Annotated in this window: 79 protein-coding genes, 1 other RNA gene, 8 pseudogenes and 1 riboswitch; of the genes and pseudogenes, 63 read left to right on the top strand and 25 right to left on the bottom strand. The window is 39.2% G+C overall.

Features of this window, described 5'->3' with window-relative positions:
- Positions 1-126: 126 nt before the first annotated feature.
- Entirely contained in the window at positions 127-678 is a 552-nt protein-coding gene (locus LFLEISCH_RS03435) for a hypothetical protein (RefSeq protein WP_007473002.1), read from the top strand.
- Between the two features lie 113 nt (positions 679-791).
- Here LFLEISCH_RS03435 and LFLEISCH_RS03430 read toward each other — a convergent pair.
- Positions 792-2,362: pseudogene (locus LFLEISCH_RS03430) on the bottom strand (acetate--CoA ligase).
- A 139-nt stretch (positions 2,363-2,501) separates the two neighbouring features.
- On the opposite strand from LFLEISCH_RS03430, the gene tadA reads away from it, so the two are divergent.
- From tadA to LFLEISCH_RS03380, 11 genes and pseudogenes are all read left to right on the top strand, one after another.
- The gene (gene tadA, locus LFLEISCH_RS03425; protein ID WP_007472995.1) at positions 2,502-2,993 is read left to right on the top strand and encodes a tRNA adenosine(34) deaminase TadA; all 492 of its coding nucleotides are present in this window, start codon (positions 2,502-2,504) and stop codon (positions 2,991-2,993) included.
- 362 nt (positions 2,994-3,355) lie between these two features.
- Positions 3,356-4,760: pseudogene (locus tag LFLEISCH_RS03420) on the top strand (cytochrome ubiquinol oxidase subunit I).
- Positions 4,747-5,760 (top strand): cytochrome d ubiquinol oxidase subunit II, encoded by a 1,014-nt coding sequence (gene cydB, locus LFLEISCH_RS03415; protein ID WP_007472989.1) that lies wholly within the window; start codon positions 4,747-4,749, stop codon positions 5,758-5,760. Before LFLEISCH_RS03420 ends, cydB begins: the two are co-directional and overlap by 14 nt.
- Positions 5,760-7,481, top strand: coding sequence for a thiol reductant ABC exporter subunit CydD (gene cydD / locus LFLEISCH_RS03410; protein ID WP_007472988.1), 1,722 nt, complete (start codon positions 5,760-5,762; stop codon positions 7,479-7,481). Before cydB ends, cydD begins: the two co-directional genes overlap by 1 nt.
- Positions 7,481-9,220 carry a thiol reductant ABC exporter subunit CydC gene (gene cydC, locus LFLEISCH_RS03405; RefSeq protein WP_007472986.1) on the top strand — a complete coding sequence of 580 codons (1,740 nt, stop codon included), beginning with the start codon at positions 7,481-7,483 and terminating at the stop codon, positions 9,218-9,220. Before cydD ends, cydC begins: the two co-directional genes overlap by 1 nt.
- A gap of 55 nt (positions 9,221-9,275) precedes the next feature.
- Positions 9,276-10,781, top strand: coding sequence for a gluconokinase (locus LFLEISCH_RS03400; RefSeq protein ID WP_007472985.1), 1,506 nt, complete (start codon positions 9,276-9,278; stop codon positions 10,779-10,781).
- Positions 10,782-11,109: 328 nt separating this feature from the next.
- Positions 11,110-11,375: signal recognition particle sRNA large type (gene ffs / locus LFLEISCH_RS14945), an RNA gene on the top strand.
- Between the two features lie 118 nt (positions 11,376-11,493).
- On the top strand, positions 11,494-12,135 hold the full coding sequence (locus tag LFLEISCH_RS03395) for a hypothetical protein (protein ID WP_007472979.1): 642 nt from the start codon (positions 11,494-11,496) through the stop codon (positions 12,133-12,135).
- A gap of 230 nt (positions 12,136-12,365) precedes the next feature.
- Positions 12,366-13,313: a hypothetical protein gene (locus LFLEISCH_RS03390; RefSeq protein ID WP_007472978.1), complete on the top strand. Its 948-nt coding sequence runs from the start codon at positions 12,366-12,368 to the stop codon at positions 13,311-13,313.
- Positions 13,310-14,602, top strand: a complete 1,293-nt coding sequence (locus LFLEISCH_RS03385; RefSeq protein WP_007472976.1) for an ABC transporter permease family protein — start codon at positions 13,310-13,312, stop codon at positions 14,600-14,602. The genes LFLEISCH_RS03390 and LFLEISCH_RS03385 overlap by 4 nt, the downstream gene beginning before the upstream one ends.
- The gene (locus tag LFLEISCH_RS03380) at positions 14,599-15,282 is read left to right on the top strand and encodes an ABC transporter ATP-binding protein (RefSeq protein WP_007472974.1); all 684 of its coding nucleotides are present in this window, start codon (positions 14,599-14,601) and stop codon (positions 15,280-15,282) included. Before LFLEISCH_RS03385 ends, LFLEISCH_RS03380 begins: the two co-directional genes overlap by 4 nt.
- Here the strand turns inward: LFLEISCH_RS03380 and LFLEISCH_RS15460 are convergent.
- A complete protein-coding gene (locus tag LFLEISCH_RS15460) occupies positions 15,277-15,441 on the bottom strand; it encodes a hypothetical protein (RefSeq protein ID WP_007472971.1) in 165 nt (54 codons plus the stop codon). The two genes, LFLEISCH_RS03380 and LFLEISCH_RS15460, sit on opposite strands and share 6 nt — an antisense overlap.
- A 405-nt stretch (positions 15,442-15,846) precedes the next feature.
- Between LFLEISCH_RS15460 and LFLEISCH_RS03375 the strand changes: the two genes are divergently transcribed.
- The 18 genes and pseudogenes from LFLEISCH_RS03375 (at position 15,847) to LFLEISCH_RS03290 (ending at position 29,761) form a co-directional block, all read left to right on the top strand.
- Entirely contained in the window at positions 15,847-17,211 is a 1,365-nt protein-coding gene (locus LFLEISCH_RS03375; RefSeq protein WP_007472969.1) for a PTS sugar transporter subunit IIC, read from the top strand.
- 140 nt (positions 17,212-17,351) lie between these two features.
- Positions 17,352-17,573, top strand: a complete 222-nt coding sequence (locus LFLEISCH_RS03370; RefSeq protein ID WP_007472962.1) for a hypothetical protein — start codon at positions 17,352-17,354, stop codon at positions 17,571-17,573.
- 4 nt (positions 17,574-17,577) lie between these two features.
- Positions 17,578-17,778, top strand: a complete 201-nt coding sequence (locus LFLEISCH_RS03365) for a DUF3188 domain-containing protein (RefSeq protein WP_007472960.1) — start codon at positions 17,578-17,580, stop codon at positions 17,776-17,778.
- On the top strand, positions 17,775-18,236 hold the full coding sequence (locus LFLEISCH_RS03360) for a DUF3284 domain-containing protein (RefSeq protein ID WP_007472957.1): 462 nt from the start codon (positions 17,775-17,777) through the stop codon (positions 18,234-18,236). The genes LFLEISCH_RS03365 and LFLEISCH_RS03360 overlap by 4 nt, the downstream gene beginning before the upstream one ends.
- A 124-nt stretch (positions 18,237-18,360) precedes the next feature.
- Positions 18,361-20,085, top strand: coding sequence for a DNA polymerase III subunit gamma/tau (gene dnaX / locus LFLEISCH_RS03355; protein WP_007472955.1), 1,725 nt, complete (start codon positions 18,361-18,363; stop codon positions 20,083-20,085).
- Positions 20,086-20,112: 27 nt separating this feature from the next.
- The gene (locus tag LFLEISCH_RS03350; RefSeq protein WP_007472953.1) at positions 20,113-20,430 is read left to right on the top strand and encodes a YbaB/EbfC family nucleoid-associated protein; all 318 of its coding nucleotides are present in this window, start codon (positions 20,113-20,115) and stop codon (positions 20,428-20,430) included.
- 60 nt (positions 20,431-20,490) lie between these two features.
- Complete coding sequence (gene recR, locus LFLEISCH_RS03345) at positions 20,491-21,087, top strand: recombination mediator RecR (protein ID WP_007472952.1); 597 nt, start codon at positions 20,491-20,493, stop codon at positions 21,085-21,087.
- 22 nt (positions 21,088-21,109) lie between these two features.
- Positions 21,110-21,360, top strand: a pseudogene (locus LFLEISCH_RS03340) (YaaL family protein).
- Between the two features lie 239 nt (positions 21,361-21,599).
- Entirely contained in the window at positions 21,600-22,265 is a 666-nt protein-coding gene (locus LFLEISCH_RS03335) for a Crp/Fnr family transcriptional regulator (RefSeq protein ID WP_007472950.1), read from the top strand.
- A gap of 432 nt (positions 22,266-22,697) precedes the next feature.
- Entirely contained in the window at positions 22,698-23,189 is a 492-nt protein-coding gene (locus tag LFLEISCH_RS03330; protein ID WP_007472949.1) for a DUF4352 domain-containing protein, read from the top strand.
- Positions 23,190-23,222: 33 nt separating this feature from the next.
- Complete coding sequence (locus LFLEISCH_RS03325; protein ID WP_007472948.1) at positions 23,223-24,500, top strand: nucleotide sugar dehydrogenase; 1,278 nt, start codon at positions 23,223-23,225, stop codon at positions 24,498-24,500.
- Entirely contained in the window at positions 24,490-25,152 is a 663-nt protein-coding gene (locus LFLEISCH_RS03320) for a sugar transferase (RefSeq protein ID WP_007472947.1), read from the top strand. Before LFLEISCH_RS03325 ends, LFLEISCH_RS03320 begins: the two co-directional genes overlap by 11 nt.
- 48 nt (positions 25,153-25,200) lie before the next feature.
- Positions 25,201-25,893 (top strand): WecB/TagA/CpsF family glycosyltransferase, encoded by a 693-nt coding sequence (locus tag LFLEISCH_RS03315; RefSeq protein ID WP_112153779.1) that lies wholly within the window; start codon positions 25,201-25,203, stop codon positions 25,891-25,893.
- A 97-nt stretch (positions 25,894-25,990) separates the two neighbouring features.
- A complete protein-coding gene (locus tag LFLEISCH_RS03310; RefSeq protein ID WP_007472937.1) occupies positions 25,991-26,950 on the top strand; it encodes a glycosyltransferase in 960 nt (319 codons plus the stop codon).
- A complete protein-coding gene (locus LFLEISCH_RS03305; RefSeq protein ID WP_007472935.1) occupies positions 26,934-27,617 on the top strand; it encodes a YveK family protein in 684 nt (227 codons plus the stop codon). The genes LFLEISCH_RS03310 and LFLEISCH_RS03305 overlap by 17 nt, the downstream gene beginning before the upstream one ends.
- Before the next feature lie 23 nt (positions 27,618-27,640).
- Positions 27,641-28,339, top strand: coding sequence for a CpsD/CapB family tyrosine-protein kinase (locus LFLEISCH_RS03300; RefSeq protein ID WP_007472933.1), 699 nt, complete (start codon positions 27,641-27,643; stop codon positions 28,337-28,339).
- Complete coding sequence (locus tag LFLEISCH_RS03295) at positions 28,340-29,236, top strand: oligosaccharide flippase family protein (RefSeq protein ID WP_007472931.1); 897 nt, start codon at positions 28,340-28,342, stop codon at positions 29,234-29,236.
- 144 nt (positions 29,237-29,380) lie between these two features.
- Entirely contained in the window at positions 29,381-29,761 is a 381-nt protein-coding gene (locus tag LFLEISCH_RS03290) for a hypothetical protein (protein ID WP_007472930.1), read from the top strand.
- Between the two features lie 40 nt (positions 29,762-29,801).
- Here LFLEISCH_RS03290 and LFLEISCH_RS03285 read toward each other — a convergent pair whose 3' ends face one another.
- The 4 genes from LFLEISCH_RS03285 to dhaK all read right to left on the bottom strand — a co-directional run bounded on the left by LFLEISCH_RS03285 (position 29,802) and on the right by dhaK (position 32,721).
- On the bottom strand, positions 29,802-30,650 hold the full coding sequence (locus tag LFLEISCH_RS03285) for an aldo/keto reductase (protein ID WP_007472929.1): 849 nt from the start codon (positions 30,648-30,650) through the stop codon (positions 29,802-29,804).
- 91 nt (positions 30,651-30,741) lie between these two features.
- On the bottom strand, positions 30,742-31,116 hold the full coding sequence (gene dhaM, locus LFLEISCH_RS03280) for a dihydroxyacetone kinase phosphoryl donor subunit DhaM (RefSeq protein ID WP_007472928.1): 375 nt from the start codon (positions 31,114-31,116) through the stop codon (positions 30,742-30,744).
- Complete coding sequence (dhaL, locus tag LFLEISCH_RS03275) at positions 31,113-31,715, bottom strand: dihydroxyacetone kinase subunit DhaL (protein WP_007472927.1); 603 nt, start codon at positions 31,713-31,715, stop codon at positions 31,113-31,115. The genes dhaM and dhaL overlap by 4 nt, the downstream gene beginning before the upstream one ends.
- 13 nt (positions 31,716-31,728) lie before the next feature.
- Positions 31,729-32,721 carry a dihydroxyacetone kinase subunit DhaK gene (dhaK, locus tag LFLEISCH_RS03270; RefSeq protein WP_007472926.1) on the bottom strand — a complete coding sequence of 331 codons (993 nt, stop codon included), beginning with the start codon at positions 32,719-32,721 and terminating at the stop codon, positions 31,729-31,731.
- 153 nt (positions 32,722-32,874) lie between these two features.
- Here dhaK and LFLEISCH_RS03265 point away from each other — a divergent pair, with 153 nt between their 5' ends.
- On the top strand, positions 32,875-34,254 hold the full coding sequence (locus LFLEISCH_RS03265; protein ID WP_007472925.1) for an aminotransferase class I/II-fold pyridoxal phosphate-dependent enzyme: 1,380 nt from the start codon (positions 32,875-32,877) through the stop codon (positions 34,252-34,254).
- Positions 34,255-34,437: 183 nt separating this feature from the next.
- Here LFLEISCH_RS03265 and LFLEISCH_RS03260 read toward each other — a convergent pair whose 3' ends face one another.
- Positions 34,438-34,839 carry a hypothetical protein gene (locus LFLEISCH_RS03260; RefSeq protein ID WP_007472924.1) on the bottom strand — a complete coding sequence of 134 codons (402 nt, stop codon included), beginning with the start codon at positions 34,837-34,839 and terminating at the stop codon, positions 34,438-34,440.
- A 4-nt stretch (positions 34,840-34,843) separates the two neighbouring features.
- Positions 34,844-35,044, bottom strand: coding sequence for a helix-turn-helix transcriptional regulator (locus LFLEISCH_RS14940; protein ID WP_040504747.1), 201 nt, complete (start codon positions 35,042-35,044; stop codon positions 34,844-34,846).
- A gap of 190 nt (positions 35,045-35,234) precedes the next feature.
- Here LFLEISCH_RS14940 and tmk point away from each other — a divergent pair, with 190 nt between their 5' ends.
- Positions 35,235-35,858 carry a dTMP kinase gene (gene tmk, locus LFLEISCH_RS03250; protein ID WP_007472915.1) on the top strand — a complete coding sequence of 208 codons (624 nt, stop codon included), beginning with the start codon at positions 35,235-35,237 and terminating at the stop codon, positions 35,856-35,858.
- A gap of 101 nt (positions 35,859-35,959) precedes the next feature.
- Positions 35,960-36,289 (top strand): cyclic-di-AMP receptor, encoded by a 330-nt coding sequence (locus tag LFLEISCH_RS03245; RefSeq protein ID WP_007472914.1) that lies wholly within the window; start codon positions 35,960-35,962, stop codon positions 36,287-36,289.
- A gap of 68 nt (positions 36,290-36,357) precedes the next feature.
- Here LFLEISCH_RS03245 and LFLEISCH_RS14550 read toward each other — a convergent pair whose 3' ends face one another.
- The 3 genes and pseudogenes from LFLEISCH_RS14550 to LFLEISCH_RS03235 form a co-directional block, all read right to left on the bottom strand.
- The gene (locus LFLEISCH_RS14550) at positions 36,358-37,122 is read right to left on the bottom strand and encodes a polysaccharide lyase family 8 super-sandwich domain-containing protein (protein WP_051057283.1); all 765 of its coding nucleotides are present in this window, start codon (positions 37,120-37,122) and stop codon (positions 36,358-36,360) included.
- On the bottom strand, positions 37,082-38,710 hold the full coding sequence (locus LFLEISCH_RS03240) for a polysaccharide lyase family 8 super-sandwich domain-containing protein (protein WP_051057282.1): 1,629 nt from the start codon (positions 38,708-38,710) through the stop codon (positions 37,082-37,084). The genes LFLEISCH_RS14550 and LFLEISCH_RS03240 overlap by 41 nt, the downstream gene beginning before the upstream one ends.
- A 124-nt stretch (positions 38,711-38,834) precedes the next feature.
- Positions 38,835-40,164 (bottom strand): annotated as a pseudogene (locus tag LFLEISCH_RS03235) (LysM peptidoglycan-binding domain-containing protein).
- Positions 40,165-40,381: 217 nt separating this feature from the next.
- Here LFLEISCH_RS03235 and LFLEISCH_RS03230 point away from each other — a divergent pair.
- Positions 40,382-40,949, top strand: a pseudogene (locus LFLEISCH_RS03230) (TetR/AcrR family transcriptional regulator).
- Between the two features lie 147 nt (positions 40,950-41,096).
- Positions 41,097-41,282 (top strand): nitrous oxide-stimulated promoter family protein, encoded by a 186-nt coding sequence (locus tag LFLEISCH_RS16340; protein WP_309251636.1) that lies wholly within the window; start codon positions 41,097-41,099, stop codon positions 41,280-41,282.
- 32 nt (positions 41,283-41,314) lie between these two features.
- On the opposite strand, the gene fucO is transcribed toward LFLEISCH_RS16340, so the two are convergent.
- The 6 genes from fucO to LFLEISCH_RS03195 form a co-directional block, all read right to left on the bottom strand.
- Complete coding sequence (gene fucO, locus LFLEISCH_RS03220) at positions 41,315-42,466, bottom strand: lactaldehyde reductase (RefSeq protein WP_007472906.1); 1,152 nt, start codon at positions 42,464-42,466, stop codon at positions 41,315-41,317.
- A gap of 74 nt (positions 42,467-42,540) precedes the next feature.
- Positions 42,541-42,855 (bottom strand): L-rhamnose mutarotase, encoded by a 315-nt coding sequence (gene rhaM, locus LFLEISCH_RS03215; protein WP_007472905.1) that lies wholly within the window; start codon positions 42,853-42,855, stop codon positions 42,541-42,543.
- Between the two features lie 12 nt (positions 42,856-42,867).
- Positions 42,868-43,701, bottom strand: coding sequence for a rhamnulose-1-phosphate aldolase (gene rhaD, locus LFLEISCH_RS03210; protein WP_007472903.1), 834 nt, complete (start codon positions 43,699-43,701; stop codon positions 42,868-42,870).
- Positions 43,702-43,713: 12 nt separating this feature from the next.
- Positions 43,714-44,985 carry an L-rhamnose isomerase gene (rhaA, locus tag LFLEISCH_RS03205; RefSeq protein ID WP_007472902.1) on the bottom strand — a complete coding sequence of 424 codons (1,272 nt, stop codon included), beginning with the start codon at positions 44,983-44,985 and terminating at the stop codon, positions 43,714-43,716.
- On the bottom strand, positions 44,978-46,411 hold the full coding sequence (rhaB, locus tag LFLEISCH_RS03200) for a rhamnulokinase (protein ID WP_040504746.1): 1,434 nt from the start codon (positions 46,409-46,411) through the stop codon (positions 44,978-44,980). The genes rhaA and rhaB overlap by 8 nt, the downstream gene beginning before the upstream one ends.
- 1 nt (position 46,412) lies before the next feature.
- Positions 46,413-47,720, bottom strand: a complete 1,308-nt coding sequence (locus LFLEISCH_RS03195; RefSeq protein WP_007472898.1) for an MFS transporter — start codon at positions 47,718-47,720, stop codon at positions 46,413-46,415.
- Between the two features lie 150 nt (positions 47,721-47,870).
- Between LFLEISCH_RS03195 and LFLEISCH_RS03190 the strand changes: the two genes are divergently transcribed.
- From LFLEISCH_RS03190 to LFLEISCH_RS03150, 9 genes are all read left to right on the top strand, one after another.
- Positions 47,871-48,824, top strand: coding sequence for an AraC family transcriptional regulator (locus tag LFLEISCH_RS03190; RefSeq protein WP_223196441.1), 954 nt, complete (start codon positions 47,871-47,873; stop codon positions 48,822-48,824).
- Between the two features lie 129 nt (positions 48,825-48,953).
- Positions 48,954-49,685: a GntR family transcriptional regulator gene (locus LFLEISCH_RS03185; protein WP_007472894.1), complete on the top strand. Its 732-nt coding sequence runs from the start codon at positions 48,954-48,956 to the stop codon at positions 49,683-49,685.
- 2 nt (positions 49,686-49,687) lie between these two features.
- Positions 49,688-50,389: a GntR family transcriptional regulator gene (locus LFLEISCH_RS03180; RefSeq protein WP_007472891.1), complete on the top strand. Its 702-nt coding sequence runs from the start codon at positions 49,688-49,690 to the stop codon at positions 50,387-50,389.
- 13 nt (positions 50,390-50,402) lie between these two features.
- Positions 50,403-50,870 carry a PTS sugar transporter subunit IIB gene (locus tag LFLEISCH_RS03175; RefSeq protein ID WP_007472889.1) on the top strand — a complete coding sequence of 156 codons (468 nt, stop codon included), beginning with the start codon at positions 50,403-50,405 and terminating at the stop codon, positions 50,868-50,870.
- A 23-nt stretch (positions 50,871-50,893) separates the two neighbouring features.
- Positions 50,894-51,712 carry a PTS mannose/fructose/sorbose/N-acetylgalactosamine transporter subunit IIC gene (locus LFLEISCH_RS03170; RefSeq protein WP_007472888.1) on the top strand — a complete coding sequence of 273 codons (819 nt, stop codon included), beginning with the start codon at positions 50,894-50,896 and terminating at the stop codon, positions 51,710-51,712.
- Complete coding sequence (locus LFLEISCH_RS03165) at positions 51,693-52,514, top strand: PTS system mannose/fructose/sorbose family transporter subunit IID (RefSeq protein ID WP_007472887.1); 822 nt, start codon at positions 51,693-51,695, stop codon at positions 52,512-52,514. Before LFLEISCH_RS03170 ends, LFLEISCH_RS03165 begins: the two co-directional genes overlap by 20 nt.
- 13 nt (positions 52,515-52,527) lie before the next feature.
- Positions 52,528-53,592, top strand: coding sequence for an SIS domain-containing protein (locus LFLEISCH_RS03160; RefSeq protein ID WP_007472886.1), 1,065 nt, complete (start codon positions 52,528-52,530; stop codon positions 53,590-53,592).
- Between the two features lie 21 nt (positions 53,593-53,613).
- Positions 53,614-54,609 (top strand): SIS domain-containing protein, encoded by a 996-nt coding sequence (locus LFLEISCH_RS03155; RefSeq protein ID WP_007472885.1) that lies wholly within the window; start codon positions 53,614-53,616, stop codon positions 54,607-54,609.
- Positions 54,610-54,625: 16 nt separating this feature from the next.
- A complete protein-coding gene (locus LFLEISCH_RS03150) occupies positions 54,626-55,042 on the top strand; it encodes a PTS sugar transporter subunit IIA (RefSeq protein ID WP_007472884.1) in 417 nt (138 codons plus the stop codon).
- 3 nt (positions 55,043-55,045) lie between these two features.
- Here LFLEISCH_RS03150 and LFLEISCH_RS03145 read toward each other — a convergent pair whose 3' ends face one another.
- Positions 55,046-55,489, bottom strand: a complete 444-nt coding sequence (locus LFLEISCH_RS03145; RefSeq protein ID WP_007472883.1) for a MarR family winged helix-turn-helix transcriptional regulator — start codon at positions 55,487-55,489, stop codon at positions 55,046-55,048.
- 149 nt (positions 55,490-55,638) lie between these two features.
- On the opposite strand from LFLEISCH_RS03145, the gene LFLEISCH_RS03140 reads away from it, so the two are divergent.
- Positions 55,639-55,950, top strand: a complete 312-nt coding sequence (locus LFLEISCH_RS03140; RefSeq protein ID WP_007472881.1) for a DUF2316 family protein — start codon at positions 55,639-55,641, stop codon at positions 55,948-55,950.
- A gap of 69 nt (positions 55,951-56,019) precedes the next feature.
- Here LFLEISCH_RS03140 and LFLEISCH_RS03135 read toward each other — a convergent pair whose 3' ends face one another.
- Complete coding sequence (locus tag LFLEISCH_RS03135; protein ID WP_007472871.1) at positions 56,020-56,547, bottom strand: hypothetical protein; 528 nt, start codon at positions 56,545-56,547, stop codon at positions 56,020-56,022.
- Between the two features lie 148 nt (positions 56,548-56,695).
- Between LFLEISCH_RS03135 and LFLEISCH_RS03130 the strand changes: the two genes are divergently transcribed.
- Positions 56,696-57,547, top strand: coding sequence for an Rgg family transcriptional regulator (locus tag LFLEISCH_RS03130; protein ID WP_007472870.1), 852 nt, complete (start codon positions 56,696-56,698; stop codon positions 57,545-57,547).
- Between the two features lie 101 nt (positions 57,548-57,648).
- Here LFLEISCH_RS03130 and LFLEISCH_RS03125 read toward each other — a convergent pair whose 3' ends face one another.
- From LFLEISCH_RS03125 to LFLEISCH_RS03115, 3 genes are all read right to left on the bottom strand, one after another.
- Entirely contained in the window at positions 57,649-57,960 is a 312-nt protein-coding gene (locus LFLEISCH_RS03125) for a PTS sugar transporter subunit IIA (protein WP_007472869.1), read from the bottom strand.
- Positions 57,961-57,999: 39 nt separating this feature from the next.
- Positions 58,000-59,301, bottom strand: a complete 1,302-nt coding sequence (locus LFLEISCH_RS03120) for a PTS sugar transporter subunit IIC (RefSeq protein WP_007472868.1) — start codon at positions 59,299-59,301, stop codon at positions 58,000-58,002.
- 80 nt (positions 59,302-59,381) lie between these two features.
- The gene (locus LFLEISCH_RS03115; protein WP_007472867.1) at positions 59,382-59,687 is read right to left on the bottom strand and encodes a PTS sugar transporter subunit IIB; all 306 of its coding nucleotides are present in this window, start codon (positions 59,685-59,687) and stop codon (positions 59,382-59,384) included.
- 249 nt (positions 59,688-59,936) lie between these two features.
- Here LFLEISCH_RS03115 and LFLEISCH_RS16460 point away from each other — a divergent pair, with 249 nt between their 5' ends.
- The 7 genes and pseudogenes from LFLEISCH_RS16460 (at position 59,937) to LFLEISCH_RS03070 (ending at position 68,061) form a co-directional block, all read left to right on the top strand.
- Complete coding sequence (locus LFLEISCH_RS16460) at positions 59,937-60,026, top strand: potassium-transporting ATPase subunit F (RefSeq protein WP_036063820.1); 90 nt, start codon at positions 59,937-59,939, stop codon at positions 60,024-60,026.
- A pseudogene (gene kdpA, locus LFLEISCH_RS03100) lies at positions 60,023-61,713 on the top strand (potassium-transporting ATPase subunit KdpA). The gene LFLEISCH_RS16460 and the pseudogene kdpA overlap by 4 nt, the downstream one beginning before the upstream one ends.
- A 12-nt stretch (positions 61,714-61,725) precedes the next feature.
- A complete protein-coding gene (gene kdpB, locus LFLEISCH_RS03095) occupies positions 61,726-63,783 on the top strand; it encodes a potassium-transporting ATPase subunit KdpB (protein ID WP_007472863.1) in 2,058 nt (685 codons plus the stop codon).
- A gap of 12 nt (positions 63,784-63,795) precedes the next feature.
- Positions 63,796-64,326: a potassium-transporting ATPase subunit KdpC gene (gene kdpC, locus LFLEISCH_RS03090; protein WP_007472860.1), complete on the top strand. Its 531-nt coding sequence runs from the start codon at positions 63,796-63,798 to the stop codon at positions 64,324-64,326.
- A gap of 116 nt (positions 64,327-64,442) precedes the next feature.
- Positions 64,443-67,122: pseudogene (locus LFLEISCH_RS16455) on the top strand (ATP-binding protein).
- Complete coding sequence (locus LFLEISCH_RS03075) at positions 67,112-67,804, top strand: response regulator (protein WP_007472858.1); 693 nt, start codon at positions 67,112-67,114, stop codon at positions 67,802-67,804. The pseudogene LFLEISCH_RS16455 and the gene LFLEISCH_RS03075 overlap by 11 nt, the downstream one beginning before the upstream one ends.
- Positions 67,805-67,806: 2 nt before the next feature.
- On the top strand, positions 67,807-68,061 hold the full coding sequence (locus tag LFLEISCH_RS03070) for a TfoX/Sxy family DNA transformation protein (protein ID WP_007472856.1): 255 nt from the start codon (positions 67,807-67,809) through the stop codon (positions 68,059-68,061).
- 230 nt (positions 68,062-68,291) lie between these two features.
- Here LFLEISCH_RS03070 and LFLEISCH_RS03065 read toward each other — a convergent pair whose 3' ends face one another.
- Positions 68,292-68,921: a nitroreductase family protein gene (locus LFLEISCH_RS03065; RefSeq protein WP_007472854.1), complete on the bottom strand. Its 630-nt coding sequence runs from the start codon at positions 68,919-68,921 to the stop codon at positions 68,292-68,294.
- A gap of 100 nt (positions 68,922-69,021) precedes the next feature.
- On the opposite strand from LFLEISCH_RS03065, the gene LFLEISCH_RS03060 reads away from it, so the two are divergent.
- Positions 69,022-69,294, top strand: a complete 273-nt coding sequence (locus LFLEISCH_RS03060) for an ArsR/SmtB family transcription factor (RefSeq protein WP_007472852.1) — start codon at positions 69,022-69,024, stop codon at positions 69,292-69,294.
- A gap of 13 nt (positions 69,295-69,307) precedes the next feature.
- Positions 69,308-69,592, top strand: a complete 285-nt coding sequence (locus LFLEISCH_RS03055) for a hypothetical protein (protein ID WP_007472851.1) — start codon at positions 69,308-69,310, stop codon at positions 69,590-69,592.
- A 127-nt stretch (positions 69,593-69,719) separates the two neighbouring features.
- Here the strand turns inward: LFLEISCH_RS03055 and LFLEISCH_RS03050 are convergent, their stop codons facing one another.
- Together LFLEISCH_RS03050 and rpiB are read right to left on the bottom strand one after the other, a co-directional pair.
- Positions 69,720-70,391, bottom strand: coding sequence for a VOC family protein (locus tag LFLEISCH_RS03050; protein ID WP_007472850.1), 672 nt, complete (start codon positions 70,389-70,391; stop codon positions 69,720-69,722).
- Positions 70,392-70,463: 72 nt separating this feature from the next.
- Positions 70,464-70,566: riboswitch (SAM riboswitch) on the bottom strand.
- 54 nt (positions 70,567-70,620) lie between these two features.
- A complete protein-coding gene (gene rpiB, locus LFLEISCH_RS03045) occupies positions 70,621-71,076 on the bottom strand; it encodes a ribose 5-phosphate isomerase B (RefSeq protein ID WP_007472849.1) in 456 nt (151 codons plus the stop codon).
- A 229-nt stretch (positions 71,077-71,305) separates the two neighbouring features.
- Between rpiB and LFLEISCH_RS03040 the strand changes: the two genes are divergently transcribed.
- The 8 genes and pseudogenes from LFLEISCH_RS03040 (at position 71,306) to LFLEISCH_RS03005 (ending at position 82,258) form a co-directional block, all read left to right on the top strand.
- Positions 71,306-71,599, top strand: coding sequence for a WXG100 family type VII secretion target (locus LFLEISCH_RS03040; protein ID WP_007472848.1), 294 nt, complete (start codon positions 71,306-71,308; stop codon positions 71,597-71,599).
- Positions 71,600-71,761: 162 nt separating this feature from the next.
- Positions 71,762-74,992, top strand: coding sequence for a type VII secretion protein EsaA (esaA, locus tag LFLEISCH_RS03035; RefSeq protein ID WP_007472847.1), 3,231 nt, complete (start codon positions 71,762-71,764; stop codon positions 74,990-74,992).
- Positions 74,979-75,476 (top strand): type VII secretion protein EssA, encoded by a 498-nt coding sequence (gene essA / locus LFLEISCH_RS03030; RefSeq protein ID WP_007472846.1) that lies wholly within the window; start codon positions 74,979-74,981, stop codon positions 75,474-75,476. The genes esaA and essA overlap by 14 nt, the downstream gene beginning before the upstream one ends.
- Positions 75,477-75,488: 12 nt before the next feature.
- Positions 75,489-75,740, top strand: a complete 252-nt coding sequence (locus LFLEISCH_RS03025; protein WP_007472845.1) for an EsaB/YukD family protein — start codon at positions 75,489-75,491, stop codon at positions 75,738-75,740.
- Positions 75,741-75,757: 17 nt separating this feature from the next.
- Positions 75,758-76,939, top strand: a complete 1,182-nt coding sequence (gene essB, locus LFLEISCH_RS03020; protein WP_007472844.1) for a type VII secretion protein EssB — start codon at positions 75,758-75,760, stop codon at positions 76,937-76,939.
- On the top strand, positions 76,932-81,440 hold the full coding sequence (gene essC / locus LFLEISCH_RS03015; protein ID WP_007472843.1) for a type VII secretion protein EssC: 4,509 nt from the start codon (positions 76,932-76,934) through the stop codon (positions 81,438-81,440). Before essB ends, essC begins: the two co-directional genes overlap by 8 nt.
- Before the next feature lie 20 nt (positions 81,441-81,460).
- Positions 81,461-81,810 (top strand): annotated as a pseudogene (locus LFLEISCH_RS16450) (DUF4176 domain-containing protein).
- Between the two features lie 76 nt (positions 81,811-81,886).
- Positions 81,887-82,258: a YwqH-like family protein gene (locus tag LFLEISCH_RS03005; RefSeq protein WP_007472842.1), complete on the top strand. Its 372-nt coding sequence runs from the start codon at positions 81,887-81,889 to the stop codon at positions 82,256-82,258.
- Positions 82,259-82,368 lie beyond the last annotated feature (110 nt).

The raw sequence follows: 82,368 nt of genomic DNA, 5'->3' as shown, positions 1-82,368 counted from the left end.
AAAAAAGAAAAAGCGCACTTTTTCTTCCATTGGAGAAAAGTGCGCTTTTCTTTTTTTGACTAGCTAATTAGAAGATTTTAATTTATAATATTCTTAAAATATAGACATCTAGAAAGGGAGAAGCACATGAAACGAGTGATTGGCTACATCATCTTAGGCATTGTATTACTTGGTTTAATTTTTACAGGCGTACATTTTTATAAGATTAATCAATTTAAAGCAAATTCTATCAAGAAATATCCTTATCAATATGATGGGAAATTTGTATATACGATGTCGTTCTTTTCAGATACTAAAGAAGAAGGAGAAAGTTATATTTTTACGAAGGCGAATAAGATAGAGCAAGTGAAGATGAAAAATGAGCATACTATTTCCTATAAAGAAAAACGTGGGAAATCCATTTTAGAGACAACTTTAGATGATAAAATTGGAACGCAGCTAGAATTATATCTCTTTATTGTTAAAAATAATAAAGCCTCGGATGTAAAAATGGACTTTTCGATGGAAGGCATTCGCGTAACGTCCAATCAAATTTCAAATCTTAATTTTTCACTTGTATCTAATAAAAGAATAAATGAACTGACTGTGAATCCTCCTAAAAATCCAAAATACGATTATTTCCAAGTGGACACAGACGAAAAAACGATTATTTTTAAACTTACTGGAAAACGAAGATAAACAAAATTATGCAAAATGGAATATTTTTACTGAAGATGGTACATTGATTAAAAAAGTAACGGCGTATTAACACGTATTTAAAAGGACTCTCGTTTGTGAGAGTCCTTTTAAATTTATTTCGTTAAACTAAATTCCTGATTGCGAAGCTCTACACGGCGAATTTTGCCAGAATCGGTTTTAGGGAGAGATGATACAAACTCAATACGACGAGGGTATTTATACGGAGCTGTGCGTTCTTTTGTAAAGCTTTGGAGTTCACGAATAAGTGAATCGCTTGCCGCATACCCTTCCTTTAATACGATAAAAGCTTTTACGACTGTGCCGCGAATTTCGTCAGGACTAGCCACAACAGCGACCTCTTTCACGCTCTCATGGTGAGTGAGCGCGTCTTCTACTTCAAACGGGCCAATCGTATAGCCGGAACTAATGATAATATCATCGCTTCGACCTTGAAACCAGTAATAGTTGTTAGCATCAAAGAGAGCTCGGTCTCCTGTAATAAAATATTCGCCACGAATCGCTTTTGCGAGGCGCTCAGGTTCTTTGTAATACGTTTTGAATAACGCAGGAAAATCTTTTTTAACCGCAACATCGCCAATTTCGCCTTGTTTAACGGGATTTCCGTCCGCGTCTATAATCGCCATATATTCTGGCATAATTGGTTTTCCCATAGAACCAGGTCGTATTTCGGTATCCGTAAGTGTCCCAATTAAAAGTGTGCTTTCAGTTTGACCGTAGCCATCGCGTACTTTTACGCCAAATTGATTTTGGAAGACACTAATGACTTCGCGATTAAGCGGTTCCCCCGCTGAAACAGCGCTCCGTAAATGAGTAAGTTGATACTTATCTAACCCAGGGACTTTTGCCATAAGGCGGTATTCCGTTGGCGTGCAACACAATACATCGATTTTTTCAGAATCAAGTAAGCGAAGCTGGTGCTCAGGATTAAAACGTGCGCCGTAAATGAATCCGGTGGCGCCTTTTCCTAAAATGGAAAGAAACGGTGACCATACCCATTTTTGCCAACCTGGACCGGCAGTAGCCCAAACCGTATCTGTTTCGCGAATATCTAACCAGTGATCAGCGGCAATTCGAATATGGGCATAGCCCCACCCGTGAACATGGACGACGCCTTTTGGATTTCCAGTCGTACCGCTTGTGAAAGCGAGTAAGCAGGCATCGTCACGGGACGTTTCGATAGGGGTGAAATCATTTGGGGCAAGAGACATGAGCTCGAATAATCGAGCCACCCCACTTTTTCTTCCTCGATTAAAATCCTCGTTTTAACAGAAGGAGTGTGTTCAATCTTCTCAAATTCTTCGGTCATGCCTTTGTAAGTAATGATTCCTTTTACGCCGGCGTGGTCAATCCGGTAGGCTAAATCATGGGCTTTTAGGAGTTCGGAGGCTGGAATAATAACGGCGCCAACCATCCAAAGTCCCATATAAATCGCATAGGTTTCAAGTAGGCGGGGTGTCATCACAATCACATGATCGCCTTTTTGTATACCTTGTTTCGTAAGGACGTTCGCAAATTTACGGGCATTCACTAGTAATTCGTGATAGGTCCAAGTTCGTTCGTTATGGTTATCTTTCCAAATAAGAGCGATTTTATCTGAGTCGAATTTTGTAATTTCATCAGTAATATTATATTTTGCAGGTGCAATAAGATAATTTGAATCCACGTTCGGTCAACCCCTTTTTTCTTTATTCAGAATATTAGTACCTGATACTAATACATGGTAGTATAAAAACATTTTTAAAGCAACTAATACGCATGCATTCAAAAGCTGTGTTACTATAAACTGGAAAAGAGGTGACGTTTTGGAGAAAGAAGGATATATGCGGGAAGCGATTCATGAAGCAGAAAAAGCAAGCGCGATTGGCGAAGTCCCAATTGGTGCCGTCGTCGTTTTAGATGGTAAAATCATTGGTCGTGGTCATAATCTACGTGAAACAAGTCAAAATGCTGTCACTCATGCAGAAATGATGGCTATCCAAGATGCGTGCCATAACCAAAATTCATGGCGTCTTCAAGGCGCTGAATTATATGTAACGCTTGAACCTTGTCCCATGTGCAGTGGCGCGATTTTACTCTCTAGGATTGAAAGAGTTTACTACGGCGCAAAAGATCCGAAAGCGGGAACCGCAGGAACGCTTATGAACCTTTTGCAAGATGAACGTTTTAATCACATGTGTGAAGTCGAGAGCGGTCTTTTGGAAGAGGAGACGGGCGATCTTTTAACTCATTTTTTTCGAGAGCTAAGAAAGCGCAAAAAAGAGGAAAAAGAAAGCGATTCAAATAGTTCTTTATAACTAATTTGCTCTAAAATGGAGAATGAAATGATTTTGTGAACAAGATAACAAAAATGAAGTTGCAGTAAGTTCAATACTTTACAAGCAGTCTTTTCGTTTTATATAGAATTTATAAAAAAGACTACTAAAGAACTAAATGAATTTAAGTGGAAATAGGATAAAATATACTGTATATAGAACTTATTCTAATTTAGAACTCTGCTTTAGCCGAAAAAAAAGAGAAATAGCAAATTTTTTTATTTTACATAGGTTTGTGAAAAAAATAACAACTAATGGGGCTTTTTAGTGTTGCTTTTTCACAAGTTTCGGGTAAAGGAGAACGTAAAAAAGGATTATTACGCAGAAAAAAGGAGGGGAAAAGGGTGGATACATTGTTTCTAGCCCGTTTTCAGTTCGCATCAACAACAATCTTTCACTTTTTATTTGTGCCATTATCCATTGGATTAGTCTTTATGGTGGCGCTCATGCAGACTTTGTATGTAGTGAAAGGAAAAGAAGTTTACAAAAAAATGACGAAGTTTTGGGGACATTTGTTCTTAATTAACTTTGCAGTCGGTGTCGTTACCGGTATTATTCAGGAGTTCCAATTTGGAATGAACTGGTCCGATTATTCTCGTTTTGTAGGGGACGTTTTCGGTGCACCACTTGCGATTGAAGCTTTACTCGCATTCTTTATGGAGTCAACATTTATCGGTTTATGGATTTTTGGCTGGGATCGTCTTAGCAAAAAATTACATTTAGCGTGTATTTGGCTCGTATCAATCGGGACGATTCTTTCAAGTTTCTGGATTCTTGCGGCAAACTCATTTATGCAACATCCAGTTGGCTTCGAATTCAAAAATGGTCGTGCCGAAATGAATGATTTTTGGGCACTTATCACAAATGGCCAGTTATTAGTTGAATTTCCGCACGTTATTTTCGGCGCTTTCGCGACCGGAGCATTCTTTATTGCAGGCGTGAGTGCATATAAAATGCTTAAAAAACAAGATGTGGAGTTCTTTAAACGCTCTTTCCAAATTGCTCTAGTTATCGCAATTATCGGCGGTTTTGGAACAGCTTTCAGCGGACACTCACAAGCTCAATATTTGGTTAAAACGCAGCCGATGAAAATGGCGGCAACTGAAGGAATATGGGAGGATACTGCCGACCCAGCTCCTTGGACCATGATTGCAGGTATTGATGTTGATAACAAAAAAAAATACGTGGTCCATTGAAATCCCGTATGCGTTAAGTTTCTTATCTTATTCAACCTTTAGTGGTTCCGTAGAAGGAATGAATTCACTTCAAAAACAATACGAGGAACAATATGGACCGGGAGATTATATTCCACCAGTACGAACTTCCTTCTGGAGCTTCCGTATTATGGTAGCAGCAGGAATGTTAATGATTTTAACTGCGCTAATTGGTGTAGTACTTGCGTGGCGTAAAAAACTGGAGAATACAGGTTGGTATTTACGTCTCATGGTTCCAATGATCTTATTCCCATTCATTGCTAATTCAATGGGTTGGATTATGACTGAAATTGGACGTCAACCGTGGGTAGTATTTGGTTACCAACAAACAGCAGATGCCGTATCACCAAACGTATCGGCTGGTTCATTATTATTCTCAATAATTGCATTTTCAACGATTTACGCGTTATTACTAATCATATTAGTTTACCTATTTATTCGCGAAATCAAAAAAGGACCTTATGGTGAAAACAAAGTAGAAAGTACTTCTGTCGATCCATTTGATAAAGGGGGCGACAAAATTGTCACTGAATGAGTTATGGTTTTTACTTGTCGCAGTATTGTTTGTCGGTTTCTTCTTCCTAGAAGGATTTGACTTTGGTGTAGGGATGTCTACGCGCTTTATGGCTCGAAATGATTTGGAGCGTCGCGTTTTAGTCAATACAATTGGACCGTTTTGGGATGCCAATGAAGTATGGCTCCTTACAGCGGGTGGGGCGATTTTTGCCGCATTTCCAAACTGGTATGCAACGATGTTTAGTGGATATTACATCCCACTTGTCGTTTTCTTACTTGCCTTAATTGGTCGAGGTGTTTCCTTCGAGTTCCGCGGACAAAAAGATTCCGCAGCTTGGCGTAAGTTTTGGGACTGGGTTATCTTTTTCGGAAGTATTTTACCGCCATTCTTACTAGGCGTGTTGTTTTCAAGCCTTGTTCAAGGGATGCCGATTAACGATAAAATGGATATGTACGCTGGATTCTTTGATTACATTACGGTCTTCTCCGTTTGGGGAGGCGTAACCGTTACTATGCTATGCTTGCTTCACGGCCTAATGTTTATTACACTTCGTACGGAAGATGATATTCAAGACCGTGCACGTCGTATGGCAAAACGCGTCTGGTTTATTACAGTACCGGTTTTAGTCGTATTTGTAGTTCTTGCGTTTATTTATACAGATATTTTCCAAGCTCGTCCAATTCTCGTACCAACTATGATTGGTATTGTTGTCGTCATGTACTTACTATGTGCCTTCTTCCTATGGAAAGATCGTGATGGTTTTGCATTTACATTTGGCGGTCTAGGATTAGCACTCACAATCGCAACAATTTTCGTAGGGTTATTCCCTCGTGTCATGATTAGCTCAATTGACTCTGCATTTGACTTAACTATTCATAACGCAGCTTCGGGACAATACTCCTTAACGGTTATGACGATTGTAGCGGTGACATTATTACCGTTTGTACTCGGCTATCAGATTTGGAGTTACTACGTTTTCCGTAAACGCGTTTCGAGTAAGGAGAAAATGACGTATTAATGGGAAAAGATATTTTTAAATATAAAGGTATAAAAAAAATACTAGCGATTCTTGCCGCGTTGACTCTTGTTCAAGGCGCGGCAATTATCGTCATGGCAAGCACGCTCGCAGAAGCTATTACAAAGCTTTTTAACGGTGCGGCCTTGTCTACTGTGGCGTTACAAATGGCTTTCTTCGCGGGAGCGCTTTTTGTACGCCATTTTTTAAATGTATGGAAAAAAGCTATTGTGTATAAGTTCGCCTCTAAGACGGGGGAAACAATGCGGGAAGAGTTGCTTGAAAATTTATTTGTCCTAGGTCCGCGTTTTACGCGCGAAGAAGGAACTGGGAAAGTGGTTACGATGGTTATGGAAGGCGTGCAGGACTTCAGGCGTTTTATTGAACTTTTTTTACCAAAGTTTATCAATATGGCGATTATCCCAGCGATGATTTGGATTTATGTCCTCACACAAGACGGGAAGTCTGCACTGATTTTATTTATCACCTTCCCTGTCCTTATTTTATTCCTCATCATCCTAGGTCTTGCAGCGAAAAAGCAAGCAGATTCGCAGTTTGAATCGTATCGCATTTTATCTAACCACTTTGTTGACTCGCTAAAAGGCCTTGAAACGTTGAAGTATCTCGGTTTAAGCCATAGTCATGAAAGAAGCATTGCTGAAACGAGTTCGAGCTACCGAAAAGCAACAATGAAAACATTACGAGTAGCCTTTTTATCTTCCTTTGCACTCGACTTCTTTACGATGTTGTCTATCGCTGTTGTGGCGCTATTTCTCGGGCTGGGCTTGATAGACGGGGTAATCCTTCTTACACCGGCACTTGCCATCTTAATTTTGGCACCAGAATATTTTTTACCCGTACGTGAGCTCGGATCCGATTATCATGCAACACTTGACGGACAAGAAGCAGGGCGAGTGATTCAAGCCATTATTGATAGGGGAAAAGAAACGCAAGAAATGAACGAAGGAGCGGACGTGCCCGCATACACCAGTGATTCCGTCCTGAGCCTAGAAGGAATTTCCGTTAATTATGCAGAAGGCCAACAAGATTCGCTTGCTAGGGCCGATTTTACAGTCACTGGGTTTGCGAAAATCGGTATTATTGGGGCGACGGGTGCCGGAAAATCCACGATGATAGACATTTTAAGTGGCTTTCTCGCGCCAACAATGGGCGATATTCAAGTGAATCAGACGCCTGTTAGGTTACACCGTTATTCGTGGCAAAAACAAGTAACATATATCCCACAACACCCCTACTTATTTCATGATACGATTTCTGGCAACGTTAAATTTTATCATCCAGAAGCATCAGATGAAGCCATTCAGGCGGCTACGAAAGCGGCTGGGCTTGATTACTTTGTGCAGCAATTAGATGACAAATATGAAACCATTGTAGGGGAAGCTGGACGGACGTTAAGTGGTGGCCAGGAACAACGTATTGCACTGGCACGTGCCTTTTTATCAGATCGTCAAATTGTTCTTATGGATGAGCCGACTGCGCACTTAGATATTGAGACGGAATATGAACTTAAGGCTCCAATGCTTGATTTATTTAAAAATCGGCTTGTATTTTTTGCGACGCATAGGCTCCACTGGATGCTCGAAATGGATCAAATTATCGTTTTAGACAAAGGGGCGATTGTTGAAACAGGGACACACGACGAACTTGTTTCAAAAAAAGGATTTTACTATGACCTAATTAAAGCCCAATTGGAGGAGATTTAATGCTAAAAAATAGTTGGATTGGCCCTTATATTAAGCAAAATTTAGGCCTCTTTTTAGTCGTTATTTTCCTTGGGGTGTTAACTTTTTCGGCAGGAGCCGCGCTTATGTTTACATCCGGTCATCTGATTTCCAAATCATCGCTTATGCCAGAGTCGATTATGGCCGTATATGTGGCAAGTGTTGGCGTAAGGGCCTTTGGTATCTTACGTTCCGTTTCAAAATATGTAGAACGTTTAAACAGCCACTCTTTAGTGCTTCGGATTCTTGAAAAAATGCGCGTCAGACTGTACCGACTTTTGGAACCTCAGGCGCTACTTCTTAAATCCCGTTACCGCACGGGCGACATTTTAGGCATGTTAGCGGATGATATTGAACATATTCAAAATTTCTATTTAACCACGATGCTGCCGGCTGTTATTAGTTTGTTTTTATACGCAGGTGTCATTATCGCACTTGGCTTTTTCTCGGTGCCTTTTGCGATTTTAATTCTTGTTTTAATCGGCCTACTCATTTTTGTTTTACCTGGTGTTTCGATTTTATATGCGCGAGGAAAAAACGCCTATTTAAAACAAGGGAGAAATCGTTTGTATAGTCAATTTACGGATGCTGTCTTTGGTCTTAGCGACTGGATGTTTAGCGGACGTGAGAAAAGCCTTATTGAAGGGTATGAAAAAGATGAGGCGGCCCTTTTAAAAGTGGAAACGAAACAATTTCATTTTGTAAACTGGCGCGACTTTTTCAGCCAACTTATTGTGGGTGCAATGGTCATTTTAATGGTTTATTGGAGTACAAATGAAGTAACAGACGGTGCCTTTTCGGGGACGCTCATTGCGGCCTTTACACTTGCGATTATGTCACTCGGTGAAGCTTTTGTTCCCGTTTCGAGTGCCATTAGTGATAAGTCGCTTTATAAGGACTCGCTTGACCGGCTGGATAAAATCGAGGACAAGACATTACCTAGTTTTGAAGCCGAAATCGAGCAAAAAAGGACAATTGAAACAGAACATGTAACGCTACAAGCAAGTAATCTCTCTTTTCAATATAACGAAAAAAGTCCTTTTGTGTTAAAAAACTTTGATTTTGAACTCAGACAAGGGGAAAAAGTGGCGATTATCGGTCGGAGTGGGACTGGAAAATCAACTTTCCTCAAGCTAATTCAAGGCGCGCTTTTGCCAAGTGAGGGAGAAGTGACCCTAAACGGCGAAAAGCCAGCAGATTTAGGCCCGCAAATTCCAAAAATCGTTTCGATGCTTAATCAAAAAGCCCATTTATTTAGCACAACGGTATTTAACAATATTCGCCTCGGAAATCAAAATGCAACGGAAGAAGAGGTATACGCGGCGGCTAAAAAGGTGCAGATGCACGATTTTATTATGAGTATGCCGAATGGTTATAAAACTCAAATGTCCGAAATGGGCGCGCGATTTTCAGGCGGCGAACGAAGTCGTATCGCGCTCGCTCGTATTTTACTGCAAGACACGCCAATCGTAATTTTGGATGAACCTACAGTTGGACTTGACCCTATCACGGAACGCGAGTTGCTTCACACCATTTTTGAAACGCTCGAAGGAAAATCCGTACTTTGGGTAACGCATCATTTGGTAGGTGCTGAGAAAATGAATTCGGTGCTTTTCCTAGAAGATGGAGACATTCTTATGAAGGGCACACACGCTGAACTCATGGCATCTCAACCGCGCTATAAACGCCTTTACGAGCTCGACCGGCCTATCAAGCTTTAAACCGCTTTTAATTAAGCGGTTTTTTGCTATAATAAGGTGTGAAAAGAGGGATAAAATGAGCGAATTTTTTATGGGTGTGGATATTGGAACGACAAGTACGAAGGCTGTTCTTTTTGATGAAAGCGGGAGCCAAATAACGCGTTATGCGGTGCATTATGAGCTTCTGACCGACGTTTTAGGGAAGGCTGAACAAAACCCAGATGAAATTTTTCAGGCCGTCAAAAAGGCTATTTGGATGGTCATGAAAGCAAGCCAGATTGATCAAAACGATTTAGCGGCCATTTCATTCAGTGCGGCGATGCACAGCTTAATTTTGACGGACAAAAACGGCGAGCCACTTACAAAATCGATTACATGGGCTGATAGCCGTAGTAGCGAAGCGCTCGAAAAAGCAAAACGCGATTTTTATTTGGAGGGAATTTATGAAAAAACTGGCACGCCAATCCATCCAATGAGCCCATTCGCGAAATTACTCTGGCTAAAAGACGCGGCACCGGAAAAATATGCGACCATGCACATGGCTTCTGGAATTAAGAGCTATGTTTTATACAAAATGTTCGGCACATGGCTGATTGACGCAGCCCTCGCCTCGGCATCAGGGCTTTATAACACGGAAGAAGGCTGTTATGAGAAATCGGCTCTCGAAATTGTGGGGCTATCGCAAGACAAACTCCCGACCGTAGTGTCTGAAATGCACCAACTGAGTGGCCTCAGCACCGAACTCGCAGCCGAAATGGGAATCGCCAAAGAAACTATTTTTGTCGTCGGCGCAAGTGACGGCGCCCTTGCGAATTTAGGCTTGCAGGCGACTGCGCCAAATGATGTCACCGTAACGGTCGGCACAAGCGGCGCCGTCCGCAAAACAACGAACCATTTTCAAACAGACGGCAGAAGCCGCACGTTTTGTTACCGCCTAACAGACGGCCTTTACGTCCAAGGTGGCGCCGTGAACAACGGCGGGAAAGCTATCGAATGGGCGATGGAGCAATTTGCGCCATTAGACGTGCGTGAAAATCGGGACTACGACAAGCTTATGCAAAACGCATCCGAAATACCACTAGGTTCTAACGGACTCATCTTTTTGCCATATCTATTAGGCGAGCGCGCACCCTACTGGACAAGTGACATCAAAGCCGCCTTTTTAGGTCTCACAATAAGTCACACGCCCCCTGAATTCATCCGCGCAAGTATTGAAGGCGTCGCGCTAAATTTGGCGAGCGTTTATACCGCTATTGGTGAAAAAGGGGATGTAGTGTATGTTTCGGGCGGAATCGCCGCGCATCCGTTTTGGTGCAGCTTGCTTGCGGACATTTTAAACCGCGAAGTACGCGTCACCCATACAATAGAAGGTTCCAGTCTCGGCGCCGCGCTTCTCGCAATGAAATCCCTTGGCAAACGGGCCGATTTCACATTACCCGGCAAGCCAGACATCAAAGCCATTTACAAGCCGAATCCAAGTCGCGTAAAAGCCTATGCAGAACTTCATAAAATTTTCGAACTGGCTTCCGTTCAACTAACTGGAATAAACAAACAACTCACAAATTGGCAAAAAAATTGTTAGAAAGTAAAATTTCGGGGGAATAGTGCTGTAATAAAGAATAAGGGGTTTTTGATGATGAACAAAAAAATTGTATGGATCGCCCTCATTTTAGTTGGTATTTGTTTACTTGGAACGCTAATTGCTACACTAGTTAGCATATATTTAGTTTAATCCGAAAAAAGACTGTCGCAAGCAATTTATGTGGCAGTTTTTAAATTCTCCGTCGCAGGTTTGATTTTTCACTTCCGGCATAATTTTACTTGCACTTTTTATCTAAAAAAGATAAACTAATGTTTGAGCCTTTTAATTCAGTGGCTTAACAAACAATTATATTTTGGTAGCAAATTTGCCGTGCTAGACGGGGAGATAGCGGCGCCCTGTAACCCGCAATCCGCTCTAGCGGGGTTGAATTCCCAAATTGAGGCTTATACCTGTCTGGTCTGCCGCCAGCACGTGGTGTTGACGATTGGGTCTTGCGCAATGGAAGCCTGTGAACCATGTCAGGTCCGGAAGGAAGCAGCATTAAGCAGTGCCTTTTATGTGCCGCAAGGTTGCCTGATCTGAGCTAACGACTGGTGTAACGCAGGTGGTTATATGTCGAACTTGGGTGCACGGCGTTAAATTTTAAATAAATAAACCTTTTCCTACTTTTAAGGGAAAGGTTTTTTGTTAGATATCGAAAAAACTGTTACAATAAAAGTAGCTTGTACTCAGTTGAAAAAGGATGAAAAATATGCAACGTGTTAAAAAAAGAAGAAACATCATTATTTTAAGTATTTTAGCTATTATTGTAGCGATTTTAGTTGTTTTAGGTATTATTTTCGGTGTATTTCAAAGGCAAGAGGTACACGACGATTACAATGTGGCCTATGAAATAAATGGAAAGCTATATGAAGTTTTCCCTATTTCTGCAACCGATATCGGTGTGGATAAGAAAAAAGAAAATAAACACTTTTATTTCCGCGTAAATAGTTACTACAATCTGGAATATTTATTCCGCATCGCCTATGGTCAATACGAGTTAAATGAGCCGTCGCTTGATAAAAACTATGCGGGGAAACTTGATTATAGCATCGCGGACAATGCTTACGTGACGCAAGAAGATGTTTATAAAACAAAGGACGACATGTACGCGGTCTATTCTTTCCACGATAAAAACGGGAAGGAAATTTACAAGTATGACCCGGAAGAAACCTCGTCCGACAAATTTGTTACACGAATTAAACCGACCATTTTACAAGGCTACAAAAAAAGTGACATTTCAAGCTACGACGATTTTCTGGATATAACCGAGCTTTTTAAAGAGAAGCTGAACAAAACGGTCAAAGTCCGTGTAGATGACACGAAAAATATGGTCATTTTTTCAATTAAATAAGGGCAAAATAAAAGCTAAACTGGAATGATAACCTACACAAGGTTTCCCAGTTTAGCTTATTTTTTCACATTTTATGATAAAAATTATGTAGAAATTAAATAGAAAAAAGAATATTCAGTTAAATTGTTTATCTTTTCACAAACTTGTGGTATAGTGAAGCTGTAACATACAACTAAGAAGGGTAATTAAATAAGACTCAAAAAAGCTATTAACAGAAAGGGAGAGACAACATGTGTATTCAGCCTAGATTTCTATTACTTCCATTTCTGCTAATAGCTTTTACTGTATGTGGTTTTTATTTTTTTGAAAGTAAGCAGATGTATGTTCAGCAACTATCTAATTTTTGGCAAAAACCGGATAGCAAGTATCTTTCTTTTGAACTAGCTGAAAAAGATGTAGTGAACTGGGAAGAGTTTGCACCGGATAAAAAGAAAATGATTTTTAAGCCAATATTAGATGGGGGTTACAAAATGTTTGCTTTTTATTGTGATAATAAAAATGATCTGCCTCCTCTTGTTCAACAATTTGACGAAGTATCTTTTAAAAAAGGTGCGATAATAGGTAAGGACATAAATGTAATGGGTATAGAGTATCAAAATAAAAACTTTGCTGCTTCTGGAATAATGGGAGTTAGTAACAAGGCTTCTTCTTTAGATAGATTGATTTTCATAAGTTTGCTAGAGTTTGAAAAAATGGATACTAACTTCACACGGACATATATTATTTCAACTGATATGTCGGAGCGTGAGATATCAAAAGAACTTAAGGCATGGAATTCTTCTATAGAGAATATTCGCTTTTTACCATATGAAGCTAAAGGGACAGCGCGTTTTTTGAATACTAAGCTAAACTTTGATAAACGGAAGATGTGGCTAGAAATAGGCATTTCATTAATTGCGGTAATAAGTACGGTGTTATGGCTGTCTAAACAAAGGCAATATCTATTAATTTCAAAACTTATTGGTTTTAAATATACATGGATATCAAATCAACTTTTACAGGGGGTATTAGTATATACTATACTTCCGATGCTTTTAATAGTGGGATCTTTCCGTTTAATAATACCAATAGAAATGGCAGGGGAACCACTAAAAGCAGTAGGAATACCAGCGCTACTTTCTTTAATTTTAACAGGTGGCTTTTTACTCAAATATAAAGCTAGTAGGGGGTTAAAATGAACTTTTATTTACAAGCGATATGGAATAATTTAAAAGTAAGAAAATGGTTGACCGTACTCATTATCATTGAACTAATTTGTATAATCTTGCTTATGGCTGCTTTATATAATAATTATCAATTTAATAAAATAAGCCAACAAAGTCATATTGGAGAGTATCAGGGCAATCAAGTTTATCAAATTGCGGATAACTTAGGAAATGATAAGGAGGAAGAGTTTTTTAGTGGAAAAGAGGGGATGCAGTCATTAATATTATTTACTAATTATATGACGGACTCTAAAGAAGTTAATTTCTTTAATCATGTAGCTCAACCAATTGGAGTTACAAATTTAAGAGGTGATGATTTTTTTATTAATACAACTGATGGAACTATCAATGAGCCATATGTATCTGAAAATGATGGTTTGGAATATGATGTTGTTAGCTCTATACAAATTAATCAGTCTGCTATAGAGTTGCAGAAAGTTAATGTTCAAACTGGACGGAATTTTGAAGCAAGTGATTTTATTTTCTCAGATGAGCAGAAAGAATTTCCGATTTTACTAGGTAGTGAATTCAAAAAATATTATAAACCAGGTGATATTTTAAAAATAGAGTACCTTTTTTATCCTCTTAACGGTAAGGTCGTCGGATTTATCGAGCCAAATACTTTTCTCGCAATCGGTCAAGAGGAGGAACTTTATTTGGATAAAAAGATAGTTTTGCCAATGGTTAATTTTAAGAAAGTAGCGGAAAATGAAGAAGTATGTGAATTTCAAAGAAAACAATTACTTCATGCCGCAAATGGTTACATGGTAACACAAATGAGTCATGATTCATTTGTAGCGTATATGAAAGATGTTAGTCAACAAACTGGATTTGAAGACTACTCCATCATTGGAGCGAATATGCATGCAACGAACTATTTAAGCGATTTAATCGGAAAGAGTCAAGTTTATATGCTAATTGCAGGAATTACAGCGAGCGTTCTTGCCGCTCTATCCATGTACTTTGTTTTAGTTTCAAAAGTAAAAATGAGTTTTAAAAAATTCGCGATTTATTTAACGTCGGGCTTTTCGAATAAAGACATTTCGCGTTTTATGCTTTTAGAAGGAATTTTTCTATTTTGTGTAGCTTACATCATGGCCATTTTGCTTGCGGTTTTACTTCATCTGTTTGATCCGCTGTTATTTTTAGTTCTATTTATTTTTGGAATCTTCGCGATTTGGATTATGATGCTCTTTTTAAATAGAAAATTTGCTGCATTTAATCCAGCTGTATTTTTAAAGGAGGTGGAACGCTTACGATGATAGAGCTTAAAAGAGTCTATAAACGATATGAGGACAAAGGCTATCAAAATGCTGTACTTAAAAATATCAATTTAACAATCGAGCCGAAAGATTTTATCGCGATAACTGGAAAAAGTGGGGCTGGGAAAAGCACGCTTCTACACATTTTAGCAGGGCTAGATGTGGTTTCAGAAGGAGAGTTCTATTTTCAAAATCAAGAAATGCACACAAAAAAAGCGCAGGCCTTATCGGAATTTAGATACAAGAATATCGGGTATTTAATGCAAAGCGCTCCCTTAATTGAAGAAAAGACCGTACTAGAAAACGTGTGGCTACCCCTTTGGAAAGCGAAAATCACTAAAGAAGAAAAAGTAAAACGCGCAGAAGATTTACTAGAATCGCTTTCTTTATTGGAAAAAAAACACGCAAAACCAGGCGACCTATCTGGCGGCCAAATTCAACGTGTCAGCCTAGCACGCGCATTAATCAGTAATCCGGAAATTATCATTGCAGATGAGCCAACTGGTTCGTTAGATGAAGAAAATGCAAAAAATATTATTAATTTGCTTGTTAATTTAAACCAAGAAGATAAAACAATCATTTTAGTTACGCACCAAGAAGAATTTATTCCCCGTTTTGCGAGGCACCTGATGATTGTAGATGGACACCTAAATACAGTAAAAAGCGCCCAAAACTTATAGGCGCTTTTTTTCATCCGTATCTTTTTTATTTGTTGAATCCGCATCACGTTTTAAGGAAGGTAGCTCTTTTAAGTCATCTGGAAAAATAATGGAGTAGTCGCCTCGCTTAATGACTTTGCTATTACGGCTTTCTTCAGGCATATCAGATTTAAGTGCCATTTTTATCACCTCGATTTTGATAGGTTTAGTATAGCATGAAAGAGCAAAAATGTACGTAGATAAAGGTTATATTTTAGAAAGAAGAATAGGTTTGTGTGTAAGCGTTTTCTTTAATTACACGCTTTTAAAATATGTGTGTAATTATTCTAAAATGGCTATTTGAATGTTTTTGCATACGATTTTGCTTATAAAAAGTTGGCACATAAATTGCTAAATAAGATAATGCGTCCATGTAAGCCTTATCATGAAACGGAGAGGAGGACTCCCAAATTTCGCGAGGTTTGAGTTGGAGGCCGTTTATTAGTAAAAATCGTTTTAGTGGGGAGTTTATTTAGAAGTCTAAATGCTAAAAACGTTATTTTTATTAAGAGATGGATTATTTTGTAATTAAAAGGGAGGATGAATATGAACGGATTAACAGCATTTTTAGAAAAATATTTTGTTCCAGTTGCAGCAAAAATTGGCTCGCAAAAGCATCTAGTTGCGTTGCGTGATGCGTTTATCTCGACAATGCCGATTACTATGGCAGGATCGATTGCGGTATTATTGAATGTATTTTTTAGGGATTTTCCAACTGAATGGGGATGGACAGGCTTTGTTGAAGCCATGCAGCCGCTGATAGGGATTAATGGCTATGTATATAACGGAACATTGGCAATTGTATCAATTATTTTTGCCTTTTCACTAGGTTATAACATATCAAAAGTTTATGAGGTAGACCGTTTAGCAGGGGGATTAGTTTCACTCGCAGCCTTTGTTATGAACTTAACAGTTACGATTAGCTTGGATGCAGTTAAAGCGGCTATCACTGCTGCTAATGCAGATTTTGATATTAATACCTTACCTAAAGAATTTACAGGGATTTATGGCTTCTTTAATATGGGGCAAGTAAACGGAACAGGGTTGTTTACGGCCATGATTTTTGGCTTTATTTCAACCATTATTTATGCAAAATTAATGCGTCGTAAAATCACAATTAAAATGCCAGATTCTGTTCCACCGGCAGTAAGTAAAGCATTTGCTGCGATTATTCCAGCACTTGTAGCGCTTTATGTCGTGGGAATTATTGACTGGGCATTCTTTAAAATTACAAATATGGATGTTATTTCTTGGATTTCTAAAACGATTCAAGAACCTCTTCTTAATCTTTCGCAAGGATACGGAGCAGTTCTCCTTGTTACTTTCTTAGTACAACTATTATGGTTCTTTGGTATTCACGGACCAAACGTACTTGCGCCCGTTTTGGAGTCACTATGGGGAACAGCCCAACTTCAAAATATTACAGCCGCGCAAGAAAAAGTGGCATTACCGTTTGACTGGGTTCGTGGTTCATTTGACGCGTATGTATGGATGGGTGGATCAGGTGGTACAATCGTACTTATTGTGGCACTTCTTTTATTCTCCAAACGAGCGGATTCGCGGACAGTAGCGAAGTTGTCACTCGGCCCAGGAATATTTAATATTAACGAACCAATCATGTTTGGTTTGCCAATTGTTTTAAATACAATTTACTTAATTCCATTTGTCATAGCACCAATGGTTATGGTAACCATCGCTTATTTTGCGACAACATTAGGAATTGTTGGTCCTGTAAAAGCAGCAGTTCCATGGGTAATGCCGCCGCTATTCAATTCATTTGTTGCGACAGGTGGAGACTGGGTGGCCCCAATTATTTCATTAATCAATATGATAGTTGCTTTCCTTATATGGACACCGTTTGTCCTTACCGCAAACCGAGTAGGGGTTCCGGAAGAAGAAATGAAAGCTTAAAATGTTTCTGGCTGGGGAGCGGGTTACCCCAGCCAGATTATTATGCGTTATAAAACGCGCCAAAATACAAATTTAGTTAAGGTTTCTTATTGCAACGTGAAACGCTTAACGTTAAAATATTACTTGAGGAGGTTTTCAAAATGATTATTGTAAATTGTCCAATGAAACGAGATTACGTGACGGAGTTACTCGAAAATTATAATGAAGATGGTGTGACTTTTAAAAAGGTGAGTGAAGTGGGCATGAAGCTTAGCTTTGAAACCAATTTAGAAGATGAAGAAAAAGCGGCTCGCATCGCAAAAGATACAATTAAAGCTACGGAAATTGGCGCTGTACTCTATTTTCAAGTGACTGTAGGTTAAAGATATGAAAATCGCAAATGGTTTATTTATCATGAGTATAGGGCTACTAATCATTATGATGAGTCCTTCTTATGGGAAAAATGGAGCGGCAAATATGCCGTTTATGATTACTGGTATAGTCATCGTTGTTATTGGTGCCGTCCTTGTCTTCATAAAAGTGAAAAAAGGGAAAAATAAGGATGGACAAGGAGGAGATAAGAAATGAATATCTCACAAAAATTATATATTTCGCAAAAAGAATGCTTTGATGCCATTATAAAATCTGTTATTTATGATATTAAGCAATCAACTGGTAAAAGTAAGCAAATGCGCCAGTTAGAAGGTTTCTCTTACCAACGAGATATGTCAAATGGTGCTCGTGCAACAGTGAAAATTACAGAAGTCAAGCCCTATGAAATCTATGTATTTGAAACTAAAAGCCGTGTGAATACGCATACAACCACATATGCGATTAAATCGACAAGCGAGAACACTTGCGAAGCCTCTTATCATGAAAAAATTGAAGCAGAAGGTACGGTTCAAAAGCTAAATAATATGATTGTAGGCTTTTTATTCGGTCTTTTTAGACGAAAACGGGCTAAAAATTTATTAAAGGCCATTGAACTTTCTGTGATTAATGAAAGTAAAGCGAAGAAACAACATACAGCTTCTCATGTTGAATAAATAAAGTGAAAAGGTGTCCTGCAAATTTGGGCGCCTTTTTATATGAATAAAAGAAGTTTACTCTTAACAAAATAGTCCGAAGTAAGCTATAATAAAACTACTAAGGTTTAGAGGAGAGTGGATGATGGCATATCAAGCATTATATCGTGTTTTTCGGCCGCAGTCGTTTGATGATGTTGTCGGGCAAAGTCATGTAACAAAGACACTTCAAAACGCAATCACTCAAAACAAAACATCACATGCTTACTTATTTAGTGGACCTCGGGGAACAGGGAAAACTAGTGCTGCAAAAATATTCGCCAAAGCTATAAATTGCGAAAATAGTACGAATGGTGAGCCATGTAATGAATGTGATGTCTGCAAAGGGATTACAGATGGATCAAATCCGGATGTTCTGGAAATTGATGCAGCGAGCAATAACGGTGTGGAAGAAATTCGTGATATACGCGAAAAAGTAAAATATGCGCCAACCGTTTCAAAATATAAAATTTATATCATTGATGAAGTTCACATGTTGTCAACAGGGGCGTTTAATGCGCTTCTTAAGACACTTGAAGAGCCACCAAAACATGTCATTTTTATACTCGCAACAACAGAGCCGCATAAATTGCCGCTCACAATTATTTCGCGTGTTCAGCGCTTCGACTTTAAGCGAATTACAACGCAAGATATTGTACAACGCATGGCTTATATTTTAAATGAGGAAAAGATTACTTTTGATGAAAAAGCGCTCATGATTATCGCTCGAGCAGCCGAGGGGGGCATGCGCGACGCATTAAGTTTACTTGATCAAGTGATTTCGTATGGATCGGATGAAGTCAGCGTTCAAGATGCGCTTGAAATTACCGGTTCGGTGGCGCAAAATTTATTGACAGATTTAGTGGCGGCCATTTTAAATCAGGATGCGAGTCTTTCAATGGAACGGCTATCTAGTTTGCTTTTGGAAGGAAAAGATCCCGTTCGATTGGTGGAAGACCTACTGGTTTTCTTCCGCGACATACTGCTTTATCAAAAAGCGCCAAATTTGGAGGAGACGCTAGAACGTGCAGTTCCGGACGAGCCTTTTAGAGAGCTTGCAAAGTCGGCTACTGCCAGCCAAATTTATAAGGGCGTGGAGTTGCTAAATAAAACCACTACGCAAATGCGATTTTCTAACCATCCGGGGATTTATGTTGAGGTGGCCATCGTTATGCTGACCCAATTAGAGGGCGGCACACAAGGCGACCAGGGTGAATCAAGCGCAGATGTTTCGGCTCTTCAAAGTGAAGTGCAGGAATTAAAACGCGAGCTTGCTGAGTTGAAAAAATTAGTAGCAAGCGGGGCACGTGCGGATAATGGGAAAGCGGAAAAAGTCGCACGTCCTAAAAAGGCGGCGATGAACAATTCGAAAAGTTTTAAAGCGCCGGTTGGAAAAATTAATCATGTGCTAGATGTCGCGAAAAAGAAAGACCTTCAGCTGATTCGAGGTTGTTGGGGAGAACTTTTATCAATGCTTATGGCGTCTCAAGCGGCACTATTAAATGATGCTGAGCCAGTTGCTGCATCTGATGATACTTTTGTGTTAAAATTTAAGCATGAAATTCATTGTCAAATGGCGATGGATAATCAATCGTTTGTCGAAACTGTCGAAACAAGTATCTCAAAATTGACGAAAACTACCTATCATTTCATTGGTATTCCAGAATCCCAGTGGTTTGATGTACGAGAAAATTTCTTGAAAACTCATAACTCGGGAGAAGAGGATGAATCAGGCGAGGAACGCTCAGAATCTGCGCTTTCAGATAATGATTTGTTCGTGGGTGCGGCAGAGAAACTCGTAGGAGCAGATTTACTCGAAATAAAAGAATAAAATTTAGAATGAAGAGGAGAATTTTATATGCGTGGAATGGGAAATATGCAAGGTATGATGAAACAAATGCAAAAAATGCAAAAGGAAATGGCAAAAGCACAGGCAGAACTAGAGGTGACTGAATTCACTGGGACAGCTGGTGGAGAAATGGTAACTGTTAAAATGAACGGGAAACGCCAAGTACTTGATATTGTAATTAAAGAAGAAGTTGTGGACCCTGAAGATGTAGAAATGCTTCAAGACCTCGTTTTAGCGGCAACAAACGACGCGCTTAAACAAGTGGAAGACACAACGGCTCAAAAAATGGGCAAATTCACACAAGGAATGAATATTCCGGGATTATAAGAGATTTTAGCGGCAGAATGCATGACGTTCTGCCTGCTTTTTTGAAAGTGAGCGATGAAGATGCATTATCCTGAGCCAATAACGAAGCTCATTGACAGTTTTATGAAATTACCGGGCATTGGGCCAAAATCGGCTGCACGCCTAGCTTTTTATGTGCTAGATATGAAAGAAGACGATGTGCTCGGATTTGCCAAAGCGCTCGTTGATGCCAAGCGTAATTTAAGCTTTTGCTCCGTTTGTGGCCATATCACGGACACTGATCCCTGCTATATATGTAAAGACCACTCTCGGGATAAAAGTATTATTTGCGTCGTGGAAGAGCCACGTGATGTAATCGCAATGGAAAAAATGCGTGATTACCACGGTCTATATCATGTCCTGCACGGAACTATTTCTCCTATGGACGGAGTGGGCCCTGAAGATATCAATATTTCTGACCTCATCAAACGCCTACAAAATGAGGAAGTCACAGAATTGATTTTAGCAACAAACCCTAATGTTGAAGGGGAAGCAACAGCCATGTATATCTCAAGACTCGTTAAACCAAGTGGTATTAAAGTAACGAGAATTGCGCACGGTCTTCCTGTAGGTGGGGATTTAGAGTATGCAGATGAGGTGACTCTATCGAAAGCGTTAGAAGGACGCCGAGAAGTTTAAGAAAAATGGCGAGGTGATGACGTTGGACTCAAGAAGTATTCAACACGGTAGAAAAAAAACGAAAAAAAAATTGGTAAAATGCATAAAGAGTATAATGCATACTTGATGGATCTTATCGAAAAAACACAAGAAGAGTGGCATAAACAAAAAGTCATTTTACACAAAAGTTTTAATTATAATGAACGCCTCGAATATGAGGAAAAAAAAGCAGGTGCGAAATACTTCTATCTTTTCAAAGAAGCGAGGCACCGAGGAGTAAGTGGTAAGAAATAAGTTTTTAAACCGTAGACATTTTTGTCTGCGGTTTTTTTTTGGAAAAAAAATAGTTTGAAATAACGACATAATAAACATGAAAAGCCCCTCATCAATTTTCGTAAAATAATATAAATTTATTTCAATCTGTAACAAAACGTTCAAGAATCAAGGGGTATTTTTGAAAGTTAGAGCTATTAAATGAACTAGAAATAAATTAAGATGAACTACAAAAGACAAATGTAGAAAGGAGTGGAAGAATGCAAGAATTAATGGGACTCTACACCAAAAAAGAGGTATATAAGCGATTTGATGAGATGAATTTAATGGAATTGCTAACCAATAGTTTAAAGGTCCAAATGAAACATATTCACATTGAAAATAATCAAACTTTACTTTCAGCGGATGATAATAAAAAAGTTTACTTTATTTTAAAAGGAATTGTTGCTGCCCAAAAAGATGATGAATTGTTGTATTTTCGGGGGAAAAATCATTTTATTGGTTTAGAATCGATTTTATTTAACGTAGAATCTGAGCTAACCATGTCGAGTATTGGCCGAGTGGAAGTTATTGAATTTTCAAAAGCAGAAATAGTTGAATTTTTGATGGGGCTCCAAGAAGGATGGCTATATTGCTATCTTATTAGCAAAGACTTAAATCATTTACTTGTTCGGAACTATTTTAATTTTCAAGCAAAGCCGTATGAACGAAGCAAAATCATGCTAAATGACCTCGCTAAAGAATTTGGAGAGTCGAATGATGAACACGTTTTGTTACCAAAACAATTTACGCTAGCTATCTTAACTAATTATTTAGGAATTAGTTATGTGACGATGCGAAAAATATTAGAAACTTTACGCAATGAGAATTTTATTGTGAGGTCAGATAAACAAAAAGAAATTTGCATACACACTAAATTATTTTAAATCTTTTTGCGGATAACTTTGTGCATGAATATACTTTCTATTCATTTAAATACTAGAAAGTATATTTTTTTATTGCTTTTGCATTGTACTGAAATCATAAAAAGTCATCTAATAGATTATGAAATGCAGGAGAAAAATAAGAAATAGTTAAAAAGAAAATTGTAAAAAAATGTTTACATTTCATCAAATAGGCTTTGTTTACAGCTTTTTTTTTTATGAATTACTAAAAACGATATCGTAAATGATATGAAACCATAAAATCATTAAATGTGTCGGGATGTTCGGCAGAGGTAAAATATTCTCGTATTAAAAAGTTGTAACAAAAAATTCATTTTTAGGAGGCTGTTTTTGAAAGTTAGATGTATAAACGAATTTGTAAGTATTTTATGATTAAGGCTAAGTGATTTTACAATGAAAGGAAGTTTTATATAAATGAAGAAATGGGCCTATATGGCAACTGCAGTTGTAGCTTCTCTATCTTTGGTAGCTTGTTCAGCAAATAACACGGATACCAAAAAAAGTAATACACCTAAGACAGAAGCAAAAGCAGAAGTGAAAAATGAAGTAGGAAAGATGGTTGAAACATCTAATAATTTACAGGTTAAAGTAACCGGTGTAAAAACTGGCTTCGGTCAGTCATCGGATAAAAAAGATATGTTGCAAGTTACTTTTTCAGTTAAAAATATTGCAAAAGAAACTAGCGGTGCTGGTGCAGCAGATTTTAAAGTGAAAGCAGACGATGGAAAAACGTATAAAGTGTACGGATTAGAAGCTAAAAACTTTGGAACTGAAATCAAGGCGGGACAAACGATTACAGGAACAGGCTATTATGAAATTCCTGCTAATACGAAATCGGTCACATTATATTATGAACCATTAGAACAAAAAATGGCTCAGTGGCAGTTAAAAGTTCCTGCAAAATAATGAGATCATATGTTAAAGAAAGGTGAATGAGCAATGAAAATTAATGTTATTGGCTTAGGCTATATAGGTTTACCAACATCTGTCGTGTTTGCAAGTCACGGGGTGGAAGTAAGAGGTATTGATACAAAAAAAGAAGTAGTAGATAAGCTAAATACGGGACAGATTCACATCGAAGAAGAAGGCTTGCAATCACTTTTTGAAGAAGTAGTAAATAATGGTATGTTTCAAGCACAACTAGAGCCAGAAGAAGCAGACGCATTTATCATAGCTGTTCCAACTCCGAATAAAGACGATGAATATAAAAGCTGTGATACAAAATACGTTATCTCTGCACTTCATGCCATTTTACCTTATTTAAAGAAAGGTAATGTCGTGATTGTGGAATCTACAATTGCACCGCGAACAATGGAAGATGTGGTGCTTCCAATTATTGAAAAAGCCGGTTTTTCGGTCGGAGAAGATATATTCTTAGCACACTGTCCAGAAAGAGTTTTACCTGGAAATATTGTGTATGAAATGGTTAATAATCCACGTATTATTGGTGGAATCACAGAACGATGCACAATCGAAGCTGTTAAAGTTTATCAAACATTTGTAAAAGGTGAGCTAATTCGTTCTAAAGCGGGTGAGGCGGAACTAAGTAAACTAATGGAAAACACGTTCCGTGACGTTAATATCGCGCTAGCAAATGAACTTGTTAAAGTCTCAGAGAAATTAAATATTGATGCTTTGAAGGTAATTGAAATGGCTAATTTACATCCACGTGTTAACCTTCATACTCCAGGGCCCGGGGTTGGCGGTCATTGTCTAGCTGTGGATCCTTATTTTGTAGTCGCATCTGCTCCGGAAGAGTCACCGTTAATTCAAACGGCACGTGCAATTAATGTGTCTATGCCTGAGTTTGTAGAAGCGAAGGTAGATGAAGTTATGAAAGGGGCCCCTACAAATAAAATTAGTATTTTAGGTCTTACGTACAAAGGTAATATTGATGATATTCGTGAAAGCCCTGCGATGGAGATCATGGAATCCCTTCGTAAAAAGTATGATGTAGGAATTTACGATCCACATGTAAGTAACTATTCAGAATCAATAGAAGCAGCTACAACAGATAGCTCACTATTATTAGTTTTAACGGATCACAATGAGTTTAAAGTTATTGATGAAACCTTTATAAAAAATATGAAACAAGCAAAAATTTTAGATACGAAAAATATCGTAAAAGAATATCCAAATCGTGTTAAGTATTTTAATTTCGGCAATATAGCAGAAATAAAACAACTAAATGAAAAGGATGATCTCTATGTACATTAATACAGATGAAAAAACTATGCATTTCCCGCATGCTATCAAGAAAAGTACAGGAAATGATGGGATTATACGTGCTGTAGATATTTTAGCTGCGTTATTTGCACTCATCCTTTTCTCCCCGATTATGCTTTTAGTGGCATTTTTAATTAAAATTGAAGATCCAAAAGCACCTGTCATATTCCGCCAAGAGCGAATCGGGCAGGGAGGGAAAAAGTTTTATATGTATAAATTCCGAAGCATGTACACTGATGCGGAAGACAGACTATCAGAGTTACTAGCTCAAAATGAAGTGGAAGGTCATATGTTTAAAATGAAAAACGATCCGAGAGTAACTAAAATCGGAAAATTAATTCGAAAACTTAGTATTGATGAGTTTCCACAATTTGTGAATGTTTTAAATGGAGATATGAGTATGGTTGGGCCACGACCACCTTTAGAACGTGAATTTAACAATTATACGAATCATGATAAAAAAAGGTTACTTGTTAAGCCTGGATGTACTGGGCTTTGGCAAGTTAGTGGTCGCAATACGCTTAGTTTTGAAGAAATGATTGAATTAGATTTGGAATATATTGAAAAGCGAAATATATTTTTTAATATTAAAATCATGCTTTTAACTTTTAAAGAAATAACAGTTTTTGGAAAGGGTATGTGATAATTTTTGAGAATTCAGATGTTAGGTAGCTATTTGGATTGTTTAACAATGGACGAAACAGTCTCTGAAGTAAAAAAAATCATTACAGCTCGAAAACCTACACAACATGTTGTTATTAATGCGGGGAAAATTAATTTAATGAAAAAAAATGAAGCGCTGCGGAATATTGTAAACAACTGTCCACTTATTAACGCGGATGGTTCAAGTATTGTGTTAGCGGGGAAAATTTTAGGTCATCCAATTACTGAACGTGTTACAGGCATTGATTTAATGGATAGACTATTAAAAGAGGCGAGTGAGGAAAGTTATTCGCTTTTTTTATTGGGAGCAACTGAAGAAGTTGTGCAAGAGGTGAAACGAATCATTCAGGTCCGTTATCCAGCTGCTAAAGTAGTTGGATGCCGAAATGGTTATTTTGATCGTAATGATTCTCTGCTGGTCGCTCGTGAGATTAAAAAAAGCCAAGCAGATATACTATTTGTTGCCTTTTCAAGTCCAGAAAAAGAATTTTGGATTAACCAACATTTAGAAGCGATGAATGTGCCTTTTGTAATGGGTGTTGGAGGAAGCTTTGATGTGATGGCGGGTAAGACGACACGTGCTCCAAAGCTTTTCCAAAAAATGGGCTGTGAATGGTTATGGCGCTTTTTACAGGAACCTAGGCGTATGTTTAAACGTTATTTTATTGGTAATTTTGAATTTATGAAGCATGTATTAAAGGAAAAGTGTGGTGCGAAATGAAAGTTTTAATGATAGGACCAGATAGCCAAGCAAAAGGCGGGATAGCAACCGTTATCCATAATTTTAAAACTTATTTTCATTACTCAGATGTRTGGACATGTTTTTTTTAACAACGTGGCACGAAGGTTCTAGATGGAATCAATTTAAAACAGCTTTGGCTTCATATAGAATGATGCGTAAAGAGAATGTAGATATTGTACATCTCCATGTAGCGCAAAAAGGTAGTTTTTTTAGAAAAGCGCTTTTTCTTCTTGGAAGCCGTAAAGACACACCAATCGTTTTACACATGCATGCTTCTTCATTTGATAAATTTTATAATGGAAGTTCGAAATGGGTCCAAAAATGGATTCGTCGGATTTTTGACAAAGCAACATGTGTGGTCGTGTTAAGTGAAGAGTGGGAAAGCTTTTATAAAAAGCTCACAAAAACTGAAATTAAAATTATTCCAAATGCGGTTCCTATTCCGGATGAAAGTTACTATAATCCGTCAGCAACTAAAATTATTACTTTTGGACGAATTGGTAAGAGAAAAGGAAGCTATGATATTTTAGAAGTTGCGAAAAGAATCAAGGTGAAGTACCCGCAGTATCAATTCGTTTTGTTTGGTGATGGTGAAGTGGACCAAATGAAAAAGCGGATTGAGGAAGAACAGATTGAAAATGTCACAATAGGTGGCTGGGTAACAGATAAAGAAGAGATTATGAAGGATGCAGTACTACATTTTCTTCCGTCTTATCATGAAGGATTACCAATGGCTATTTTAGAAACAATGGCAGCTGGAATTCCTAATATGGCGAGTACAGTCGGAGGAATCTCACAACTTGTTAAATCGAAAGAGAATGGAATGCTTATTGAAGCGGGAAACATTGAAATGATGGTTAGTGAGTTGGAGCAATATTTATCTAATGAAGATTCTCGAGCTATTTTATCAGAAAATGCTAGAAAGACAGTTATTGAGAAATTTTCGATGGATTCATATAACTCCACTTGGTATAAAGAATATCAAATGCTAGAGAAAATTGAAAAGGTATGTGATACGAATGGATCAAAAGTTTAATCTGATTGAGATTTGGACAATTTTACTTCGACATAAATGGTCACTCATTATCATGGGTATTCTTGGAGCAGGGATTGCACTCTGTATGGCATTATTTGTTATTACACCAAGCTATCAAATGCAATCGCAAGTTTTAGTTGTTCCGTCCTCTGAAGATCAAAGTGGTGTTTCTCAAAGTGCCGAAGTTCAGGCAAACCTACAAATGATTAATACCTACAAAGCACTTATAAAAAGCCCGAAAGTTTTAAGTCAAGTAAGTAAGGATTTGGATGGCAAATATTCAGTTAACCAACTTAGTGAAATGATTCAACCGAGTACAGAAGAAAACTCTCAAGTTATAAATATTACAGCAACAACGGATAGTCCGGAAGAAGCAGCTCGGATTACAAATGCAACAGCGAAAGAGTTTGTTAAAACCACTCCGAAAATTATGCGCAACAATAATATACAGTTATTAAATGAAGCTTATGTGAAATCAAATGAGAAACCTATTTTTCCTAAGCCGACTTTATTTGCTGCAGTTGGTCTACTAGGCGGCTTATTTGTAGGAGTTTCATTATTAATCTTAAAAACTCTTTTTTCAAATAAAATTACGCGTGAAGAAGATTTTGAAGTGTTAGATATGCCTATTTTAGGACTAGTTGGAAAGATTAGTAAATACAATTAAACTGGACAAAGGATGCGGAATTGATGAAGAAAACCGATAAAAAAGACATTAAGAATCGTTTAGTAGCGCTACATGAGCCCTCTAACCCGCAAGCAGAATATTTTCGTACGATAAAAACCAATATTGAGATGGCAAATATTGATTCTCAGATTAAATCGTTATTAATTACTTCTCCTACGCAAGATAGCGGGAAAACAATGATTTCTGTTAACTTAGCTAGTACGTATGCCAATGATGGTGTGAAGACATTAATTGTTGATTTAGATTTAAGAAGACCTTCTTTAGGTTTTGCTTTTCCTTTTCTTAAATCATGTCCAGGTTTAACAGGAATCTTAGATAGTTCGCAAAAATTAACGCTAGATGATGCCATTGTAAAAATTGGTGACACAAATTTATATGCTCTTCCAGTTGGAGTTCGTCCCGTATCACCATATTCTATTTTAAATTCCGAAAAATTAGTGCAACTTATTAAACAGTTACAAGAGGAATTTGATATGATTATAATTGATACGCCTCCAGTATTAATGGTAACAGACGCATTGTTAATTTCGAAATGGGTTGAAGCTTGTATTCTTATTGCAAGAGGGAGCTATTCAAATAAAAAAGATGTTAGGAAATCTTTAAAAAGTTTGCGTGATTCCAATGCCAATGTACTAGGGGCAATTTTTAACAATCCTCAAATGAAGCAAACCAATTATTATTACGCGGAGAGTGACGCTTAAGTGGAAAACGGAAAATCAATGAAAAAACTAGGGAAAAATGTATTTATTATTGCGTTAGGGAATTTTGGGAGTAAATTTTTAGTTTTTTTATTGGTACCATTTTACACATTTTATTTAACGCCAAAAGAGTATGGGCTTTCGGATTTAATTGTGATGTCCGTTATGGTGTTGCTGCCAATTTTAACACTAAGTATTGGGGATGGATTGTTCCGATTTAATTTAGATAATCAAGATCGAAACAAAACGTTTAGTTCGGCAATTGGTGTTTGGCTCGTTGCAATGCTGCTCGTTTTAGTAGGCGTACTAATTGTTAGTTTTATCGTTGGTTTTTATATTCTAACCATTTTAGTTGCTCTATTAATTGCTTTTCAGTCGCTTTATATTATTTTGCAACAACAAATTAGATCTATGAATTACCTGAAACTTTATGCTAGTTCAGGCATTATTTTAACAATCGTTTTAGTCCTGAGTAATATTGTCTGCTTAAAATACTTGGGTTTAGGCGTAAATGGATTTTTATTCTCTCAAGTATTAGCCTTTTTTGTCGGGAATTTATTAATTTTAGCTTTTGGACGAGTGATAAGTTTATTTAGTTTTCGAGATATGAGTAAAAGTCTTTTGAAAAAGATGCTCAATTATTCAATGCCACTCATCCCAAACTCGCTACTTTGGTGGGTATTGCAAGTTGCAGATAGATATATTATTACCTTTTTCTTAGGTGTTGGTACGGCAGGTCTTTATACGGTAGCGACGAAGATTCCAAATATCCTTTATATTATTCACGGTGTTTTCTTCCAAGCGTGGAGCTTGACTGTGTTAGAAGAGAAAAAGGAAAATCAAAGTAGCTTTTTTGCACAAGTTTTCTCAGCCTATTCACTTTTATTTTTTGTGTCGTGACGGCGATTTTACTTTGCATGATTCAGCCTATAGTCACACTGTTATTTGCCCCTGCTTATCATAGCGTATGGATATTTATGCCATTTCTACTTCTTGGCGCGTGTTTCTCCAGTTTCTCCAGTTTTATAGAAGTTTCCTACATGATTGCCAAAAAAAACACGTCAATTATTACTTACTTCAGTAGTTGGTAGTGCATTGACGATGCTCATTACAATAGGTCTTGTTCCGATTTTTGGTGTGTTAGCCGCATCGATTGCTACTTTTGTAGGCTTTTTTGCTACTTGGCTAATTCGGGCGATTCAAATGAAACAATTGCGTACGATGCAGTATAAAGGGCGGTTCTTTGGTACAGTTATTGTCTTATTAATAGATTGTATCTATATGTCCTTCTCACCTAATGTAAACTTCATAATTGTATTAAGTATGAGCCTTATTGTGCTTTTAATACAACTTCCAACAGTAGTAGAAAGCATGCACGTTTTTCGTGCGTTACTCAAACAAAGAAAAGCGAGTAAAGCGAAATAATTTTTTAAAAAACCTCGACCTTATCAAGGTCGAGGTTTTTTTAGTTTTCAGGCTCGGTACGAACATAGATAACATCTGGTGCGTTACTTACGCGTTCGCCACGATTTAAATTGTTAATGACTATCATTTCTTCGCGCGTTAGTTCGAAGTCGTAAATATCGGCGTTTTCGCGAATTCGTTTTGGATTTTCAGATTTTGGAATAATGGCTACCTGGTTTTGGATATGCCAACGTAAAACGACTTGTGCCGCAGTTTTATTATAACGCTGACCGATTTTCTTTAGTTCATTTTCTTCTAAAACAGGTCCTCTGCCAAGTGGACTCCAGGCCTGGTGAGCAATATGTAATTTTTCTAAATAGTCGTGTAGTAAATGATTGGGAAAGTAGGGATGTGTTTCGATTTGGTCGACAGCCGGCAGGACATTTGCTTTTGTAGAAAGCCGGTCAAGATGGTGCGCTTCAAAATTTGAAACGCCGATAGCGCGTATTAAACCCTCATCGTATAGTTTTTCTAAAGCTTTCCAAGTTTCAAAAAAAGTTTCTTGTTTTGGCCAGTGAACTAAATATAAGTCAATTTGGTCAAGTTGCAACTTTTTAAGGGAATTTTCAAACGCTTTTTGTGTCTTATCATACCCCTGATCTGTGTTCCAAACTTTCGTTGTCACGAAAAATTCGTCTCGCTTTAACCCTGCAGATTGAAAAAACTGTCCGATAGAAGCTTCGTTTCGGTAAAAAGTAGCAGTATCAAAAAGGCGATAACCAGCATCTACCGCCGTTTCAAGTGAGTTTCGCAATTCATTCTCATCAATAATTTTATAGGCCCCAAACCCATGAACTGGCATGGAAACCCCGTTATTTAATACGATATCATCAGAAAAAGACTTGGCCATTTTATCTCCCCCTAAAACTATTTACCTTATGATAGCAGAAAAATAACACTAGAAGCAATTTTAAAAGGAGGCCCAAAATAGGCCCCCCTGATTATTTGATTTCAATAGACTTTAAATTCGCTTGGATAACTTCGGGTTTTTCGTCCATTTGAATTTGTGCCGCAGTGGCATAGGCGCCTTCTAAAATAGGGGCGTTAAATAAAATAATTTCTTTTTCGGAGAGCTCCATGACGGTTTCAATGTTCATTTTGGCGCTACCAAGATCATAAAATGCATAAACTTTGTCCGCTTCATTTTGCTCGAAAGCCTCGTTTACTTTATCAAAACTAGTCCCAATATCGCCCTCATCGGTTCCGCCAGCATATGTGATTGAGACATCTAAGGCGACCTGACTGACGATATCAAATACCCCTTTCGCCACATTTGCGGAGTGCGAAATAATAACAATGCCGTATGGTTTTTTCATTTTGCAACCTCCTCACTGTTTAAAAGGGATTCAAAAAGTAGGGCGGACGAATACGCTCCAGGATCGAGATGCCCAATTGAACGTTCTCCTAAGTACGAGGCGCGGCCTTTTGTAGCCTTCATATCTTTTGTTTTTTCAAGTGCGGCCAAAATCGCGTCATTTGAAAATTCGTTTTGACGCATTACGTGGATAACGGGCTCCCAAACATCAATCATCGTTTTTTCATGCGCGTGTGATTTTCCGCGGTTTTCAATGCCAGCTAAACCCGATTCAAGAGCATCTATAAGTTCTTCTTTTGTTAATGTATCGGCGTTTATGGCTTTACTAATATTTAAAAAAGCAGAACCGTAGAGCGGGCCAGATGCGCCGCCTACCTTACTAAGAAGCGTCATAGCGGTCACCTTAAAAACGTCTTTTAATGTTTCGGGTGGCTTTTCCGCCAGTACTTTTTTTAGTTCCGCTAAACCACGCGCCATATTGATACCGTGGTCTCCGTCGCCAATCGCCTGGTCTAAATCGCTTAAAAGCTGCTTATTTTCTGCAATTTTATCCGCAAAATCATTTAGCCAAGTTAGCGCCCAATTTTTATCATAAACCATTGTCATGTCCTCCTTATTTCCAAGCAATCGTTTGTACAGGAATATTTAGCATGTCGACCCATCTTTCGTCCTCTAGTTTTAAAATAGTGAGCGATAGACCAGCCATTTCAAGCGATGTCATGTAATCACCAACAATTGTTTTTTCAACATCGACATGCGCTGCGCCTAAAAGTTCATGCACGTCATTTGCGAAAATGTATTGTTCCATTAGTGGCGTCCCGCCCATTCCATTCACAAGAACGACAACCTTATCCCCAGATATGAAATGATGCTCCTTGTTAATACGATCAAAAAGCTGTTTCGCGAGATCTTTTGAAGGCATAATTTTTTCGCGGCTAAAACCAGGTTCACCGTGAATACCGATGCCAAGTTCGATTTCATCTGGACCGAGTTCAAAGCCAGGATGTCCGACTTCTGGGACGGTGCACGGTGTTAGTGCTACGCCAATGGTTTTAATGGATTTCACGACTTTTTCACCGAGTGCCTTTAGTTCTTGCAAGCTAGCTCCGGCTTCTGCCGCGGCACCGACAATTTTATGAACTAAAACCGTGCCAGCAACGCCACGTCTACCCGTAGTAAATGTGCTGTCTTCAACAGAAATATCATCATCAATAATAATTTGGTCGACTTCAATGTCATCCATTTCAGCAAGTTCTTTTGCCATATCAAAATTCATCACATCGCCCGTATAATTTTTAACAATTAAAAGGACGCCTTTTCCTTGATTAGCAGCTTTAATACCTTCATGAATTTGATCTGGTGTTGGAGAAGTAAAAACATCTCCGCAAACGGCAGCCGAAAGCATACCACGTCCTACATAACCCGCATGAGCAGGTTCATGGCCTGAACCACCGCCGCTGACTAAGCCGACTTTCCCGGGCCCTTTGTCAGTTCGCGCGATAACGCGTGTGTTTGGAATTCGTTCAATTAAATCTGGATGTGATTTTACAATGCCTTCTACCATCTGTTCGACAACTTGGTCCGTACGATTGATAATTTTTTTCATTAAAAAAACCTCCTCCAAATTACTCTATAGTTAAAATTTCCCTATGATTATCTTGTTAAACTTTATTATAATACGTTTTTCATGTAAACGCTTAACTGAAAGCATTCCTTTTATAAAAATGCTACAATAATATAGGATAAAGGAGGGGTTGTCATGACGAATCAAAAAGCGGTGCCGCTACTTTCGAAAATGAAAGAACACGAGGGTCAAAATCCGATTTCATTGCATGTTCCGGGGCATAAAAATGGTGTTTTATATAATGAAATGTGGCAAGATATTTTAAAATATGATTTAACGGAAATAAGCGGAATGGATGATTTGCACCACCCTGAAGCGGCCATTCGTGATGCGGAAGCTTTACTCAGTTCGGCGTACGGCGCTAAAAAAAGCTTCTTCTTAGTTGGCGGAACAACAAGTGGAAACTTAGCGATGATACTTACTGCAGTAAAGCGCGGAGAGCGCGTTTTGGTGACTCGCGATGCTCATAAATCGGTTATTCATGCTTTGGAACTTGCAGGAGCTCGGCCTGTTTTTTTAAACACAAAAAAAGATCTTTTAACAGGTGTTTCAAGTGGTGTAGAGGCGGATGCGATTTTGCGGGCATTTCATAAATATCCCGATATTTGTGCGGCTGTTTTGACCTATCCGAGTTATTACGGGACGACTTTTGATTTAGCGGAGGCGGTGAAGGTGATTCACGAGTTTGGGGCGCTTGCTTTATTGGACGCTGCGCACGGGGCCCATTTTGTGGCTAATGCTCATTTTCCGCAAGATGCGCTTCGTTTAGGGGCAGATGCTGTGGTTCAGTCGGCGCACAAAACCCTTCCGGCACTGACGATGGGGGCTTTTTTACATATCAATTCGGATTCAGCGCGTCTGTCGGATATTCGGCGCTATCTTCAAATGGTGCAAACAAGCAGCCCGTCCTACCTAGTTATGGCTTCGCTCGACTTCGCGCGCCAGTTTGTTGCTACTTATTCAGAAGATGATTTAAAAGCTTTTTTAGAAATGCGCGCCAAATGGATAGATTTTCTGGAAGAGGCGGGCTATACGGTTTTACTTCCCGATGACTCGCTTAAGCTGATAGTTCGAAAAGACGGCTACTCCGGCTATGACATTGCGGCTCACTTTGAAGCAAACGGCTACTACCCGGAACTTTCAGATGACAAGCAAGTTCTACTGATTTTACCGCTGATTAAAAAGGGGATAAGGTTTGACCCGCTTCATACACTGCAGGCGCTGCCTAAACCCGCTGTTCCGCTTGATACATTTCAATTCGCCCCGCCTGAAATCACCGTGCTTTCGCTTTCATACGCGGAAATGGCAGAACGAAATAGTGTTTTTATAAAGCTCGACCAAGCTCTCCATGCTGTCGCAGCCGAAAATGTATCGGTCTACCCGCCTGGCATTCCCGGCGTCCTTCGCGGAGAAAAACTGACGGAAGCGCATATTGCTTTTTTAAAAGCCATTTCCGGCAAACATTTCCACGGGGGAGAAAGGTTAAAAGAAGGTGAAATTGCGGTTTATGTATGAGTGAGTTCAATATGTTTATAAAGGGAGGTCACTTTGCAAAGTGACCTCCCTTTTTTGAATCTGCAATAGAATTGTGATTCGTTGAACTTGAATGATGTCGGTTAACGTTGCAAAAGACAAATAGAGGAGATTATAGTATGCGGAGAATTTCTTACCTTTTAGACATTGTTTATTATGGATGATTTATCGCTTTTTCATAAAATAAAGTCCAGCTGAGTATAGGATAATTAGAATAAATACGCATTTTGCGATAGCTTTGGTATGAATCTCGAAGGTGCCATTTAAATTGAAGAAGAATAAAAGAACAGGTATAGAAATAAATAGCATGATTAAAAAATAAAATGAAAATTGTCCTCTCTTTTGAATATAGCGCTCGTCTACTTCGTTTCGGTCTAAGCGTTTTTTGATATCCGGGAATACAAGGATTATTCCCATTAGTGCTCCGAATAGCCCTCCGATTAAGTAAGTGAATTCGTCTGATAAATAAGATTTGGTTAAAGGTGAGCCAGATATGACTAATCCTAAAAGAGTGCCATATACTAAAGCTAGTAGATAGAAAGAAACGTGAATGATGTATTTTCTCATAAAATCACCTCGTGTATTGGAATAATTCTTCGATAGTCTTGTTGAAGTAAAGAGATAATTTAAAGCTGAGTTCTAAACTAGGGTTGTAACTTCCTTTTTCGATGGCGTGTATCGTTTGTCTGGAAACTCCTACTGCTTTGGCCAATTCTTCTTGAGAAATTTCTTTTTCTGTGCGACATTTCTTGATACAATTACGAAGCACGATTTAACACATCCCTGTAAACTTTACTTTACATAAAGTATATAGAAAAAATAATTCAATGTAAAGTAAAGTTTACAAAAAATATAAATAATGTCATGCTCACTGTAGAATCCGTTTCTTATAAACAATTCACATAGATATATGCGTATCTATGATATAATCAATAAGAGATTTGCTTGAAGGAGAGGAAACGATGGGGTTATTTATTACACTTGAGGGACCGGATGGGTCAGGGAAAACAACAACAATGCGTTTATTAGAAGAAAAAATGAAGCAAAGTGGCATTGATTTTATTAAGACACGTGAACCGGGTGGAAGCCCAATTTCGGAAAAAGTGCGAGAAATTGTGCTTGGAATTGGTAACGAAGAAATGGATCCGCGTACGGAAGCGCTTTTGATTGCAGGGGCTCGTAGGCAACATGTGGTTGAAAAAATTAGGCCAGCACTTCAGGCAGGGAAAACTGTGCTTTGTGATCGGTTTATTGATAGTTCACTTGCTTATCAAGGGGCAGGTCGTGGTATAGGAATAGAAGAAGTACTAAATATCAATTTATTTGCGGTAGGCGAGACGTTACCTGACATAACTTTTTATTTGGATGTAGATGCGGCGACGGGGTTAGAGCGTATTGCGGCAAGTCGTGGGCGCGAAATTAATCGGCTTGATAAAGAAGATATTAGCTTCCACGATAAGGTACAAAAAGGCTATAAGGAAATTATGGCGATGTTCCCAAGTCGCTTCAAACGAATTGACGCAAACCGTACGCCCGATGAGATTACGGATGAAATTTTGAAGCTGATTTTGGAGCGGCTAAGCTAACACTCGGTGTGACTTATAAATGACGCGAAAAAGCAAAATGATGAGTCTGGGTCAATATTTTTGATATAATAAAAAAAAGTACTTCGAAGGGGATGTAAAAGATGAAATTAATTTTCGCTATTGTACAAGATCAGGATAGCAATCGTCTATCTGATGCTTTAACGAAAGATAATTTTGGCGCGACTAAACTTGCGACAACGGGTGGCTTTTTAAAAGCCGGAAATACAACATTTATTATTGGTGTAGAAGATGACCGAGTGGATGATGCCCTTGATATTATTCGTGATAACTGTAAGGCGCGCGAGCAAATGATGACACCGTCTGCTTCTCTTGGTGTAACGGTCGATACTTACGTTCCTTACCCGATTGAAGTTCAGGTTGGCGGAGCGACCGTGTTCGTAATGCCTGTTGAAAGTTTCCACCATTTTTAATAAAAAAACGCCCTTTTTGGAATTTAAAAAGGGCGTTTTTCTTTGGCTTAACCATTTTAAGTCACAAGCTATTTCCCAAAAAGAATCGTGAATGACGCGCCGTTTTTGGCTGAAGTATTAACCTGAATGAGCCAATTTTTTCCTTGTGTGGAATAGGTGATTTCAGGACTTTTTCTTTTTAATTTATAGCCAGTTTGTTGTGGCACTAGGAAAGTCACTTTTGATTGCTCCATCGAAGGATCGGAAATGACAATTTTTTCGCTGCCACTTGCTTTTTTAACCATCATCGACCCGCGCGTCTTGGCCGCGTAGCCATTTAGACTGCTAGGCTGTAAAAAGTTCCCTATCCAAAGATTTTGAGATTTATCAAAAACAGCCTGTTGGTTTAAATTATTGGCCCGAATTTCAACATCCATTTTTTTACTGTAAGCTTCAGTAGCTTGTTTAGATTTACCTGGCAGTAAAATATAACTGTAGCTTTTATTTTGAGGTGCTTTCCCGTGAGGTATCCTTAGACCCGCATAAGTCGCACTAACTGGACTAGGACTATTTCGCGTGTTTAAAGTTTTCCAGTCGCCTGACTGTACTTTTTTATAACTTGTAACGGTAGTTGCCGCCGGGAAAACATAACCCATGCTTTCGTTTTGCGAGGAGCCGTTTAAATAGGCCCATTTCACATTACTCACCGTTTTGGTTTGGCCTGTTGAAAGTGTAGTTCCGCCAACTGAAAAGGCGTTTGTAGGATTAGTCAATTGCCGATTTTCAACAATCGTTTCGGTGTTCAGGTTCTCTTTAGAAGAAATGCCGGAACCTAAAGCGACAATTTTTTCCATTTAGGAAAAACCAAGATTTGCGTGCCATAAGAGAGCTTCCAGTCACGTTTTTCAAGCTATACTGCATGGTGGCAGAGCCGAATGTTTGATCAGAAATGCCGCCAGACCAAGAATAAGGATTTAAATATTTTAAGTTATCAGCTGTAATAGATTTGGTTTTGTGGTCAGTTGTTGTACCAGGTAAGCTCGTCATATCAACGGTTGGATAGTAATTGCCTTTAAGAGCGGCATCCCCATTATTATAAATGGATAAAGCGCCAGTTCCTGTATAGAAGCCAAGCAAATTTTGTCCTCCGATACTTTCAAATGCCGATATTCTTTTCGAAAACATGCTTAAAGCTGCTACATAAGTGGGTTTTGTATCGATCACCTGGCTAGCATAGGGCATCATTTTATTATGGGTTTGACTAGGGTACTGAGCGGATATACTTGTATTTTGAAGTAGATTTTGAAAGTGTTGGGCCTGTGGGAGTGTGAGTTTTTTGTAAAAATCAGGGCTAGTAGCTGATTGAACAATAGAGGCCTTTAAGCGCGTAGCAAATTTGGCGCGATACGCAACATCTTTGTTTTTTTGACTAACGATAAGCATGTCGTAGATAAGAGTGTTGGCAATTTGTTCATTGCTAATGGCTTTTAGTGAAATACCTCTACCTCGGGTCATGTCTAAAACCTCATTTTTATAAAGAACGGGTAAATAAGTGGTATCAAGATATGTGAAAATACTTGGCAAGCTTCTTTGGGAACTCATGGTTTGCGTGCCAGCGAATAGTTGATAAATATCTGCGCTTCGGGCAATGACTTCAGCACCGTATCCACTTGTATAAGGCGTATTCGAGTGTTGAATAAATGTTCCGTCTGAATAAAAACCATCGCCTGATTGAACGGGCAGATAAACGCGTTTTATTATTTCAGTCCCTAAATCTATTTTGGCCTGATTATCGCCTAGTACCCCGCTCATTAAAAGGGCGAAACCTTTATTGATTCGATTGGCGCCCGTTCCGATAGACGTATCTGAGATGGTGGCTGGAAGAGCATGGTTTATTGAGTTTAGAAGATTTTGAAATAAATATTTATCAGTATTTTCTTTCATTAAAGTTAAAGTGTTCACAAGTGTGATAGGTGTGCCAATTTGCCAGTCATACCAGCCGCCGTATGTGTTTGTTGTTTTTTCATTGTACATGTTTTTGTAAAACCAATCTAAGGCAAATGAAATCTGTTGTTGTAACGCGGGATTGTGATAATATTTAGAGTTAGGTGTTTGATAAAGGAGTGCCATTTTTTCGATGTTAGTTGAGGTAATCGTAATTTGTGTGGTGTTTGTTTTCCAATCTTTTATGTTTGAAAACAAGTACGGTGTGTTAGGAGAAGTGTTTATCTTGGGCAAAATCGTATTTTGCAACTCGGATTCTTTTTCCTTTAGAGTTAAATTTAAATGGGTGTTGGATGTGGGGAAAGCAGTTCCCGTAAGAGCTATTTTCCAATTTTCAAGAGATTTCTTTTGATCTTGGGGTGTTTGCGCCAGTGCCTGGTTTGCACTCATAATGGACAGTAGGAACAGTAAAGTTCCTATATAAAGCTTGATTTTCAATGGATTCGCCCCCTCAAATCTATCGTAAGAAAATCGTATGCAATTTTCTTACGATACCCATGAAAATAACAATTAAAACTATCTAGTATAAAAAACGACCAGAATGCATCTGGCCGCTTAACAATTATTTTAATTTTAGTTTTTGTCCAACGTAAATAGTATTGTTTGTAAGTTTATTTAAGGATTTTAGTTGGGGGAGCGAAACTTTATTTTTAGATGCGATGCTCCAAAGTGTATCGCCTTTTTTAACAGTATGTGTGGCTGTACTTGTACTAGTATTAGACGATGTGCTACTGGATTTTGAAACGATGAGTTTTTGTCCGATGTGAATGGTATTTGACGAAAGTTTATTCCAAGATTTAAGGTTTGAGACGGTTGTTTTATGGGCTTTCGCAATTTTCCACAGTGTATCACCGGAGGCAACTTTATATGTAGAGGCTGATGTGCTATTGCTTCCGCCAATGTTTGAACTGTTACTTCCGTTAGGTGGTTTTTTTGATAACTAGTTTTTGTCCGATATGAATGGTATCGGTTTTTAAATTATTTAATGATTTTAAATTGGTGACAGAAAGTCCATGACGCGTAGCGATGTTCCACAAGGTGTCCCCTTTTGCTACAGTGTGGTAGGAATTTGACATGGCACTTCCTGAACCGTTTGAAGGGGTATCGTATTGTGTTAAATTATAGGTTTTAATAAGGTTATTTAGTTTCACGGAATAGCTTGTATCTGTTGCATATGTCCCTGTTAAAGCTTGTGTAGCATTAAGGTAGGAGGAAGAATTACTTTTCCATGCTCCTGAATAATAAAGCGGATTCCAAGTAGGGCCATTTCGAATAACGCGCGCATAATCTTGTAAAGATTCATGGTAAGACGGATATTTGCGGAAATAGGCTTTGATGGGAGAATAGTTGCCATTTCCATCGTCTTCAAGGGTTTCTTTTAAGACAGCTTGGCCATTATAGGTACCTTTAATGCCAAATAAATTATGGTTAGGAGAAGAACCAAGAATGCTTGTCCCGGAAGCACTTTCTAAAATAGCTTGTGCAATCATAACGGAACCGTATAAGTCATTTTCGGATGCAATTTTAGTGGCGCTAAGACTAATTTGATTAATAAAATTTTGAACAGAAGAATTGTTTGTCATAGTTGTTTTTTGGAAACTACTAAACGTAGCGCCAGATGAATAGCTAACTTGTGGTTTGGCAGCAACCGTTTCTTTTCCCCCAGAAGTGGCATGCTGGTTTTCCAAAGTTTTCGCAGGCGTTTTCTCATTTTGATGATTGTTTGCAATTTCATCTGCACTCACTACAGCTGAAAAAGCAGGAACTATGGCGGTGCTCGCAATGGCTGTAAAGCTGGCTACTTTCGCTCCAGTTTGCAAAGTGCTCTTCTTTTTATTTAGCTGACCGTTTTTTTTGGCAGCTAAAATCCTCTCTTTTCTCGTTATACCCAAATTTGGTCACTCCTTTTGGCGAAACTTTTAAAAAATGTAATTTATTTATCATTATCCCATTTTTCCCGTTATATTTTCTATTTCAAACAGATTAAATTTTTGAATCTATAGACGAATCGTTGGGTGAAAATGATAACTTGTCTTGAACATCAACGGAAGCTCTGCTATACTTTTGTTAAGTAAGTACTTGCTTTGTATGCGAGGAAGGAGAAAACAAGTGATTACGAAAGAGTCCATTATGGAAGTAACGCTTAAAATGCTTGCGCAAAATGGTATTAAAGGATCAACAACGCGCCAGTTAGCTGAAGCGGCAGGCATTAATGAAGCGACCATTTTTAAAAAAATTTAAAAGCAAAGAAAATTTGATCCATACAACCTTGGAATTTCAATTTGAGATGATGCAAGAAGAAATTGATTGCTTTTTTGAACGTGATTTCGAAGATAGCCATTGCTTTTTAAAAGAAGCTAGCGAATTTATTTTGTCACTTTACGATAAATATCAGGCCTTTATGGTGATTTCGGTCAAAGAAATGGGCAGTAAGGATATGGAATTTATTAACCCAACCATTATTGAATATTTGTACATAAAAGTTGAGGGTAAAATCAAGCAATTTATGGGCGAAAAAGCAAATTCGGCGCAATCTGAAACCATTTCGCTTGTTTTAAATAGCGTAATTTTGCTGACGATGGTGGAGCGGGTCAACGATACCATTTATGCGAGACCACCGAAAATTACGATTAATGCTGATTTATTAACAGATGTTTTAGGAAAACTAATGAAATAGAGGCGAATAAGAAATGAGAACGGTTAACAATGGACCAAAAATCACACAAGAACGTAAGACGGTGACTGCAATGATTGAGTTGTATTGTAAAAAAATCACCATACACAGGGCTTATGTGACGCGTGCCAAGATTTACAAAACTATGCAATGCAACGTTTGGATTTTTGCCGATTTGGCGAAGAAAAGGGCACGTGTGAAAAATGTAGTGTCCATTGTTACCGCGCCGATTATCGTGATAAAATTAAGCGTGTGATGCGTTTTTCCGGACCGAGAATGCTCTTTCATCATCCAGTTTGGGCTATACGCCATGTCATTAAAAATATGCAAAGTTAAAAGGGGCCAAGGTTTAACCTTGGCCCCTTTTTTTATAACATAGCTTTATATAAGGCTAAAATATCTTCTAAGTTTGTATCACGTGGATTTCCACCTGTGCAGACGTCTTTTAATGCATCTTTTGCGATGGCTTCTAAATCAGCTTCTAGAACGCCAAGTTCGGTAATGTTTTGAGGGATGCCAACTTGTTTACCGAGTGATTTCACGGCTTCTACGGCTTTTATGCGAACCTCTTCAAGCGGGAGTGTCGTCGCATTTGGAATGTCCATGACACGGGCAATTTCACGATATTTTTCTCCCGTAAAGTCTTTATTATAATCCATTACAATTGGTAAAAGAGAGGCGCAAGCGACCCCGTGAGGCACGTCATACCAAGCGCTTAGTGGGTGAGCCATGCCATGAACGAGACCGAGTCCAACGTTTGAAAAGCCCATTCCAGCCATATACTGTCCAAGTGCCATTTCTTCCCGCGCAGGCCCGTCGCCGTTTACAGAAGCCGGGAGAGCGCGATAAATAATTTCGATAGCTTTTAAATGGAGCGTATCGGTTAACTCCCACGCGCCTTTTGTGATAAAGCCTTCGATAGCATGAGTTAAAGCATCCATACCAGTGGCTGCACAAAGCGCTTTCGGCATTCCCATCATCATATCACTATCAATAAACGAACAAACAGGAATATCGTTTGGATCTACGCAAACAAATTTGCGGTTATTTTCTTCATCGGTGATAACATAATTAATCGTTACTTCAGCAGCAGTACCGGATGTCGTTGGGACGGCTAAAATCGGCAAGCTCGGATTTTTAGTTCCCGGTTCTCCTTCTAGGCTTAAAATGTCCGCGTGTTCTGGGTTTGTGTAAATGATGCCAAGTGCTTTGGCCGCGTCAATTGGGGAACCTCCCCCGAGCGCCAAAATGTAGTCTGCCCCGGAGGCTTTTAAAGCGGAGACGCCAGCGTTTACGTCAGCGAGACCTGGGTTGGGTTTGATACCATCAAAAAGCGTATAGGGTAGCTCTTTTTCGTCAAGGATATCGGTTATGCGTTTTGCGACGCCAGCATTCACGATACCTTTGTCGGTCACTAAAAAGGCCTTTTGAAATCCGCGTTTTTGGACTTCATCCGCAATTTTAGAGATGGCACCTTTTCCAAAATAGGACGTTTCATTTAAAATCATTCGATTAACCATAAAAATCTCTCCTTTGTTCAAAATATCACATAAATAAATAGGCGAATGGGCCGCGTTTTGCGACCCTAAATTCGCTATGCTAAATAAAATACTTCGTGCAGTTCTTTCGTTACGGGACTGTTGTCCTCATTTGTTTTCATAATGGGCGCCATATAGGCCCACCACTTTTTACAAATGTCAGTGTCTGCAATTTGGTTGTACCGCGACTTTGATTCGACCTCCAGATACGCAAACAAAATATCGGTGTTTTTATCCAAGAAAATGGAGTAATTGCTTGCCCCATGAGCTTTTAATGCGGCTTCTAGCTCTGGCCAAAGTTCGTCATGCCGTTTTTTGTACTCTTCTTGTTGGTCCGGGTATAAATACATAAGTTGTGCGATGCGTTCCATATGGTTTCCTCCTTATAGGTTTAAATAACCTGATTTTGGGGTGACGCCAAAGCGTTCGCCAAGCATCTTTAATTGTTCGTCGGTAATGGTTTGTAAAACTTCGCCTTGTGAGCGGACAATGGTATAAACTTGCGCTGCCTTTTCTGCGGTTTCAATGAGACCAAATGTTTCATCCATCGTTTCACCGGCTCCGTAAATACCGTGATGTGGCCAAACAACGAGTCTTGTTTCCTTCATCTTTTCTGAAGTTGCGATACCAATTTCGTTTGTCCCAGGAATTAGCCAAGGAACAATTCCAACGCCGTCAGGGAAAACAACCAGACATTCTGTGCACATTTGCCAAAGTGTTCTTGTGAATAGGCATTCATCTAAATCATGTGTAAATGTCATGGCTAAAAGGTGAGTCGCGTGACAGTGCATGACAATGCGGTTGTTTGGATTGACAGATAGGCGTGCGATATGACTCATGAAATGCGAAGGGAGTTCGCTTGTCGGCACGGCGCCGTTTTCAAGACCCCACAATAAATCAACGCTTTTTCCGTCAGCCGCCACACGGATAATACCAAGGTTTTCACTAGGCGCTTTTTGTACGTTTTTAAAATACTTTCCAGAACCAGTGACTAAAAAATATTTTCCAATAAGCGCGCTACCATCGAAATCCATTGGAATATTACGAATCGTTTTTGTGACATCTAAAAAAGGCGTAATGTCTTCCTCAGAAAGCAGATAGCTAATATTTCCGCCATTTCGTTCATCCCAGCCGAGACGATATAAATTACTTGTCGTTTCAACCATTTCTAAGATGAATGGCGCGTTTTCAATTTTATTCACTATTTGATTGACCATCTTTAAGGACTCCTATCGTTCTAAAATCGCGTTTCGTTTTAATAACGTATTTTTCTCGTAATCTTGTACCTCATTAAGCCATTCAAGGCCAACTGGTACACCGTTTTGTTCGCAGAAGTAATTCCATACATCGCCGTAAGGGAAATCTTTTAGTTCCTCCGTTATCACCATGCGAGACGTAAAGTCGTTTTGAAGCTCCATTTTTTTCAAATCCTCAGTTGGTTCAAGAAGTGCCTTTAGAAGCGCTTTTTGTGTATTTCTCACGCCAACCACCCAAGCGGCCACGCGGTTAATCGTTGCGTCGAAGAAATCAAGGCCAATATTTGTAATCGGCAATAAATCATTTCGCACAATCTCGCGGCCAATCTCGGTAAGCTCATCGTCCATCAGTACAACGTGATCACTATCCCAGCGCACCGGGCGACTCACGTGAAGCATAACCCCTTTGCTGAATAAAGCTAAGGAAGAAAGTTTGTTTGAGATTACTTCGGTTGGATGGAAGTGCCCCGCATCTAAACAAATTAATTTATCACGCGTTAAACCGTAACCCATATAAAACTCGTGTGAGCCAACTGTGTAGGCTTCAGCGCCTAAACCGAAAAGTTTGCTTTCAACAGATTCTTGCGTATAGTCTTCATTTAATTTTTCTTCAAAAACTTCATCAAGAGCTTCCATCAAACGTTTTCGTGGTGCTAAGCGGTCAATTGGATTATCTTTCATACCGTCTGGAACCCAAAAGTTATTAATACTTGTTTGACCTAATTCACGTCCAAAATATTCCGCAATTTTTCGCGAACGTTTACCGTGTTCAATCCAAAAATCACGCACAGCTGAATCTGGAGAAGCAAGTGTATAGTTATCTTTAAACATCGGATGAGAAAAGAATGTGGGATTAAAATCTAGGCCAAGCCCGTGTTCTTTTGCCCAGTTTACCCAACCTTCAAAATGTTTAGGTTCAATCTCGTCTAAATCGACTTTTTCATCAGTGTCCACGTACATCGCATGTAAATTGACTTTGTGTTTTCCAGGAATTAATGAAAATGCCTTTTCTAAATCTGCCCGAAGTTCGCTTGGTGTCGTGGCAACACCTGGATAATTTCCCGTTGCCATAATACCGCCCGTCAGTTCGCCACCCGGGTTTAAGAACCCTTTCACATCATCACCTTGCCAGCAGTGCATTGAAATTTTAATGTCTTTTAGTTTTTTAAGAGCAGCATCTGTATCCACACCAATTGCCGCATAACGGCTTTTTGCGCTTTCATAACGTTTTTCTACTTCACTCATTTGTTTTCCCTCCTAAAATTAAATCGCTCGTCTCTGGAACATATTTTTTTATATCAAAAGAAGAACGAACGATTTCTCTTGCGTCAGTAATATTTTTTAAGACGCCTTTTGTTATCATTTGGACGCATAAGTTTCCCGTGGCTGTCGCTTCGCTTGGACCAGCATAAACTGTGATGCCCGTAAGATCAGCTGTTAGTTGATTTAAAATCGCGACCTGACTCCCGCCGCCGACAACATATAAGGACGTCGGTTTCGCACCAGTAATTTCGGCTAAAGTTTGAAGTGCATCGCGGTAGCAAACGGCCAAGCTTGAATAGACACAGTTTGTAAGTTCACCAATGGTTTCAGGTACTGGTTGACCATTTTCCTGACAATAATTTTGAATTTCCAAAATCATATTGCGAGGATTGTTGAAGCGTGCGTCATTGACATCAATGATGCTTGTGAAATACGGATAACGATCTGCTTCGTTAGCCATTTCTGCAAATGTCAATTCGTACTCTGTTAGGCGCGCAATTTCTTGCACAATCCATAAGCCCATAATGTTTTTTAAAAAACGGTAAGTACCGTATGCGCCCCATTCATTTGTGTAATTTTCTTGGAAAGCGCGTTCGCTTGTAATCGGTGCCTGAAGTTCCATACCTAAAAGTGACCACGTTCCGCTACTTAAAAAGGCTGGATTTTCTCCCGAAAGAGGTGTGCCAACGACTGCGGATGCCGTATCATGCGTGGCTACGGTGATGACATCACACTGCGGGAGGTCAAATTCCGTATACCACTTCGGAAGTAAATGACCAAGTGGTGTTCCGGCATCTGTTAATTTTGCAAACTTGCACGGGTCGATGTTTAGATGGGCAAGAAGGTCTGTGTCAAATAACTGCTCGCGTAAATTGAGCATTTGCGTCGTGGATGAATTTGTCGTTTCGGCGACCATTTTGCCTGTTAATACATAACCGATATAATCTGGAATTAGTAAAATCTTTTCAGCCTGCTTAATTAAATTTTTATCTTCGGCATACAATTGATAGAGCGTATTGAGTTCCAAAAATTGGATGCCGGTTTTTTTATAAATAAAATCTTTTGGATAGAGGGAGGTCAGTTCGGTGATTTTGTCCTCGGTCCGTTTGTCTCGGTAACTAATTGGATCGGCGAGTTTTGTCCCTTCTTTAGAAATTAAAACGTAATCGACGCCCCATGTATCAATCCCAAGGGTACATTCGGAAATGCCTTCTTGTTTTAATTTCTCTAGACCTGTAAAAATTTCGCGCATCAATTTGTCGATTTCCCAGCGGTCGTGACCGTCTCGGAACGTAAAACCATTTTTAAATCTGTGCACCTCGCGTAAAACGAGTTTTTCTTGCACGATTTCCCCCAAAATAAGTCGTCCGCTCGATGCCCCAATATCCACTGCTACATAGTGTTTCACATCAATCACTTTCCTTTACAAGAGTAGCCTCTACTTCTTTTTTGTTTAAAGCGCCATAACGTTCCTCCGTGATGTCATCAAGTGTCCGCCCGCGAGTATTTGGTGTCCAGATGACGCCAATAAGTAGCGAAATAGCAAGGAGAATAATCATAATAGTTCCTGCTACAGTGAAACCAAGGCTGGTTAGGATAACTGGGAAAATAATCGACCAAATGCCGGCACTTCCACGAACGATAAAGAACATAATGCCTTGAACGCCGCCGCGGTACTGTGTTGGGAATAATTCAGTGGACCAAAGTGCGTAGAAAGCTTGTGCGCCGATACCTGCTGAAATACCCCAAAGAATAACGAATGACCAAAGTCCAACCCAAGACATGCCTACAAAGGTCAGTACAATCCATGAAGCAACGGCCATTGCAGCTCCGACGAAGAATAACCATCTGTGGCTAACGCGGTCACCGAATTTAGCGAATCCAAAGTAAGTTGCTGCTGCTGTTAAAATCCATAAAACGGCTTGAAGTAAGTTGGCTTGTGTATTTGTAAGTCCTCCAACTGTTTCATAAACGAATGGCATGAAAAAGCCCATTGCGCCTGCTACTAAGTTCCAGAACATATAAACGCCAACTAAGAATAAAATAGATTTCATATTAATCATATTTGAAAATGCGTGTTTGAACGGGTGAGATTGTTTTGTGCCCGCTTCTTTTAATTTTGCTTGCTCTGCTTCCCAGTCCTTCGATTCATCTAAACGGCGTTGAAGTGACCAAGCTACAACCGCGACAATAAGAAGTGATAGGAAAAGTAAACGGTTTCCAAAAAGCCCAAGCGGTGAAACTAAAATACCAAGTGTAAAGATAATGGCTGGCCCACATGACCAAGCAAATTGTGAAATCCCAATATTCTTTGCTCTAATTTTCGGATTAGCCATCTCAGAAATATACGTCCATGAAGCAGGGACCCCAGCCCCAACAGACAATCCAGTAACTAAAAATCCAATTAACAACATCGTAAAATTCATGGCAAACATAATAATCGCAACACCAAGAATATAAACAAGCATATTATACGTATAAATAAATTTCCGCCCGTATTTATCTGCTAAATGCCCGCCAATTAATGCACCAAAGGCAGAACCGAATGCATTGGCACTCACAGCACCTAGCAATCCTACAGCAAAACTATCTAATCCAAATTCACTGGCCCATAAAGTTAAGCCACTTGCACCTGCAACAATACAACCTGAGTCTAAGTAATTTGTTAATGATACAGCAATTGTTCCTTTTTTACTTTCTTTTGCAACTGTACTCACAATTAACCCTCCTACGTATTTTTGTTAAGCGCTTACTTATAATATATTCTTGAATGGTTGCGCTTACAATAACGTATGTTTATAATAATAGTATCAAATATACAGGTGGTGAACAGAGTGGATGAGGGGATTAAAGCGCGGATATTCCGCATGAATAGTAGGGAAAAGATTCAAAAAGAAACAGGCGGATTCATCATGGATTATCCAAAAAAATCGTTTTCAAAAAAAGACGGCACTATGAATTTGCTAAATGAATATTTTTTCAGAAATAAAGATATTTATGTCAGTAAGCATAATCGTTTTGCTGATTATCCGTACCATTCCCATCAATTTTTGGAGCTCAATTATATGCTCCGCGGTGAATGTCATCAAACGATTGAAGGAAATCTCGAAGTTTTAAACAAAGGAGAGCTCCTATTACTAGACAGTGGTTGTCATCACTCAATTGGAGCCATGGGCGAGGAGGATATTTTGATTAACATCCTTTTTCGTGATAAAAATATTAACCTAGAGTGGCTAACGGGGATAAAGAAGAAAAACAGTTTAGTGTATGATTTTTTGCTCAACTCAAGCGTTTCAGGCAACCATATGAAAAAATATATTATCTTCAAAAGCGCCAATATCCCGCACATTCAACAAATTTTAGACCAGATTATTACGGAATATTTCCGAGATGAAGAATTTTCGACAAAAATTATCACCCTATACTTGCCGATTTTATTTACAGAACTTGTCCGAAAATGCGACACATACTTGTCAGATGAAGTTCGTAGTCTCTATAGGGAAACGGATAATGTAGCGTTAAACACTCTCCAGCTGATTGAAAAAGAATATCGTGATATGACGCTAACAAAAGCAGCCGATTCATTAGGCTATAATAAAAATTATTTAAGCAATGTGATAAAAAAGAAAACAGGTTCCACTTTCACCGAACTAGTGAATAAACAAAAAATACTTGCCGCCAATTTATTAATCGAAACAACCAATATCCCGATTAACGATATTATTGAACAAGTTGGCTTCCAAAATAAAACCTATTTTTATTCGCTTTATAAAGATAAATACAAGACATTGCCACTTGAGAGGCGTAAAGAAACCAATTAAAAAGACATCTGGGAGGGTGTTTTTTTATTTTGGAAAGCTATTGACAAATAAAATGCAAGCGATTACAATTAAGTTGGTATTAAAAATAGATTAAGCTGTATCTTTTGTGAAAATAAAGGAGGTGCCGGTTTGGAGTTTAAAGATGTATCCCCATCAAGTCAAAGTGAAGAGCAATTGCGCTTTCTCGTCCAGGAGAAGATAGCCGAGGGAGAAACAGATATCCCGTCCGAACGCGCGCTTGAATCAGCTCTTGGAATTAGCCGAACCACACTAAGGCGTTCGCTTGATGTACTTGAAAAGGAAGCCGTTGTGCAAAAAAGAAATCGCAAAGGCATGCAAATTAATGCAAAACAAACCATTAATATTTTGAAAATGAATTCGATGAGCAGTCAACTCCCCGGTAAACAAACCATTTCGGTTGTTTCAAATGAAGTCGTAAACGGGGATGTGGAAGCCAGTTCGTTTTTAAAGCTAGATGCGACACAACCGCTTTTCAAATTAATTCGCCTTAGAGAAGTTTCCGGAAGGCCGTTTTCATTTGAAATATCGTATCTCAACATTCGGCGATTTAAAGGAATTGAAACTATCGATTTTAACAATGAGTCGCTTTATCAGATTCTAGAAGAGCGTTACAATACGAAGCCAACATACGGCCGCGAGGAGCTCCGCTTTAAGCCGGCTTGTGAAGTGCTCGCTAGTTACTTAAAAGTACCGCTTGATACGGCGCTTTTTGAAGTTGTCAGCAAAGCGTTTGAAGAACACGATGAGCCAATTGAATACAGCAAACAGTACCTTATTGGTGATCAAATTAAATATAAAATTAATGCGCAACACATATTTGATTACTTGGAGGATGAGTGAAGATGAGTGCTAAACAGCCACTATTTGAAAAAATCGCAAATGAAATAAAAGATAAAATAGAGCGCGAGGAATATAAAGCCGGAATGCTCATGCCAAATGAAAAAGAATTACAAGAAATCTTTTCAAGCAGCCGCACAACAATACGCAGAGCAGTGGATTTGCTCGTTTCAGAAGGACTTATCTTACGTAAGAATGGCGTGGGCCTTTATGTGCAACCTAAATTAACGGCGCAAAACATTTTAGAAATGACAGGTGTCATGAAAAATAGTACCACCGAAGATTTAAAAAAAGAAATAAAAGATTTTTATATTCGTAAAGCGGGAAAATTCTATGCCAGCATGCTCCAAATAAAAGAAAATGAACTGATTTATTACATTAAATTTGTTCAAAAAAGCAAGCTTTCGATGACGCTTGACGTACTGATTTTACCACTGCGTTTATATCCTGATTTACAAGTTAAAGATGTCCAAATTATCAATACGATTGAACTTGTCAATTCAGGTAAATATAAATTGTTTGAGCTTCAGCAGGAACTTCAACTGATTTTAGCAGGTAATGAGCAAATAAAACATATGCACATGCAGGAAGGCGCCCCAGTTTTTAAATTGAGCAGTGTTTTTTTTGCAGAAAGAAAGACACCTATTGCTATTCAAAATCGTTATGAAGATGCCAAGTCAACCAAATATGTAGTCGACTTTAACTAAGGAGGAATTAAAAATGATTCAATTTTTAAGAGTGGATCACCGCCTACTTCATGGACAAGTAGCGGTATCCTGGTTCAACGCATTAGATGTAAACACAATATTGGTCGCAAGTGATAGTGTCGCAGCAGATGATTTTCGAAAATCTGCCATTCGTCTGGCTAAACCCGAAGCTGCGAAGTTAGTCATGAAAAGTATCGAGGAGAGTATTAAGGCGATTAATTCGGGCGTTACGGATAAGTATCAAATGCTTATTGTAGTGGAATCCGTTGACGACGCTTACAAACTAATTGACGGCACAAACGGCAAAATTCCAATGTTAAATTTAGGCGGCACAAAACAGCGAGAAGGCACAACTAATTTTTCAAAAGCAGTCAATCTCACAGATAATGAAGTGCATCAATTGAATGATTTGAAAAAACGGAATATTGACATTTTTATCCAACAAGTGCCAAATGAAAAGAAAGTTCCTTTTGAGGCATAAAACTTAGAAAGAAGGGCTGAATTATGGAAAATATTGTGACAGCGATTTTGCTAGCGTTAGTAGCCATGCTTGCAAATGGAGAGTACTTATTTGGCTCATCCATGTTATCGAGACCGCTTGTAACTTGTACACTGGCGGGTCTTATTATGGGCGATGTTCAAATGGGAATTATTATGGGAGCCACTTTAGAATTAGCATTTGTCGGATCGTTTTCGATTGGCGCCTCTATACCGCCAGAAATTATTTCAGGCAGTATTTTAGGAACTGCTTTTGCAATCGCTACAGGAGAAAGTACAGCCGTAGCGCTAGCGCTTGGAATTCCAATTGCCTCCCTTGTCTTAGTTGTTAAAAACCTGTGTTTTATTTTCGTTTTACCTTATTTTGTGCATAAAGCGGATAAGTACGCCTTGGAGGGAAATTCAAGCGGGATAAGTCGCATGCAGCTTCTAGGTGGTTTTCTATCCATTAATTTACCGATTGGCATTATTGTAGCCGTTTCGTACCTAGTTGGTAGTCCAGTTATTAAAACCGTCCTCGATGCCATCCCGCAATTTATTATCAGCGGCCTTGGCATTGCAACAGGCTTACTTCCAGCGTATGGTTTTGCGTTATTACTTAAACTCATGATTAATAAAAAGAATGCAGTATTCTTTGTTTTTGGTTTTGCCTTAGCCGTGTATTTAAAAGTACCTGTAACAGGAGTAGCTATCTTTGGTGCATGCCTTGCTTTAATTCTAACAGGCTATGCCACACTAAAACAGGATGGTCCGCCAAAAAATAATGGAACAAAACCGGCACTTGCGGATGAAGGAGGGATTAATTATGAAGATGAAGAATTCTGATGTACTAACGAAAAAAGATTTGATGAAAGTGTTTTGGCGCTCATTTACGATGGAATGGTCTTGGAACTACGAGCGTCAATCGAATCTAGGTTACGGCTTTTCGATGCTACCCGCATTAAATAAGATTTTTAAAAAAGATAAGGAAAAGAAAATAGCTTCTTACCAAAGACATTTAGAGTTTTATAACGTAACGCCGTGGCTTTCCACGTTTCCACTTGGTATTTCCATTGCGATGGAGGAACAAGCGGCTAAGGAGGAAAATTTTGATACGGATTCGATTAATAATATTAAAGTGGTTTTAATGGGCCCGTTAAGCGGTATCGGCGATTCGTTTTTCTGGGGGACATTGCGCGTTATCGCAACCGGTATTGGAACATCGCTTGCGATGCAAGGAAATATTTTAGGCCCCATTTTATTCCTCCTTATTTTCAATATTCCCGCTATTCTGACGCGTTATTACGGTTTGTTTATAGGCTATAATATCGGTGCGAATTTTATTGAGAAAATCCAAAAAACGGGTCTAATGGATAAATTATCATACGGCGCTTCAATTATAGGTTTAGGCGTTGTAGGGGCAATGGTAGCCACCATGGTGAATATCAATATGCCATTTAAATTTGGTTCTGGAAAAGAAGCCGTTAGCATTCAAAGCATTTTTGATGGTATTGTCCCTGGAATTTTAGCTTTAGGTTTTACATTCTTTATCTTTTGGTTAGATAAAAAAGGACTTAAAGCACATTGGATACTCCTTTTAATTGCCGGAATCGGTATTTTAGGCGCCTTTACAGGATTATTAAAATAAAGCAGGTGAAAACATGAAAAATATGGAAGATTACATTCATAAAGAACCGAGTATATATAAAAATCTTTTGGAAAATCGCAAACAAATTTTAGAACCGATGATCAAATGGGCACACAGCGAATATCGCGCAGTCGTTATTTTTGCGACAGGATCGAGTTCAAACGCGGCTTTTAGCGCCCAGCTTTATATGAGCGCCAAACTAGGCATTCCCGTTTATATCGAAGAACCGTCCCTTTCTGGAAATTATATGCTTCATTTGGATAAAAATACGTTATATATTGCGATTTCGCAGGGCGGCCATAGTTATTCGACGATTCATCTTGTAAAAGAAATTGAAAAACAAGGTGGCACAATTTTTACCATCACGAGCGATTTAGCGAGTCCCATTGCAAAAGAAGCGAAACTTGTTATTGGAATGGGCATGGAAGTAGAAGAAATGCCTTATGTAACAGCCGGTTATAGTGCAACCATTCTCATTTTAAATCTATTAGCCCTTGAACTTGCCTTAGCTGAAGGGAAAATAACACCTGAACAATATGAATTTGATGTAAGTGAAATGAAAAAAATTGCAACTGAACTACCCAACATTATTGAAAAGTCCACAAAATGGGTGGCGGCACATACAAAAGAATGGATGAGTGCAACGCGGATTTTCTTTATCGGTTACGGAAGCACCTACGGGGTCGCACGTGAGGGAGAAACAAAAGTGACAGAAACCATTCGTATAACAGCTTTTGGTAAGGAACTAGAAGAATATATGCACGGTCCGTATATTGGCTTAGATACTTCGGATAATATTATTTTCTTAGAACCAGAAGGTCAACTTATGAATCGGGCGGATAAATTAAAAGAGTTTCTACGCGGGCATGTGCCGCATGTTCAAACGATATACGCTGATCAAGGTAAAGCAAGTCCAAATGATTTAGCACTTCATATTCAAACGGATGAATTATTGGCGTCGCTATATATGACAATCCCAATACATTTATTAGCGTTTAGGATTTCGCAGGAAAAAGGTATTGATTTAGAAAAATCGGCGTTTCCAGAATTCGATAAAATCACGGCGTCGAAAATTTAAATTAGGAAGGCAGGAGTAGTCATGCTGAAATTTGACGAAGGAAAAGTATTAAAAAATATGGAAGGGGCGTTAAAATTACGTCCGCAAATTAATGAGGTTATTGATGATGTCTTTAGCCGAGGCTTTAGTAACGTATGCTGGTTAGGTATTGGAGGTACTTACGCTTCTGCTATGCAAGCGGTTGTGCATATGAAAGAGCGGACCGAACTTGAGACGTTTTATGAAAATGCGGCGGTTTTTTTAACGACAGGAAATAAGCGCGTGACAAAAGATACCTTTGTCGTTATTTCATCTGTAACAGGGAGCACGGAAGAGGTTGTTCAAGCTGTCAAAAAATGTAAGGAAATTGGCGCTAAAGTGCTTGGCTTTATTGATAAGGCGGACACTGAACTAGCCTCCCTTGTAGACTACTTGATTTCTTATCCGCTTAATGAACAGCTTAAATTTTTCATGGTGGGGGACCGCTTTATGTATTTGGCGGGCGAGTTTGCAGAATACGACGAATTTTATAGTGAGATGGATCAACATTTTGCTAAAGGAATTGTAGAAGTTGAAAAAGCGGCGGATGAATTTGGAAAGGAATTTGCGAAGAAGCACCATGAAGATGCTATTCATTATTTTGTAGGTGCCGGAAATCAGTGGGGCGCAACGTATTCCTACGCCATGTGTTACTGGGAAGAGCAGCACTGGATTAAAACAAAATCCATTGAGGCGCATGAATTTTTCCACGGAATGTTTGAAATTGTTGAGCGTGATACACCTGTTACGATTTATGTAACAGAAGATACACAGCGCGCGCTTAGCGAACGAGTCGCTCGTTTTATCCCTCAAATTTGTGGAAACTATACGATTATAGATGCTAAAGATTATGACGTGCCAGGTATTTCGGAAAAATTTAGAGGAACACTTTCACCGTTTATCTTGCATGCGGTTAATAACCGAATTGATGTCCACGTGGAACAGATAAATCGCCATCCGATGGAAATTAGACGCTACTATCGTCAATTAGACTATTAAAAAGGCGGTTTTTAAAATGACAGCAATTTTAGTTTGTACGCATGGACATGCGGCGAAGGAATTAATTCGCTCGGCAGAAATGATTTGTGGGGTGCAAAAAAATACCAGTTTTGTTTCGTTTGAAGAGGGAATGACGGTCGAAAGTTTGCAACATAAAATAGTGAAGGAAGTCCAGACTTTAAACCTAGAAAAAGGAATTTTGTTTCTTACGGATTTAAAAGGAGGAACCCCTTTTAACGTACTCGTTGTCCTTCTGGAAAATTATAAGCAGTCGGAACTTGTTGCGGGAGTAAACATCCCCCTGCTTCTGGAAGCGTTTATCCAGCGCGATAGCCAAAAGATAGATAAGCTCGCAGATCAGTCCGCAATAGCCGCGGTGCAGGGTATTTACAGATATACCATGCCAACCCAACAAATTGAAGACGATTTTTAGAGGTTAGGACTCGCTCCTAGCCTCTTTTGTCAAACTTTGCCCCATTTTTTCGAGTAAAACGCTCATTTCATTTTGTTCATCCGCAGTTAAATTTTCTGTGATAGCTTTGTTCAATTCGCTAAAGAAAAACTGGATTTTGCGGGCACTATCTTCCCCTTTGTCTGTCAGAAAAAGACGTTTTTGACGTTCGTTGTCAGCAGGGATTTCACGACGGATAAGCCCTTTTGTTTCTAAACTTTTTAAAATATTGGTGACCGTAGCGTCTTGCGTCCCTAAAAAAGTCGAAAGCCCTTTTTGGATTGTACCCGGATGCGCAAAAATATAATTTAAACTGCGTGCTTGCTTTGAATTAAGCGAAAGTCCTCTTAGTTTCCGCAAAACATATTGCTGCTGGAGCATATTTAATTGGTGGATTTGTTCAGATAAACCATCTTCATTAAAATTCATATGATATCCCTCTTTCAAGCTATAGTAGCTCAATTGTTCTTCATTAAATAGTTTAATTCACAACATTTTAATTGACAAGTTTTTAGATGTAAAGTATCCTATTGTTGTAATTACAACTATTTAAAATAAAAGTAAATGAAGGTGTTCAAATGTCACTAACAAACGAACAAATTACCGCAACAATACAGGAGCTAAATGCCAATTTGGTAAAATCAGGTCTTACAAAAGAACAAATTGCACAGGATTTAAAGACAAACATTGAAAAAATAAACCGAATTTTATCACTTAGTCAGCATTCGCTTGAGGATCCGTGGATTTTAAAAGAGTATCTAGACGAAAAAATCAAAGAACAAGGCGATGTCCCCATCCCATTTTCAGCTCTATCAGGAGACTATCACAAACATTGGTTTTTAAATTCCAAAAAAATTGACAAAAAACAATTGAGTAAAGGAAAGTTTTGAGGCTTATTGTACAATGTAAAGATACCCAAATTCAAATAAAAGGGAATTTGGGTATCTTTATTCATAAAATTATCTTTTAACTTTTGAGTAATAAGTTTTCACAGGTCCTTTGCTGAAATTAGTCTTGCTATTCGAAAATTCATCTATCACTTTATAATAAATATAATTCTTATCAGTCTTTTTATAGATACTTTGTCTCATGTACTTATAATTTTTTAAACTGTCTAAGAAAAGACCTGCAATGGCACTTGCCACTGTATTTCCTTTTGTTACTTTGTCTAAGCCTGCAGACATTAAAATTTGATAGGCAGAATTTGTAGCTTTCAAAGAAATAGTTTTTCTAGTTGAGAGTGTATAAGTTGAGCCACCACCACCTACAGTTTGATTGCTTCTTAACAAAGGCCTTTGAGAAGTTGTGAATCCATCTTGAACAAGTGAATCATCTAGTACACCATAATCAAAACTGGCAATTATCTCGATGTCATTTGTTTTTTCGCTAGGTTCTTCAGCGAAGGCAGAGATTGTCGGTGCAAAGACGGCAGATACTAGAGCTAGAACAAACAATAACTTAGTAAAGCTTAAATTTTTTCTTCTCATAAAAACATCTCCCTTTTGTTTTGTGAATCACAGAGCATGAGTAAATATTATATTATCTCTGAGTTCACTATATAGTATACTATTTTTCATCAGAATAATTTTATGATTATATCTACTAGTATAAAACATCAAGAAAGGAAGTTTTGGAATGGGAAAAAGAATAAAAAAGACAGGTGAAACTTTGCAAGAAATAAGATGGAATTTACAGCTTAAAGTTTCTGAATTTTATGAATCCGTTATTTCTAGCCAATATGCTTACCGTTGCGAAAGAGGTAGTCAAGCATTAGGAAGAAGTAGGCTAGAGTTAATCTTAAAAAGATGGTCAATTTTGGAGGATGAATTTCTATTTATTAAAAATAATTATGAGAAAGCAGATTTAGAAAAAGTAATTGATAATTTTATGAATATTTATAGCATACAAGATGTCAATAAGATAGAGAGTTTGATACTTGATTTACAATCTAAGTCAGGACATAATTACGAATTTTTCCAGTTGCTATATAAGCTATTGAAAAGCTATATCAATTTTAATGTTTCTCGTGATTTAAGTTTATTAAAACATGAGCTTAGACCAATATGGGTTAGGCTAGCAAAACGAGAACGTTGGACATATTGTGAATTAGTATTGATAAGTAATATGCTCTGTATCTTTGAAGCGTCAGAACTAAAAACTATGATAAAGAGGTTGAGTAAAGAGTTTAGTCGATATAAAGAATTTAAAAATGGAAATAGGTTAGAACTAAAGATGTGGTGGAATTACTGTACAGTCCTACGTTTAAGCAATAGAGTAATAGAGACTAAATATTTTTTAGAAAAAATTATTCAAATAGCAGTTTGCTTGGGTGATGCGTTGATGATCTGTGAAGCACAATTTAGGCTGGCGGAAATTAGGTGGATGGAAAACTCTAACGAAGATAAACAATTGCATAATAAGGTTAAGGAAATTTTAATAACTCTTAATATGGTTGGGCACAATAAAATTGCGAAAAAAATTTGCTAATGAATGGAAAAGAGTAACAAACTATTTTATAAAAATAAATATATAAAGAAATAGCGTCCAAGTGTTTAATTGAATACTTGGACGCTATTTTTTGATAAATCTTATTTAGTACGATAAAGCTCAACGATTTCTTTTGCTAAATCTTTAAAAGTGATAGCGTTCATTAAGTGGTCTTGAGCGTGAACAAGAAGTAAAGATACTTCTGTTTTTTCACCACGAGCTTCACCTTGGATTAAAGCAGTTTGAGAATGATGAGCTTCTAGTAAAGCTTCTTCAGCAAGTTTAATTTGCTCGTCGGCTTTATCAAAATCTCCCTTTTTAGCGGCATCAATTGCGAGCATCGCATCGCTCTTGGCGTTACCGCCAAAAACGATTAAGCCCATAATAGTTTGTTCTAGATTTTCAGAATTCATGTTTAACACGTCCTTAAAAGTGTAGCGTTCAGGTTGATTTTATTTTGTTTCAGCTGCTTCTGCTGCTTTTTCACGTTTAAGCTCTTGAACTTGAGCCATTTTAGCGAATGGAAGGTAGATAACAACAGCAACGGCTAAGTTGACTGCGGCTAAAATACCACCTGCTAAGCTTTGAGTTGCGAGAGCACCACCGATAATTGGTGGTGTTGTCCAAGGCGTAATAACGGTTGTCGCCGGAACCAGTCCGATTACTGTAGCGAAGTAAGCGATTGTTACAAGAATCATTGGTGTTAGGATGTAAGGAATAAAGAAGATTGGGTTTAGTACAATCGGTAAACCAAACATCATTGGCTCATTAATCATGAATACACCTGGTGCAGCAGATAATTTAGATACTGTCATATAGGCTTTATGTTTACGAGCAACTAAGAAAATAGCAATGATTAGACCTAAAGTAGCACCAGTACCACCTAAGTTTACGAAAGAATCGAAGAAAGGTTTTGTAACGATGAAAGGTAGGTCTTTACCTGCTTTAAGCGCATCTGCATTTACTTGAATTGCAGGGGCATTAATTGTTTGCATAAATGGATCGATGATGTTTGCACCATGCAAACCAAAGAACCATAAGAATGAAGAAATAAATGCTAATAGTAAAGCAACTGGTAGTGAGTTTGCAAGACCCATGAAAGGTTCTTGAACTAGTTTGTAGAACTCACCAACTAAATCAGCAACGCCTGCAGCTTGGAAGAAAGCTGTAATTAAGGCGAAAATTGAAACCGTAATCATTGAAGGGAATAAAGCAGCGAATGAACGAGCAACTGCTGGTGGAACCCCTTCAGGCATTTTAATGATAAGTTTTGGATTGCCACTTAAACGAGTGAAAATTTCAGTTGAAATTAAAGAAATAATAAGTGCTAAGAATAAACCAGCGGATCCAAGACCAGCAACACTTCCTGCACCGTCAGTAACTGTTACGAATCCAGCACCGATAGCGAAGAAAGAAGCAACAGATACTACACCAGAAGATAAAGCATCTTTGTCATAAGATTTAGCAAGGTTATAGGCAACTGTAAAGGCAATAAGTAGACCTAAAATAGCGAAAGTGCCGGCCCAAATGTTACCACCGAAGGCTTGCCATTTTCCTTCCCCAAAAATGTTATTCATCATCGGGATGTAACCTGGGATTGGTAAGTTGTTAATTAATACGGCGAACGAACCGAGAATCATTAGTGGCATAGTAGCGATGAAACCATCACGTACAGCGACTAAATGACGTTGTGCACCGATTTTAGCTGCGTATGGAATAAAGTGTTTCTCCATAAATGCAATAAAACCATTCATTTAAAAAATCTCCTTTTTTGTGGTTCCTTGCTAAAAGAACCATTAATTTATAGTAAGGGTCTCCCCTTGGCTAACAAACATTATTTCATTAAATCTTTTGCTTGATCTAAAACTTTATCGCCCTTCATCATTCCGTAATCAACGCTATTGATAACGCCTAGTGGAATACCTTTTGGCTCTAATTTTTTCTTCATGTTTCCTTCTAAGAAACGAACTTGTGGCCCAAGTAATAGTACGTCAATTTCATCTAAATGTTTATCTGCTTCTGCTTCCGCTACGGCAAAGATTTTTGCTTCCATACCTTCAGCCTCAGCTGCTTTTTCCATTTTAGTTACAAGTAAGCTAGTAGACATACCAGCGGAACACACCAACATAATTGTTTTCATTGTAAACCCTCCTAAAGGTTAGTTCTTATAGTTATTATATATGCAACTTCCGTGCCAACTTTTTGAAAGGATGAAACCGCTATATAATAACGTTTTCATTCCGTGGAAATGTGTACACAATGTGTGTGATGTGTGTAATTTTTACACAGTAAACCTCCTTTACAAAATCTTTATACCCTAATTAAAAGCTTTAACACCGTCTTTATACAGATATTGATAGGATTAGGTTAGAAAAAGGAGTTGAGAGAAATGAGTGTGGTCATTAGCATTCTAGGGATTCTAGCCCTTATTTTGATGGCATATTTATTTTACGTTTTATTTCGAGGTGAAAACTTATGAGTCTAGTCTTATTAAAAAACATCCTGTTTATTATTGTCTTAATTGGCTTAGCCATTCCACTTGGGCGGTATATGTATGCAGTGATGAAAGGCAGCCGTACGTTTTTATCGCGCGTTTTACAACCCGTAGAAACATGGATATACAAAGGAATGGGTGAAAATAGTACGGCAAGTATGTCACCAAAAAAATATATGCATTATCCGTATTGATTTTTAGTGCGGTAGGCTTTATTTTTGTCATGCTCATTTTAATGCTGCAAGGAGTTCTGCCACTCAATCCAGAACATATAAAAGGGATGTCAATTGGGCTTTCTTTTAATACGGCAGCAAGTTTTATATCCAATACGAATTGGCAGGCTTATGCGGGGGAAACTCAATTGTCATATTTTTCGCAAATGGTTGGCTTGACTGTACAGAATTTCGTATCAGCAGCAACTGGTATTGCGGTTTTATTTGCTTTAATTCGCGGTTTTATTTTAAAAAAGGAACATACTATAGGAAACTTTTGGCAAGATTTAACGCGTATTACACTTTATGTGTTACTGCCGATGTCACTCATTCTTGCTCTGATTTTAGTATCAGGCGGCGTAGTGCAAAATTTTTCGGGTGCAAGTGTTCAAACGACGCTTCAAAGCGGGGTGAGTCAAATCATTCCGATGGGGCCGGCAGCGAGTCAAATCGCGATTAAGCAGCTGGGGACTAATGGTGGTGGTTTTTTTGGAACGAATTCGGCGTTTCCATTTGAAAACCCCACGGCTTTTACAAACTTTTTTGAAATGGTGGCCATTTTAATTATCCCGGCAGCACTTGTTTTTATGTTTGGGTATGCCGTTAAAGACAGGGGGCAAGGAAAAACCCTATTTTTAACCATGATGATTGTCTTTGTAGTGGCCTTGTTTGGCATTACGGCAGCAGAGTATCAAACGGTTCCGCACTATGCGGGGGTGGACGTTAGCGCTGGGAATATGGAAGGAAAAGAAGCGCGTTTTGGTGTGGCGGATTCTTCGCTCTTTGCGACTTCGACAACGGCTGCTTCAAATGGCTCGGTAAACGCGATGCATGATAGTTTAACGCCGCTTGGAGGATTTGTTCCTTTGTTTTTAATGCAGCTAGGCGAGGTAATTTTTGGCGGCGTGGGAAGCGGTCTTTACGGGATGATTGCGTTTGTGATTTTGACGGTGTTTATTGCGGGGCTCATGGTTGGGCGTACGCCGGAATATTTAGGCAAAAAAATTGAACCTTATGATATGAAGATGGTGTGTTTGATTATTTTAGGACCACCGCTTATGACGCTTTTTGGAACCATGTTCGCTAGTATGATGCCAAATGTGATGGATTATCTTACAAATCGCGGAGCGCACGGCTTTTCAGAAGTTTTATACGCCTTTACATCAATGGGAAATAATAACGGAAGTGCCTTTGCTGGGTTTAAAGCGGATACGAGCTTCACGAATTTTGTTGGGGGCACAATCATGCTGATTGTACGCTTTGTTCCCCTTGTCGCAACTTTATTTTTGGCGTCTAATTTGGCGAAGAAAAAACCTGTTGCAGCGAGCAGTGGCACGTTAAAAACGGATACAGGTTTATTTATAGGCCTTTTAATCGGCGTTATTTTCCTAGTCGGCGCACTAAGTTTCTTGCCAAGTTTAGCGCTTGGACCAATTGCCGACTTTTTCACTAACAAATAGGGGTGAGTAAAAATGAAACAAGAAGAAAATCAAAAAAGCATTTATATGGATGCAACTAAACAATCATTCAGAAAGCTCGCGCCTAGAACCCAGCTTAAGAATCCGGTGATGTTTGTGGTTTATCTAGGCGCTGTTTTAACAACTATCTTATACGGTTTAACATTTATAAATATTGGTGATGAGGCGCGGTGGTACACGTTCGTTATTGCACTGGTGCTGTGGTTTACAGTTTTATTTGCGAATTTTGCGGAGGCGATAGCGGAAGGACGCGGACGCGCACAAGCCAATAGTTTGCGGAGCGCAAGGAAGGACGTTGTAACGAGAAAGCTAAAATCGGCTGATAATCATGAGGACTTTACCGAAGTTTTATCCAATACATTAAAAAAAGGCGATATCGTTATTGTTGAAGCGGGTGAACAGGTTCCGATGGACGGCGAGGTGATTTTTGGTGCGGCTTCGGTGGATGAAAGTGCTATAACAGGAGAATCGGCGCCCGTTATTCGAGAATCTGGCGGGGATCGTAGTGCGGTTACCGGTGGGACAACGCTCGTTTCGGATTCGCTTGTTATTCAAATTACAACAGAAGCGGGTGAAAGTTTTTTAGATAAGATGATTGCGATGGTGGAAGGGGCCGCACGTAAAAAAACGCCTAATGAAGTGGCGCTACAAATTTTACTTGTGACACTAACTATTATTTTTCTAGCTGTCTCTGTGACTTTGCTTCCTTTTTCAGATTTTTCCAGTCGCTTAGCTGGTGGCGGTTCAGCGGTTTCAGTAACAAACGTTGTCGCTCTTCTTGTCTGTCTGGCGCCAACAACAATTGGCGCACTGCTCTCATCAATTGGTATCGCGGGGATGAGTCGACTAAACAAAGCGAATGTTCTTGCTATGAGTGGCCGTGCTATTGAAGCGGCAGGCGATGTGGATGTGCTCCTGCTTGATAAAACGGGAACGATTACACTTGGAAATCGCCGTGCCAGCGAATTTCTACCAGTAACGGGGGTTAGTGAACGTGAACTTGCCGATGCGGCTCAACTTTCTTCACTTGCAGATGAAACGGCAGAAGGCAGAAGCATTGTTATTTTGGCTAAAGAAAGATTTGATATTCGTGGGCGCGATTTTAGTGGGACGCAAGCAGAATTTATTCCTTTTACTGCTAAAACGCGTATGAGCGGTATTGATTACGCAGATGATACAATTCGAAAAGGAGCAGCGGATGCGGTAAAAAAATACGTAGAGGAAATGGGCGGCACATATCCAGATGAATGTGATACACTCGTTTCAAAAGTAGCTAATGTTGGTGGAACGCCGCTGGTTGTTGTAAAAAACAAGCAGGTGCTAGGCGTGATTTTCTTAAAAGACATTGTAAAAAATGGCGTAAAAGAGCGTTTTGTTGATCTTAGGAAAATGGGGATTAAAACGATTATGATTACAGGGGATAATCCGATGACGGCGGCGGCAATTGCAGCGGAGGCGGGAGTGGATGACTTTCTGGCAGAAGCAACACCAGAAGCCAAGCTTGATTTAATTCGGAGTTATCAAAAGGAAGGGCATCTTGTTGCGATGACCGGTGACGGCACGAATGATGCACCGGCACTTGCACAAGCAGACGTTGCAGTGGCGATGAATTCAGGGACGCAAGCGGCGAAAGAGGCGGGGAACATGGTGGATTTAGATTCGAGTCCAACGAAACTGATTGACATCGTTCGCATCGGTAAACAGCTTTTAATGACGCGAGGAGCGCTTACGACATTTAGTGTAGCGAACGACATCGCCAAATATTTCGCGATTATCCCCGTTTTATTTTACGGGATTTATCCGGAGCTAGCGGCGCTAAATGTTATGGACCTCACGAGCCCTAAAACGGCGATTTTATCCGCGATTATCTATAACGCCCTTATCATTATTTTCTTAATTCCTCTTTCGCTTAAAGGCGTGAAATATACGGAGATGCCGGCGCAAAAATTACTAGGACGCAACCTGCTTATTTACGGGTTAGGCGGTCTTGTAGCGCCATTTATCGCGATTAAATTGATTGATTTGATTTTAACATTTATGGGTATTTCTTAGGAGGCGATGAAAATGAAACGATTAATAAGGCAGGCGCTTGTTTTGTTTGCTGCCCTTACAATTGTGTGCGGCGTCCTTTATCCGGCTGTCGTCACGCTGATTGCAGAAGCCGCTTTCCAAAATAAAGCAAATGGCAGTATAATAGAAGGAAATAAAGGCTCGCGGTTGATCGGGCAGAAATTTACGGACGCCAAATATTTGATTGGCCGCCCTGATGACGGTTCGCCTTCTAACTTAAATCCAGCGAGTTCGGATATGAAAAAATTAGTGGCTAAGCGTGTCGATTTTTTCCACCAGTTAGACCCGTCGAATAAAAAACAAATTCCGATTGATTTAGTCACAAGTTCCGCAAGCGGTGTGGATCCGAATATTTCGACCCAAGCGGCAGCGTATCAGGTGGATAGAATCGCTAAAGTGCGCGATATGTCCCCTGCTCTTGTAGAAAAAATTATCAGAAACCATACAACAAATCGCGCATTAGGCTTTATGGGCGAACCAGTTGTCAATGTTCTTGGCGTGAACTTGGAGCTTGATCAAAATTAGAAACAGTCACCGTCTTTAACGGCTCTGTACGGGGATATGTTGGCGCATATCCCTTTTTTATTCAAACAAAATGATACGCTTTTTTACTTAACTTGAGTTTAAAGGAGGTGCTAGCCATGACAAATGATAGGCCGAATCCTGATGCGTTATTACAAGAGGTGCGTGCGGGTTCTTCCGGAAAATTAAAAATTTATTTTGGTTATGCGGCAGGGGTCGGGAAAACTTTTGCTATGCTAAATGATGCGCACGAAGAACTTGAAAGAGGTATTGATGTTGTCGCAGGCTACATTGAGCCACATAATCGTAAGGAAACGATGCGGCTTTTAGATGGCCTCCCGAAAATTCAAACGAAACTAGTGACATATAAAAATATGTGTTTAGAAGAGTTTGACGTGGATGCTGTTCTTCTTAGGCAACCAGGCGTGGTTTTAGTGGACGAGCTTGCCCACACTAATGCGCCAGGTTCGCGAAATAAAAAACGTTATCAAGATGTTAGAGAGCTACTTGATACGGGCATTGATGTTTATACGACCGTTAATGTGCAACATATTGAAAGTTTAAATGATATTGTGGAGGATATTACGCAAATTGCGGTTAAGGAAACGATACCGGACCAATTTTTCGACCAAGCGGACTTCATAAAACTCATTGACGTAGAACCTGATGAGCTATTAAAACGGTTTAGCGAAGGTAAAATTTACGAAGCGGAACGCGCAGCTCTTGCGATGCACAAGTTTTTTACAAAAGAGAATTTGAAGTTGCTTCGCGAAATTGCGATGCGGAAAGTGACGGATCGCATTAGTTTTCTAAATGAGCAGACGATGCCGTTTTCGGATAAGCGCGCGAGTATGAAGTTACTTGTGTGTATTAATGAGTCGGAAGCGTCGCAAAAGCTGATTCGCTGGACGGCGCGCGCGGCGGAGGCGTTTCATGCCAGTTTTACGGCGCTTTATGTGGATGATGGCGATACGGAAAGTTTGCCGCTTGCCGATAAAAAAACGCTCCAAGAAAATCTGGCGCTTGCGGAAAAACTCGGTGCGGATACGGTCACGATAAACGGCCATAATCTGAGTGAAACCATCGCTGAATACGCCAAGCTCTCAGGCGTGACGAACATCGTGCTTGGAAAATCAAACCGAAAATCTTTTCTTTTGGGGAAATTCGGAGCCGATTTAGAAGATGAATTAATTGATTCCCTGCAAGCAATTGAAATCCATATCATTCCAAGCAGCCGCAAAGAAAAAACCAAAAAACAATGCGTGGACATTGAAAAATATCGTCACATGGCATGACACCGCTAAAATGTTTGCCGCCCTCATCTTAGCCACCATCCTATCCGCCGGGTTATCAGAACTCGGAATAGGCGATCAAAATATCATCATGGTGTATATTTTATCTGTCCTTGTCATCTCTAGAATCACAACAGGCTATTTATATGGCATCATCGGTTCGCTTTTAGCAGTACTTATTTTTAATTTTTTCTTTATGACGCCACTTTACACATTTAACACCGTGCAAGTCGGTTATCCAGTAACTTATGGTATTATGCTTCTTGTTGCGCTCATTACAAGTGCACTGACAGTTCGGATGAAAAAAATTGCCAAGCAAGCCGTTGTCAGAGAGCGCCGGACGGAGATTTTATATGAGCTAAATAAAAAATTGCTCGTAACACGCCAACTAGACGGCATTTTAGAGCTCGTCACTGCCTATCTCGTTCGCCTGCTTGGCCGCTCGATAATCGTTTACGCGGAAGAGCCGAAGGAAGACGGAACGGGAGGAACTTTTTTACAAGAAAAAGATGAGACAGGAGCGCTCGCGATGCTTTCTCCGGCCGAACGTGCCGTGGTTCACTGGGTATTTCGAAGCGGCAAAGAAGCTGGCCGAACGACGGATACGCTTTCTGGGTCCGCGGGTTTTTATTTGCCTGTTATCTCGGGCGGGAAAATTTTAGGTGTCATCGGCATTTTTTGTGACCCAAACAAGGAAGCGCTCACGCAAGATAATCGACTTTTCTTGCGGATGGTCAGTTCACAGGTGGCCACCTCGCTTGAACGGCAAAAACTAACGGATGAGCAACGTCAAATCCTAATTGAAACGGAAAAAGAACAAATGCGTAGCAATTTACTGCGCGCCATCTCGCATGATTTGCGAACGCCGTTAACCGGCATTTTAGGGGCCAGTTCGGCACTCCTTGAGAATCAATTGGATGAAACAACGCGAGACAAGCTTGTCCTAGATATTAAAGAAGATTCAGAATGGCTCATTCGGATGGTCGAAAATTTACTATCCGTCACACGAATAAACGAAGGGATGCTCACGGTAAACGCCGACTTAGAGGCGGCTGAAGAGGTGATTGGCGGGGCAGTAAGACGAATTCGCAGCCGCTTTAAAAATCGCACCATTCATGTTCGGGTTCCAGACGAAGTCGTACTCATACCTATGGATGCTACTTTAATCGAACAAGTTTTAATCAACTTAATGGAAAATGCGCTTAGACACGGCGGAGCGGATGCGAAAGTGTGGGTGAATGTCACTCTTGTGCGCGATGAAGTGGTCTTTACGGTAAAAGATGATGGGGTGGGCATTCCAAAAGAACGTTTTGGCCAGCTGTTTGATAATTTTGGTGTGGAAGCGCGTGAACGTGTGGATATGACGCGTGGTCTTGGTATTGGCTTATCCATTTGTATGTCGATTATAAAAGCGCATGGTGGTACAATGGAAGTGGCAGAAAATCCAGGCGGCGGCGCTTTATTCCGCTTTACTTTGCCATTAGGAGGCGATTCGCGTGCAAAATGATTTACTCATTTTAATTATTGAGGATGAACCGGGCATTAGCCATTTCATGAATGCGATTTTAAGTGCCAGTAACTATAAAACGCTAGAGGTACAAACGGGAAAAGAAGGCTTAAGCATGGCGGCTTCGCACGCTCCGGATTTAATCCTACTTGATTTAGGGCTACCGGATATGGACGGACTCGCTCTTTTAAAAACGCTCCGTTCCTGGTCAGACATACCCGTTATTGTAGTCTCTGCAAGGCTTCATGAACGTGAAAAAGTAGAGGCGCTTGACCTCGGAGCGGATGATTATATTACAAAGCCATTCGGCACATCTGAACTACTGGCGCGAATTCGAACAGCACTAAGACATAGTTTGCGAACGAAATCGAGTACGGAAGCTCCGATTATTGAAATCGGGGATCTTAAAATTGATAACGACAAACGCCGCGTAACAGTGGCAGACGAAATAGTCCATTTAACGCCTATCGAATATAAAATACTTGAATTACTTGGGCGGCATGCTGGAAAAGTTTTGACACATGATTTTTTAATTCGCGAAATTTGGGGCCCTTACGCAAATGAAAACCAAACGCTACGTGTCAATTTAAGCAATATCCGCCGAAAAATCGAACAAAACCCTGCAGAACCACGCTATATTCAAACTGAAATCGGCGTCGGTTACAGAATGGTGGAGGAGTAAAAATGAAAATTCAAGAAATGCCTAATTTGGGAAAAGTGAATGAGGAAAAATTGAATGAAGTCGGGATTATGACCGCTGAACAACTTATTTCAGTCGGTACGGAAACCGCGTATTTAAAAACAAAACACCTAGTAGATGATGGTGCCTGTTTACACTTTTTATACGCTTTAGAAGGAGCCATTCAAAATATCCCTAAAAAAGAAATTAGTTCAGCCAGAAAAGCTGAACTAAGAGCGTTTATAAAGGAAAATAAATAAAAAAAATCAGTTTGTAGAAAAACGCAAAGTTTACGCAAATCAAAACAGCTTGCGCTAAAATCAGACTGCTCCCAAATGGTTAGATTCTATGTAAAGCCTCTGTACCGGAGCGTAGCGTACTTTTTTTACGCAAGCACCGGTACAGAGGTATGAGCTGTGAATATTGCCGTTTGAGACTAATCTAAAATTCCTGTATCTTCCATTTGACAATGGTTAATACAGGAATTTTTTTATTTAAAGCTCGTAATATCTTGCGCATCTAAACGATAAGACGGGTAGCCTGCATCTTTTGCTTTACCGATTGAAAGAATCATAATGGGCGTGTAGCGTTTTGTGTCCATATCGAAGGCTTTTGCTACTTCATCACGTTCAAATCCACCGATTGGATTGGTGTCATAACCGTAAGCGCGAGCGACAAGCATGAACTGCATGGCAACGAGGCCGCCGTCAATTAGGCTGATGCGTTCTAGTTCGCTTTCTGTAGCGTCTTTGAACATGGCACTTAAAGCAGGAAGTTGCTTATTTTTAACTTCTTCGGGCATTAAACCTTTTGCAACCGCCGTACTATAAATTTTTTCGCCATTTTCAAAAGCATTTTTATCCCCAAAAAGAATAATCATCGCGGAAGATGTATCATTTTGTGTCGTATTGAAACGAACTAACGGGCGAAGTTTTGCTTTTGCTTCACCGGAATCTGCCACGACAAAACGCCAAGGCTGCATATTAACTGAGCTCGGGGCACTTGTGGCTTCATTTATCATTTCAAGCATTTCCTCGTGAGTAATTTTAACGTTTTCATCGTAAGCACGAATAGAACGGCGATTTTTCATTAAGTCGTGAAAATCATTATTTTTATACATGGTAGTCCTCCTCTGAATAGTTCTAATTATATCGAACTATCGTACTTTAGCATAGAATCTTTTTATCGGCAAATAAATCGTCCTGTGATAAGATAGTTTTATGAAAAATTTATCTGAAGAAAACTTATTAATTATTTTACGAGCACTCGCTGACCCAATTCGCCTAAACATATTTCGTTGCCTCCTAAAAAACGGCGAACGTTCCGTGAGTTGCGGGGAGTATCATATTGCAAAATCCACCTTGTCGCACCATATAAAAGTGTTAAAAGAAGCCGAGTTAATCGAGCTCAGAAAAGAAGGCACAACACATTTTTATTCGGTCAACAAAACACGGATAAATGAAGCACCATCTTTTTTCGAATGTTTAAAATAGGGGGAAGCGAAAAATGAATTATTTAGCCGATTTAGAGGAGGCTTATGCGCTAGGCTGTCAGGATGAGCGAATTATCGCCATTTTGGAGCGTGCGATTTTAGGTGCCGGTGTGTATGAGGATAAAACGGCGATGATAGAGGCCCAAAATTTGCTTTTTGAAGCAGCGACTTGCCAAAAATTGCGCGCCAAGCAATTAGCGGCCTTCCAATTTCTTTTAACGGAATATGAAAACGGAAATTTAGAAGTCGACCACCACGAATTAATTGAACAAAAAGCGCAATTAGATGGCCCCGAATAAAAACAGACGTCACTTTTCCACAAGGCGAAAAGCGACGTCTATTTTTATCCACAAGTATAGAATATTGGAGCAGAGTGTATACGATGCCAGTCTGTGGATAATGTGGATAAGTTTGTGTATAACTACGCTAGCGAAAGCGATAAAAGCCTTCACCTATCCGAAATTCAGTTTGACTAATTGTATCGGAAAATGTGTCAAAAACTAGCGCGTGCAGGCGATTTGACGATCCTTTTGTAAATTTAAGCGCGACATCACCTAAAAACAGCGTATTGTGGATAACCTGTAGATTAAAAAGGTCAGCCCAGTTATAAAGGGCGATTTCAGGGTTATCCACACGGATGTGGATTTCTTTTAAGGCATGGTGCCCCGCTTCGTTTTTCGAAAAACATCTCTTCCGAATGAGTGGATAAGCCAGGCCGCCAAGGGTACCGGAGATGGTATAAAGCGGCTCTGCTTCATTTGCACCTGAAATGAGCGTTAAATCATGTCCTTTTTTTAAAAGTTGGGTTCGGAGGCCGTCTAAATCAGACGTTTCGATGACAAGGTGCCCCAAAATTTGTTTCACAGGCAGGAATTGAAGCGCCTCTTTCCCGAGGAAACTTTTGGATGCGGCTTCTTTTTCAGTAATACTTAAAAATTGGATGTGCGAAAGCCCGAATTCTGTTATGACAGACTGGGTGCCGGGTAGGCTTTCTTTTTCGGTTGTTTCCATTTTTAAACCAAAGTGTTGTAACTGGGTACGGACGGCTTCTAAATCGTGGACGAAGTGTACGGCGTGACTAAATGATAATGCGTTCATTTTATTAGCTCCTTTCAGACAAAAAGAAAAAAACTCTCCTTTCAGAAAAAGAAGAGCGAATAAAACAAACTCTCCTCATCTGCCAAGCTTTGCGCTCGCTGGATTTAGCACAGTGCCCGTAGGTCTGTTGCTGAGATTTCACAGGGCCAAGTCCCTCCATCTCTCTTGATAAGAATTCCGAGTATTTTCATTTGATTTATAAACATTAAACCATCTTTTTGGGGAAAAATCAACCTTGAGTGTTTTCGAACTGTTCAATTTGACTAAGGCGTTTGGCGTGGCGACCGCCTTCATACTCCGTTTCAAGCCAAATTTTAACAATATCGAGTGCAAGTCCCGGGCCTGTCACACGGGCGCCTAGTGCGAGGACGTTGGAATCATTATGTTCTCGTGTAGCATGCGCCGTAAAGGTGTCTGAAACGAGAGCGCAACGAATGCCGTGCACTTTATTGGCGGCGATACTCATACCAACGCCAGTGCCACAAATTAAAATCCCGCGATACGCATCGCCACGAGCTACTTTTTCAGAAACAGTAAAAGCTAAATTGGGATAATCCACAGATTCCTCAACCTCTGGACCAAATTCTTCAAAATCAATATCCTTTTTATTTAAAAAAGATACAATATTTTTTCGAAGCGCTATGCCGCCATGATCACTTGCAATGGCCACTTTCTTACTTGTCATTTTGATTCCCCCTCTTTTTTTCTTATCTCCATTATACACATAAATAGACTTTATTAAAACGCTTCTTTTTGTAAAGAATAACGCTTAAACCATTGGAATGGATGGATTTGACTTAGAATTCAAGGAAAACACAAATGTTCAATTTATTGTCACAATTGGTCAAAAAAAAGTATGCTATACTTAATTTGTGGATTTGTATCCATAAAATGAAAAAGGAGATGAAGAGAGTATGTCTGGACAAATTAGAATGACCCCGGCAGAACTACGTGATCGCGCGAAGACTTACGGTCAAAGCGGACGGGATATCGAGCAAATGCTTCAGCGTCTATCACAACTTCAAGAACAATTACGTAGCGAATGGGAAGGGCAAGCGTTCCAACGTTTTGATGATCAATTCAATCAACTACGCCCTAAAGTAACTGAATTTGCGAATCTAATGGATCAAATTGAAAACCAGTTACAACGTACTGCTCAAGCCGTAGAGGAACAAGATCAACAATTATCTCAAAACTTCGGTTTCTAAATTACAATTCTTGTAGCACGGATACATATTTTGCTACACAAGAAAAGCCATGTAGCATTTTGTTGCATGGCTTTTTCTGAAAAGTATACAATATGAATTAAAATTGAATGCAATGATTTAAAATTATAGATACAAATGGAAAATGGGAGTGAATGAAAGAATATGAAACGTAAAGTAAAATGGAACATTTTACTCTTTTTAGTTTTGGCGATATTGCTGACAATAGGCATTTCTTATGTAGGCCTTAATCAAAACGTTAGCAAAAACAAGAGTACGTCAGATAAAGAAAAAACGCATAAAATGAGCATTGCGTTTGTCAATGAAGACCAGGGCGCAGAGCTTTCGGGAAAAAAATACACATTTGGTGATGATATTCAAACGAGCGTTTTGAAGGATAAGTCACATGATTGGACTACGGTTAGCCGAGGTGTGGCTGAAAGTGGACTTAAACGCGATGTGTACAATTTAATGATTATTATTCCTGATAATTTTTCAAAAAAGGCCCTGTCACTAACTTCTACTTCGCCGGAAAAAATTCAAGTAGACTACAAAATTAATGATGTCGGAAATAATGATTTAAAAGTGGAGGCGGAGAAAACCGCGTCTAGTTTAGTAGCGGATATTAATCAACGGGTAATTGATGTTTATTTTGCTAGTATTTTAACTAATTTACAAGAAGCGCAGGACAATATTAGCACGCTTGTCGCGAAGGAAAAGAAACATACGGCACGTTACGATAACACTGTCAATAATCCGCTTGCAAATTATACGAATCAATTTGAAGCGGTTCAAAACTATACAAGTTCTTCCAAAGAAAGTTTTTCAGGATTCCAAGATTTATTAAATGGACAAAAAACCGCGCTTTTAGATGCAAGTAAAGAAAATGCGGCCTATCAAAAAACGCTAGAGGGTCTAGTTACATTACAAGAAAAAAATGCTCCTTTTGGTACAACTTTTGCGGATAACTTACAAAAATATTCAGCGAGTCTTTCATCGGATTCCGTCCAAAATGAGCTGGGGACGCTTGAACAGGCTAATTCGGTATTATATAGAGAGCTACAATCCATGCAAGATTCCATGTCCCTCATGTCGCAAACACAAGCCTTACAAAATTACATAGAAGACGTAAATAAACGTATAACAACATTAGATACAGAAATGAATAATACGATTCAGGCAGATATTTTGCACGATGTTCAAGTTGAACTGGCCAATATCTTATCCGGTAAATCAGGTGGAAACAATGAAAGTTATACAATAAATGACTTACGCGCAGATGTGAATAATCGGTTTATAAATCGGTTAAAAGCGGAGATTAATGGACTACAGTATTTTGATAGTGAGGATGAGGAATTACTTGGTCTATCAAGTGATGAGTATCAACGCGTAAAGGTTCTTGCAAAGCAATTTATGAATGAGAATAGTGCGGATTTCGCCGAGGATAAACTCAATCAAAAAACGGAAAAAACGACCATTTTGGATTCGTTACAGCCAGTGAAAAACGACAAAATACAAGAACTGACAAATACAGGGGTCGCTATTGAATCAAAAGAGGTAACTTTAGACGAAACAGATGAAAACGAGCAAACGGAAATCAAAATTCAATATGATCCTAATTTTACGCTTTCGGATATAAAAATTTTGGAGGATGGCATAGAAATCGGTTCAAGTGCCGTTTCTAATCAACCAGGTGAAGACATTGTTACATTTACACAAACAAAAGGTGCTCCGCATACGTATAAGGTCAGTTTTGTAGCCAAACTAAATGGTGCAACTGATATTTCCTTTTTTGGGAATTTAGATGTGAGCCTCATGGCTATTCAGAAAATGCACAAATATGTGTTAAAAGATGACACGCTCATTATGGATCCGGCGCTAACGAATACGGATTTAGAAGATACCGAGCTTACTCAAAATGCGCTATTAATACCGATAGAGAAAAATGAACCTTTCTTTAAGGAGGCTGATTTTACAGAAGCAGGTAAGAAGATGTTTAGGGAGATTCAAAGTATTGTGAGGAACTATGAACGCTCAGCCCTTCTTTTCCAACTTTATTATGGAATCAATGTAAATAGTCCCAATTATTCTTTTGAATTAGGTCAAAAATTGGAAGATCAGGCGACGAATTCGTCTTACTATGCTATTTTTAATCGTAATAATTTATTAGATGCAATTGTGGAAAAGGCATCGGGAAATGTAACGAAAGCGTATAAAGATAAATTGACCAATTTTGAGTCGCAAATTGCAAGTTATAAGCAGACGATGAGCGATGCTAATGATCGTTCAGTAGATGTGGCGGAACGGTTAGTGAAAACGAGTTCTGAAGCGGCGGCACAAAATGAAAGTTTAGCCAAAATGATAAGTGAAGTGGATCTTTGGAGAAGTGCAAGCTCGGATTTACTAAAAGAAAATCAAGTGGTCTTGCAAAGTGGTTCGGATGAGAAGTCTGCCGCTATGATGGTAAACAGCGATTTTGGTGGCTTGCTTGCAAGAAGTCAGAGTTTAGCTGACTCAACTGGCAGTAATTTAAATGCAGCAGACGGGGTGTATAAAACATTTGATGCTATTGATCAGGAAGCTAAAAATATACAAACAAGTGGAAAAGATTTAATTTCTGAGGCGGGTACACTATCGAAAGATTTAGCTAAAAAATTAGCATCTGATGAATCGTTCTCGAAAAACTTTTCTGGTGTCATGTCAAATAGTCGAGTAGGAGACAGACCAAATGAAGGGCTATATCAATTTTTAAGTAGTCCAGTTGAAAAAGTAAACGGCAAAACGATTGCAGCAGGTGACAAAGCCACGCCTTATTATATGGTGCTGATTATGACCTTAATTGCTCTTTTTACAAGCTATGTCATTTCTCATCAGGAGAAAAAACGGATTCAACATGATGCGTTTAGTGAAGAACTTTCGCTCGCGTCCAAAAATTTACCTATCACCTTTTTAACGTCCTTTGTGGCAATTGCAGAAGGTATTATCATTGGTGCTATTTCAGGAAATATCTTTAATACAAGCCATATTGGTTTTATTCTTTGGATGGGAATTTGTGTTATTTTGATGCTTATGCTCGTTATGAGTTTTACTTATCTCCTTCGCCAGTTACAAATGGTTGGGATGTTTATTATATTATCCCTAGTCGGAATTTATCTGTTTCTAACGGATGCGGTAGGATTAAATATTGACCGTTCTTCCATTTTTGGAACGCTTCAAACATATTCACCTTTACAATACGTCGAAGTGCTTTTAAATCGTATTTTAAATGGGGAAAACAATTTCCTAATTCTGATGTATATTTTTATTGGCGTAGCTGCGTTATTTATTGTTCTGAATCTATTTGTGATTCGCAAAAGTACGTTGGAAAGTGAGGAAGCGGCAAATGAAGACATTTAAAATCGGAATTTTTTTCCTGCTATGCTTTTCCTTCTTTGCTTTAAACGTTACAGTTTCACTTGCGGCAGAAGATGGCTATTTGGAAAATGATGGCAAGATGGAGATGAAAGCGGATCGTCTTCAAAAATCAGATGAAGAGAAAACTCAGGAAGCAAACCCGCAAGAGACGATGCTTGATGAACTTAAATTACCGCTTTTTACAGAACAACTGGATAAAAAGATTGAAGCACAAAAAAAGGCGGAAGCTGAAAAGTATCAAAAACTGCAAGATCAATTATTTACAGGCAAAGATGTTTCTGATCAGACAGTGAAAAAAACGAAGGACAAACTTTTTGAGGGTGAATATGCTTCCAAAACCGATCAAGAAGTGGTGGAAGATGAAGAGGAAAAAACAAATTCTAAAATGGTAATGGCCATTGTTTTTGGGATAGTGCTGGCACTTGCTGGTGGAATTTATTTTGCTAGTCGAAATGTTATGGAATAGGGAGGAAGTACATTGGTTAAACAGACGCATTTAAATGTAACCGTTGATTTTACAAAATGGGGAGAAAGTCAAAAAGACCTTCGCATCCCGGCGCATCAGCCAATTAAAGCACTTATTTTAAATTTAGCTGAAACATTAAAATTTGAGCTGGGAAGCGATACGAAATATTCATTAAAGGCTACAAATAAAGGGATTTTATTAAGTGATGATGATAAATTAACAGATTACCCGATTACTGACGGGGACATTTTAGAAATCTTATAAATAAGGGAGTAAAGATGATGAAAAACAAAATTGAGATTGACGGAGTTTCATATGAATACAACTATGAGGATACGATGTGGTCTGTTAGCTTCGCTGAGTCACGTACGCGTATAAAAGATGATGCAGAATTAGACATTTTGGCTAAACCATCAGCCTATTTCGTTCCAGTCGAAATCCAGCATGAAAATGAGCATTATACATTTGATTATAAAATAGCAAAAGAAACCTATAGTTTTGATGAAGTGAAAAAAATGGCGCGAAAAGAGCGCCTGCGCGCGCTACACAACATTAGTAATCTTGAAGCACTGATTGGAACACGGTTCACATTTTTCCTACACCCAAGCAATATTATTTTTGATGAAAATCTCATGCCAAAAATTGTACACCGAGGATTAAAAGGGATTTTGGAGCCTTACGATTTAACAAGTGAACACTTCTTTAAACAATACCAATCGTTTATTGTGGCGATGTTTTCAACCAAATATAGCTTTGATAATTTATATTCCGGTTCGATTATAAATGCTCGTGGAACAGCCCTTTTAAAAATGGTTGTTGATGCAAAGACGACTGAAGAGCTTGCGGAAATCTTAGCGGAGGCATTTTCGAAGGAGAAGGAAAGTTCGGAAAAGAAAATGGCGCTCGTTCCTAAAAAGACATTTAGAACGTATAAAGGTCTTGCGATTGGGTTTATCATTGCGGCGGTCCTTCTTGCGGTGCCGCTTGGTTATTTGGCATTTATGAAAATGCCGTATCAAAATGAGTTGTTAACGGCGAATGAGGATTTTTTGAAAACGGATTATTCTAAAGTTATCACGGATTTGGAAAATACGAACCCTGTGAAATTGCCGCAAGCCTCCAAATATATTTTAGCGTACTCCTATTTACAGGGCGAGAAACTAGATGACAAGAAGAAAGATAATATTATGAAAAATTTAAGTTTGAAATCAGACGAACAAACTCTGTTATATTGGGTTTACAACGGACGCGGTGAATTTGACGAGTCGCTTGATTCTGCCCAGCGCCTGCAAGATGATGTCTTAATTACATATGCATTAGCGAAACAATTGGAAGAAGTTAAAGGAAATAAAAAACTTTCTGGGGATGAATCCGTTAAAAAACAAGCTGAAATTGAAGCGGAGCTAAAGAAATATATGGATAAAATAGAAGGTTCAGATGAGGGAGCGCAAGCAGATGAATGATAAAACTTTGCTTATTGTTAGTAATGGGAGAGAAATTCATAAACAGCATTTAAATCGGGATAAAGTGATTCAAATTGGAAGTTCATCAGATGCCGCGATTTTTTTTCCTGGCCTTTTGGACCATTTAGATGTGAAATTTGAAAATGAAACGTGGTTTGCAGGAAATACGGCGCTTGCTTTTGATAAAAAGCAAGATTTTCAGACAGAAGAAAAAGAAAAACTGTCACTTTACGTGACGGAAAACATGGAGGCGCGGTCCTATGATGTGGCGGGTTTGTTTGTTGTTACGTTTGGGGTTGAGGACTATCAGGATGTGTCTATTCAAGGGACGCGTGCGGATTTTGTTTTCTTGCGTGACCATTTAGAAGAGGCCTTTTCTATTCAAGTTTCGGCTGGTGAAGTGTATCACAATTTGGAGCGTGTGACGGGTAAAATGCCGCTTCAAGTTGGCGATCAGCTTTATGTGGACGGGGTTACGATTACGGTGGGTCAAGATGATATTACGATTTTAGGTCGCGTTGACCGGATTCAAACGGATTTGGGAATGCTCGTTGCGGCGGACAATGCGTATAGTTCGGATTATCCCGATTATCACCGTTCACCGCGGATTATTTATCGTGCGCCGGAAGATAAATTTACACTGGCGAAACCGGCTAATAAGCCAGCAAAACCGACAGATGGTATTTTAAAAATTATTTTGCCGCCACTTGTGATGATTGCGATTACGGTTTTAATTTCGATTTTCCAACCTCGAGGGATTTATATTTTAATGACGCTTGCGATGACTGGGATGACGGTCATTATGTCGAGTATCACCTATATCAAAAATCGTAAGGAATATAAGGTGGGAACAAAGGAACGCGAGGAAAGCTACGATTTATACCTCAAGAGAAAAACAAAAGAGCTATATGCCGCGAGCGAGGAGCAACGTCATGCGCTTCTTTACCATTACCCGAGCATTGAAGAAGTCAGGGATATGGCGGTAGCTGTTAATTCTCGTATTTATGAAAAAACTATGTTGCACCATGACTTTTTAACTTTCCGTGTTGGAACAGGCACGGAGCCGATTAGTTTTTCGGTGGATTATAAGGAAGAGGAATTTACGCAGGAAAAGGATGAACTTTTAGAGGCGGCGACGAAACTAAAGGCTCAGTATTATGAAGTGAAAAATATTCCGATTGCAACGGACTTAATGAATGGTCCAGTTGGTTACATTGGTCCGCGCCGCCTTGTGCTGGAGCAGTTACAAATGCTTGTGATGCAAACGGCTCTTTTCCACAGTTATTTCGATTTACAATTTATCACCATTTTTCCAGAAGAGGAGAAAAGTGAATGGGACTGGATGCGCTGGTTGCCGCACGCCAATGTGCGCGATGTGAATGTGCGCGGATTTGTGTATCACGAACGTTCGCGTGATCAGGTGCTCAATTCGCTCTACCAAATTTTAAAAGAGCGGAAACAAGCGCTTGCTGAGCGTCCAAATAAAAATGAAAAAATGTATTTTGCACCGCATTACGTTGTTTTAATCACGGATGAAAAACTCATTTTAGACCATACTGTGATGGAATTCTTTAATGAAGATCCAGCTGAACTCGGCGTTTCACTCGTTTTTGTACAAGATGTGATGCAGAGCTTACCGGAACATGTGAAAACCGTCGTGGATATTCGCGACCAACATAGCGGAAACATTATTTTGGAAAAAGGTGAGCTTGTGAATCGTGCCTTCGTTCCAGACCACTTGCCACACGATTTTGACAAAGAGTCCATTTCGCGTGCGCTTGCGCCGTTAAATCATTTGCAAAATCTGAAGAATTCCATTCCAGAGTCCGTCACCTTCCTTGAAATGTACGGTGTGAGCCGAGTGGAGGAATTAAATATTGCAAGCCGCTGGGAACAAAACGAAACGTATAAAAGTTTAGCCGTTCCACTTGGGCTTCGCGGGAAAGAAGATATTGTTAATTTAAATTTACATGAAAAAGCACATGGGCCGCATGGTTTAGTGGCGGGGACGACGGGTTCTGGTAAATCAGAAATCATTCAGTCGTACATCATTTCGCTGGCGGTAAACTTTCACCCGTATGAAGTTGCTTTCTTACTCATCGACTATAAAGGCGGGGGGATGGCCAACTTATTTAAAAATATGCCACACTTACTGGGAACTATTACAAACCTAGACGGGGCTCAGTCCATGCGGGCACTGGCTTCTATTAAAGCGGAACTGCAAAAACGGCAACGCTTATTTGGCGAGCATGATGTGAATCATATTAATCAATACCAAAAATTATATAAAAAAGGCGAAGCAAGTGAGCCAATGCCACATCTGTTTCTTATTTCGGATGAATTTGCGGAATTAAAATCGGAGCAGCCTGAATTTATGAAAGAGCTTGTCTCGACTGCGCGTATTGGGCGGTCACTTGGTATTCACCTTATCTTGGCGACGCAAAAACCGAGCGGCGTTGTAGATGACCAAATCTGGTCCAACTCGAAATTTAAACTCGCACTGAAGGTTCAAAATGCGAGCGATTCAAACGAGATTTTGAAAACACCGGATGCGGCTGATATCACCCTACCTGGACGTAGTTACCTCCAAGTGGGCAATAACGAAATTTATGAACTTTTCCAAAGTGCATGGAGCGGCGCGGATTACGTGCCAGACAAGGAAGACGAGGATTATCTAGATACTACGGTCTACGCGATTAATGACCTCGGCCAATACGAAATTTTAACGGAAGATTTGAGTGGCCTGGATAAAAAAGAAGACTTAACCAAGCTACCATCTGAGTTGGATGCGGTCATTGATCATATCCACGAATACACGGAGGTGAAGCAAATTGCGCCATTACCGAGACCTTGGTTGCCGCCGCTTGAAGCAGAAATTTTCTTACCGGAGCTACATCCAGTTGATTTTGATTTAGCATGGCAAGGTGAGAAACGGCCCTTACAGGCAACGATTGGCTTTTTGGATATCCCAGAAATGCAGGCGCAAGAACCGCTATCTATTGACCTTGCAAAAGATGGTCATGTGGCTGTCTTCTCAAGTCCGGGTTACGGAAAATCCACGTTCTTACAAACGCTCACAATGGCGGTTGCGCGTGAACATAGTCCAGAACGACTTCATGTTTACCTACTCGATCTTGGGACAAACGGTCTCCTGCCGCTTAAAGATTTGCCACATGTAGCAGACACAATCATGGTGGATGAAGAAATTAAAATGAATAAACTCATTCGACGCATTACGCGAGAATTAAAAGAGCGGAAGCAAAAATTAAGTGAATATGGCGTGGCCAGCATCGCGATGTATGAAAAAGCCAGTGGTGTAGAAGTTCCAACCATCTTACTTGTTATTGATGCATTTGATTCTGTCACAGAAGCGCCGTTTAAGGATGATTTTGAAAAACTCATCGCACAAGTAGCACGTGAAGGGGCAGGTGTCGGTATTCACCTCGCGATTAGTGCTGTACGGCAAAATGCTATCCGAATTCAAGTGCTTGCGAATATTAAAACACAAATTTCGCTTTATATGATTGACCCAACTGAACCGCGAAATATTGTCGGAAAAACGGATTTAACGGTGGAAGAAATCCCAGGAAGAGGGCTTGTTAAACTGGAAAATCCAACCTCATTCCAAACGGCGCTACCAGTCGTTGGAGAGGACACTTTAGTTGTGATTGAAAATATTCAAAAGGAAAGTAAACAAATGCAGGCAGCGTGGACAGGTGAATTACCAGCACCGATTCCGATGGTGCCGGATATCTTACCAATTGCGGATTACCTGTCTAAACCAAATGTAGCTAGCATGCTTCAGGAAGGCGAACTCCCATTTGCTGTTGACTTTGAAGATGTTCTTCCTATCGACCTTGCGCTAAGTAAGAATGGTAACACACTTGTGCTTTCTGATATGAATGATGTAATTGAACGTACCATGTTATCCATAACAGAAATAGCTATACGTAATACGAAGATTGAAATTGCACTCTTCGATAACGCCAATTCACGTTTCCAACCATATAAAGAATCCGTTAATTTATATGCAGGCGATGAAGCAAGCTTTGGAGAAACCATCACACAATTGTCCGGGTTACTTGACAACCGCGAGAACGCATGGCGCGAAACGCAAGCAAATTCAAACGGCAACACGCCACTCTCCGTTTTCACAAAAGAGATGAGCGCTGTAGTTGCTCTTATAACTGACACTGCTTTCCTTGCTGAAAACACGCCGCTTGATTTACAGAAACCGCTGCAAAGACTGATAGAGACGGGCGCAAGAATGGGCATCTACTTCGTTTCAGGTGCCATTACTGGTCAACTTTATCGTGCTTATGATGACATTTCAGGTGCCTTCAAAAAACAAAAAGTGGGCATCCTAATCGGTCGAATCAGCGACCAAAACGTGCTGGAAGTCATGAATAAACCATATAAAGAGCAAATGCTACCACCATATGAAGCATATTACATTAATCAAGGCCAAGCAGAGCGTATCAAGCTTGTCGCACCGATTTGAAGGTAGGAGGAGAAGGGAAAATGAGCGATGAAACTACATTTTTACCACTGGGAAGTATAGTTATTGTTAAAGGTAATACAAAAAAAATCATGATTATTGCGAGAGGTTTAGCAACTTTTATTGAAGATGAGGCTAAGTATTTTGATTATGGAGCATGCTTATACCAGAAGGGATGATGGGGGATAGCTTAATTTATTTCAACAATGAAGATATACAAAAGGTTGTAATAGAAGGTTATTCGGATGACGATAATGAGTTGATGCTTGAGAATTTAAAAGTATGGATTGAAAAAGCAGATATACCAAAAGGAAATCCTACTGAGCTTCAAAAAAAGACAACAGCGAATAGTAATAAATTGAATTTAGGGTGAGGGGGAGTTTAAATGACCGAAGCTGCAACCTTAAAAAAACAAAAAAAGCGCTAAACAAGCAGAACTCAGTCAATGTGTGAGTGATAAAGCTTCAATTGAAGAAAAATTAGAGCGCTTGAGGACGGCAAAGAAAGAAGTCGCAAGTGTCCAAACCGAAATAAAAGATTTAAAAAGTAAGGTTAAAGATAAATCTGATCAACCAGACACTTGGCAAGGTAAAAAACTAACAGAGTTTGAAAATCTCATGGAAGGCGCCTTTAAAACAGATTACGACACATATTATAAAAAAATTGATAATTACTATGATGAGATTTGTGACGAAATTACACGCTTAGAAAATGAGGCGAATGAAAAAGGTGGACTAATCGGGTGGCTAGGAAACCAAATTAATAATTTAGGAAATGAAATAAGACAAATTAGTGCTATCAACTTAATTTTGAGACGTTAAAGGAGAAAGTGAAATTGAATTTTGGGATTTTGGAATTGAATTCAAATAATCTCTGTTTATTTTCTTCGCATCTTGKTTGGAGCAGCACAAAAAAAAATGCGGGGAGTTTT

This window comes from Listeria fleischmannii subsp. fleischmannii LU2006-1, from assembly GCF_000344175.1.
GTDB classification, from domain to species: domain Bacteria; phylum Bacillota; class Bacilli; order Lactobacillales; family Listeriaceae; genus Listeria; species Listeria fleischmannii.
The sequence above is the reverse complement of the archived record's forward strand: the minus strand, read 5'-3'. Positions and strand labels throughout refer to the sequence as shown.

Bases quoted from the DNA above. Each gene is read 5' to 3' on its own strand.
- LFLEISCH_RS03130 (WP_007472870.1), top strand. From the start codon at position 56,696: ATGGGAAAAAGAATAAAAAAGACAGGTGAAACTTTGCAAGAAATAAGA.
- LFLEISCH_RS03380 (WP_007472974.1), top strand. From the start codon at position 14,599: ATGATAGAGCTTAAAAGAGTCTATAAACGATATGAGGACAAAGGCTAT.
- esaA (WP_007472847.1), top strand. From the start codon at position 71,762: ATGAAACGTAAAGTAAAATGGAACATTTTACTCTTTTTAGTTTTGGCG.
- LFLEISCH_RS16460 (WP_036063820.1), top strand. From the start codon at position 59,937: ATGAGTGTGGTCATTAGCATTCTAGGGATTCTAGCCCTTATTTTGATG.
- cydC (WP_007472986.1), top strand. From the start codon at position 7,481: ATGCTAAAAAATAGTTGGATTGGCCCTTATATTAAGCAAAATTTAGGC.
- cydD (WP_007472988.1), top strand. From the start codon at position 5,760: ATGGGAAAAGATATTTTTAAATATAAAGGTATAAAAAAAATACTAGCG.
- LFLEISCH_RS03400 (WP_007472985.1), top strand. From the start codon at position 9,276: ATGAGCGAATTTTTTATGGGTGTGGATATTGGAACGACAAGTACGAAG.
- LFLEISCH_RS03245 (WP_007472914.1), top strand. From the start codon at position 35,960: ATGAAATTAATTTTCGCTATTGTACAAGATCAGGATAGCAATCGTCTA.
- dhaL (WP_007472927.1), bottom strand. From the start codon at position 31,715: ATGGTTTATGATAAAAATTGGGCGCTAACTTGGCTAAATGATTTTGCG.
- LFLEISCH_RS03135 (WP_007472871.1), bottom strand. From the start codon at position 56,547: ATGAGAAGAAAAAATTTAAGCTTTACTAAGTTATTGTTTGTTCTAGCT.
- LFLEISCH_RS03065 (WP_007472854.1), bottom strand. From the start codon at position 68,921: ATGTATAAAAATAATGATTTTCACGACTTAATGAAAAATCGCCGTTCT.
- LFLEISCH_RS16340 (WP_309251636.1), top strand. From the start codon at position 41,097: ATGCAACGTTTGGATTTTTGCCGATTTGGCGAAGAAAAGGGCACGTGT.
- essB (WP_007472844.1), top strand. From the start codon at position 75,758: ATGAAAAACAAAATTGAGATTGACGGAGTTTCATATGAATACAACTAT.
- kdpB (WP_007472863.1), top strand. From the start codon at position 61,726: ATGAAACAAGAAGAAAATCAAAAAAGCATTTATATGGATGCAACTAAA.
- rhaA (WP_007472902.1), bottom strand. From the start codon at position 44,985: ATGAGTGAAGTAGAAAAACGTTATGAAAGCGCAAAAAGCCGTTATGCG.
- LFLEISCH_RS03125 (WP_007472869.1), bottom strand. From the start codon at position 57,960: ATGAATTCTGAAAATCTAGAACAAACTATTATGGGCTTAATCGTTTTT.
- LFLEISCH_RS03050 (WP_007472850.1), bottom strand. From the start codon at position 70,391: ATGAACGCATTATCATTTAGTCACGCCGTACACTTCGTCCACGATTTA.
- LFLEISCH_RS14550 (WP_051057283.1), bottom strand. From the start codon at position 37,122: ATGGAAAAAATTGTCGCTTTAGGTTCCGGCATTTCTTCTAAAGAGAAC.
- essA (WP_007472846.1), top strand. From the start codon at position 74,979: ATGAAGACATTTAAAATCGGAATTTTTTTCCTGCTATGCTTTTCCTTC.
- LFLEISCH_RS03330 (WP_007472949.1), top strand. From the start codon at position 22,698: ATGAAGAAATGGGCCTATATGGCAACTGCAGTTGTAGCTTCTCTATCT.
- LFLEISCH_RS03120 (WP_007472868.1), bottom strand. From the start codon at position 59,301: ATGAATGGTTTTATTGCATTTATGGAGAAACACTTTATTCCATACGCA.
- LFLEISCH_RS03395 (WP_007472979.1), top strand. From the start codon at position 11,494: ATGCAACGTGTTAAAAAAAGAAGAAACATCATTATTTTAAGTATTTTA.
- LFLEISCH_RS03150 (WP_007472884.1), top strand. From the start codon at position 54,626: ATGACAGCAATTTTAGTTTGTACGCATGGACATGCGGCGAAGGAATTA.
- LFLEISCH_RS15460 (WP_007472971.1), bottom strand. From the start codon at position 15,441: ATGGCACTTAAATCTGATATGCCTGAAGAAAGCCGTAATAGCAAAGTC.
- rhaD (WP_007472903.1), bottom strand. From the start codon at position 43,701: ATGGTCAATCAAATAGTGAATAAAATTGAAAACGCGCCATTCATCTTA.
- LFLEISCH_RS03385 (WP_007472976.1), top strand. From the start codon at position 13,310: ATGAACTTTTATTTACAAGCGATATGGAATAATTTAAAAGTAAGAAAA.
- LFLEISCH_RS03300 (WP_007472933.1), top strand. From the start codon at position 27,641: ATGAAGAAAACCGATAAAAAAGACATTAAGAATCGTTTAGTAGCGCTA.
- LFLEISCH_RS03155 (WP_007472885.1), top strand. From the start codon at position 53,614: ATGCTGAAATTTGACGAAGGAAAAGTATTAAAAAATATGGAAGGGGCG.
- LFLEISCH_RS03360 (WP_007472957.1), top strand. From the start codon at position 17,775: ATGAATATCTCACAAAAATTATATATTTCGCAAAAAGAATGCTTTGAT.
- LFLEISCH_RS03320 (WP_007472947.1), top strand. From the start codon at position 24,490: ATGTACATTAATACAGATGAAAAAACTATGCATTTCCCGCATGCTATC.
- LFLEISCH_RS03265 (WP_007472925.1), top strand. From the start codon at position 32,875: ATGACGAATCAAAAAGCGGTGCCGCTACTTTCGAAAATGAAAGAACAC.
- dhaM (WP_007472928.1), bottom strand. From the start codon at position 31,116: ATGAAAAAACCATACGGCATTGTTATTATTTCGCACTCCGCAAATGTG.
- LFLEISCH_RS03140 (WP_007472881.1), top strand. From the start codon at position 55,639: ATGTCACTAACAAACGAACAAATTACCGCAACAATACAGGAGCTAAAT.
- LFLEISCH_RS03040 (WP_007472848.1), top strand. From the start codon at position 71,306: ATGTCTGGACAAATTAGAATGACCCCGGCAGAACTACGTGATCGCGCG.
- LFLEISCH_RS03310 (WP_007472937.1), top strand. From the start codon at position 25,991: ATGTTTTTTTTAACAACGTGGCACGAAGGTTCTAGATGGAATCAATTT.
- kdpC (WP_007472860.1), top strand. From the start codon at position 63,796: ATGAAACGATTAATAAGGCAGGCGCTTGTTTTGTTTGCTGCCCTTACA.
- recR (WP_007472952.1), top strand. From the start codon at position 20,491: ATGCATTATCCTGAGCCAATAACGAAGCTCATTGACAGTTTTATGAAA.
- LFLEISCH_RS03160 (WP_007472886.1), top strand. From the start codon at position 52,528: ATGAAAAATATGGAAGATTACATTCATAAAGAACCGAGTATATATAAA.
- LFLEISCH_RS03060 (WP_007472852.1), top strand. From the start codon at position 69,022: ATGAAAAATTTATCTGAAGAAAACTTATTAATTATTTTACGAGCACTC.
- LFLEISCH_RS03175 (WP_007472889.1), top strand. From the start codon at position 50,403: ATGATTCAATTTTTAAGAGTGGATCACCGCCTACTTCATGGACAAGTA.
- LFLEISCH_RS03260 (WP_007472924.1), bottom strand. From the start codon at position 34,839: ATGAGAAAATACATCATTCACGTTTCTTTCTATCTACTAGCTTTAGTA.
- LFLEISCH_RS03390 (WP_007472978.1), top strand. From the start codon at position 12,366: ATGTGTATTCAGCCTAGATTTCTATTACTTCCATTTCTGCTAATAGCT.
- essC (WP_007472843.1), top strand. From the start codon at position 76,932: ATGAATGATAAAACTTTGCTTATTGTTAGTAATGGGAGAGAAATTCAT.
- fucO (WP_007472906.1), bottom strand. From the start codon at position 42,466: ATGGTTAATCGAATGATTTTAAATGAAACGTCCTATTTTGGAAAAGGT.
- LFLEISCH_RS03070 (WP_007472856.1), top strand. From the start codon at position 67,807: ATGAAAATTCAAGAAATGCCTAATTTGGGAAAAGTGAATGAGGAAAAA.
- LFLEISCH_RS03315 (WP_112153779.1), top strand. From the start codon at position 25,201: ATGGACGAAACAGTCTCTGAAGTAAAAAAAATCATTACAGCTCGAAAA.
- rhaM (WP_007472905.1), bottom strand. From the start codon at position 42,855: ATGGAACGCATCGCACAACTTATGTATTTATACCCGGACCAACAAGAA.
- dnaX (WP_007472955.1), top strand. From the start codon at position 18,361: ATGGCATATCAAGCATTATATCGTGTTTTTCGGCCGCAGTCGTTTGAT.
- LFLEISCH_RS03285 (WP_007472929.1), bottom strand. From the start codon at position 30,650: ATGGCCAAGTCTTTTTCTGATGATATCGTATTAAATAACGGGGTTTCC.
- LFLEISCH_RS03370 (WP_007472962.1), top strand. From the start codon at position 17,352: ATGATTATTGTAAATTGTCCAATGAAACGAGATTACGTGACGGAGTTA.
- LFLEISCH_RS03335 (WP_007472950.1), top strand. From the start codon at position 21,600: ATGCAAGAATTAATGGGACTCTACACCAAAAAAGAGGTATATAAGCGA.
- rpiB (WP_007472849.1), bottom strand. From the start codon at position 71,076: ATGACAAGTAAGAAAGTGGCCATTGCAAGTGATCATGGCGGCATAGCG.
- LFLEISCH_RS03165 (WP_007472887.1), top strand. From the start codon at position 51,693: ATGAAGATGAAGAATTCTGATGTACTAACGAAAAAAGATTTGATGAAA.
- LFLEISCH_RS03115 (WP_007472867.1), bottom strand. From the start codon at position 59,687: ATGAAAACAATTATGTTGGTGTGTTCCGCTGGTATGTCTACTAGCTTA.
- LFLEISCH_RS03350 (WP_007472953.1), top strand. From the start codon at position 20,113: ATGCGTGGAATGGGAAATATGCAAGGTATGATGAAACAAATGCAAAAA.
- LFLEISCH_RS03375 (WP_007472969.1), top strand. From the start codon at position 15,847: ATGAACGGATTAACAGCATTTTTAGAAAAATATTTTGTTCCAGTTGCA.
- LFLEISCH_RS03180 (WP_007472891.1), top strand. From the start codon at position 49,688: ATGAGTGCTAAACAGCCACTATTTGAAAAAATCGCAAATGAAATAAAA.
- LFLEISCH_RS03145 (WP_007472883.1), bottom strand. From the start codon at position 55,489: ATGAATTTTAATGAAGATGGTTTATCTGAACAAATCCACCAATTAAAT.
- LFLEISCH_RS03055 (WP_007472851.1), top strand. From the start codon at position 69,308: ATGAATTATTTAGCCGATTTAGAGGAGGCTTATGCGCTAGGCTGTCAG.
- LFLEISCH_RS03170 (WP_007472888.1), top strand. From the start codon at position 50,894: ATGGAAAATATTGTGACAGCGATTTTGCTAGCGTTAGTAGCCATGCTT.
- LFLEISCH_RS03190 (WP_223196441.1), top strand. From the start codon at position 47,871: ATGAATAGTAGGGAAAAGATTCAAAAAGAAACAGGCGGATTCATCATG.
- LFLEISCH_RS03325 (WP_007472948.1), top strand. From the start codon at position 23,223: ATGAAAATTAATGTTATTGGCTTAGGCTATATAGGTTTACCAACATCT.
- LFLEISCH_RS03365 (WP_007472960.1), top strand. From the start codon at position 17,578: ATGAAAATCGCAAATGGTTTATTTATCATGAGTATAGGGCTACTAATC.
- LFLEISCH_RS03305 (WP_007472935.1), top strand. From the start codon at position 26,934: ATGGATCAAAAGTTTAATCTGATTGAGATTTGGACAATTTTACTTCGA.
- dhaK (WP_007472926.1), bottom strand. From the start codon at position 32,721: ATGAAAAAAATTATCAATCGTACGGACCAAGTTGTCGAACAGATGGTA.
- tmk (WP_007472915.1), top strand. From the start codon at position 35,235: ATGGGGTTATTTATTACACTTGAGGGACCGGATGGGTCAGGGAAAACA.
- LFLEISCH_RS03435 (WP_007473002.1), top strand. From the start codon at position 127: ATGAAACGAGTGATTGGCTACATCATCTTAGGCATTGTATTACTTGGT.